We start from the raw sequence: 112002 nt of genomic DNA, 5'->3' as shown, positions 1-112002 counted from the left end.
CCGGTCGAGTCCCTGCCCGACGCGCTGCGGTGGCTGGCGTACGTGACACCGCTGTGGCACGCCGTCGACCTCTGTCGCGCGGCCACGCTCGGCATCGCCCCACAGTGGTCGGTCGCCGGGCATGTGCTCTACCTGGCCGCCTGGGCCGTCGCCGGTTGGCTGTTGGCGTTGCGCACGTTCCGTCGCAAGCTCGTCGTCTAGGGAGGCCGCCGTGGTCACGCTGATCCTGCCCCGGCTGGTCGACGTCTCCGCCGCGTCCCGGCGGTCGGCGTCGGTGGTCGAGCGCAACCTCTCGGCACTGAAGTCGGTCTACTGGCTGCTGCTGCTGTCCGGCTTCGTGGAGCCGCTGCTCTATCTGCTCTCCATCGGGGTGGGCGTGGGGGCGCTCGTCGGCGACCTGCCGCTGCCCGACGGACGACTGGTCTCGTACGCCGAGTTCGTGGCCCCGGCGATGCTCGCCTCTTCGGCGATGACCGGGGCGCTCGCGGAGACCACCTTCAACTTCTTCGGCAAGATGAAATACATGAAGCTGTACGACGGGATGATCGCCACCCCGGTACGGCCGTTCGAGATCGCCGTGGGCGAGTTGGGCTGGGCGATGCTGCGGGGCAGTGCCTACTCGGCCGCGTTCCTCGGGGTGATGGTCGCTCTGGATCTGACCAGTGTCGGCCGCGCGTTGGCCGCCCTACCGGCCGCGGTGCTGGTCGGGTTCGCGTTCGGGGCGCTCGGCATGGCGATCTCCACCTTCATGCGCAGCTGGCAGGATTTCGACCTGGTGGGCTCCGCGCAGTTCACGCTGTTCCTGTTCTCCGGCACCTTCGTGCCGGCGCAGGCCTACCCGACTCTGCTGCACTGGCTGGTCGAGGTCACCCCGCTGTACCGGTCGGTGCACCTGATCCGCGGGGTCGCGCTGGGTGGCGGTGGCTGGGTCTGGGTGCTCGACGTGCTCTACCTGCTGGCGATGCTGGCGGTCGGCCTGTTCGTTGCCTCCCGCCGGATGGGCAGGTTGCTCTACAAGTAGGGGTTATCCGCGCGCCTTCACGGGGCATGTCCGGTGGTGAAACACCACCGACGAAGAGGAGGGGCGATGGCCTCGGACGAGTCTTCCGCCCAGCGAAAGCGGGAGCGTGATCCCGCCAGCGCGCCGGTCGGGCCCGACGCTGGGCCGGACAGCCCCACCGATCTGCCCGGCAGCGGTTGGAAGGCGGCGCTGCGCCGGACGGTCCGCGAATTCCAGGACGACAGCCTGACCGACTGGGCGGCGGCGCTGACCTACTACGGGGTGCTGTCCATCTTCCCCGGCCTGCTGGTGCTGATCTCGATCCTCGGCCTGCTCGGCAAGAGTGCCACCGAGGGCGTCAAGGACACCGTCAACCAGGCAGTGCCGAACGACAGCATCCAAAAGATCATCGAGGGCGCGATCGACACCGCCCAGCAGAACGGTGGTCTGGCCAGCGTCGCGGCGATCATCGGTCTGTTGGCCGCGTTCTGGTCCGCGTCCGGTTACATCGGCGCGTTCATGCGCGCCTCGAACACCATCTACGACGTGCCGGAGGGGCGGCCGATCTGGAAGACGCTCCCGATCCGGCTCGGCGTGACCGCTGTGGTCGGGGTGTTGCTGCTGGTCTGCGCGGTGATCGTGGTCTTCACCGGTCGTCTCGCCGAGTCGGTGGGTGACGTGATCGGGTTGGGCTCGACGGCCGTCGCGGTGTGGGACATCGCCAAGTGGCCGGTGCTGCTGATCCTGGTCAGCCTGATGTTCGCGATCCTCTACTGGGCCTCGCCGAACGCGCGGCACGGCGGCTTCCGCTGGGTCAGCCCGGGCGGGGTGCTGGCCGTGGTGATCTGGTTGGTGATCTCCGGCCTGTTCGCCTTCTACGTGAGCAACTTCGGCTCGTACAACAAGACGTACGGGGCGCTGGCCGGGGTGATCATCTTCTTGGTCTGGCTCTGGCTGAGCAACATCGCGATCCTGCTGGGTGCCGAGTTCGACGCCGAGTTGGAGCGGGGCCGCGCCATCGAGGCGGGTCACGATGTCGACGACGAGCCGTACGTCGAGCTGCGCGACGACCGCAAGCTTCGCAAGAAGCGGGACTCCGCCGACCGCAGCTGACCGTCTCGCACGAATCGCCCCGCCACCGCACGTCCGGGTGGCGGGGCGATTTCGTGTCGGTCGATGGAACTGCAGGCGAGCGGATGCGGGCGGCCCGTGATCCTTTTCTTGATCGACTAGTAGCTTTTGTTCTTTCGGACAAAAGTTGGTCTCGGAACGGTTGAAGCTCTGGACAGGCGGCGCGGAACGCTCCTACTGTGTCGGACACAACACATCGACATGACGTCGATGTGAACGAGGCTGATGAAGAGGTGGCCCCCGTTGCGGACCGTCGATCCCCTGCACGTGCGACTGTTGCGGTTGCTCCGCGACGAGGGGGCCGTGTCCCGGGCCGAGCTGGGCGACCGGCTCCAGATGCCGCGCCCGCGCATGCTGGCCGAGCTGGAACGTCTGGTCGCGCTGGGCTACGTCGCCGAGGCGGGGCTGGCCGCCTCCCGAGGTGGGCGTCGCTCGACGCTGGTCGAGCTGAACCCGAAGCTCCGCTTCGCCGCCGTCGACCTCGGCGCCAGCTCGATAGACATCGAGGTGGTCAACGGCCGCCTCGAACCGGTGGCCCACTACGGCGAGGCCGCCGACATCCGCAACGGTCCGAAGGTGACCCTGCAACGGGTCAACGAGTTGCTGCACAAGGCCCGGGTCGACGGCGCGTACGAGCGGTTGGACGCGGTCGGCATCGGCGTACCCGGCCCGGTCAGCTTCCGCGACGGCGTTCCGGTATCGCCGCCGATCATGCCGGGCTGGGACCGGTTCCCGGTGCGCGAGCTGCTCAGCCGCGAGCACGGCTGCCCGGCGGTGGTCGACAACGACGTCAACATCATGGCGATCGGTGAGCGGCACGGTGGGGTCGCCCACTCGGTGGACGACTTCCTCTTCGTGAAGATCGGCACCGGCATCGGGTGCGGCATCTACCTCACCGGCGAGGTCTACCGGGGCACCGACGGTTGCGCCGGCGACATCGGCCACATCCAGGTCGACTCCCACGGTCCGATGTGTTCCTGCGGCAACGTCGGTTGCCTGGAGGCGCTGTTCAGCGGTGCCGCGCTCGCCAAGGAGGCCACCGCCGCCGCCCGCAGTGGCGTCTCGCCAGCGCTCGCCGAGCGGATGGCGCTGCGCGGTGTGGTGACGGCCCTCGACGTCGCCGAAGGCGCCGTCGAGGGGGACGTGGCCTGCATCCAGCTGATCCGTGACGGCGGACGGCGGGTCGGCGGTGTGCTCGCCGGCCTGGTCAGCTTCACCAACCCGTCGATGATCGTGATCGGCGGCGGGTTGGCCCAGCTTGGGCACATCCTGCTCGCCGAGATCCGCAGCGTGGTCTACCGCCGGTCGCTGCCCTTGGCCACCGGCAACCTGCCCGTCGTGCTGTCCGAGCTCGGTGGCCGCGCCGGTGTCACCGGGGCGGCGGTGCTCGCGAGTGACGTCGCCTTCGCGGAAGCCTCATGAAGTTGACCGAGATCCTGTCGTGAGCGAGGAGGAGACTGTGGCTCTGCCCGAGGATGACGCCGCCACCGCGTCGGCTGAGGCCGTCGCCGAGGCACCGCTGGTCGAGGCTCCCGCTGACACCGTCGCGGGCGAGGTGGTCCTGCGCCTCACCGATCTGGTCAAGACCTTCCCCGGCGTACGCGCGCTGGACGGTGTGCAGCTGGAGGTGCGTGCCGGCGAGGTGCACTGTCTGCTCGGTCAGAACGGCGCCGGCAAGTCCACCCTGATCAAGGTGCTCTCCGGGGTGCACCAGCCGGATTCCGGGCAGGTGGAGTGGCGCGGCGAGCCGGCCACGTTCGCCAACCCGCAGGCCGCGATGAAGGCCGGCATCGCCACCATCTACCAGGAGCTCGACCTCGTCGAGGACCTGTCGGTGGCGGAGAACGCCTTCCTCGGCCACGAGTACCGCAGCTTCGGGTTCGTCCGGCGCGGCCGGATGGCCCGGCACACCCGGCAGATCCTCAGTCGGCTCGGCCACGGCGAGATTCCGCCCGGGCGGATGGTCCGGTCACTGCCGGCGGCGGGCAAGCAGATCGTCAGCATGGCCCGGGCGCTGTCGCACGAGGCCCGACTGATCATCATGGACGAGCCGAGCGCCGTGCTGGCCCATGACGAGGTCGGCAACCTGTTCCGGATCATCCGGGAGCTGACCGCGCAGGGCATCGCCGTCATCTACATCTCCCACCGCCTGGAGGAGATCCGCGAGATCGGTGACCGGGTCACCGTACTCAAGGACGGCCGGACCACCGCGGCGAACCTGCCGGCGCGCGACACCCCGACCCGCGACCTGGTCAGCCGGATGACCGGCCGGACCATCGAGTACGTCTTCCCGGACCGGCCGAGCGACGACGCCGCGGGTGCGGACCTGCTCCAGGTGGAGGGGTTGACCCGGCCCGGCGAGTTCGCCGACGTCTCGCTGAACGTGCGTGCCGGGGAGATCGTCGGCATCGCCGGGCTGGTCGGCTCCGGCCGTTCCGAGCTGCTGGAGACCATCTACGGTGCCCGTCTCGCGGAGGCCGGCTCGGTCCGGATGAACGGCAAGGTGCTGCGTCCCGGCGTGGGCGCGGCGGTACGGGCCGGCATGGGGATGGCCCCGGAGGAACGCAAGAGCCAGGCGTTGCTGCTCGGTGAGCCGATCTACCGCAACGTCACGCTGGCCACCTTCGGCCGGTACGCGCGGCTCGGCTTCACCAACGCCGCCAAGGAACGCGCCGAGGCGGACCGGATCGCCGAGACCCTGGAGCTGCGGCCCCGGGACGTCGACCGGCCGGTACGCACGCTGTCCGGCGGCAATCAGCAGAAGGTCGTGGTCGGGCGGTGGTTGCTCGGCGGCACCAGGTTGTTGCTGCTCGACGAGCCCACCCGGGGCGTGGACGTGGGCGCCCGGGCTGAGCTCTACCAGGTCATCCGGGCGTTGGCCGCCCAGGGCGTCGGTGTGCTGCTGGTCTCCAGCGAGGTGCCCGAGGTGCTGGGTCTGTCCGACCGGGTGCTGGTGATGCGGGAGGGGCGGGTCGTCCGCGAGGCCGCGGCCGGCGAACTCGACGAGAACACTGTGCTTGACCTCGTGATGGCGGGGTCCTTGATGGAAGGCGCACCGGCATGAGCGACGCGACTCCCACTCCCACCGCCACACCGGAGCGCCCGCAGCTTCCGGCGCAGTCTCCGCCGGTGGATCCGGCGGAGACGGCGGTGGCCACCGATAAAGCAGCATCCGCAGGCAAGCTCTCCTGGTGGCGGGGCGACGGCGGCGACGGCGCCAAGCGCAACCTCGGCCTGATCGGGGTGCTCGCCGCACTCATCGTGGTCGGCGCGATCACCAAGCCCGACCTGTACGGCGACCCGAACTGGGTCTGGAACAACGTCCTGGCCATCCTTCAGCTCGCCTCGGTCGTCGGCGTGGTGACGGTCGGCATGACGTTCGTGATCATCGGCGGTGGCATCGACCTGTCGGTCGGGGCGATCGTCGCGCTGGCCGGCGTCTGGTGCACCACGGTGGCCACCCAGAGCTACGGCGCCGGTGGGATGATCTTCACGGCTCTCGCGGTCGGCATCTGTGTCGGCCTGGTCAACGGCGTGCTCATCTCGTACGGGCGGTTGGTGCCGTTCATCGCGACGCTCGCGATGCTGGTGGCCGCGCGGGGCCTCGCGGCGTCGATCTCCAACAAGCAGACGCAGGTGTCGAGCAGCACCTTCATCAACGACATCGCGGCGCGCAAGGTGATCGGTATCCCGATCCTCGTCTACATCCTCGGCGCGGTGGTGGTGGCCGGGTGGGTCGTGCTCAACCGGACGACCTTCGGCCGGCGGACCATCGCCGTCGGCGGTAACCCGGAGGCGGCACGGCTGGCCGGCATCAACGTCCGCCGCCACACCATGCTGCTCTACGCGCTCTCCGGTCTGTGCTGCGGCATCGCCGCCATCATGCTCACCTCGCAGGCCACCTCGGCGCAGGCGGCGATGGCCAACCTGTACGAGTTGGACGCGATCGCCGCGGCGATCATCGGTGGGACGCTGCTCAGCGGTGGTCGGGGCACGATCGTCGGCTCCCTGCTCGGCGTCATCATCTTCGCCACGATCACCAACCTCTTCGCCATCAACGGCCTCTCCATCGAGGCGCAGAACATGGTCAAGGGCGGCATCATCGTCGCCGCCGTCCTCGTCCAGCAGTTCCAGTTCAAGTCCGTCACTCGGCTCCTCGCGCGGAACAGGGTCACCACCGCAACCTGACGCACCGCACCGTTGTCCCGGGCGACGTCGAGAAATTCGACAGTGGCCGGGCCTCGCACACCCTCACCAACTCAAATCCCGCTCCCAGGAGGTCATTCATGACCCAGCACAGTCGCGACCTGTCGCGCCGCCGGTTGCTTTTCGGTGGAGCCGCAGTAGGCGCTGCGACCCTGCTCACGGCCTGCACCAGCAACGAGACGCCGGCCGCCAGCACCCAGACCAAGGCCGCCGGAGACAGCGCCGGCAACAACGCGCCGGGCAAGAAGGTCGTCATCGGCTTCTCCGCGCCGGCCGCCGACCACGGCTGGATGGGTGCGATCCACGCCAACGCCAAGGCTCAGGCCGCGGCCTACTCGGACGTGGAGTTCAAGGAGGTCGACGGTGGGTCGAACTCCGAGGCCCAGCGCTCCACGCTCGGCACCCTGATCGCCCAGAAGCCGGACATCATCGTCGTGCTGCCGCACGACGGCAAGGAGGTCAACGCCGTTGCCCTCCAGGCGATGCAGGCGGGCATCCCGATCGTGAACCTCGACCGTGCGTTCCCCGACGCGCTGGCCTCGCGGCTGGTCATCAAGGGCGACAACTACGGCATGGGCGTCTCGGCCGGGCACTTCATCGGCAAGCAGCTCAAGGACAAGGGCATCGCCAACCCGGTGATCGGTGAGATCGCCGGCCTGGAGATCCCGCTGACGGTCGAGCGCAGCGCCGGCTTCGCGGCGGCCCTGGCGACCTACGGGTTCAAGGTGAACAACCGTCGCTCCGCCGAGTTCACCTCGGACAGCGGCCAGCGTGAGGCGGCCCAGCTGCTCCAGGCGCTGCCGAAGATCGACGCGATCTGGAACCACGACGACGACCAGGGCATCGGTGTGCTCGCCGCCATCAAGCAGGCCAACCGGTCGGAGTTCTTCATGGTCGGCGGCGCCGGCTCGAAGCTCGCGATCGACGCGATCAAGGCCGACAACACCGTGCTCAAGGCCACGGTCACGTACAACCCGTCGATGGCCTCGTCAGCAGTCTCCCTCGCACGGCTCATCGCGCAGGGCCGGGGCCTGGGCGACCTCACGGAACTGCAGGTTCCCAAGGAAGTAACCCTGGCCTCCGAGACGATCACCAAGGAGAACGCGAGCAGCTACGACAAGCTCGGGTTCTGACATACCGGGGGGAGACCCACCTTGTCCACGACAGACAAAGAACTGCGGGTCGGCATGGTCGGCTACGCGTTCATGGGCGCCGCGCACTCACAGGCGTGGCGTACCGTGAACCGCGTCTTCGACCTGCCGGCGCGGGCCCGGATGGCGCTGATCTGCGGTCGAGACACAACGAAGGTGGCGGATGCCGCCGACCGGCTCGGCTGGGACGCGTACACCACGGACTGGCGTGACCTGATCAACCGGGACGACATCGACGTGATCGACGTCTGCACCCCGGGCGACAGTCACGCCGAGATCGCGCTCGCCGCGTTGGCCGCCGGTAAGCACGTCCTGTGCGAGAAGCCGTTGGCCAACACGGTGGCGGAGGCACGGGCGATGACCGCTGCGGCGGAACTCGCCCGGGCCTCCGGGGTGCGGTCGATGTGCGGGTTCAACTACCGCCGGGTCCCCGCGGTCACGATGATGCGCCAGTTGGTCGCCGACGGACGACTCGGGGTGATTCGACACGTCCGTGCGACGTACCTGCAGGACTGGATCGTGGACCCGCAGTTCCCGCTGGTCTGGCGGTTGCAGAAAGACAGGGCGGGCTCCGGCGCGCTCGGTGACATCGGTGCGCACATCATCGATCTGACCCAGTTCGTCACCGGCCAGCGGATCAGCGGGGTCAGCGCGGTCACGGAGACGTTCGTCAAGGAACGGCCGTTGCCGGCCGAGTCGAGTGGTCTCGCGGCCACTGTGGACGGCCACACGGCGCCCACCGGGCCGGTCACCGTCGACGACGCCGCGGTCTTCGTGGCACGGCTCGACGGCGGCGCCCTGGCCACGTACGAGGCGAGCCGGTTCGCCACCGGTCGCAAGAACGCGTTGCGTGTCGAGATCAACGGCTCGCTGGGCAGCGTGATCTTCGACCTGGAGCGGCTCAACGAGTTGGAGTTCTACGACGCCACCAGGCCGGGCGTGGAGCAGGGTTTCAGCCGCATCCTGGTGACCGAGGGCGAGCACCCGTACATGTCGGCGTGGTGGCCTCCGGGCCACATCATCGGCTACGAGCACTCGTTCACGCACGAGATGCGCGACTTCATCGAGGCGATCGCCACCGGCGTCGACCCGACTCCATCCTTCGCCGACGCGTTGCAGGTCCAGCTCGTGCTGGACGCGGTGACCCGCTCGGCGGAGCTCGGTTCCTCCTGGACCGAGGTGGAGCCGGCGCTGATCGCGGCGGCCGTCTGACCATCGATCATCCGCGATGGTGGTATTCGCACCACCATCGCCCTACCAGCTTCCCGAAGCCGACCGGCGAGGGACCGGCCGCGGATTGCGCCCCGCAGCCGGGACGAGGTCGGCGTCGGAGAGCGTGCGGCCGGGCACTGCGGCCCGGTGGCGCACGAGCAGGACGGTCGTCCGGTGCGACCGGACCGGGATTCCCCGGCCGCACCGGAGGACCGCCACCAATCCGGAGATCCGGAGGACCTGATGGCACCGCCCGCCGCTGCCCCCACCCGTGACCTGGTGGGCACGGCGGCCTGAGACGCCCGGTCGGGACGCACCAGCGCCTCGGCCGGTCGGATGCGGGGGAGACAGGGTCGAGACGCCGACCCGACCCTGTCTACCAAGCCCCGTCTGCCCGCGCCCGGACCGGAACCCGGTCTGGCGTCGTCGCCGCCGACGCCGACGTCGGAACCCGGTACCAAACCGGTGCGGGACGGGTGGACGGGGCCCCGCAAAACCGGGGCGTATCTTTCCGAAACATATTCTGATATTCCTATATTTAGCGGTACCGCGGTTCCTCGTGAACGGGGAAGGAGCACCATGCGAACAGGTGTCTGGCTGGTAGGAGCGCGCGGTTCCGTCGCGACCACCAGCATCGTCGGGGGGCTCGCGCTGCGGGCCGGCCTGGCCGGGCCCACCGGCTGCGTCACCGAGCTGCCCGAGCTGCGCGGCCCCGCCCTGCCGAGCTTCGCCGACCTCGTCTTCGGCGGGCACGACCTGGCCACCACCCCGCTGTCCAAGCGCGCCGAGGCCCTCGCCGACGCCGGTGTCATCCCCTGGCGGCTGGTCGCCGCGCTCCCCGACGAGCTGAACGCGGTCGAGCAGGAGCTGCGCCCGGCACCGGTCGGTGCCACGCAGGCCCACCGGGCCGACGCCGTGGTCCGCGACCTCACCAGCTTCCGTGAGCGGCACCACCTGGACCGGGTGGTGGTGGTCAACGTCTCCGCCACCGAGCCGGCACCGGAGCCGCACCCCGGGCACGCCGACCCGGCCGCGTTGCGCGCCGCTCTCGCTGGGCCGGACGAGGTGCTGCCGGTCAGCTCCCTCTACGCGTACGCGGCGGTGCTGGCCGGCTGCCCGTACGTCGACTTCACACCGTCCACCGGGCTGCGCCTGCCGGCGCTGGCCGCGCTGGCCGAGGAGGCCCGACTGCCGTACGCCGGGCATGACGGCAAGACCGGGGAGACCCTCGTCAAGTCGGTGCTCGCGCCGATGTTCGCGATGCGCAACCTGGCCGTGCGCTCCTGGTCCGGGGTCAACCTGCTGGGCGGTGGCGACGGCGCCACCCTCGCCGACCCGGCAGCCAACGCGGCGAAGGTGCAGAGCAAGCAGCGGGTGCTCGGCGAGACGCTGGGCTACGTCCCGCAGGGCGGCACCCGCATCGAGTACGTCGAGGACCTGGGCGACTTCAAGACCGCCTGGGATTTGATCACCTTCGCCGGCTTCCTCGGTACCGGCATGCGGATGGAGTTCACCTGGCACGGCTGCGACTCCGCGCTGGCCGCCCCACTGGTGCTCGACCTGGCCCGGCTCACCGCCGCCGCGCACGCCGCCGGGCACGCGGGGCCGTTGGCCGAGCTGGGCTTCTTCTTCAAGGACCCGCTCGGCTCGCCCACCCACTCGCTGGGCGAGCAGTGGGCCCGGCTGAGCGACTTCACCCGGCAGCTGCACGCGGGCGGGGACGGTGTCCATGACAACGTTGGCTGACCTCGCCGAGCTGGTCCGGGCACCGGCCGCGCTCTCGGTGCCCGGTGACGTGATCGCCGGTGCGGCGGCGGCCGGCGCGCTGAGCCCGCGTACGCCCGCCCTGGCCGGCGCGTCGGTGCTGCTCTACTGGGCCGGCATGGCCGCCAACGACTGGGCCGACCGGGGCCTGGACGCGGTGGAACGCCCCGAGCGGCCGATCCCCAGCGGGCGGGTCACCCCGGCCGCCGCGGTGGGCCTCGCGGCGGGCCTCACGGCCGCCGGCGTGGGCCTGGCCGCCGCCGTGGGCGGTCGCCGCGCCGTCGCGCTCGCCGTGCCGCTGGCCGCCACCATCTGGGGGTACGACCTGCTGGCCAAGAACACCGCCGCCGGTCCGGCCGTGATGGCCGCCTGCCGGGGGCTGGATGTGCTGCTCGGCGCGTCCGGTGGGCGGGTGACCCGGGCGTTGCCGGCGGCGGCGACGGTCGCCGCGCACACCTGGACGGTCACTGCGCTGTCCCGCCGGGAGGTCACCGGCGCCGATGCCAAACTGCCGATGCGCACCCTCGCGGGCACCGCGTTGGTCGCCGCCAGTGCCGCCGTCGCCGTGCCGGGCGCGCGACGCGCAGCCCGCCGAACGGCGAACCAGGCCGGGGCCACCGACCGGGCGGAGACCGTCGACGAGGCCGGTGGGGGCGCGGGTCGCAGCCGGTCCGCCACGATCGCGGCGGTGCTGCCCGCCGTGCTGGCCGGCTGGTACGCCGCCCGCTACGGCGCGGCCCAGGCCGAGGTCGTCCGGGACCCGTCGGCCGGGCGGGTACGCGCCGCCGTCGGCGCCGGGATCACCGGTCTGCCGGCCCTCCAGGGGGCCCTCACCGCGCGGGGTGGAGCGGGTCTGCTCGGGGTAGCCGTCGCGGCGGCCGCGCCGCTGGGTCGACGGCTGGCCCGGAAGGTCTCCCCGACATGAGCGTCCCCGAGCCCCGGCCCGGTGCGCCGGCCGTCGACGCGACGAGGCTGCGCCTCGGGTACGGCACCAACGGCTTCGCCAACCACCGGCTCGACGACGCGCTCGCCGTCATCGCCGACCTCGGCTACGACGGCGTGGCGCTCACCCTGGACCACGACCACCTGGACCCGTTCGCCCCCGGGCTCACCCGCCGGGTCGCCGCGGTCGGCAAACGGTTGGAGACGCTCGGACTGGCCGTGGTGATCGAGACCGGGGCCCGCTACCTGCTCGACCCGTGGCAGAAACACGCCCCGACGTTGCTGCACGACGACCCGACCCGGCGGATCGAGTTCCTGCGCCGGGCCGTGCGAATCGGCGCCGACCTGGGCGCCGAGGCCGTCTCGTTCTGGGCCGGTGTCCGACCCGAGGCGGTGTCACCGCAGTGCGCCTGGGACCGGTTGGTGGCCGGCTGCGCCACAGTGGTCGACGCGGCCGACACCGCCGGCGTCACCCTCGGCTTCGAACCGGAGCCCGGCATGCTGGTGCAGGACATCGCCGACTGGCGTCGGCTGCACGCCGCTCTCGACAACCCGGCCCGCTTCGGCATCACCCTCGACATCGGTCACTGCCGGTGCCTGGAGCCCTGGCCGGTGCCGCAGTGCGTCGCCGAGGTGGCCGACCACCTGGTCAACGTGCAGATCGACGACATGCGCCGAGGCGTGCACGAGCACCTGGAGTTCGGCGTCGGCGAGATCGACTTCCCGCCGGTGCTGGCCGCGCTGCGCGACGCCGGCTACCGCGGCCTGGTCGCCGTCGAGCTGCCCCGGGACTCGCACGCCGCGCCCGCAGTGGCCGCCCGGTCGATCGAGTTCCTGCGCGCCGCCGCCGCGACGGCCACCGATTACCACCCTGCCAGCGTCCTTTGCTCTGCACCCGCCGAGGCGACACCCACTGGAGAGGCCCCGGCGCATATGTAGGTGCAGAGCAAAGGACGCGCTGGGGCACCTGCGGAGCCGCACAGCAGCAAGAGGGAGGAGACGGGGATGACACCGGATTCACTACGGGCCGCGCTGCGAGGCGTACCCGATCCCGATTGGTTGGACACGGCGCTGCGCCGGGTCACCACCGAGCCCACCGCGATCACCCGGCTCTTCCCCGCCGCAGGTCGGCGCTGCGGTCGGGGCCCGTTGCCCGACCTGCCCGGCTGGACCGCCGACGACGCGGCCCGGGTGCTGCTGCTCACGGCACTGCCCGGCGACCACGCGGCGTACGCCGACAGCCTCTACCAGCACGGCGACGCGGCCGAGCGGCGAGCCGTGCTGCGGGCACTGCCGCTACTGCCGATCGGCGCCGCCGGCATGCCGCTGCTGCACGACGCGATCCGGACCAACGACACCCGGCTGGTCGCCGCCGCCCTCGGCCCGTACGCCCGGCACCTCGACCCAGCCGCCTGGCGGCAGGCGGTGCTCAAGTGCGTGTTCAGCGGCGTCCCCCTCGCCGCCGTGGCCGACCTGGACACCCGGGCCGACGGGGAGCTGGCCGCGATGCTGGCCGCGCTCGCCGCCGAACGGCACGCCGCCGGCCGGGACCTGCCCGCCGACGCCACCGACCTGCTCGACCGGCTCACCGCCGCACTGCCCCGGGAGGCGTGAATGCGCATCTTCGACCCCCACATCCACATGACCTCACGCACCACCGACGACTACGAACGGATGGCCGCAGCCGGAGTACGCGCGGTGGTGGAGCCCTCGTTCTGGCTGGGTCAGCCGCGCACCAGCGCCGCCTCGTTCACCGACTACTTCGACTCCCTGATCGGGTGGGAGCCGTTCCGGGCCGGTCAGTTCGGGGTGCGGCACTTCGCCACGGTGGCCCTTAACCCCAAGGAGGCCAACGACCCGCGCTGCCGCCCGGTCCTCGACCTGCTGCCCCGCTACCTGGACAAGGACGCGGTGGTGGCGGTCGGCGAGATCGGGTACGACTCGATGACGCCGGAGGAAGACGAGGCGTTCGCCGCGCAGCTCGCCCTGGCGGTGGCGTACGACCTGCCGGCGCTGGTGCACACCCCGCACCGGGACAAGGCCCGCGGATGCGAACGGACCCTCGCCGTGGTCGCCGAATCCGGCATCGAGGCGGGTCGCGTGGTGGTCGACCACCTCAACGAGGTGACCGTCAAGCTGGTCCGGGACAGCGGCTGCTGGTTGGGCTTCTCCATCTACCCGGACACCAAGATGACGCCGTCGCGGATGGTGGAGCTGCTGCGGGAGTACGGCACGGAGCGGATGCTGGTCAACTCGGCTGCCGACTGGGGGCGCTCCGACCCGTTGCTGACCCGGGCCACCGGCGAGGCGATGCTGCTGGCCGGGTTCAGCGACGACGACGTCGACAAGGTGCTGTGGCGCAACCCGGTGGAGTTCTACGGGCAGTCCGGCCGGCTCGACCTCACCGACCTGGAGGTCAGCGCCGTGGACCCGCAGACCGGCAACTCGATCCTGCGCGGCGGCAGCTGATGCGGCTGCGGCATGCCGGCGGCGACACCGTCCACCTCGGCTACTGCACCAACGTGCACCCCGCCGAGGACCTCGCCGGCATCCTCGGTCAACTGGACACCTACGCCGTGCCGGTCCGCGAGGCGCTCGGCACTGACCTGCTCGGGCTCGGCCTGTGGTTGGCCGCCCCGGTCGCCGCCGAGCTGGCCGCCGACCCGACGTTACGCCGCCGGTTGCGCTCCGAGCTGGACGCGCGCGGGCTGGAGGTGGTCACCCTCAACGGCTTCCCGTACGCGGCCTTCCAGGCCCCGGTGGTCAAGCAGGACGTGTACCACCCGGACTGGACCACCGAGCAGCGCCTGACGTACACGCTGAATCTGGCCCGGGTGCTCGCCGACCTGCTGCCCGACGACGCCGCTCGGGGCTCGATCTCCACCCTGCCGCTGGCCTGGCGGCAACCCTGGGACACCGACCGGGCCGACGCGGCCCGACGCCGGCTCGACCAGCTGGCCGCCGGCCTCGCCGCCGTGCAGCGCGACACCGGCCGCGAGGTGCGGGTGGCCTTCGAGCCGGAGCCCGGCTGTGTCGTGGAGAGCACCGGCCAGGCCGCCGAGCTTTTGTCCGGGATGGACACCGAGCGACTGGGCGTCTGTCTCGACCTGGCCCACCTGGCCTGCGCCTGGGAGGAGCCGGCCGAGGCACTGCAACGACTGCGGGCGGCCGGGCTGCCGGTGGTGAAGGTGCAGGTCTCCGCCGCCGTCGAGGCCACCGACCCGGAGGGTGGGGCCGAGGCGTTGCGCCGCTGGGTGGAGCCACGTTTCCTGCACCAGACCCGGGGCGCCGGTTGCGTCGGTCTGGCCGACCCGGCCGACCCGGCGTACGCGGCTGACGACCTGGACGAGGCACTGGACAGGGCGCTACCCGGGCCGTGGCGGGTGCACTACCACGTGCCACTGCACGCCCCACCCGAGGAACCGCTCGGCTCGACCCTGCCGGTTCTTCGCGCGGCCCTGAGAGCGCTCTTCGACGGCCCGACCGCCGGCTGCGACCACCTCGACGTCGAGACGTACACCTGGGGGGTGCTGCCGGCCGCACGACGGCCCGGCACCGACGCGGAGCTGGCCGCGGGCATCGCCGCGGAGCTGGCCTTCGCCCGGGACGAACTGGTCGGCCTCGGCCTGACCGCAGAGCGATCCGTGAGCATGGGGGTGACGCGATGAGCCGGCGACTGGTGGTCCTCGACGTGGTGGGGTTGACGCCCCGACTACTGGCGCACATGCCTCGACTGCGGGGGGTCGCCGACGGCGGCTTCCGGGCCGAGCTGGGCACCGTGCTGCCCGCCGTGACCTGCTCGGTGCAGTCCACCTTCCTCACCGGGGAGCCGCCCAGCGGGCACGGGATCGTCGGCAACGGGTGGTATTTCCGGGAGCTGGGCGAGGTGCTGCTGTGGCGGCAGCACAACGCGCTGGTCGGCGGGGAGAAGCTCTGGCAGGCGGCCCGCAAGGCCGAGCCGGGCTACACGGTCGCCAACGTCTGCTGGTGGTACGCCATGGGCGCGGACGTCGACTGGACGGTCACCCCACGCCCCGTCTACTACGCCGACGGGCGCAAGGAGCCGGACTGCTACACCGACCCGCCGGAGCTGCACGACGCGCTCACCGGGCGGCTGGGCACCTTCCCGCTGTTCACCTACTGGGGGCCGACGGCTGGGTTGCCGTCGTCGCGGTGGATCTGCCAGGCGGCCGAGCAGATCCTCGCCGACGTGTCACCCGACCTGACGCTGGTCTACGTCCCGCACCTGGACTACGACCTGCAACGCTTCGGTCCCTCGTCGGCCCAGGCCGCCGCGGCGGCAGCCGAGCTGGACGAGGTGCTCGGGCCACTGTTGGACGCCGCCCGGGCGCGGGACGCCACAGTGGTGGTGCTCTCCGAGTACGGCATCACCGACGTGTCCCGGCCGGTGGACGTCAACCGGCTGCTCCGCAGCGAGGGGCTGCTGCGGGTGCACACCCAGGCTGGCATGGAATACCTCGACCCGTGGACGTCGAAGGCCTTCGCGGTCGCCGATCACCAGGTCGCGCACGTCTACGTCAAGGACCCGGCCGACGTGCCGGCGGTGGCGAAGCTCTGCGCCAACCTGCCCGGGGTGGCCGAGGTGCTCGACGCCGAGGGCAAGGCCGCGCACGGTCTGGACCATCCGCGCGCGGGTGAGCTGGTGCTGGTGGCCGAGCCGGGCGCCTGGTTCACCTACTACTACTGGCTGGACGACGCCCGGGCGCCGGACTTCGCCCGCCTCGTGGAGATTCATCGGAAGCCGGGTTACGACCCGGCGGAGTTGTTCTTCGACCCGGCCAACCCCGGTGCCGCGAAGGCCCGCGCCGGGGTGGCCCTGGCCCGCAAGAAGCTCGGCATGCGGTACCTGATGAGCGCTGTCGGCCTGGACGCCGGCGCGCAGGCGGTGCGGGGCTCGCACGGGCGGCTGCCGGACGACCCGGCGGACGCGCCGGTGCTGCTCTGCTCCGACCCGACGGCAGCCCGGGACCGGATCGCGGCCACCGAGGTCAAGGCGCTGCTGCTGGAGTTGGCCGGGTTGGGCGCCGGCGGTACGGGCGGGTCGGGGGAGGGGGCATGACGGTCACCGTCGCGCCCACCGACGCGAGCGGGTTGCGGGCGCGCTTCGACGCGGAGCTGGCCGGGTTCCTCGAACGGCAGGGCCCGGACTGGCCCGACGGCGCGCCGCGCGGCGTGTTCACCGCCCTGCAACGGTTCGTGCTGGCCGGTGGCAAACGGTTGCGCCCGCTCTTCTGCTACTGGGGCTGGCGCGGGGCGGGCGCGGCCGACGGCACCCCGATCGTGGTGGCGGCCGCCGCCCTGGAGCTGTTCCACGCGTTCGCGCTGATCCACGACGACATCCTGGACGGCAGCGACCGCCGCCGGGGTGAGCCGTCGGTGCACCGGCTCTTCGCCGACCTGCACGCCCGCTCGTCCTGGCGCGGTGACCCCGAGGCGTACGGCCGCAACACCGCGCTGCTCTGCGGAGACCTCTGCGCGGCCTGGTCGGATCAGATGTTCCACGAGTGCGGGCTGAGCACCGAACAGGTGCACCGCGGGTACGGCGTGTTCGCGCTGATGCGTACCGAGGTGATCGCGGGGGAGTACCTGGACCTGGTCTCGGGCGTGGGTGACGGCTCGGTGGCCAGCGCGCTCACCGTGATACGGATGAAGGCTGCCCGGTACACGGTCACCCGGCCACTCCAGATCGGCGCGGCCCTGGCCGGCGCGGGCCCGGAGTTGATCGCCGCGCTGGGCGAGTTCGGTGACCCGCTGGGCGACGCGTTCCAGCTCCGCGACGATGTGCTGGGTGTCTTCGGGGACCCGGCGGTCACCGGCAAGTCGGTCCTGGACGACCTGCGCGAGGGCAAGCCCACGGTGATGATGGCGTTGGCCCGCAGTGCCGCCGACCGGTCGCAGACCGCCCGGCTGCGGGAGCTGTTCGGCAATCCGGCGTTGGACGCCGACGGCGCGGCGGAGCTGCGCGCGATCATCGAGGCGACCGGTGCCCGGGATCGGATCGAGCAGATGATCCGGGTGCGGACGGAGGCGGCGCTCGTCGCCCTGCAGGCCGCGATGGTGGCCGACGAGGCTCGCGCGGCGCTGGTCGCGCTGGCCGGGCAGGCGATCGACCGCCGGGCCTGACCGGCAACTTTCGATCAGATCGACGAAAGTTGATGCTGAATCGCCGGAAGGTATGGACACATCGACACGTCCAACTTAGTGTCGTGACCAACACGACAATGTTTCGTCGAGGTGAACCGGCGGCGCGGTAACCCATCGACCCCCACCATCACCGCTACGGCATCCGGCGCGACGGCGCGCGCCCGCCTGGCAGTCACTCGTCAGGAAGGGGCAGCACACATGTCCACGAAGGACGCTCCAAGACAACGATCCCGACGATGGTTCTCCGCCGGATCGGCGCTGCTGTTGGCGGCCACCACCGGCGCCGTCTCCCTCGCCGTCGGCACGGCCCCCGCGCAGGCGCACACGATCGTCGCCACCGACTTCCAGCAGGTTGAGCTCGCCCGGGGGGTGAGCGACATGGGTGAGCCGATGTCGCTGGCGGTGCTGCCGGACCGCTCCGTGCTGCACACCGCCCGCAACGGCACCCTGCGCCGCACCGACGCCAACGGCACCACCTCCGTAATCGGCACCCTGTCGGTCTACACGCACGACGAGGAGGGGTTGCAGGGCGTCGGGATCGACCCGGGCTTCGCCAGCAACCGCTACATCTACCTCTACTACGCCCCGCCGCTCTCCACCCCCGGCGGCGACGCGCCGGCCACCGGCACCGACTTCTCGGCCTGGGACGGCGTCAACCGGCTCTCCCGGTTCACCCTCAACTCCGACTTCACGCTCAACCAGGCCAGCAAGGTCGACGTGCTCGACGTTCCGGCCAGCCGGGGCGTGTGCTGCCACGTGGGCGGGGACATCGACTTCGACGCCGCTGGCAACCTCTACCTGTCCACCGGCGACGACACCAACCCGTTCGAATCGTCCGGCTACTCACCGTTGGACGAGCGGACCAACCGCAACCCCGCGTACGACGCGCAGCGCAGCGCCGGCAACACCAACGACCTGCGCGGCAAGATCCTGCGGATCAAGGTGAACGCCAACGGCACGTACTCCATCCCGTCGGGCAACCTGTTCGCCCCCGGCACGGCCAGGACCCGGCCGGAGATCTACGCGATGGGGTTCCGCAACCCGTTCCGAATCAGCGTGGACAAGGCCACCGGGGTGGTCTACGTCGGTGACTACGGGCCGGACGCCGGCACCACCAGCTCCACCCGCGGGCCGTCCGGTCAGGTGGAGTTCAACCGGGTCGCCGCGCCGGGCAACTACGGCTGGCCGTACTGCACCGGCACCAACACCTCCACCGAGACGTACAACGAGTGGGACTTCGCCGCCAACACCGGCGGGGCGAAGTACAACTGCACCGGCGGGCCGACCAACAACTCGTTCCGCAACACCGGCCTGACCACCCTGCCGCCGGCCCAGCCGGCCTGGATCCGGTACGCCGGTGATGCCGGCACCCCGACCGAGTTCGGCGGTGGCTCCGAGTCGCCGATGGGCGGCCCGGTCTACCGGTACAACGCCTCGTCGACCTCCACCACCAAGTTCCCGCAGTCCTTCGACGGGCAGTTCTTCGCCACCGAGTTCGGCCGAGGCTGGATCAAGCCGATCCACGTCAACGCCGACGGCTCCCGGGGCACCATCGACACCTTTCCCTGGGTCGGCAAGCAGGTGATGGACTCGGCGTTCGGCCCGGACGGCGCGTACTACGTGCTCGACTACGGCACCGGCTACTTCAACGGTGACGCCAACTCGGCGCTCTACCGCTTCGACTACGTCGGCGGCGGCAACCGGGCGCCCACCGCGAAGGCCAGCGCCAACCGCACCTCTGGCGCGGCCCCGCTCGCTGTGACGTTCTCCTCGGCCGGCTCGGCCGACCCCGAGGGTGGCGCGTTGACCTACGCGTGGGCGTTCGGTGACGGGACCACGTCGACCGCCGCCAACCCGACGAAGACCTACAGCGCCAACGGCACCTACACCGCCACGCTGACGGTGCGCGACCCACAGGGTGCCACCGGCAGCAGCAGCGTGCAGATCAGCGTCGGCAACACCGCGCCCACGGTCACGATCAACAACCCGGGCAACGGTCAGCTGTTCGGCTTCGGGGACACCGTGGCGTACAGCATCACGGTGTCCGACCCGGAGGACGGCACCATCGACTGCACGAAGGTCAAGATGACCTACGTGCTCGGGCACGACCAGCACGGGCACCAGATCACCTCGAAGACCGGTTGCTCGGGCTCGATCACCATCCCGGTCGACGGTGAGCACGACGACGCGGCGAACATCTTCGCGATCTTCGACGCCGAATACACCGACGCCGGTGGGCTGACCACGCACACCCAGCACACGCTGCCGCCGCGGCACCGCCAGGCCGAGTTCTACGGCACCTCGTCGGGGATCAACGTGTTCAGCAAGACCCCGGCCGAGGGTGGCAAGACCGTCGGCGACATCAACAACGGCGACTGGATCGCGTTCCAGCCGTACCGGCTGGGCAACGTGACCTCGTTCAACGCCCGGGTCTCCTCGGCGGGCGCCGGTGGCACCCTCCAGGTCCGGGCGGGTTCCGCCACCGGCACGGTGCTCGGCTCGGCCACGGTCCCGGTGACCGGCAGCTGGGAAACCTTCGCCACGGTGACCGGGACGATCACCAGTCCGCCGACCGGCACGACCACGCTCTACCTGACCTTCGCCGGGTCGGGCACCGGAGCGCTCTACGACCTGGATGCCTTCACCTTCGTCACCGGTACGCCCCCGACCGGCGGGGGTGGCCCGATCAAGGGTCTCGGCGGCAAGTGTCTGGACGTGCGCAGCGCCGCCACGGCCGACGGCACCCAGATCCAGATCTACACCTGCAACGGCAGCGCCGCGCAGACCTGGGCGGTCACGCCGAACTCGACGATCAGGTCGTTGGGCAAGTGCCTGGACGTCTCCGGCGGTGGCACCGCCGACGGCACCAAGATCCAGCTCTGGACCTGCAACGGGACCGCTGCGCAGAACTGGGCGGCCCAGGCCGACGGCACGCTGCGTAACCCGTCGTCCGGCAAGTGCCTCGACGTCTCCGGCAACAACTCCGCCGACAGCACCGTGGTCCACCTGTGGACCTGTGTCAGCGGTGCCGCCAACCAAAAGTGGATCCTGCCCTGAGCTGACAGGAGCGCCCCTCGGCAGCACCTAGTGTGATGCCGAGGGGCCCCTCCTAACCGCAATTAGGAGAGCGATATGCGCAGACGCCTGCGACCCGTCCTCGGTGCGGCCATGGCCGCACTCGCCGTCATCGCCTGCACCACCCCAGCCAGCCCGGCCAGCGCCGCCGACGCCCCGTACGACGTGCTGGTGTTCTCCAAGACCGCCGGGTTCCGCCACGACGCCATCCCGGTCGGCATCCAGACCATCCGCGACCTGGGTGGGGCGAACAACTTCACCGTCACCGCCACCGAGGACGCCGCCGCGTTCACCACCAGCAACCTCGCCCAGTACGAGGCTGTGGTCTTCCTCAACACCACCGGCGACGTGCTCAACGCCAGCCAGCAGACCGCCTTCGAGTCCTACATCGCCTCCGGCCGCGGGTACGTGGGTGTGCACGCGGCCGCCGACACCGAGTACGACTGGCCCTTCTACGGCAACCTCGTGGGCGCGTGGTTCGCCTCGCACCCGGCGATCCAGCAGGCCAACATGAAGGTGGAGGACCGGGGCCACGCGGCGACCGCGCACCTGCCGCAGACCTGGACCCGCACCGACGAGTGGTACAACTACCGGACCAACGCCCGGTCGACCGCGCACGTGCTGGCCACGCTGGACGAGTCGTCGTACTCCGGCGGTGGCATGGGCTCCGACCACCCGCTGAGCTGGTGCAAGAGCTACAACGGTGGCCGGTCGTTCTACACCGGTGCCGGGCACACCCAGGCGTCGTACGCGGAGCCGGCGTTCCGGGCGCACCTGCTCGGCGGCATCCGGTACGCCTCCGGCCGGAGCAAGGCCGACTGCCGGCCCGAGACCGGCTACACCCCGATCTTCAACGGCTCGACGGCCGGCTGGTCCCAGGCCGGTCCGGGCAACTTCACCAACTCCGACGCCACCCTGACCTCGGTCGGCGGCATGGGGCTGTTCTGGTACAACGCCAAGCAGTTCACCAACTACTCGCTCAAGCTGGACTGGAAGCTGGCCGGGGACGACAACTCCGGCATCTTCATCGGCTTCCCGCCGTCCAGTGACCCGTGGTCCGCGGTGGACAACGGCTACGAGATCCAGATCGACGCCACCGACGCCGCCGACCGCACGACCGGGTCGGTCTACACCTTCAAGTCGGCTGACACGGCGGCCCGCGACGCGGCACTCAACGCGCCGGGGGAGTGGAACACCTACGAGCTGCTGGTCGAGGGCGAGCGGTTGCAGATCTTCCTCAACGGAGTGAAGATCAACGACTTCACCAACACCAACCCGGTCCGCTCGTTGGCCGGTCACATCGGCATCCAGAACCACGGCACCGGTGACGACGCCTCGTTCCGCAACATCCGGGTCAAGGAGCTGGGCACCACGCCACCGCCCACCGGCACGATCCAGGCCGAGGCGTTCAGCTCGGCCAACGGCGTCTCCGCGTTCACCAAGGCGGGCGCCAACGGTGGGCAGACCATCGGCTACATCGACCCGGGTGACTGGGCCGCGTACAACGGGGTCAACCTGGCCGGGGTCACCTCGTTCACGGCCCGGGTCGTCTCCGGCGGCGCGGGTGGCGCCATCCAGGTGCGCACCGGCTCGGCCACCGGCCCGGTCCTCGGCACTGTCGCGGTGCCGAACACCGGCAGTTGGACGACCTTCGCCAACGTCTCCACGGCGTTGTCCAACGTCCCGTCCAGCACCCAGAACCTCTACCTCACCTTCACCGGTAGTGGCACGGGGCTCTTCGACGTGGACGACTTCACCCTGGTCAAGGGCAGCGGCGGCGGCACCGGGGTCGGCCCGATCAAGGGTCTGGCCGGCAAGTGCCTGGACGTGCGCAGCGGCGGCACCGCCGATGGCACCCAGATCCAGATCTACACCTGCAACAGCAGTGCGGCACAGACCTGGACCGTGACGCCGAACTCGACGATCAAGGCCCTCGGCAAGTGCCTGGACGTCTCCGGCAGCGGCACCGCCGACGGCACCAAGATCCAGCTCTGGACCTGCAACGGCAGCGGCGCGCAGAACTGGGCGGCGGCGTCCGACGGCACCCTGCGCAACCCGTCGTCGGGCAAGTGCCTGGACGTCTCCGGCAACAACTCGGCGGACAGCACCGTCGTACACCTCTGGACCTGCCTCAACGCGGCCAACCAGAAGTGGACCCTGCCCTGACCGACTGAGCCTGGAGGGGCCGACGCTCACGGCGTCGGCCCCTCCCGCTCCAGCGCCGACCGTGCCGGGCCGGGCGTGCCCCGACCGGCCGGGTTTGTCGGCTCTGGCGGAGCGGCGAGATGGTGTCATCCACGAGCGCTATACCTGTGAGTCATAACTATGACTCACAGGTATAGCGCTCGCACCGATGTGTGCGACCCGCAGATCTCGCCCGTTCCACGCGGCCCGGCGACGCGGTGCTTTCCGAGAGCGCCGGCCGGGTGGGGGCCGTTCCGGCGACGCCGCGGACCGGCTCACAGCCGGCTGCCGTACCTTGACCTGCATGGGGCGGTTCGCGCAGTGGCGCGGGAGGGTGCTGGCGCAGGGGCACCGGCTGGGTGATGCGCTGCGCCGGCCCGACGAGCCCGAGGACACGACCGGGCCGACTCCGAGCCTGAATCGGCTCGACGCGCTGGTGGAGGGCTTCGCCGCCGGTCAGCCGGTGCGGTGGAGCCTGGCCGGGCAACCCCGGCCGCTGCCCGGGCCGGTCGACGTCGTGGCGTACCGGATCATCGAGGAGTCGCTCACCAACGCGTGCCGGCACGCCCCGGGCGCGCCGGTCGCGGTCCGCCTGCGCTACGACTCCACGGGCATCACCATCGAGGTACGCGACGAGGGCACCGGTGCCGCGCCGTCAGGCGGGCGCGGCCAGGGCGCCGGGCGGGGTCTGCTCGGGGTACGCAGGCGCGCGGAGCGGCTCGGCGGCACGTTCTCCGCCGGCCCGCGCGCCGGTGGCGGTTTCGCCGTGCGGGCCGCGCTGCCCGCACCCGAGGAAATGATCGGATGATCGGCTGACCGCAGGGCTTCCCCGATGGGGTGCTGCGGAAATAAGGTGGGGGCGGCGACCGTGCTGGTGGCCGGTGGCCCGGTGGGAGGCGCAACCCGCTGGGCCCAGGTGTGTTCCGCACCCACCGGTGACCGTCCGGTGCCGCGTACGTCCGGTCACCCTCGCCCCGGTCCGCACCTGGAATCCCCCATGACAACAGGGGAGAAGAACAATGGCGCGACCCATCACGCTCTTCACCGGCCAGTGGGCCGACCTTCCGTTCGAGGAGGTTTGCCGGCTCGCCTCCGAGTGGGGCTACGACGGTCTGGAGATCGCCTGCTGGGGCGACCACTTCGAGGTCGACAAGGCGCTCGCCGACGACTCCTACGTCGAGCGCAAGCGGGAGACTCTCGCGAAGCACAACCTTGAAGTCTTCACGATCTCCAACCACCTGGTCGGTCAGGCGGTCTGTGACCACCCGATCGACGAGCGGCACCAGGACATCCTGCCCGGTCGGATCTGGGGCGACGGAGAGCCCGAGGGGGTCCGCCAGCGGGCCGCCGAGGAGATCATGGACACCGCGCGGGCGGCGGCGAAGCTCGGGGTGAAGACCGTCGTCGGCTTCACCGGCTCGTCGATCTGGCACACCCTGGCGATGTTCCCGCCGGTGCCGCCGTCGATGATCGAGCGCGGCTACCAGGACTTCGCCGACCGGTGGAACCCGATCCTCGACGTGTTCGACGAGGTGGGGGTGCGGTTCGCCCACGAGGTGCACCCCAGCGAGATCGCGTACGACTACTGGACGACGAAGCGGACGCTGGAGGCCATCGGCAACCGGCCCGCGTTCGGGCTGAACTGGGACCCGTCGCACTTCGTGTGGCAGGAGCTGGACCCGGTGAACTTCATCTTCGACTTCGCCGACCGCATCTACCACGTGGACTGCAAGGACGCCAAGGTCCGCACCGGGGACGGCCGGCGTGGCCGGCTCGCCTCGCACCTGCCCTGGGCCGACCTGCGCCGCGGGTGGGACTTCGTCTCCACCGGCCACGGCGACGTGCCGTGGGAAGACTGCTTCCGCGCGCTGAACGCGATCGGCTACACCGGCCCGATCTCGATCGAGTGGGAGGACGCCGGCATGGACCGCCTCGTCGGTGCCCCGGAGGCGTTGCAGTTCGTCCGCCGGCTGGCCTTCGACGCCCCGAGCGCTGCCTTCGACGCGGCGTTCAGCAGCAAGGACTGACCGTACCTCGGACAGACCACGGGCCGGTCGCCCTGCGGCGACCGGCCCGTCGACGTGCGGTTGGTCAGAGCGTGCTGGCGTTCGTGCCCGAGCCGGACGGCTTGGTGCGGGGGTTGTTGGTGGACGACGGCGACCCGGAGGTCGTGCCGACCGTGCTGGTGCCAGCCTTGGCGCCCATGGTGGCGGGCGTGCCGGCGAACGCGTCGTCGGCGGCGGTCAGCTCCTGCTTGCCGGTGCTGCCGTTACCGTTTCCGCTGCCCAGCTTCTCGCCCAGTTTGGTCTGGCCGAGCTTGTCCTTGCCCTCGCTGTAGAACTTGTTGGCCTGGGCCTGCGCGACCCCGGCCGCCTCCTGGACGGTCGGGTGGTCGAGCACCTTGCGGCCCCGAACAACGAGCTCCTCGTACTTTTCCCGGCCGGCACGGGCGCCCAGGACGAATCCCGCAGCCAGCCCGCCAAGAAACATGATCTTTCCGCGCATGGCGGCTCCTTCCGTACCTGACGCGCCTGTCGCCCCGTCGAGTTGCCCCGTCGGAAGGCGACCAATTCGCGCCTGCGTCCTCTGTCCGCAGCTAACTACCCATCCTGCTCTCCGCTCAAGCATGCTTGTGCCCGGATGGCGATTTACCCCTATTGTCACTGCGGCGGCGGGGAGGGAACCCACTGGACCACCACCGGGGAATGTCCTGTACTCTTGTCCCGTCGCACGGCGTCGGAGAGATCCGAAGTCGCGCGGAGCACGATCCCCTGTAGCTCAATTGGCAGAGCAGCCGGCTGTTAACCGGCAGGTTATTGGTTCGAGTCCAATCGGGGGAGCTTCTCCACCCAACGCCCGTCAGCCACCGGCCGACGGGCGTTTTCGTGTGTGTGACCCGGTTTCACCCACCCTCGACCGGCTTGCCCGGCAGGATGGTCGATGTCGACTGAGGCTCCCGCTGCGTCGATTGATGCGTCGATCCTTGGGGTGAGTGCGGATGTCCGGACGGGGCGGCAGGGCCACGCTGATCGCGGTGGCGGTCGTGCTGGCCTGGCTGGTGATCGGCGGCGTGGCCGGCCCGTACGCCGGGCGCCTCACCGAGGTCGCCACCAACGACAACGCCGCATTCCTGCCCACCGACGCCGAGGCGACCCGCGCTCAGGACCTCGCCGGTGAGTTCGTCGACCGGCAGACCATCCCGGCTCTGGTCGTCTACGAGCGGCCCTCCGGGATCACCGACGCCGACCGACAGCGGGTGAGCGCCGACGCGGCCCGGTTCGCCCAGGTGCCCGGCGTGGTCGCCCCGCTGCCCCCGCCCATCCCCAGCGAGGACGGCCAGGCACTCCAGATCGTCGTACCGGTGGACGACGCCGAGGGCGAGGAGATCGGCACTGTCGTCGAACGGCTCCGCGACATCACCGGCGGGGACCGGGACGGCCTCACCGTGGACGTCTCCGGACCGGCCGGCCTGCTCGCCGACCTGATCGAGGTGTTCTCCGCCATCGACGGGCCACTGCTGCTGGTCACCCTGGTCGTGGTGCTGATCATCCTGCTGGTCGTCTACCGCAGCCCGGTGCTCTGGATCTTTCCGCTGCTGGCCGCCGGTATGTCGTACGCCCTCGCCTCGGTGTTCGTCTACCTGCTCGCCGACGCCGACGTGGTGAAGCTCAACGGGCAGGCCCAGGGCATCCTCACCGTTCTGGTCTTCGGCGCGGGCACCGACTACGCGCTGCTGCTGATCGCCCGCTACCGGGAGGAGCTGCACCGCCACGACCGCCCCTGGGCCGCCATGCGCACCGCGTGGAAGGGCGCCGCGCCGGCCATCATCGCGTCCGGCGGCACGGTCATCGTCAGCCTGCTCTGCCTGCTGCTGTCCAGCCTCAACTCCAACCGGGCGCTCGGCCCGGTCGCCGCCATCGGCATCGGCGCCACCCTGCTGGTGATGCTCACCTTCCTGCCCGCGCTGCTGGTGCTCGGCGGCCGTTGGGCGTTCTGGCCCCGACGGCCCCGCGAGGATCAGGCCGACCCACGCGCCGAGCACGGCATCTGGAGCCGCATCGCCGGCTTCGTGGCCCGGCACGCCCGACCGATCTGGCTGAGCACCGCGGTCGTGCTGGCCGTCCTCACGCTCGGGCTCACCCAGCTCGGCGCCACCACCCTCGGCCAGTCCGACCTGTTCACCCAGCGCACCGACTCGGTCGACGGAGAGGAGGTGATCGCGCGGCACTACCCGGCCGGCACGGGCAGCCCGGCCACCATCTTCACCACCGAACAGACCGCCCGACAGGTCGCCCAGGTGGCGCAGGGCGTGCCCGGCGTGGCCGACGTCCGCCCGCTCTCCACCGGCCCGCAGACCGGCCCACCCGAGGAGAACACCACCCCGAAGGTCGTCGACGGGCGGGTCCAGCTGGAGGCGACCCTGGCCGACCCACCCGACAGCGACGGCGCCGAGCGGACCCTCCGCGAGCTGCGGGTGGCCGTACACCAGGTGCCCGGCGCGGACGCCGTGGTCGGCGGCTTCACCGCGATCAACGTGGACACCTCGGACGCCGCGAAGCGCGACCAGAACGTCATCATCCCGGTGGTGCTGGTGGTCATCGCGGTCATCCTGGCCCTGCTGCTCCGCGCGCTGCTCGCCCCGGTGCTGCTGATCGCCACAGTGCTGCTCAGCTTCGCGGCGACCCTCGGCCTCTGCGCGATCCTCTTCCGCCACGTCTTCGACTTTCCCGGCGTGGACTCGTCGTTCCCGCTGTTCGCGTTCGTGTTCCTGGTCGCGCTCGGCATCGACTACAACATCTTCCTGATGAGTCGGGTCCGCGAGGAGTCGGTCAAGCGCGGCACCCGCGCCGGTGTGCTCGCCGGCCTCGCCGTCACCGGCGGGGTGATCACCTCCGCCGGCATCGTGCTCGCCGCGACCTTCTCCGCCCTCGCCGTGCTGCCCCTCGTGGTGCTTGTCGAGTTGGGTACGGCGGTCGCGATCGGGGTACTGATCGACACGATCATCGTCCGGTCGCTGCTGGTGCCCGCACTCGCGTACGACATTGGGCCGAAGATCTGGTGGCCGGGCCGGTTGTCCCGGGCGAACGGTGAGCGGGAGGCGCGCGATGCTGGCTGAGACCGACGTGGTCATCGTCGGCGGCGGCCTGGCCGGCCTCGCCGCCGCCCGTCGGCTGCACCGCGCCGGCGTGCCCTGGCGGCTGCTGGAGGCCAGCGGGCGACTCGGCGGCCGGGTCGCCACCGACGTGGTCGACGGACACCTCATCGACCGGGGCTTCCAGGTGCTCAACACCGCCTACCCCCGGCTCGGCACGCTGCTCGACACCGACCGGCTCGACCTCGGGTACTTCACCTCCGGCGTGCTGGTGCGCAAGGGCGACGACCTGCTGCGGCTGGTCAACCCCTTGCGGGAGCCGACCGGCGCCCCCGGCACCGCGCTCGCCGGCATCGGCTCCCTGCGCGACCGGCTGCGCTTCGCCGCGCTAGCCACCGGCTGCGCCACACTGCCCACGTCCCGGCTGCTCGCCGCACCGGAGACCAGCGCCGAGACCGCGCTACGCCGGGCGGGCCTCTCCGACGCGATCATCGAGGAGCTGCTGCGGCCGTTCCTGTCCGGTGTGTTCATCGACAGGGAACTGGCCACCTCCAGCCACGTCCTCGCGATGGTGCTGCGGTCGTTCGCCCGCGGCCGCATCGGCCTGCCCGCCGAGGGAATGGCCGCGCTGCCCCGGGCCATCGCCGACCCGCTCCCCGCCGACCTGCTCGACCTGGACATGCCCGTCGCCGAGGTCACCCCCGGTCGGGTCCGCACCCAGGCCGGCGACATCCGCTGCCGGGCCGTCGTGGTCGCCGTCGATCCACCCGCCGCGTCCGCGCTGCTGCCGACCCTGGCGACGGTACGGATGCACAGCTACACCACCTACTACCACAGCGCGCCCGAGCCGCCGCTCACCGAACCGGTCCTGCTCGTCGACGGCGACCGGCGCGAGATCGTGGCGAACACGGTGGTGCTCAGCAACGCCGCCCCGACGTACGCGCCCACCGGACGACACCTCGTCGCCACGTCGGTGGTCGGCCCGAGCGCCCCACCCGAGTCGACCATCCGGGCCGAGTTGACCCGGCTGTACGGCCGTTCCACCGCCGACTGGACCCACCTCACCACAGTGGCCGTCCCGAACGCGCTCCCGGCTGCGCCACCGCCGCAGGGGCAGCTACGCAAGCCCGTCTCGTTGGGGGAGGGGCTGTTCGTGGCCGGTGACCACCGCGACAGCCCATCCATCCAGGGCGCTCTCGCCAGCGGCTGGCGCGCCGCCGGCGAGGTGTTGGAGGAGCTGCGCGCCGGCTGACAGGCGTACCCGAGCACGCTGTTATATTCCTGTAGCCCATCGTGCTGGTACAGGCGTGGGCGCCGGCCGGCTCGGTGCTGGCTGCTGACCGCCGAGCGGGATAAGATCCGGCGCGGTGTTCGGGGCGGTAGCTCAGCCGGTTAGAGCAGGGGACTCATAATCCCTCGGTCGCGGGTTCGAGTCCCGCCCGCCCCACCACGTAGTTCCCCTGGTCAGGCATGCTGCCGACGCTCACCGGCCGGGGACGGAACATCAGCGTGGCCGGCGATCTGCGCGGCGATCGGCCCGAGTAGGAACCGGGCAGCGGCACCGACGAGAGCACCCACGATCGGTGGCCCGCGCCAAGGAGGTCAGATGGAGACATGGCGATTCGTGGCCGGTGTCGTGATGATTCTGGCCTTGGGTCTCATCGGTGTCGCCCTCGCGACGAACTTCCGAGGGGTGACCGAGTGGCACATGCGCCGGTCGATGGCCACCGCGAGCGTGCTACGGCGAGTCCCGCCGTGGCGCTGGCTTCCGGATGCTCAGTACGACGAGCGTCTGGCGCGTTTCGTTCTGCTGGAACGGGTAATGGGCGCAGTCTTCGCTGCGGCCAGCGTCCTGTTCCTGATCACCCTCGTTCACCATGTCCTGTCCGGCGAGCCGATGCCCTCAAGCCGATGAGGAGCTGGGCTGCTGGGCAAGCTATCGGTTCGACCAGGAACCGGGGGGAGCGGCACTGCCGACGAGGAGACCCGTTTCAGCGCTATCCGCCGCGCTTCTTCACCTCACGGGAGTGCGCGCACGGCTGCTCAGTCCTGACGTGCCAGACACTCCCCACCAGGGCGATGGGGTAGTCGATCTCTCTGGTCCGGCGATCGCCGGTCTCGACCGAGAATCGCATCGGCAACAGCTCACTCCCGTCTTTCGAGACTTCAGGCCGAGCGCCGACCAGACGCCGGAGCCGAGGCTGGTGCCTGGGCCGCCGACAGCGACCAGGTCCGCGACGCCGTCACCGTTGAGATCCTTGTCGACCGGGCCGGCGGTGACGGTGGGCGTGGGCTTCGGCGCGGCCTGGGCCGGTAGGCCCGGGGCGATCGCGGTCAGCGCGAGCGCCACGGGCGCGGACCAGGCCAGCATCCGGCGGGAAGTAAAGGAAGTGGACGCTGCGGGACCAACGCCGCCAAAAGGGTAGCGGCAGGCAGCCGATTGGTGCTTTGCCTCCGATCTCGGTCTCTATCGAACCATCAACGAGCGTGACCGAGACAGCCGAGCGGCCTGGAGCGAATACCTCCCGGACCCTGCCGGCGATCACTGAGCGAGCAATGTCTTGGAGCAGGGCGACATCTTCAGGGCCGGCTCCCAGATCCCAGCGGGCGCCATGGTCACCGATCCCCAGGATGATTTCGTCGGGGAAGTCCGTCCATCCAAAGGCACGAGCATCGGGGTTACGTGGTGTGACGCCCACCGTGATCCCGCCCTCGATGTTGTCGACCTCCACATTCGCCATCCCAGCCAGCTCCTCTGCCAACTGCCTCGCGATTTTCAGAGTTGGTGTGCGGGGCGGCTGATCGGTGTTGGGTTTGTCTTGGCCCTGCTCATCCGTTACGCAGTCAGTCTGCCAAGGCATCAGGATTGAGGCGGACGCTGCGGTCGTCCGTCGGCCAACTGATGTGCGACGCCCCTGTTCGCTGTCTGCGACAGATCCGTGCACCTGACTGTGGTGGACGTGCGTCGACCGGCAGGGGTTGCCCGCCGATACCCTGCGTTTGTGATCCGACCTCGACCTCATGACACAAGCCGCTCGCATCGAACTCGGTTGCACCGTGGCTGAGGTGGAGGAGGTCAGGAGGCGCGCCGGCCTGGATGAACTACACATCATCTGGAACCATGCCGCTGACTACGGCGCAGATGGCGAGGCTCCCGAGGGCACTCCACGAGGCATCGTGCAGCTCTCGTACCTGCTGCGTTTCTACAACTCGGCGATGGGCGGTGGCTTGGGCTTCGCTGTCGAGGTGAACGAGCCCTTCCGTCTGAAACGAGCCATGGACGCGATGCGGTACTTCGGGTTGGCGGCACACGCCGAGCTCGTAGCAGACCTCGTTGAGCACGACTTGGACGGTGACCACGCCGAGTCCAGGCAAGATGATCTGGATACCCTCCTCGGCCCCCAAGGCGAGGCTCTGGAGACTGCGTTCAGAGTCAAAGCTGCCGAAAGGCCCGCCGACTTCGGCCTGGAATGACGGGTCCCCACTCCCTGCTTGGTGAGCGGACGAACGACGACAACACCTTTGAAGACCTCGGAGGAAGCCGTGGGCAAGTTCCTGCACCGCTTTCGCAAGGTCGACCGCAGTGAGCCTGCTCCGGGCCTCAACCCGGAAGGCACTGCCCTCGGTCTCGCGGCGGCCCGCCGGCTGAGGGAACTCGGCCACATCAAGATTCAGCGCGGTCTGACGGAAGCGGAACTTGCTCGCGTGGAGCACACCTTCGGCTTTCAGTTCGCCGACGACCACCGCGCCTTCCTGGTCGCCGGGCTACCTACCGGGCCCTCTTGGCCAGACTGGCGAAGAGGAGACCAGTCGGCCCTCCGCGATCGCCTTGCGTGGCCCGCGGATGGCGTGTTGTTCGATGTCGAGCACAACGGCTACTGGCATGGGAGCTGGGGAGAGCGGCCCAGTAACCGCCGTGAGGCTGTAGCAGCTGCCAAGCCGTACCTCCAGAACGTGCCGCAGATGGTGCCCGTGTTCGGGCACCGTTTCCTGCCCTCCGGCCGCGGCTCGTATGGGCACCCGGTCCTGTCGATGTATCAGACCGACATCATCTACTACGGCGATGACCTGGAGGACTACATCCATTCGGAGTTCGGTGGACCGGCACCGGATCGAGGCCAGGAGCCGCAGGCTACCGTCGCCTTCTGGGGAGACTTCCTCTAACCGTTTTTGCACAGCCATCCGTACAGCCAAGAGGGCCGGTCACCACAGAGGCCGAGGCGCAGAACGTGCTGGAACCGGCTTCGGGAGCGGGCCAGGCGCGCCAAGGCCGGTCGTCAGGTCTGACGGCCGTACGGACACGTGCGCTGCGGGTTGCGTCAGCGCTAATGCCGGGTCAATCCGATGGTTGCTGCCAGGCGGGTCACGTCGGCAGCAGTGGGGCCGGCGCGGAGCACGGCGGTCAGCGCCGCACGGGCGGCGGGGCGGTTCCTCGTCTCGGTAGGGGCGATGTGGTCGGCGGCGACCAACGCCCGACCGGCGGCGCGGGCGTCACCGAGGTTCAGGCAGGCGTGGGTGATGTCGATCAGGTGCGCGGCCCGGTGCTCGGCGGGAAGTAGGTGCCAGGCGTTACCGCTGGTGACCCGTCGGTGAATAGCGACGGCCAGTTGGTGGTCGCCAAACGACATCGCGATCAGGGCACGAGCGAGGTCGGCCGGAGCGGGACCAAATGCAATGCCGTCGTCGTCGCATTGCTCGCCATCGGCGAGGCGAGAGGCGCGTTCGGTGAGTTCGCTCGCTGCGTTCGCGTCTCCGCTGAGGGCGGCGGCGAGCGCCGCTTCGATCAGCAGGGTCCCCGCCACGCCGGGCCCGCGGACGTAAGACGGCGCCAGGTCGAGTTGGTGTACGGCGTTGACAGCGGCCGTCATCGCCAGCCGGCCTCGCCGCAGGGCTCGCAGTGCCTGCGCGAGAGAGATCGCCGCAAGGCCGGCGCGCCAGGGGTCACCGGAGGCGGCGCTCATCGCCCGGTCGGCAGCCAGCCAGGCGAGGTCTGCCTCGCCGAGCTTGACCAGCACCTGGGCGGCGAGCCGGTACACCCGTACCAGGAGATCCGCGGTGTCTCCCGGCTGCGTGCGGCTATCGCAGAGCAGGTCGGGCAGCAGCCGCAGCACCTGGGAGTGGTGACCGTTGCGGTACGCCGTCCACGCGTACCCCGCTTGGGCGTCGAGCTGAGCCACCGACGGCGCCGGCCGGCCGTCGTTGCCGGGGCCGGGTATGTCGTAGCGGGCCAGCGCCGCGCGGAGTCGTTCCACGTCGTCGCCGGTGTCGGCGACCGGCTCGCGCGGGGCTCTGCCCGCGAGCAGGACGTCCGGGGCGACGCCGAGGGCTGCGGCGACCGTCTCGATCACCGAGAGTCGGTCGAGGGTACGCACTCCTCGCTCGACTTTGTCCACCCAGCTCTTCGACCTGCGAATCCTGTCGGCGAAGACCTGCTGACTCATGCCGCGACGTGCCCGCAGCTCCGCCATCCGCCGTCCGATCGGCGGCTCGTTGCTGTTGCGTCGGCCGGGTCCGGTCATCGCTCCCGCCCCGGCGACGGCTCGATGGCTTCGGTGGATTCGCCGCAGCGTGGGCACCATCTCGACTTGACCCGGAAGGCGAGGAGCCCGAACAGGAAGCCCGGAACCAGGCCACCGAACACGATCGACACGACTTCAGAGGCCATGCGCAGGCTCGCTTTCTGACGAAGCCGGAGACCGGAAGGTCGTCATGCCCGCAGCTCACGCTGTGGTGAGGCTCCGTGGCCGACAGTCATCAGAGTTGCGCATCATGTGATGCAAAGCAAGTAGACAAGCATGATCGACACTCCGAGCATGTGAACCAAGGCAAGTGGAAAGGCGAGACGAGGTGCAGAATCACGACATGCCTCGATTTACGCCAGCGACGCCGCGCTCTCGACGACTGGGCCGGGAGCTACGCAAGCTCCGCGAAGCCAAGGAACTGACCGGCGAGGCTGCGGCGGCGATCGTCGACTGCTCGCCGTCCCGGATCAGTCGGATCGAGTCGGGCGAGATCAGACCTCGGGTCGGCGACGTCATGGAGTTGCTGGTCGCGTACGGCGTCAAGATTGACGAGGAGCCAGGGACCTCGCTGCTCGATCAGGCGCGCGGTCTGCGTGAGGACGGCTGGTGGCAGCGCCTCGGTGGCAAGTACGCCACCTACAACGCGTACGAGATCGAGGCAGTGGAGCTCAAGAACTTCGAGCCGATGCTCGTGCCCGGTCTACTTCAGACCGAGAGCTATGCCCGCGAGGTCAACGTCATCGGCCGGGAGACCGACCCGGACACCGTCGACCAGCGGGTTTCCGCCCGGATGACCCGGCAGGAGGTGCTGCGCCGGAAACCCACTCCGCTGCGGATGCACGCCATCCTCTCCGAGGCATCCGTGCGCACCGAGGTGGGCGGCCCGGACGTGCTGCGTGAGCAACTCGATCACCTGGTCACCTTGAGTCGGCTGCCGAACGTGACGATCCAGGTGCTGCGCTTCGAGGCCGGCGCCCACCTGGCGGACAGCAGCGGTTTCGCCCTGCTCAGCTTTGAGCGGGACGAGCCACCACTGGGCTATATCGAGACCCTGGCAGGCGAGCTGTTCCTTGAGTCGAGCCCTGACCTGGCGCGGCTGTCAGCGGCGTACGACAATCTGAAGACGCTGGCGATGTCGCCCGCCGAGTCGATCAAGTTCGTCAAGGAGTTGAGCGCGCATGAAACGTGATGCCTGGCGCAAGTCGAGCCGCTCCGGCAGCAACGGCCAGTGCGTGGAGGTGCGCGACCGGCGCGGCCAGGTCGACGTCCGCGACTCCAAGGCGCCCAACACCGGAATGCTCAGCTTCGAGCCCGCCGCCTGGGACGCATTCGTCGGCAGCCTCAAGGCGGGCACCTGCCGTCCCTGAGTAGAGGGCAGCGCATTGATAGCTGACCGGAAGCCGGCTTCATGCCTCAGTCGGGCTTGATGCTCGCGAGTTGAACGAGCAGCGAAATCAGCCGGTAGGCGTCGCCGAAGTCAGCGGCCTGGAAGGCGACCGTCCGGCCGCCGCCGACGCGGGTCACGCCCGGCACCAGAACTGCGAGGTCGACCATGTAGGGGCCGTACAGGTCCACCTCGACGTCCAGCGGCCCGGCCATCTTCAGTGGGGGAATCGATCCGCGCCGGGTGACCGCATCGGCGGCGGCGCGGCGCAGCCGCTCCCGTGCCTCCTACGGGTGCAGGGCCACCGCGGCGGCCTGACCCAGGGACTGCTTCACGGCCACGGTGACCGCCGAGGGCACCAGCTCGCTGAACTCCGCACACGCGCTGTCGTCCCCGCTGAGCAGAACGACGGGCACGACCAGGTGTCCCGCCAGGGCGGCGTTGAGGCCGATCTCGCCCATCGACCGTCCACCAACCCGTACGTCGAGGATGCTGTCACTGATCGTGTGCGCCAGCACGGCGGGCCCTGCGCCGGCTCGAGCGTGATAGCCGATGAACAAGACAGCGTCGGTCTGCTCGTCCAGCCCGGCGAGCATGCCCAGCGGGCGGGGTTTGCCTCGCACGAGATGGGCACGCCGGTCGAGGTCCTCCGGCAGGAGGTTGCGAAACGTCCCGTGTGCGTCAGCGACCCACACCACGGCGTCGGATTCGGCGTCGAAGACACCCGCAATCGCCGCGTTCGCCTCGGCCGTCATCAAGGCCCGGCCGCGCTCGTAGTCGTAGCGATCCGGGTTCGTCTCGGCGGGATGCACGATCCCCGAGATGCCTTCCAGGTCCACCGAGATCAATGCCTTCATGAGGCTGGGACCCTACGCGCTCCTGGCACAACGGATCCAGTCGACTGGTTTCAGGACTGAGAGCTACCAGTGGCGCCCCTCGGGCCAGCAGTTGGTGAGGAGCGGTGCCTACGGGTGGTCCAGGGGAGGGAGGTCCACATAATCGCCGAACGGCTCGACGGAGCCATCCCAGCCGTTCCAACCCTGCTGGGTGACCTGCCCATCGGCGTAGGTGTATGACCAGCGGGCCCCGTCCTCACCCTCGATCCGGACGGTTCCCGAGCGAACGAACGGCGCGATCGCGACGTAGAAGGCCGTCGCCTGGTCCGACCATTTGGGGTCGCCCTCGTCGTCGTACCCGAACTCGATCCAGTCTCCGTCGCGGATGATCGAGGCTCTGGCGTCCACCGCCAGGTCGACCAACGTGCCGCTCGACGGAAACGCATCCGGCTGGTACCAACCACCTCGTCCAGCCATGGCAGTTTGGACAGCGGCGACCGCAGCGGCGTCCTCCGACTCCGGGAGGTTCAGACGACCTGACGGCATCACCGTGTATCCCACGCCGCGCACCCTACAACGGTCGATGTCCGCCCCGCCGCAGCCCCAGGCCGGGGTGGTGACACAGCCTGGTACGAGTCGGCCTCAGCCGATGTTGAGCAGCAAAACCTGGTCATCGCGGAGGTCGGAGGTGCAGTCGCATCCAGTAACCGCCGGGCTGGAATGATGAGCATGGTCAGGCCGTACACGCTGTTGATGGCCTCCGACTCGGCATTGAACTCCGACCGCTCCAGGTCGATGCCGCGCTCCTCCAGATAGGTCAGGACGTAGAGCATGCAGTAGCCGGACCAGTCGTACTCCTGCCGTGGCTTGGCCCCATGTTCGGCCAGGTAGGAGTGGAGCGAGAACGGTGATGTGCGGGCCAGGCGGGCGAACTCGGGCGTAGCGCGTTCACCGTTCCCTCAACCGCTGCCGCCACCACGCCTGCGCGTGCCAGGAACTCAGCTCGGCAGCTCGGGGGTCAGGCAACGTCTTGCGGAGAAACTCCTGGTCCAACGGATCGACGACACGCTGCAACTCGCGGCGGGCCCTTGCTGGTAGTCGGCGCAGCGCATCGCCCAGGACGTCCCGGTGCTCCACCACATCGCCGCAACCCGGGCATGAGCAGTAGTCCGGAGACAGATCCAGCCACCGCCCCGACCGCCTGATCGCACGGCGATAGCCGTCCAGCGCGGTTTTCAGCGACCAAGTGCCGGGATGCCTGCGTTCGAGCCTGACAATCGCCGCGTTGGTGCCGATCGACAGACCGTCGATGAGGCGGATCCTGTCGGCGTTCCGCCCGGCCGACCTCGACAGGGCGCGCAGCGCGCCGGGAGACCTACGCGCCATTGACCTTTCGGGGCTGAATCATGACGAGAACCTTGCCACATCATCGTCACAACCTGCCAACGCATTAGTGCAAACCACGTCGAGCGTTCGGCCCGGCCGCTCGTGTCCATTGCGCGACGAACAGACCGAGCTCGCCGAGCTGCGGATTTAGCCTGAGCCGGTGATGTCGACGGCTGGCACGGGCGTACGCGTCAGGCTGCTCGGGCCGGTGGAGGTGGTCGTCGCCGACGGCACGCAGGCGGTGAACGGCGTGCGCCGCAAGGCGGTACTGGCGACGTTGGCGCTGCACGTGGGCCGGGTGGTGAGCGTGGACCGGCTCATCGATGTGGTCTGGGGTGAGCAGTTGCCGGCCACCGCGGCGAACACGTTGCAACGCCATGTCTCCTACCTACGCGGAGTGCTCGGCGAGCCCGGATCGATCGTGGCGCGTCAGCCCGGTTACGTGCTCAACACCGGGCCGGAGTCCACGGATGTCCAGGCCGCCGAGCGCCTCCTCGAACTGGCCCGGCGCTCGTCGGACCGCAACGAGCAGGTGGCTCACCTGACGGCCGCGGTGGCGTTGTGGCGGGGGCCCCCGTTGGCCGACGTGGCCGGGTCCGCCTGGCTTGAGGAGCAGGCGGAACACCTGGCCCGCCTGCGGTTGGAGGCCGAACGCGCGCTCGCCGAGGCCCGGCTGTCCGTCGGCGAGCACGCTCGGCTCGTCCCCGGGTTGGAACGGCTCGTCCGGCAGCACCCCCTCGACGAGCACCTGCACGCGCAGTTGATGCTCGCCCTGTACCGCGACGGCCGACAGGGTGAGGCGGTCGCCACGTACCGGCGGCTGCGCGACACCCTGCGGGAAAACCTCGGCATCGACCCGAGCCCGCGGCTCCGGGATCTGGAGTGCGCCATCCTGCGCCAGGACACCGCGATCGCCGCACCCGCCCCGGTCGCGGCGGCACAGCCGCCGGTGGCGGCACAACTGCCCCCTCCCGTACCCACGTTCACCGGGCGCGACGCGGAGCTGGCCGCCCTTGACGCGCTCGTCGACCGGGGCGGCGCCGTGGTGGTGTCCGGGACCGCGGGCGTCGGCAAGACCGCGCTCGCCGTGCACTGGGCGCACCGGGCGGCCGAGCGCTTCCCCGACGGGCAGCTCTACGTCAACCTGCGCGGCTTCGACCCGGCGGCGACACCGACCGACCCGGCACGAGCGCTGCACGGGTTCCTGGCGGCGCTCGGCGTTCCGGTGGCCCGGATGCCGAGCGACAGGGACCTGATGGTGAGCCTGTACCGCACGACGGTGGCCGGCAAGCGTCTGCTGGTGGTGCTGGACAACGCGCGCGACGCGGAACAGGTCCGGCCGCTGCTGCCCGGCTCACCCGACTGTCTGGCGATCGTCACCAGCCGCGACCAGCTTCTCCCGCTGGTCGTCACCGAGAGCGCCCAACCGGTGCCCCTCGACCTGCTGAGCCCTGGCGAAGCCCGCGACATGCTGGCCCGCCGACTCGGGGCGAGCCAGATCGCCGCCGAACCCGGCGCGGCCGACGACATCTCCGACCGGTGCGCGCGGCTGCCCATCGCCCTGGCCATCGTCGCGGCCAGAGCCGCCACCAACCGGCACTTCTCGTTGGCGGCGGTCGCCGCTGAGCTGGGCGATCTGGGCGCCTTCCACGGCGGCGACGAGGCCACCGACGTCCGGGCGGTCTTCTCCTGGTCGTGCCGGACGCTCAGCCCACCGGCGGCCCGGCTGTTCCGGCTGCTGAGCCTGCACCCCGGCCCGGACGTCTCCGTCCCGGCCGTCGCCAGCCTGGCCGGGATCACCCCGCAGGCGAGCGGTCCGCTGCTGACCGAGCTGACCCGGGCGAACCTCCTGACCGAGCACACGTACGGGCGCTACGCGTTTCACGACCTGCTGCGCGCGTACGCTGCCAGCCTCGCCGACGAGGCCGAAGTACCGGCCGAGCGCAGTGCCGCCGTCCACCGACTGCTCGACCACTGCCTGCACACCGCGCACGCGGCCGACCTGGCACTGCACCCGCACTTCAGCGACATCAGCCTCCCGCCACCGCGAGCGGGCGTGACGCCGGAACGTCCCAGGAACAAGGTGGCCGCCACGGCGTGGTTCACCGCCGAGGTTCCCGTTCTGCTCGCGGCCGTGCCACTGGCGGCGCGGGCCGGGTTCGAGGGCCACGCCTGGCGGCTCGCCTGGGCCATGGCCGGATTCCTGCACCGGCAGGGGCACTGGCAGGACTGGCTCGGCACGCAACGCATCGCTCTGGCCGCCGCGTCCCGCATCGGCGATCAGACCGGTCAGGGCCACGCGCACCGCAGCCTCGGTCTCGCCTGTTCGAGGCTTCGACGGTACGACGAGGCCGACGACCACCTGCGCCGCGCGTTCGACCTGTTCACCGATGTCGGCGACGACGCCGGGCGGGCACACACCTGCCTGAACCTCGGTCAGTTGGCGGAGCGACAGGGGCAGCACCACCAGGCACTCGGCCATTCCCGACGGGCGCTGACCCTGTTCCGGCGGGCCGGAAACGAGGCCGGGCAGGGGTACACCCTCAACGCGGTGGGTTGGCAGGAAGGGCTGCTCGGCAACTACGACCGTGCCCTCGAGTCGTGCGGCGAGGCGTTGAGGAAGTTGCAGGAGGTGGACGACGTGCAGGGACAGGCCGACACGTGGGACAGCCTCGGCCACGCCCATCACCAGCTCGGCGACGACCGGCGGGCCATCGCCTGCTACGAGCACGCACTCGACCTTTTCACGCAGGTGAACGACCGGTACGGGGAAGCGAGCACGTACGTCAATCTCGGCGGCAGCCACCGGGCCCTCGCCGATTTCGGTGCCACCCGGGTGGCGTGGCGGCGGGCCCTGCGCATCCTCGACGAGCTGGGCGATGCCGACGCCGACGCGATCCGTGCCGACCTGGCACAGCTCGACGCCAGTCGACTCCACTGACGTACCCCCGCTTTCAGCGCCGTTTCCGGGCCGCTTCAGCGCGGCCCGCCACTCTTCGGACACCAGTTTCTTTCCGAGGAATGGAGCGTTCGATGAAGCGTTTGGCACACCGCCTCGCGGTGATCGGGGTGGTCAGCGCGACGGTGCTGGCCATGTCCTCCGCTGCGATGGCCCGGACCGACAAGCCGCCGACAAAGGGCACCGACTGTGTGGTCCAGCACGTCGACGAGCGTGGCGGAATCGTCCGGACCGAGACCGAGCCTGAGGGCCGGGAGCACGGCCAGTTCCGCTGCGAAGGCGGGCAGTGGACGTTCGCGTGGGACCCGTTCGGGGCGGACGACATGATCAGGGCCGGCGAGATCCAGATCGGTCCGGCCGGTGCCGTCTCGGTCCGGCGGTTCACCGGTCCCGCGCTCGGCAACGACCTGACGGTGGGCGAGATCGCCACGATCGCCCAAGCCGTCAGCGGCAGCCGACAGGTGCTGATCGACCGCGCGATCGTGGCGGTCGACGACGGCAAGGAGCGGACCCCGGAGCAGATCGAGGCGCTGCTGGCCGGCAAGGAGGACACCGGCGTACGGGTGCTGGACATCATCGAGAAGCCGAACGCCGCCATGTCGACGAAGGACGTCATCGACGAGGCAGGCGGCACCCCTGAGTCGACAGTCGTCTACTTCAGCCTATGGGGCGCGATCAAGTCGGTGTTCGCGTGGATCGTGGACACGATCGGCGAGATCGGCGAGTGGATCGACGACCACTGCGACCTGGGATCCCCGAACGACTTTGGTGACGTGGTCACGTGTCGCTGGTAGCCCGTTCGACCCCGCCGAAACCGATCACCGAGATGAGGACAGGATGACAACTCTGCGGGACATCACCAGGCGCGTCACCATCATCACCACGGCCCTGATCGTCGGGCTGACAGCTTCGTACGCTCCGTCGCAGGCCGCCGAGGGTGAGGCCCGGACGACGGTCACCGACCACCCCGGTGCGCCTCAGACGATGCTCCAATGGTTCGAGGACCTGACCGGCCAGCCGGTCGGCGACCTGGACAAGGTGCTGGCCGTCGACGCCGGCGGCCGGGATCTCACCGGCGATCAGCTTGCGGCGCTCGTCGCAGGTGAGAAGGTCGACGGTGTCAAGGTCGTGGGCACGATGCCGGGCGGCCGGGACATCCTCGGCACGACCATGGCCGACCTCGCCGACGGCGCGTACGACGGCAAGGGTGACACCGCAACAGGGACCACGTCGCTGATCTTCGCCTCGTCGGTGCCCGGCGGTCGGGACTGGTGCCTGACCATGTGCGTCGCCTCGGGCAAGTCCGTCTGGGAATGCCTGCTGTCGCGCCGGACGGGCGAACCGGTCATCACCCTCGACCTTGGCGGCGACACCACGATCGGCGGGACGAAGGCGGCCTTCGAGAAGGCCAACGGAGTCACACTGGATGGCCCGTCCGCCGTGGAGACACTGGTCGGTGACGGCGAACCCTCGGCGAAGGACGCCGAGATGCTCCTCGACGGCAAGGACGTCGACTCGCTGCGCCGGGTGGCCACGGTGAAGGGACCGGACCCGGGGTGGGCGCTGGCCGACATCGCCGAGAACTCCGGCGTCGCGTACGCGAAGACCAAGGCTCACATCTTCACCGTCAGAGTTCCCTTCCTCGGGACGCTCCTCGTGGTCTGCATCTCGCAGGATGGCGGAAAGACCTGGAAGTGCTCGGCCCGCCAGTGGGACGGGTTCTAGCGGCTGGGCGCCGAGAACCCCGCTCCGCCTCGACCTTTCCGGTGCAGGCGGAGCGGGATTCCGCGTCTTCCAGAGCACCAAGGGATGTTGCATGCATAATGAATGCATGGTTGCTCTTCAGATTCGGGACGTGCCGGAAGAAGTACGGGACGCTCTGGCGGCCCAGGCCAAGGCACGTGGCCAGTCACTCCAGACGTATCTGTTGGAACTGGTGGAGACGCAGGCTCGACGTCTCCGCAACACCGCCGCCCTTGATCGCTTCGCCGGCCGATCGGACGGTGCTCGCTCCCTGCCGGGCGAGAGTGCCGCGGAGTTGAGCGAGCAGCGGGAGCAGCGCGGGCCATGGGGAAGCGCCGCGTGATAGTCGTGGATGCGTCGGTCCTGTCCGACGCCCTGGTGGATGACGGGCCGATAGGGGACGCGGCGCGAGCGGAATTGACCGGAGATCCGCACTGGGCCGCGCCAGGCCATCTCCTGGTCGAAGTCATGTCGGTGATCAGAGGCAAAGTCCTCGGTGGGAAACTCGGCCTGGCCCGGGCCCAGGAGGCGATCGATATCCTGCCGTCACTGGTCATCGACGAGGTTGGCGTCCCGCTTCTGCTTGACCGGATGTGGCAGTTGCGCGGCAACGTCACGGCGTACGACGCGGCGTATGTCGCGGCAGCGGAGTTGATGGCCTGTCCACTCGTAACCGGTGATGGTCGGCTCGCGAAGGCCAGCGGCGTTCGCTGCGAGATCCGATTGCTTGCGGCGTCCTGACAGTCAGGCGAGGCACCCTCACACGTCGGCGAGCTGCGCCGGGTCGACGCGGGACAGGCGAGCCGCGTCCTGCCCCGGCGGGAGCCCGAACAGTCGCCGGTATTCGCGGCTGAACTGCGACGCGCTCTCGTAGCCGACCGCGAACCCGACGCCCGCCACGTCACCGGGTTCGGCCAGCAGTCGGGCCCGTGCCTCCTGGAGCCGGATCAGCTTCTGGAACTGAATGGGCGTCATGGTCGTGACGGCCCGGAAATGGCGGTGCAGCGAGGTCACGCTCATCCCGGCCGCGCGCGCCACATCCTCGACGCGGAACAGGTCGGCGTGATGCTCGCGGATCCAGCGGATCGCCCGTTCGATCTGCACGACGTTGCCGTCGCCCAGCCCGATCTGCCGGACCGTGCCACCCTGCTCGCTGGTCAGCAACCGCCAGACGAGTTCGCGTTCCACCCCTGCCCAGAGCACGCGCTGGTCGTCGGGGCGGTCGAGCAGTCGCAGCAGCCGCACCACCACGTCGAGCAGGTCGTCGCTCGCGGTGCTGACCGCTATGCCCGCCGCCGGCTCGCCTCGCGACGGTGGAGTCTCCAGCAGCAGCTCCGCGATCAGTGGCGGGCGCAGAGCGAGGCCCAGCACCAGGTACGGCGTGGCGGGGCTGGCCTCGCTGACGTGGGCGATCACCGGCAGCTCCGTGGACGCGACGACGAACTGCCCGGCACCGTACGAGAAGACCCGTTCGCCCAGTACCGCATACTTCGCGCCCTGTGCGATCAGCGCGAAGACCGGCGCGGACTGGGACGGCATCGGCTCGGTGGGGGAGTCGCTGCGGTGCAGGGCGAGGCCGCCCGGTGCGGGTCGGCCGGCGTGGCGCAGCACCAGGTCGCGGATCTCGGGCAGCGCGCTCATGGGGCTCATCCTGCCGACTTTGGCAGGATCGGGCAACGCGCTGCCAGTTCTGATCTACTCGGTGATAGGCCCGCAGGTGTGCACTGGACGCATGCCACTCGACAATTTCGTCACACTGGGCCGCTCTGGCCTGCGCATCAGTCCGTACACTCTCGGTGCCATGACCTTCGGAGAGGATCACGGTTGGGGAGCCTCGGTCGCCGAGTCGGAGGCGATGATCACCGAGTATCTGGAACGTGGCGGCAACTCCATCGACACCGCCAACATCTACCCCAACGGCCACTCCGAGAAGATCATCGGCGATTACCTGGCCGCTCGGCCGGGCCTGCGGGACCGGATCGTCCTCGGTTCCAAGTTCTTCGGCAACCTGTTCCTCGGCGATCCCAACGGTGGCGGCGCCGGGCGCAAGGCCGTGGTGGCCCAGGTGGAGGAGTCCCTGCGCCGACTGCGCACCGACTACCTGGACATCTACTGGCTGCACAACTGGGACCGGGGCGTACCGATCGAGGAGACGCTGCGCGCCCTCGACAACCTCGTCACGGCCGGCAAGATCCGGTACGTGGGCCTGTCGGACCTGCCCGCGTGGAAGGCGGCCGAGGCGCAGATCGTCGCCCACTTCCGTGGGTGGACGCAGGCGATCGGGTTGCAGCTCGAGTACTCGCTGCTCGAAAGGACCGTCGAGGGGGAGTTGATCCCGATGGCGGCCGAGCACGGCCTCGGAGTGCTGCCCTGGAGCCCGCTCAAGAGCGGCTGGCTCTCCGGGAAGTTCGTCCGTGGGAACGACGCCGTGGACACCAGGCGTGGTGCGCTGGTGGGCGGCCCCGCCGAGCGTGACTGGCAGGTCATCGACGTGCTGCACGAGGTGGCGGGTGAGGCCGGAGTGACCCCGGCCGCCACGGCGCTGGCCTGGGTCGGCGCCCGACCGGGCGTGACCTCGGTGCTGATCGGCGCGCGCCGCCTCGATCAGCTCAAGGCGAACCTGGACGCGGTGGACGTGCGGTTGTCGCCGCGGCAGACGGAACGACTCGACGAGGTGTCGACGCCCGCGTTGAACTTCCCCGCCGACAACAATCGGCTCCTCGCGCCGAGGCTCGCCTTCGCTGGCGCGACAGTGGACGGCCAGCCGAGCAGCCCGTCGCCGTGGCTCACCCCCGACGCGGTCAGGTACTGATCACCGACCGGCCGGGGTAGCGCAGGCTGTACCGAAGGAGGGCAGCAGGGGGGATCGTCCAGGTATCGGACTTCTTGAACCATTGATGGTGTCAAGCGTTCCCGATACCGAGGAGTCATCATGCCCGTGACACCAAACGATCCCTCCCGCCGCCGTCGTACCGTGCGGATGGCCGCCGCCGCGTTGGCCGCCGTCACCGTCGGCGCCGCCCTGACCGGCCCTTCGGCATTCGCCGACACCGCGCGGCGCGACGGCCCGCGCGACGTCGTGCAGCGACAACTGGACGGCCTGGTCAGCGAGAGCGGCTTCCCCGGCGTACTCGCCTCGGTGCGGGGGGCCGACGGGCGGGTCCGGGACTACACCACCGGTGTCGGTGACCTCCAGACCCGCCGCCCGGTTCCCCGCGACGGCCAGGTCCGCGTCGGCAGCAACACCAAGAGCTTCACCGCGGTGGTCGTCCTGCAACTGGTGGGCGAGGGCCGCATCGACCTGGACGCCACAGTCGAGCACTACCTGCCCGGGGTCGTGCGCGGCAACGGCAACGACGGCGGCAGGATCACCGTACGACAGCTGCTGCAACAGACCAGCGGCCTGCCCGACTACGACGACGTGCTGTTCACCAGGTCGCAGGACCTGATCGACAAGAGCCACTCGTACTACGAGCCGCGCCGGCTGGTGGACGCGGCGCTCACCGACGCACCGCACTTCGCGCCGGGGGAGAAGTGGGAGTACAGCAACACCAACTACGTCCTCGCCGGGCTCGTCGTCGAGCAGGTCACCGAACGTCCGATCGGCGAGGAGATCACCAACCGCATCATCAGGCCGCTCGGTCTGCGCGACACCTACTGGCCGGGCGTCGGGGAGCAGCGGCTCCGTGGCACCCACCCGCACGGCTACGTCGCGGTGGCGCCTGGCGCGCCGTGGGTGGACGTCACCGAGATGGACCCGTCCCTGGGCTGGTCCGCCGGCCAGCTGGTGTCGACGCCGGACGAGCTGCGGACCTTCTTCGACGCGCTGGTCGGCGGCAGGTTGCTCAAGCCCGCGCAGCAGACGGCCCTGATGACGACAGTGCCCGCGCCCGGGTTCGAGCCGGCCGGGGAGTACGCGTACGGGCTTGGCGTCGCCCGGTACGAGCTGCCCTGCGGCGGCTACGCCTGGGGTCACGGCGGTGACATCCAGGGCTTCGAGACCCGCAACCTCGCCACCAGGGACGGCCGGAGCGCCGTCGTCGCCGTGACCGGCCTGCCGACCAGCGAGCAGATGCTCGGCGCGGTGAACCGGAGCGTCGAGACGGCGCTGTGCGCCACCGACCGCTGACGCGCTGCCGTCATCGACCTGCTGACCCGATCCCCTCCAGGGCGAGGGCCAGCAGTTGCTCCGCCTTGGCCGCGCCCGCTGGCTGCGCCGCGAGTGAGATGCCGTTGGCGAGGATCATCAGGTCGGCCATTGTGACGTCGGGCCGCACGGAGCCCTCGTCGGCGGCTCGGCGCAGCAGCGGTTCACCGGCGGCGACGAGCGTCGCACCGCAGGCGTCGGTCTCCTCGGCGGGCTCGTTCAGGAGCGAATCCGCGAGGCCGCGGGTTGTCGTGGCGTACGCGGTGACCTCGTGCAGCCAGGTCGTCAGCGCGTCGAGGGCGTCCGGCGCCGTCAGCAGGTCTCCGGCGCGGGCCGCCAGGTTGCTCACGCAGGTGCGGAAAACGGCCTGGAGCAGGGACCACCGCGTCGGGAAGTGCCGGTGCAGGGTCGCCGAGCCCACTCCGGCGGACCGGGCGATCTCCTCCAGCGAGGCGTACGCGCCGTCGCGGGCGATCGCCTCGGAGGCCGCGGAGACGATGAGGTCGTAGTTGCGCCGTGCGTCCGCTCTCATGGCCCGCCTTGCCAAAGTGGGGTGGTCCCCCATATCGTAGCCGATGAAAAGTGGGGGACCACCCCACTTGTTTCTGGGGAGGCACCATGGCTGTTCTCGTCATCGGCGCGACGGGCAAGCAGGGCGGAGCCACGGCCCGCGCGCTGCTGGACCGGGGCGTCGCGGTCCGTGCCCTGGTCCGGGACCCGGGCAGCGACAGCGCCAAGGCTCTGCGGGAGCGGGGCGCCGAACTGGTCACCGGCGACCTGGACGACGCGGAGTCGCTGCTCGCCGCGGCGGACGGGATGGACGGCCTCTTCTCCATCCCGTATCCCGACGTGACGAACATGCAGGGCGATGCCGAGGTGACCCGCGGTCGCAACGTCGTCGAGGCGGCCCGCCGGGCCGGCGTGTCGCACGTGGTGCACAGCAGCGTTTCCGGTGCCGGCGACTTCCACCGCAACCAGCCCGGATGGGCCGAGGGCCGGTGGGACAGGCACTACTGGGAGAGCAAGGCGGCAATCGACGAGATGGTGCGCTCCGGTGGCTTCGCACACTGGACCGTCCTCAAGCCCTCGACCTTCATGGAGAACCTCGTCGGCTGGTCCTACCTCTTTGGCGACTGGTCCAGCGGCACGATCATCACCGGCTTCGCCGCGGACACGCGGCTTCCGTGGATCGCCGTCGACGACATCGGCGAGGCCGCGGCGACCGCGTTCACCAACCCGGGAAGGCTCGACGGCCTCGACGTCGAACTCGCCGGCGACCTGCTCACCATGACCGAGATCGCCGCCATCCTCAGTGAGGTCACCGGCCGGGCGGTCACCGCGCCCGTGCTCACCCCGCAGCAGGCCGTCGAGCGCGGCCTGCTGCCCGCCATGGTCAACGCGGTGGAGCAGATCAACGAGAACGGCAGCCCCGCCCGACCGGAGATGACCCGCGCCCTCGGCCTGCCCACCACCGATTTCCGTACGTGGGCGCGTCGGACGTTCTCCTGACGCCTCACGACATCGTCGCGACGGTCTCCGTCCGGGTCGCGGCGATGCGACGGCGGCGCACCGGGTACAGCACCGGGTGGGCGACACCCCAGGCCGCACCCTTGCAGACGACCTCCTTGTAGCGGGCCGCCAGCCTGCCGGTGAGAAGGGACGGCCTGGCCCGGTCGTCGGCGGTCACGTACTGGATGATGCCGTCGCGGCGGCCGAGGCTGATGCACTGGTTGAAGTAACGCAGCGGGGCCTTGGGGAACTTCTCCCGACCGGCCAGCCGCGCGGCGATGGCGTCGGCGGCCTGCCAGGCCATCGGGATGCCCGAGGCGCAGGACATCCGCAGTGGCTTGCCGCCGGGGCCTTCGGCGAGTCCGGCGTCGCCCACCGCGTACACCTCGGGGTGTGAGACCGAGCGCATCGAGGCGTCGACGATGATCTGGCCGGTCGCCGCGACCGTCAGGGTCGTGGCGGCGGCGATCGGGTGGACGGCGAAGCCGGTCGTCCACACCGTCACCTCGGCGGGGATCACCCGTGCGTCGGCGGTGACCGCAGCGGTCGCCTCGACCCGCGCGATGTCGGCGTGCTCGTGCACGGTGATGCCGAGCCGGTCGCAGACCCTCCGCAGGTGCTGCTGTGCCTTCTCGTTGAGCCAGTCGCCGAGGCCGCCACGGGCGGCGATCGCGACGTCGAGGTCCGGCCGGGCCTCGGCGATCTCGGTGACCGCCTCGATGCCGGTGAGGCCCCCGCCGACGACGAGCACGGTCCCGCCGGCCGCGAGCTGGTCGAGGCGGTCGCGCAACCGCAGCGCCGACGGCCTGCCGGCGATGTCGTACGCGTGCTCCGCGACGCCGGGAACGCCATGGTCGGCGGCGGTGCTGCCGAGGGCGTAGACGAGCGTGTCGTACGCGATCTCGTCGGTGCCGTGCTCGTCGGCGAGCACGACGGTCCTGCGGTCGGCGTCGACGGCGGTGACCCGCGCCAGTCGCAGCGTGACGCCGGTGCCGGCGTAGATCTCGCTCAGCGGGCGGCGCTCGGGGTCCTGCCCGGTGGCGAGTTGGTGCATGCGGACCCGCTCGACGAAATCGGGGTCGGCGTTGACGACGGTGATCTCGGTGTCGTCGGGGTGCAGTCGCTTGGCGAGACGCCCGGCGGCGACGGCTCCCGTGTAGCCGGCTCCGAGGACGACGATGCGGTGCTTCATGGTGTCACTCCTGTCTCGGCGGTGGTCGCTTCCTGAACCGGACAGCGACGTGATTCCTGACAGGCACCGGCTATGACCTGGGTCACCACACGTGCATGAGGGGTTCGCCGTGGTCGGCGGCGGACCACTGACGGGTGGCGCGGACGAGCTTGTCGGGGTTGACCTGGGTGTGGATGGCCGCGACCCCCTCGGGCGTCACCTCCAGGGACATGACACCGATGACCCGGTCGTCCATCACGACCACCGCCGCCGGACTGCCGTTGACGACGGCGACGTACAGGGCGGGGCTGCCGCCGACCAGGTCCCGCTTGACGTCGGCGGGCTTGAACAGGCCGCGCAGGAACTTCGCCACCGCCAGCGCGCCGGAGAACGGCGTGGTCCGGGCCGGGATCTTGCCGCCGCCGTCACCGGTGCTCGTCACGTCGTCGGTGAGCAACTCGACCAGCCGCTGGATCTCGCCGTGCTGGGCCGCCGTGAGGAACTCCGCGACGATCTTCCGCGCGGTGGCCTGGTCGACCTCCGCGCGGGCCCGCTCGGCGGCGACGTGCTGCTTGGCGCGCCGGTAGATCTGCTGGCAGTTTGACTCGCTGAGGCCGAGGATCTCGCCGATCTCACCGTGCGAGTAGCCGAAGGCCTCCCGCAGCACGTACACCACACGTTCGTTGGCGGACAGCCGCTCCAGGAGGGTGAGCACCGCCATCGAGACCGATTCGCGCTGCTCGGCGGTGTCGAGCGGGCCGAGCATCCGGTCCCCGGCGAGAACCGGCTCGGGCAGCCACGTGCCCACATAGGTTTCCCGCCTGGCCCGAGCCGAGGTGAGCTGGTTGAGGCACAGGTTGGTGAGCACCTTCGTCAGCCACGCCTGGGGTGTCTCGACCCGCTCCCGGTCGGCGGCCTGCCAGCGCAGGAACGTGTCCTGGACGGCGTCCTCGGCGTCGCTCGCCGAGCCCAGCAGACGATAGGCGATCGCCTCCAGGCGGGCCCTGGAGTGCTCGAACAGCTCGACCTCGTCCGGACTCAGCCGCATGGTCCGACAGTATCCACCCGTCGCGACGGGGCACTCGCTCCCGCCGGCAACTGCACCCGGCGCCGGCGCGGCAGGACTCGGGGCGGTCGTACCCCGGGCCCCGCGGACCGGCACTCACGCCAGGTGACCCTCCTGGCCCGGTGCCGCCTGCTCCGCCAGCCAGCGCCAGTCGTTCCAGGTGGCGAGCCGGTCCCGATACAACGTCTCGGCGAGAAGGTACGGGTACGGCCCGAGGAACAGGCGCAGCGGCGGCTCCACGGAGTCGACAAGTTGCAGGATGACTCCGGCGGTCAGCGCGGGATCATCCGGCGTGCGGGCGGACGCCCCGGCCCGGCGCGCCTGCCGTACGGGCTCATAGGCCCCGATCGGCTCCGTGTGCACGGCCGAGTCGCCGGACCAGTCGGTGCCGAACGGTCCCGGCTCCACGATCGTCACCTTCGGACCGAGCGGGGCGAGCTCAGCGGACAACGCCTCGCTGAGCCCTTCCAGCGCCCACTTCGACGCGTTGTAGAGCCCGAGGGTGGGGAAGGCCCCGACCCCTCCGATGCTGGAAACCTGGAGGATGTGACCGCTGCCCTGCGAGCGCAGCACCGGCAGGGCGGCCTGGGTCACCCAGAGAGCGCCGAAGAAGTTCGTCTCCAGCTGCGCGCGGGCCTGCTCCTCGGTCGCCTCCTCGACCATGCCGAACAGCCCGTAGCCGGCGTTGTTGACGACGACGTCCAGCTGGCCGAACGTTTCCGCTGCCCGGGACACCGCGTCGAACACGGCCGAGCGGTCGGTCACATCGAGGGTCAGTGGCAGAACCCGGTCCCCGTACGCCTCGGTCAGATCCTGAAGCGCCTTGTGGTCGCGTGCGGTCGCGGCGACCCGATCTCCGCGGGTGAGCGCGGCTTCGGCCCAGATGCGGCCGAAGCCGCGTGATGCGCCGGTGATGAACCATGTCTTCATGACTCGACCATGCGGCGGCGGACGCCAGGCTGCCAGCACCCTGACAGGGTTAGGCTGGCGGGAATGAAAGGCGAGAACGCGCTCGGCGACTTCCTCAGGGCACGTCGCGGGCGGGTCCGACCGGACGAGGCGGGGCTGACGTCGTTCGGGCGCCGCCGCGTGCCGGGCCTGCGCCGTGACGAACTGGCCCACCTGGCGGGCGTGAGCCAGCACTATCTGACCCGCCTGGAGCAGGGCAAGGACCGCAACCCCTCACCGCAGGTGCTGAACGCCCTGGCGAGCGCGTTGCGGCTGACTCCCGACGAGAGGGCACATCTCACCGCGCTCGCCGACGCTCCGCCGCACGGGGTCGAGCCCACGGTGGTCTCCGACGCGGTGCAGCAGCTCATCGACTCGTGGAGCCAGACACCCGCGTACGTCCGCGACCGCCGCTTCGACGTACTGGCGGCCAACAAGCTCGCCATGGCGCTCTCCCCGCTCTACACGCCCGGTCAGAACCTGGTCCGCGGCATGTTCCTCGACCCCGCGGCGCGTGCGCTGTTTCCCGACTGGAGGCAGATCGCCGCGCAGAGCGCCGCCGCGCTCCGCGCCGAAGCCGACCCGCGCGATCCCGCGACCGCCGAACTCATCTCCTCGCTACTGACTGACAGCCTTTTCCGCGACAGCTGGTCGCTGCACGACGTACGGCCGACACGCGACGAGGTCAAGCGCTTCAACCATCCCGTCGTCGGCCCGCTCACGCTGCGACGGGAGACACTCGCCATCGCCGGCGCCGAGGGGCAGGTGATCATCGCCTACCAGGCGGCACCGGGCGCCCCCGCCGCGCAGGCCCTCGCCAGACTGCTCTGAGGAACGGTGGTCGTACCCTTGCTGCCGTGACCGCCGACCCCCTGCGCCGCGCTCTCACCGCACCCGCGGACCCGCCGCTACGGTCCCTGCCCGACCAGGTCGTCGCCCTGTTGGAAACCCTGCATGCGCCGCCGCGTCTCGCCGCGCACCTGCGGGCCGTGCACGACGTCGCCGCGCAGCTGACCGACGCGATGGCGGAAAGGTTCCCGCAGCTTCCGTTCGATCGTGATGCGGTGCTCTTCGGGGCCGCCACCCACGACATCGGCAAGGTCCGGCACCCGGAGGAGTTGTCCGGGCCCGGATCCGCCCACGAGCCCGCCGGCTACGAGCTGCTGCTGGGGCATGGTGTCTCCGAGGCGCTCGCCCGGTTCGCGCGTGATCACGCGTCCTGGCAGCAGGACGGCATCGGCGTCGACGACCTGCTGGTCAGCGTGGCCGACAAGGTGTGGAAGGGAAAGCGGGTCACCGACCTGGAAGGGTTGCTCGTGGACCGGCTGGCCGAGGCCACCGGCCGCGAGCGGTGGTCGGTGTTCCTGGACCTCGACGACATCCTCGACCACATCGCCGCCGACGCGGACCGCCGGCTGGCCTTCCAGGCAACCCATCCGGTACGCGCCCGGTGACGCCCTGCCCGTCATCGGGTCGCGGGATCCCGGTCAGCCATCCGACGGGCGCTCCGTAGGGACTGTGGGCGGGGGTGCGTGACCACCACGGCCGTCAGACAGATCACGACGGCGGCGACGAGCGGCGGGCGGGCGCCCAGGTGGACGGCTGCGCCGCCGAGGGGGATCGCCACCACGAGTGGCCCGAACATCGCGGTGTTGGCCGTCGCGGAGACCCGGCCCAGCAGCGCCGACGGCGTGTGTGTCTGCACGGCGGTCACCGCCGCGACCAGGGTCCAGGGCAGGCCGACGCCGGCGACCAGCGCCCCCGCGATCGTGACCGGCCACCACGGTAGGCAACGCGCCAGGAGCCCGAGCGCGAACAGCACCGTCCCGGCGACGCCGACGGCAACGGGACCGCGTCGGGCGAGCAGCCGGCCGACGATCAGCCCACCGACGATGGAACCGGCACCCTGCGCGCTGGCCAGCACCCCCAGGAACGTCGTCGGTAGGCGCAGCTCCGTGGTCACGACCGCGTAGATCGCCGCGGTCGTGAAGCCGGACATGGCGATCGACACGGCGGCGAGCGTGACCGGCACCCGGGTCGCTCGCTGTCCGAACAGGACCGACAATCCGGTACGCAGGCCGTTTCGTCGCGGTGCGGGCTGGTCGGGCGGAGTCCTGTGCAGGCGTACCGCCGCGTACAGGGTGGCGACCAGGACCGGCATGGCCGCGCTGAGCACGACGACCGCGTGACCGTCGTGCCACGCGTAGAGGCCGGCTCCGACCAGGGGAGCGACGAGTTTCATGCCCTCCTGCGCGCTGGAGCGCCAGCCGTTGACGTCGCCGAGTTCCGTCGGTGACAGCGCGGACGGCAGCAGCGCCGTCTCACCCGCGTCGATCAGCACGTAGCTGACGCCGTAGGCGCACGAGACGGCGAAGATGAGCCAGGTCTGTCCCGGCCCGCGCACCGCGAGGAGCGCCAGCAGCGAGGCGGCCAACAGGAGGTTGACGGCGATGACCAGGGGTCGCCGGGGCGCCCGGTCGAGCAGACCGCCCAGCAACGGGCCAGCGAGGACCGGGGCGTACACGCAGAGCCCGGCGAGGGCGGCGAGGCCGGTGGAGCCGGTGAGGTCGAGGATCCAGATGCCGGCCACCAGGGTCATGGCGCTGCTGCCGAAGCCGGACAGCAGGGAGATCGCCACGAACAGTCCAGCGTTGCGCCGCATGAACCCTCCAGGTTGAGTCGAGATGACTCACATCCTGAATATTGAGTCTGGTGCGGGCAAGACTCTCGCGGCGCTGTCAATCAACCGTTGACAGGGTCGCGTCGATCTTCGCTGCGGCGGCGCGAACGGGTGCCGGCAGGCGCTCGCCCGCCTCGGTGAGATCGGCGGCGAGATGCTCGGCCAACGCGTACAGCGAACCCGGGGCGGCATCCAGGGCGACCTCCACCGTGCTCCGGACGAGCTCCGCCCGATCGAACCGGGCGTCCCAGCGGCGATCGGCGGCGATCCACCGCCCGAGGTCGGCCACGGCGTTTCGCAGCGCCACGATCCGGGGTGCGAACCGGAGGTCGAGGTGCTGGCGTCGGGACCACCGCGCGGCCACCAGTCGCTGCCGGCGCTGCTCCGCGGCCTGCCGGCTGCCGAGACCCAGTGCCGTCGCGATCTGTGCCCACGTCGCGCCGTCGTGGCGCGCCCGGTCGATGAGGTCCAGCTCCTGCTCGTCGAGGCGGGCGCGGGCGGCACGAACCTCGGCCAACCGGCCCAGCTCCGACGTCATGTGTCAACGCTACATTGACATGCGATTCGGCTCGCGGACCAGGAACACGTCCACCGGGTCCTCGGTCTCCAGTGTGAATCCGTGTCGCTCGTACAGCCGTCGGGCGGGGCTGCCCTGCAACACGTTCAGGCGGACGCGGGTGCCGTTGCGGTCGCACCGGTCCAGCAGCGCACGCAGCACGGCCGTCCCGATGCCGCTGCCATGCAGGTGTGGGGCCAGATAGAAGTGCTCCAGCCAGTGGGCGTCCGCCGCGGGCCGCAGCGCCACGCAGCCGGCGAAAGCTCCCCCCACCTCGACAACCCAGGTGTACGCGGGGGCGAACCCGTCCCGCAGGCGCTGGCGCACCCGCTGCTCGTCGTAGCGCCCCAGCCGCTCCAGATCCGCCCGCAGCACCACTGCCCGTAACTCGGCCACCGTCTCGACGTCCTCCGCCGAAGCTGGTCGAAGCTCCCAGTCCGCCATGATCACCAAGTTATCGGTCCGCCAGGGCGGTGATCGCTCTGCCCTTTTGGCAGCCCTGTCGGCGGCGGTGTAACAAACCGGACAAGACGGTAAAGCCCCTGGTAGAGCACCCTTGGGGCAGGTGGAGGTAGACGGGTGGCGGGCCACACCCAGAGCCTCCGGCCCGGTGGGGACAACATCGTCCGCACCGGTGCCGTCCCCACCCAGTCCGGCCCCAACGCCGCGGCGGTCACGGCACAGATGCCGTGCCGGCCACGCGTACCACAGGCCGTGACTGCCACCGACACCGCTGCGGGCGCCTGCAGCGGTGCCTCCGCCCATCGGGACGAGGACGTCAGCACCGTCGGCAGTCAGGCGACGCCTGCCGCCGGCCGTGCCTGCCATCCCTGCGCCCCGCCGGTCTTTCGCATTGTGGACCCCGCCGTCCGGTGGCGCCCAAACCGCGCGCCGGCCCGGCGACCGAGCCAGAAAGGGCCCGACATGGCCGCTCCCACCGCGACCGCAGCCTTGAACGCATCCGTCTTCGCGCCGGGTGACCAGATGCTGCTGACCGTCACCTACTCAGACGCCGACACCAAACCGCTGACCGTCACCATCGTGGTCACCGACGCGCAGGGCAACAGCAGCGCGCCGGTCAAGGTCACCGCCGTCATCGACCCACTCACCCTGACCGTCAGCGACAACTCCGGGCGTACCTGGACCCGGGTGTCCGACAACGGTTCTGTGGCCGTCTACCGGGCGGTGGCGTGATGCCCCGGGTCACCGTCCAGGTCCGCGACGCCGCCGGGAACACCGCGACGGCCACCGCCGACTACAACCTGAGCCAGCCGGTGCTGGGGGGCTACTACCTGTCCGGGGGCGCCGACCCGACCGCCGACATGGCCGGCGGCAACTTCCGGTCGCTGACCCAGTACCGCAGCTTCGCCGACGGCTACACGTTCCCCGGCTACAACCGGCCCTGGCTGACCAGCCTCGGTAAGGCCGGGGTGCAGATGAACATGGTCCTGGAGTTGAAGCACTACGGTGCCCCGAACCAGGGGCCGCAGAGCTTCGCGGTGGACGGCGTCAGCTACACGGTGCCGGCACCGTCGATGACCATCCAGCAGCGTCCCGGCACCACCTGGCCGAGGGCGTACGGGTACGGCCAGGTGATCAACGGACAGTGCGACGGGTTGTTCGCCCGCGCCCTGTCGCAGTACCGGACGCTCGGCTTCGGGGTGAACATCCAGCTCGCCTCGGAGTTCGACACCGACCACGAGTTCGGGACCACCGAGGACGGCAAGGCCTACACCTGGGCCGAGTCGGACGCTCGGGCGGTGCAGGCGGTGAACTACATCCTGACGTGGTTCAAGGCACGGACCCTGCCCGCCGGGACGACCTTCTCGGTCGGGCTGGGCGGCTTCGACCGGGCCTGCTTCCAGCGTATGCACCCGGAGTCGCTGATGACCCGCCTCGACTATCTCCAGTGGAACGCGTACGGCACCAATGCCAGTCACACCGCGTTGGCCCGGTTCCGCCGCACCAAGGACTGGGCGGTGGCGGATCTCGGCCCGGTGGCCCTGTCCCGTCCCGTGATCATCGCGGAGTGGGGGGTCCGGTCGGCCGAGATCCCGAACCAGGCGGCCTGGATCGCCACCGTGCCGGCGGCGATCGCCCAGCTCAACGCCGAGCGTGGGCCGCGGATCGCGCGGACCAACTACTTCAACTCCGGTTGGGGCACCCTGACGCCGAAGGCCGTCGGGTTGGCCGCGCTGCGAGAGGCGTACGCCAAGCGGCCGTACGTCTGAGCGGTCCCGGCGGCTCCGGGGCTCCGGGGCCGCCGGGACAGACGGTCAGCCCGCATCGAGCCGTTCGGCGTACGCGTCGCGCAGCTCGGGCCAACCGAAGTCCTTGGCCTCCGCGCCCCGGATCGGGCCGACCGGGTCGCCGTCGAGCAGCCGGTCGGCCACGTCCAGGCAGAGGTGCCAGCCGGCCGCGACCATCGGCAGCATGCCCCGGTCGGCGACGGTGTGCCGCAGGGTGAGCCGGGTGCCGCTGCCCAGCGGGCTCAGCTCCCAGCGCAGCAGGTCGTCGCCCCAGGTGTACTCCAGCAGGTGTGGCGGCTCGGCCCGGCGTACCGTCGTCGGGTCCTCCTGGGTGGTCTCGCCGTCGATGAGGGTGAGCACGGCGGCGCCGACGTTGCCGAGATCGCGGTCGGCGAGGAACGGCGCCCACTGCGCGAGCTGGGCCGGGTCGGTCAGTGCCGCCCAGACGGTGGCCGGCGGATGCCGCAGGTCGCGGACGAAGACCACTGTCGCGCCGGCGTCGGCGGGCTCGGCGCGCACCTCGGCGGGTGGGCTCGGGCGGAACGCGTCGCGGTCCATTCACTGCTCCTGACTGTCGAGGTGCCGTTCCAGGGCGTCCAGGTGCCGGGCCCAGAGCCGGCGGTACGGGTCCAGCCAGCCGTCGACGGCCCGCAGCGGGCCGGGGTCGAGGCGGTAGATCCGCTGTCGGGCGGCCGTCCGACAGGTGACGAAGCCGGCGTCGCGGAGCACCCGCAGGTGCTTGGAGACGGCCGGCTGGCTGACCCCGAGCCCGTCGACCAGCTCGCCGACGCTGCGTTCAGCGTCGCGGAGCTGATCGAGGATCCGGCGCCGGGTGGGCTCGGCGAGGACGGTGAAGGCATCGGTGGACACCAGCCCAATATGCCTCTTCCGTCATATGACTGTCAAAGCATATGACGGGAGTCTCCGTCCCGACGCGGCGTCGCCGGTCAGCTCCCTATGCTCGGATCATGGAACTGCGGATCTTCACCGAACCCCAGCAGGGCGCCAGCTACGACCAGTTGCTCGCCGTCGCCCGCTGCGCCGAGGACGCTGGCTACGGCGCGTTCTTCCGGTCCGACCACTACCTGATGATGGGTGACGTGAGCGGCGAGCCCGGCCCCACCGACGCGTGGACCACGCTGGCCGGGCTGGCCCGCGACACCAGCCGCATCCGGCTCGGCACGTTGATGACCGCCGCGACCTTCCGGCTGCCCGGCCCGCTGGCGATCACGGTGGCGCAGGTCGACCAGATGAGCGGCGGTCGGGTGGAGCTGGGCATCGGCACCGGCTGGTACGCCGAGGAGCACACCGCGTACGGCATCCCGTTCCCGCCGCTGGCCGAGCGGTTCGACCGCCTGGAGGAACAGCTCGCGGTGATCACCGGGCTGTGGTCCACGCCGACCGGCGAGCGGTTCGACCACGCCGGTCGGTACTACCCGGTCCAGGACTCGCCCGCGTTGCCCAAGCCCGTGCAGCAGCCGCGCCCACCGATCCTGCTCGGCGGGACGGGCCCGAAGCGCACTCCTCGGCTGGCCGCCCGCTACGCCGACGAGTTCAACCTGCCGTTCGCCTCGGTGCCCGACACGGCGGCGCAGTTCGACCGGGTCCGCGCCGCGTGCGCCGAGATCGGCCGGGACCCGGCCGGGATGGTCTGGTCCAACGCCCTGGTGCTGTGCTGCGGGCGGGACGACGCCGAGGTGGCCCGCCGGGCCGCCGCCATCGGCCGCGACCCCGACGAGCTGCGGGCCAACGGTCTGGCCGGGACCCCCGCCGAGGTTCTGGACACCATCGGCCGGTACGCGGAGATCGGCAGCGAGCGGATCTACCTCCAGGTGCTGGACCTCGACGACCTGGCGCACCTGGAGTTCGTCGCCAGCGAGGTGATGTCGAAGCTCTGAGTCGGCCGGGTGGCCGTGGGACGGGGCTCGGCCGGGTGGCCGTGGGATGGCGCCGCCGGTCAGGCCCGGTGGGCGCCCGTCCCGACCGCGTCCGGGTCGCCCAGCACGGTGTCCAGCCGCCCGTCCCCATCACTGTCCACATAGGTGATGTCGGGGATCCCGTCGCCGTCCACGTCGATCTGCACGACGTCGGCGACGCCGTCGCCGTCGAGGTCGGTGACCACCTCCACCGAGCCGTCCAGGTGCCGGGTCACGATCGACTGCGGGCCGGCACCGGGCGTGCGCGGCGGCGGCCCCGGTGCCGGCACCGGCGTCGGGGCCGGCGCGGGTGCCGGTGTGGGGCGAGGGCCGGGCGTCGGCGCCGGGTGGCTCGGCAACCCGCCGGCCGCTGGCGCGCTGGCCTGCTCGACACCGGTGCCGGTGGGGTCCAGCTCCTCCTCGGAGGGGAAGACGTCGCCCCGCGGGGCCGGATCACGGTAGCTGCTCATGGGCGTAGGGTTCCCCGACGATGACGAGAACAACCGTGCCCGATCGACCGGTGTCCTCGGTGCCGGGTTTGGCGGAAAATGCTGGGACCGACGCCACGGTCATGAACGGGGGTCCGAGCGTGGAACTGCGCCGGAATCGGGGAGCCCGTGCGCTCGCCCTGGTGTGCGTACTCGGCGGAGTGCTCTTGTTGGTCTACCCCAGCGACGGCGCCCTGCTACGGACGATCATCGCGGTGGGAGCCGTTGTGCTCGGTTGCCTGGCGCTGGTCAGCGCGCTGCGGCCGTTCCGGTTCCGGATCGACGCCGAAGGTCTCAGCATCCGGCGGCCCGGCCTGCGCCGGGAGATCCCGTGGGCCGAGGTCGACGCGCTGGTCCTCGACGATCCGCCCCGACGCGACGGCTACTCGGCACCACCGCGACTGCTGCTGGTGCCTGTGCCGGGTGTGGCGTTTGAGCCGGTGACCGCCCGCCACCCGCTCGACGGCCGCCCGGCCATCGAGTTGCTGGTCCTCGACCAGGTTCGTGAGCAGCCCGAGCAGGTGTCGGCTGCGCTCACCCGCTATGCCGGGAGCCGGTTCGTCGACCTGGCCGCGCTGCGCCGGGCCGCCTTCCCCAGCCCGGACCTCCCGGTCGGCCTGCGTGGCTACCGGATGGACCGGGTCGACCAGATGATCCGGCGCGGCCAGGACGCCCTGGTTTCCGGGGACGCGCAGATCCGGCAGGCGGCCCGGGGCGAGATCGAACGCGTGTGCGCGGCCGGCCTGCCGGTCGCTCAGCGTGGCTACAACACGTTCCAGACGGATACGGTTCTGGACGCCCTCGTCGCCGCGTTGGCCGACCACCAGTGCACCGATCGGGAGACCGCCACATGACCGCCCAGGGCCAGCACGCCACGTCGACCAGCGCGGCCGACATCCCGCGCCGCAACTGGGCCGGCAACGTGCGGTACGCCGCTCGGGCGTTCCACCGCCCCACGTCCGTCGACGAGCTGCGCCGGCTGGTCGCCGGCAGCACCCGGATCCGGGCGGTGGGCAGCGGGCACTCCTTCAACCGCTTCGGCGACACTGACGGCGACCTGGTCACCCTCGCCGGGTTGCCGCCGGTCGTCGACCTGGACCGCGAGCGCGGGCAGGTCACCGTCAGCGGCGCGATGCGCTACGGCGACCTCGCCCGGCACCTGCACACCCAGGGGTACGCGCTGGCCAACCTCGCGTCGTTGCCGCACATCTCGGTGGCCGGTTCGGTGGCCACTGCCACCCACGGCTCCGGCCAGGCCCACGGCAACCTCGCCAGCACGGTCGCCGGCTTGGAGCTGGTCACGGCCGACGGTGACGTGTTGCGGGTCGACCGCGACGCCGACACGTTCGCCGGGATGGTGGTCGGGCTCGGCGCGCTCGGCCTGGTCACCCGGGTCACCCTGGACGTGGTGCCGAGCTTCGAGCTGCGCCAGTACGTGCGGCTCGACCTCGACCGGGAGGCACTGGACGAGGCGCTCGGCTCGGCGTACAGCGTGAGTGTCTTCACCGACTTCCGTTCCCCTCGTCTGCGCGAAGTGTGGCGCAAGCAGGTCGCGGACCAGCCGCCACCCCCGGCGGACTGGCTGGGCACCACCGCCGCCGACGCGCCGCGGCACCCCGTGCTCGGGATGCCGCCGGAGAACTGCACCCCGCAGCTCGGCGCGCCAGGGCCGTGGCACGAGCGGCTGCCGCACTTCAAGCTCGGCTTCACCCCGAGCAGCGGTGACGAGTTGCAGTCCGAGTACCACCTGCCGCGTACGGCGGCGGCCGACGCGCTCGCCGCCTTGGACGACGTGGCGCACCTGATCGCCCCGGTGCTGCTGGTGTCCGAGCTGCGTACCGTGGCGGCGGACGAGCTGTGGCTCAGCCCGAACCACCGGCGGGACAGCTTCGTCGTGCACTTCACCTGGGTCGACGACACCGCGGCCGTGCTGCCGGTGGTGGCCCAGGTGGAGGAGCGCCTGGCACCGTTCGCGCCCCGCCCGCACTGGGGCAAGGTCTTCGTCACCGACCCGGTGGAGCTGGCCGCCCGCTATCCGCGGTACGCCGACTTCGCCGCCCTGCTGCGTCACCTGGACCCGACCGGCACGTTCCGCACCGAGCTGCTGGACCGCTACTTCCCCCGCTGACATGCCCCGGCCCACCCCACCCCGGCCCGCCTTGTCCCCGTTGATCATGAAGTTAGCGACGCAAATGTCGGCGTGTCGCGCCGCTAACTTCATGATCAACGGGAGGGTGCGGGGGCGCGGAGGGTGCTGCTCTGGACGGCTCGGCTGATGTCGCTGGGGGAGACTATGCCGGTCAGGCGACCGTCCTCCGTTACCACCAGGGCTCGGCCGTCGGCGCACGCGCTGAGGCGGGGGAGCAGGTCGTTGAGTTGCTCACCGGGCTGGGCCAGGACCAGATCCTCGGCCCGGCAGGCCACCTCGGCCAGCGTGGTCGACGCCCGCCGCTCGGGCGGTACGCCCCGCACCCGGTCGACGGTCACCAGGCCGGTCGGCCGGCCGTCCTCGGTCAGCGGAAGCGCCGAATGCCGATACGCGAACAGGTAGTGGTCGACGAAGTCGGCGACAGTCATCTCCGCCGAGGCGGTCTGCGGCTGCGAGGTCATGACGTCGCCGACCCGGATGCCGCGCAGTGCGCTGCCGGTGCGAGCCTGCCGCTCCTCCATCCCGGCGGCCCCGATCAGGAACCAGCCGATCAGGGCCAGCCACAGCCCACCGAAACCGACCCCGGACAGGAACTGCCACAACCCGAGGCCGATCAGCAGCACACCCAGCACCCAGCCGGCCCGGGCGGCCACCACGGAAGCCCGGGTCCGGTCACCGGTGGCCTTCCACACCGCGGCGCGCAGCAACCGGCCGCCGTCCAGAGGCGCGGCCGGCAGCACGTTGAAGACGGCCAGCAGCACGTTGATCCCCGCCAGCCAGGCCACCGACCCGAGCAGCAGCCCGCCCTGACCGGCCAGCGCCAGCAGCGCGGCGACGACACCGAAGAACGCCCCGAGCAGCAGGCTGACCAGCGGGCCGACGCCGGCGATTCGCAGCTCCGCGCCGGGGTCGCGCGGCTCGCCCCGCAACTCGGCCACGCCGCCGAACAGCCACAGCGTGATGCCGTCGACCTCCAGCCCGTTGCGCTTGGCCACCACCGCGTGCGACACCTCGTGGGCGAGCAGGCCGACGAAGAACACCACCGCGGCGGCCAGCCCGGCAATCGCGTACGCGACGGGCGAGCGGTCCGGGTACGAGCGGGGGAACTGGTTGGCGGCCAACCCCCACGCGATCAGCGCGAAGATGACCAGAACGCTCCAGTTGACGCCGACCGGCACTCCCGCGACCCGGCCAAGCCGGAAACTGGCCCTCATCCCGGGCTCATACCCCTACTCAGCCTGCCCATGCCGACCCTGGCGTCCGAAGGACCTGCTCATGATCGACTCGGGTTCACGGAAACCGGGGCTTCCACGAGGCTTCGACACCCCGAATTCCAGAAAGCCGAGTGGATCGTGCGCTCGCCTGTTCAGCGGCGGGGTGCCTCGCTGGCGATGGTCACCTCGCGGGGGAGTGCCGCCGCGCGCAGCGCCCAGTCCAGCGCGTAGTCGGCGATCTCCTCCCAGCCGTCCTGCCCCACCGTGAAGTGCGAGCGGCCGGGAAACTCCTCGTACGCGGTGAGCGCCCGGGACTTCTGGTAGAGCCCCGCGTTGGTGCGGACCACCGAGGCCGGCACCACGTGGTCGGCGCCGCCGGCCATCAGCAGCAGCGGCGCGCGGTCGTTGCGCCCGACGTCGACGCGGGCGGGTGAGCGCGGGTCGACGTTGGCGAAGGCGCCCTCGAAGAAGATCCGCCCGGCTCCGGGGACGGCGTAGCGCTGCCAGGCCCGGTCGGAGTCCTCCCGGCTCATCGTGTTGCCGAAGGTGTAGGCGAAGTCGTCCGGGGTGAACGGGACGGCCTTGGTGCGGTTGGCGGGGCTGCGCAGGATCGGGAAGCCGGAGCGCAGCTGACTCAACGGCACCTTGAGCACCCCCTTCACCGCCGCGGGATGCACCCCCACCACCGCCGCGCCGAGACCCCGGTCGGCGAGGACCTGGGCGAACAGGCCGCCGAACGAGTGCCCCATGATGATCGGCGGTCGAGGCAACGCCCGGATGAGCTTGTCGTAGTGCGCGACGACCGTGGCAATGCTCTGCTCGGCGATCGGGCCGGGATCGTCACGCAACTGCTCCACGGACCGGTCCATGCCGGGCCAGGCGGGGGCGATGACGTGCAGCCCGCGCTCGGTGTACCGCTCGACCCACCCCTCCCAGCTGCGCGGGGTCATCCAGAGCCCGTGGATCAGCACGACCGTGTCGACCTGGCCCTGCGCCGTGGCACCCATCGCGTCCTCCCCGGTGTGGCGACGTCCGGCCCGGCGGTTACCCGCTGCCGCGCCCGCAATGCCTGCCCCGACGGGTCCGCCGGGGCCGGGACGCGCTGGGGAGCGTTATGACTCACCGGTATAAATATGACTCTGCGGTATACCGGTCCGCGCGGCGTGCGCTTCGGGTCAGGTCACGCTCCGTATCGCCCGGGTCAGGACCGCCCCGGACGGCCCTGACAAATGTCACGGTCGGGACGTGACGGCGGCTCCAGGCACCGGAGTACGCGCCGCCGGAGCATTACCGGCATGACCAGTACGCATCCGGCCGTCGAGTTGGACGGCCTCACCAAGACCTTCGGCGCGGTCACCGCTGTCGACGGGTTGAGCCTGCGGGTGCAGCCCGGCGAGGTGGTGGCCTTCCTCGGCCCGAACGGCGCGGGCAAGACCACCACCATCGACATGCTGCTCGGGCTGGCCCGCCCGGACGCGGGCACCGTCCGCATCCTCGGCGGCACCCCGGACGACGCGGTGGCCCGGGGCCGGGTCGCCGCCGTGCTCCAGACCGGCGGGCTGCTCAAGGACCTCACCGTCGGCGAGACGGTCGAGATGTCCGCCCACTTCTACCGGCACACCCGCCCGGCCGCCGAGGTGCTGGAGCGGGCCGGCATCGCCGACATCGCCGGGCGGGTGGTCGGGCGCTGCTCCGGCGGCCAGCAGCAGCGACTGCGCTTCGCGCTGGCCCTGCTGCCCGACCCGGACCTGATGGTGCTCGACGAGCCGACCACCGGCATGGACGTTGAGGGCCGCCGGGACTTCTGGCACGCGCTGCGCCGCGACGCACGGGCCGGACGGACCGTCATCTTCGCCACTCACTACCTGGACGAGGCGGACGCGTACGCCGACCGGATCGTGCTGGTCCGGCAGGGGCGCATCGTGGCCGACGGCACCACCGCGGAGATCAAGAACCTGGCCGCCGGCCGTACCGTGCGGGCCACCCTGCCCGGCGCCGACCAGGCCGCCCTCGCCGCGCTGCCCGGAGTGGACGCCGTGGAGGTACGCGGCGACAGCGTGCTGGTGCGCACCAGCGACTCGGACGCCATCGCCCGGCACCTGCTCACCCGGACCGCAGCCCGGGACGTGGAGATCACCTCGCGCAACCTCGAAGACGCCTTCCTCGCCCTGACCACCGCGCAGACCGGAGCCTGAAGATGACAACCCTGCCGGCCACCCCCACCCGTACCGTCGAACCGGACCGTCGGTTGCCCGCCCTGGGCGGGTTCGCCCCCGGAGTGCTGCGCATCGAGCTGCGTCGGGTGCTGCGCAACCGCCGCACCCTCGCCTTCACGCTGATCATGCCCGGCGTCTTCTTCCTCATCTTCGGCCTGCCACAGGGCGGACAGAACCTGGACAACGGCCGCCCGGTGACGGCGTACGTCATGATCAGCCTGGCCGTGTACGCGGCCATGGTGGCGACCACCAGCGCCGGCGGCGCGGTCGCCACCGAACGCGCACTGGGCTGGAGCCGCCAGTTGCGGCTCACCCCGCTGCGCCCGAGCGCGTACGTGGCCACCAAGCTGGTCACCGCGATGACCCTCGGCCTGCTCGCGGTGGTCGTCGAGTTCCTGGTGGGCGCGGCGGCCGGCGTCCGCATCCCGGCGTACGTCTGGCTGCTGTCCGGGCTCGCCGCCTGGCTCGGTTCGCTGGTCTTCGCGGCGTTCGGTCTGTTCATCGGCTACCTGGTGCCGGCCGAGAACGTCATGCAGTTCATCGGCCCGATCCTGGCCGTGCTGGCCATGTTCGGCGGCCTGTTCGTCCCGGTCGAGGTGCTGCCGGAGGTGCTCCAGCAGGTCGCGAAGTTCACCCCGGTGTACGGGATGGGTGTGCTGGCCCGCGCCCCACTGACCGGCGACGGGGTGAGCGCGGCGGCGGTGGTCAACCTCGTCGGCTGGGCGCTGGTCTTCGGCGTCGGCGCGGCGCGGCTGTTCCGCCGGGACACCGCGCGGGTCTGAGCGCACCGACGGCTAGCGTGAACCCGATGGACCTCTCGACGGGACAGCCCCGGCCGGCGAGTCGCCACTGGCGGGTCACCGGCTGGTTGCTGGCCGCCGTCTGGCTGTTCTTCCTCAACGTGCCGCTCGCCACCGCGCTGCACCAGCCGGAGCTGTGGCGGCGGGTGCTCGGCGTGACGGCACTGATCGCCTTCGGTATCGGTTACGTGCTGCTGTTCCAGTGGGCCCGCCGGCTGCGCCAGTTGCTGGCGCCGATCCCGGCGGGCCGGGCACGGGCTGGGCTGGCACTGCTGCTCCTGGTGGGCCTGGCCAGCATCCCGGGCACCGGCGGGGACTGGTTGGCCACTCTGGTCTACGTGGCGGCCGCGGCGGTGTTCCTGCTGCCGCCCTGGGAGGCGTTGGCGGTGGTGGTGGTCTGCGCCGTGACACCCGCGCTGGCCTCCTGGCTGGTGCCCGGATGGCAGACCGAGAGCGGCATCGTCTTCGCGGTGCTGCTCGCCTCGTTCGCCATGTTCGGGGTGTCGCAGTTGGCCCAGCGCAACAGTCAGCTCCAGGCCGCCCAGCAGGAGATCGGTCGGCTCGCGGTCGCCGAGGAACGGGCCCGCGCCGCCCGCGACCTGCACGACATCCTCGGGCACTCGCTGACCGTGGTGGCGATCAAGGCCGAGCTGGCCGGGCGGCTGATCGACGTCGACCGGGACCGGGCTGCCGTCGAGATCGCCGAGGTGGAAGCGTTGGCCCGGGCGGCGCTGGCCGACGTACGGGAGACGGTTGGGGCGTACCGCGAGGTCACTCTCGCCGCCGAGCTGGCCGGCGCCCGCTCCGCGCTGGCCTCGGCGGGCATCGCGGCGGACCTGCCGGCCGAGGTGCCGGACCTGCCGGAGGAGTGGGACCGGTTGTTCGGCTGGGCGGTACGGGAAGGGGTGACCAACGTGGTCCGGCACAGTGGGGCGCGGTGCTGCACGGTCCGGGTCCACTCCGACCGGGTCGAGGTGAGCGACGACGGCCGTGGTCCGTCCACTCCCGACACCACCGGCCACGGGCTCGTCGGTCTGCGGGAGCGGGCGCGACGGCTGGACGCCGTGGTGACCGTCGGTCGCCGGCCGGAGGGCGGCGGTTTCCTGCTACGGGTGCACTCGCCGGGGGAGGCCCGGTGAGCGGCGGGCCCGCGCGGATCCGGCTGCTGCTCGCCGACGATCAGGCGTTGGTCCGGGGTGCGCTGGCCGCACTGCTCTCGCTGGAGGAGGACCTGACCGTGGTGGCCGAGGTCGGCCGGGGCGACGAGGTGGTGCCCGAGGCCCGGCGGACCGACCCCGACGTGGCCCTGCTGGACGTGGAGATGCCCGGCCTGGACGGGATCGCCGCCACGACCGCGTTGCGGGCAGCGCTGCCGACCTGCCGGGTGCTGGTGGTGACCACCTTCGGCCGGCCCGGCTACCTGCGCCGGGCGATGGAGGCCGGCGCGAGCGGCTTCGTGGTCAAGGACACCCCGGCCCGGCAACTCGCCGACGCGGTCCGCCGGGTGCACGCCGGCCTGCGGGTCGTCGACCCGACGTTGGCTGCGGAGACCCTGGCCACCGGTGTGAGTCCGCTGACCGAGCGGGAGACCGAGGTGCTGCGGACGGCTCGCGGCGGTGGCACGGTCGCCGACCTGGCCCGGGCACTGCACCTGTCCGAGGGGACGGTGCGCAACCACCTCTCGGCGGCGATCGGCAAGACCGGTGCCCGCAACCGCGCCGACGCGATCCGGGTCGCCGAGCAGAACGGCTGGCTGCTCGGCGAGTGACACCCGCGTCCGGGTGTGCCGCCGCTCAGGCGGTCGGCGGCGGGGCGGGCAACCGGTCGACCACCACCACGCTGCTGCCGGGGCGCACCTCGGCGAGCAGTTCCCGCTGGCCGGAGCGGGTCAGCCGGATGCAGCCGTTGGTGACGTTCTCGCCCAGGTCGTCGTCGTCCTGCCAGGTGTGCACCCCGATGTGCGCGCCGCGCAGCCCGGCCGGCACCGACTCCGGGTCGTCGGGCACCGAACCGAGGGCGTAGATGTCCACCCCGCCGTAGACCGACTCCGGCGGTGGGGTGCGACCCAGGATGAAGGTGCGCCCGAGGGGAGTTTCCTGCCCCGACTGGCCGAGGCTGACCTCCCAGGAGCGCACCGCCTTGCCGGCCCGGTACCAGGTGAGCCGGTGGACCTTGCGTTCCACCACGATCTGGTCGCGCAGCGGCACGGTGTCGAACCCGCCGGGGGGCAGCCAGGCGAGCCTCCGGTTGGCCGAGGGCAGCAGCACTGCCGTCCAGCCGGCGTGCCGCTCGGCGATCGGCATGGTCAGCTCGACGCCGCGGATCGTCGGTTCGAGGAAGGCTCGCGGACGACCGCCGGGCGCGTCGTACGCGGCGATCCGCGCGGTTGGGTGCGCGCCCTCGGTCAGCGGTGTGGTGTCCATGGTGGCCGGGTCGGCGGGGAACCCCTTGGGGGCGGGGTCGTAGTCGACCACCGGCAGCCCGGCCGGGGCGGGCGCGGCCGGGGGGATCGGCTCCTCGGCGTTCTGCTCGACACTGCTCGGCGTCGGGTCGGCCGCCGCGATGACCTTCTCGGGTGCCGTCGGGCTCGGGGTGAGGGCCTGGCCGATCAGCAGCGCGCTCACCAGCAGCACGGGTACGGCGATGGCGGCGGCCACCCAGACGCCACGGCGGCGGTACGGGGACTTTCCGGCAAACTCCACCAAATGACTATATCGGACGCAGGTTCGCCAGGAAGAGCCCCTTGTCAGACAAAATGCGATAACACGGGGCTCTTCCCGGCGGTGGGTCAGACCCGTGCGCCGATGTGGATCGCCACGGCGTCGTGTGCCGGCACGTTGGCCGCGAACCAGCCGTTACCGTCCACCGTGATCACCGGTCCGCTGCACGTGCCACCCGCATACGTGCCGTGGATGACGTCGCAGTAGCGACCGGCGGGCAATCCGGTGTAGTAGGAGCGGCCGTTCACCGCGGAGTCTTCGTCGTTGACGGTGATGAAGCCCTTGCCGCTGCGGCTGAACGCGATGTGGTTGTTGCCGTTGTCGTACCAGTTGGCCACGCCCGCGCCCTCGGTGGCGTTGCGGAAGCCCACCATGTTGGCGATCACCGGCCAGCGGTGCTCACACTCCCAGCCGGAGTAGCAGGTGGCGTTGAGCGTCTTGTTGGCGCTGTCCGAGGGTGGGCCGGCGTCGCGGTTGCTGAAGGTGTAGCTGGACATCACGGTCGGCGAGCCGTACGGCCAGGCCAGCATGAACGCGTTCGCCAGGGAGTAGATGCCGCGATCCTTGTAGGTGAGTACGCCGCCACTGTCGCGCTGGGTGTCGTGGTTGTCGACGAACACCGAGGCCGGCCCGGTGGGCAGATGCCCCCAGCCCTCGCCGAAGTTGCGCAGGTATGCCAACCGCTCCGAGCGGAACACCCGGGCCAGGTCCTTGCCGTAGCGGAACTCGTGCACGTCACCGTTGCCGGTGTACTCGGTCGGCTGGACCGGCTCGCCGGCGCCGTAGATGACCTCCTGCACGATGTACGCCGAGCGGGAGAGCTTGCCCCTGATCGCGGCGATGTCGGCGGCCGGCATGTGCTTGCTGGCGTCCAGTCGGAAACCGTCCACGCCGAGGGAGAGCAGATCGTTGAGGTACGAGGCGATCTTCGTGCGCACGTAGTCCGACTCGGTCTTGAGGTCTGAGAGGTTGACCAGCTCGCAGTTCTGCACCTCGTACCGGTCGTTGTAGTTGGCGATGTCGTCGCCGCCGTTGCGACCGCAGTGGTGGAAGTCCTGGGTCTGGTAGATGCCCGGGTAGTCGTAGTGCGAGTAGGACGAGCCGGCCCAGCCGGTGCCCCCGTTGTCCTGACCGGACATGTGGTTGATCACCGCGTCGACGAGCACCTTGACCCCGGCCGCGTGGCAGGTGTTCACCATCGACTGGAACTGGGCCCGGGTGCCCTTGCGGGACTCGATCCGGTAGCTGACCGGCTGGTACGCCAGCCACCACTGGTTGCCCCGCACGTGTTCCTGCGGAGGTGAGACCTGCACGTAGCCGTAGCCCTTCGGGCCGAGCGTGCTCTGGCACTCGCTGGCCACCGAGGGCCAGTTCCACTCGAAGAGCTGGACGATGACCTTCTTGGCGCCGGACGGGGCGGCGACGGCCGGTGATGCCGGCACGGTGGCGGGGAGAAGCAGGCTGGCGACCAGGCCGAGGGCGAGGATCGCCGAGCCGCGTCGACGTCGGTGCATCGGGACTCCTGACGAGCGCAGGGCGGGGTGGGGTGGTGGTGCGGCGGAAAAACGCGGGGTTGTCGGAATCTTGCAACCCAGACTGAAAATTTCCGAAAGATTACAAGCCTGTTGCAGCGACTGTCAATGCATGGACCGTTGTCACTGTCTTGACTTGCGCGTGTGAGCGTGCGCAACGCACGCCGGCGGCAGTCGGTTCGATCCCGCCCCAGAAATTTTTGGCAGCGGGTGATCCGCGCGCCCCCACCGTCCGTACTGGATGGGGGAGCAGGGGTCGGCCGGTGGTACGCCGCCGCGAGACGATCGAGGAGCAGATGGCCCGGGCACAGCAGGACAAGAAGGCGGCGACCGTCCGGACCAGCGCCAGCAGTCGGGGGGTGCGGACCCGGTCGCGGTCGGCGACAGCCATGCTGATCGCGTCGGTGCTCGCCGCGCTCTGGGCTGCGGTCATGCTGACCGGCGCCGGCCAGAAGGCGTACGCGTACGGCTTCTTCTTCACCGAGTTCTTCGCCGGGGTGATCTCCCTGGTGGCGTTGAGCCTCACCGTGATGCTCGGTCTGCTCGCCACCGACCGGTTGGTGCTGCGCATCTCGCACCGGGTGCTGATGCAGTCGGCGCACCGGGCCACCGGTGTGCTGGGCGTGGCCGGGCTCGGCTTCCACGTCCTCACCAAGATCGCCACGGGCCGGGCGGCGGCGACCGACGCGGTGGTGCCGTTCGTCGGCGGCCGAGGGCTCTACGTCGGGCTCGGCACGGTGGCCGCCCTGCTCATGGTCAGCGTGATCTGGACCGGGATCATCCGGGCGCGCTTCGCCGACGTCGGTCCGAAGTGGCTGTGGCGCACGCTGCACTCCACCGCGTACCTGGCCTGGCCGTTCGCTGTCTTTCACGGCCTCAACGCCGGTCGGCCCGCAGCGCCCTGGGTGATGTTCAGCTACCTCGGCTGCATCTTGCTGGTGGTGCTTGCCCTGCTGGTCCGGTTCTCGGTCACCATCGGTCGGCGCAGCCGCGAGCAGCACCAGGCCGCGGTGCGCAACGCGGTGATGGTAGGCAGGGCCGAGGAGGCGAAGACCGCCCGATCACTGCTGGCCGGGTTGGGTCGGGGCAGCAAGGCCGCCGACAAGCGTCCCGCCTGGGCGGAGACCACCACCGCCACCTGGGCCGCGCCGGCCGCGCGACGTGACCCCGAACGGTTCACCGTCCCCGTGGTGCCCGAGCCCGGTTCCCTCGTGGAGCCGAGCCGGCCCAGTCGACGTCGGCGTACCGAGGAGCCGGCGGCCCGTCGCGACACCGAACGCTCCCGCGGCCGGCGCGACGAGGTGGAGCCCACGACCCGCCGGTCGACCCGCCGCGGCGTCGAGGAGACCGACACCCGCCGGCGCGACGAGGAAGAGCTGGAGCCGGTGGCCCGGCGGCGTGGCTCGCGTACCCGGGACGAGGACGTTCCGACCGGCCGGCGACGCGCCGAGGACCCGGTCGTCGAACGGTCCAGCCGCCGGTCCCGCAGCGAGGACGACGGCAGCCGGTACTCGGCCCCGCCGACGGTCGAGCCCGAGGAGCCGTGGGACAGCCCGCGCCGGTGGCAGGCCGCCGAGCCGATCTCCGCCGGCCCGATCTCGAGCAGCCCGATCTCCGCGACGCCGCGCAGTGACAGCGGCTGGCACAGCGCTGACGAGGACCTGGCGGACGAGCCGGACTACTGGCGCCCGCCGGCCCGGTACGTGCCGGACGAGGTGCCGCCGCCGGTCGACGACACCCCGACCCTGGTCGACCTGGCCTCCCGACGCGCGCGCCGGACGGCCGGCGAGGGCCGGTCCGCCAAGCGCCGCAAGGCCAGCGCCGACGCGGTGGACGGGGCGTACTGGGCCGGGCTGCGGGGTGAGGCGAAGTGATGCGCACCGCCGTGCCACCGGTCGCCTGTGTGGGCGAGCCCCGGCTCACCGCCGGCTTCGCCGAGTACGGCCGGCTCGACCTGGCCGCGCACGAGGAGGTGCACGGGCCGATCGGCCCGATGGAGCCGGCGCAACTGCTCCGCCTCGCCGAGGGCATGCAGCTCAAGGGCAAGGGCGGTGCCGGTTTCCCGTTCGCCCGCAAACTGCGGGCCGTGCTGGAGTCCTGCGAACGGCAGGACCTCGCCGCCGTGGTGGTGGTCAACGCCACCGAGGGGGAGCCGGCCAGTTGGAAGGACAAGGTGCTGCTGACCCGCGCGCCGCACCTGATCCTGGACGGTGCGGCGCTGGCCGCGTACGCGCTGGACGCCGACGAGATCGTCATCGGGGTCGCCGACGACGGGGTCGGCCGGGACTCGCTGATGGAGGCCCTCGAAGAGCGCCGGATGCCGGTGCTGACGACCATCGTTACAGTGCCGCACCGGTTCATCTCCGGTGAGGGCGGCGCCCTGGTCAACGGGATCAACGGGTTGCCGCACATCCCGCCCGGCACCAAGAAGCGCTCCAGCGACTCCGGGGTCAGCGGCCTGCCCACCCTGCTCTCCAACGCCGAGACGTACGCCCAGCTCGCCGTCGGCGCCCGACTCGGCCCGTACGAGTACGCGGCCCTCGGCACCGACGACGAGCCGGGCACCGTGCTGCTCACCGTGACCGGAGCGGCAGGCCGGCCGGCAGTGGTGGAGTGCACCGCCGGCATGCCGCTGCGCGACGTCCTCGACCTGTGCGAGGTGCCGGAGATTCAGGGCATCCTGATGGGCGGCTACCACGGCAAGTGGATCACCCCGGAGGCGGCGGAGAAGGCCGAGGTCTCCCGCAAGGGCCTGGCTGCGGTCGGCGGCACCCTCGGCGCGGGCATCATCGTCCCGCTCGGCGTCGACACCTGCCCGCTCGGTGAGGCCGCCCAGGTGGTGCGCTACCTGGCCGGGGAGTCCGCCGGCCAGTGCGGGCCGTGCAAGATGGGCCTGCCGGACCTGGCCCGCGCCGTGGACCTGGCCGTGGCCGGCAGCCAACCGGCGGACGTGGTGCGGGCCGCCGCCGGCGAGGTGAAGGGCCGGGGCGCGTGCAGCCACCCGGACGGCACCGCCCGGTTCGCGCTCTCCGCGATCGAGGTCTTCGCCGAGGACCTGCGACTGCACAGCACCGGCGACGGCTGTGGCCGACGGGTCAAGGGCGTGATGGGGTTGCCGGGCGCACCCGATGCGAACCCGCAGAAGCTCACCCTGGACTGGTCGCGCTGCGACGGGCACGGCCTCTGCGCGCATGTCGTACCGGACTTCATCCGGCTCGACGCGAACGGATACCCCGCCTTCCCGCCCACCCCCGTGCCGACCTGGCTGCGGGAGGGCGCGCTCAAGGCGGTCAAGGTGTGCCCGGAGCTGGCTCTGCGCCTCGCCAAGGCCGAGTAGGGAAAGCCCCGACGTCTCAGTCACAGGAAGGGGTCCCTTCCTGACGAGAACGGAGAAGCGGATGCGGATGGGCATGGCGAGGACGGCGGCCGGGCAGCTACGCCGCGCCGCCACCGCCGGAGCGCTCGTCGTGGCCCTGTCCGGCGCTGCTGCCTGCACCGGCACCGCGCCGGGTGGGCCCGCCGTCGCCGGATCGGCCCCGGCCTCGACCGGTTCGGCGACCACGCCGACCGGTGCGCCGGTCGCCGCGCCACCCGCAGCCCCGGCGCAGGTCCCGGACATCCTGCGGTTCACCGGCACGACCCTCACCGGCGCCGCGTTCGACGCCGCTCAGCTCGCCGGCAGGCCGGTGGTGCTGTGGTTCTGGGCGCCGTGGTGCGCCACCTGCGCCAGCCAGGCCTGGACGGTCGCCGAGGTCGCACCCCGATACCGGGACACCGTGCCGATCATCGGCGTCGCCGGGCTGGGCGAGCAACGCGCCATGAAGGAGTTCGTCACCGAGTTCGACCTCGCCGGGACGCCGCAGATCGAGGACCGCAAGGGCGCGCTCTGGAAGCGGTTCAAGGTGACCGAACAGAGCATCTTCGTGATCATCGACCGGAACGGCACTGTGGTCCACCAGGGCTTCCTGGATGGTGAGGCGCTCACCGCCCGCGTCGCCGCCCTGGCCGGGGCGTGACCGCCGCACTGCTGCTCGCGCTGACCGCCGGCATGCTCGGCGCGGTCAACCCGTGCGGCTTCGCGTTGCTGCCCGCGTACCTCTCGCTGTTGGTCGCCGGTGCGTCGGACGCCCGCGGCGCGGTCGGCCGCGCGCTCACCGCGGCGGCCGGGCTGACAGTGGGGTACGTGCTGGTCTTCGGCGCGTTCGGGCTGGCGCTCGCGCCGCTCGCCGGTTGGCTGCGGCCCCGGCTGCCCTGGTTGACCGTGACGCTCGGCGTGCTGCTGGTGGTGGCGGGCTGCTGGCTGCTCGCCGGACGGCGACTGCCCTCCCCGGGCTGGTCGGCCCGAGCGCCCCGGCTGACCCGTTCCTGGCCGTCGATGGTCCTGTTCGGTGCGGCGTACGCGCTGGCGTCGCTCGGCTGCGCCATCGCGCCGTTCCTGGCCATCGTGGTGACCAGCCTCCAGGCCGGCTCGACCGGCCAGGGGGTGGCGCTGTTCGGGGCGTACGCCCTCGGGATGGGTCTGGTGGTCGCGGTCGCCGCGCTCGGCGTGGCGCTGGTGCGCGACGGCCTGGTGGCGCGGCTGCGCGTCGCCGGCGCGCTGGTGCCCCGGCTGAGTGGCCTGATGCTGCTGCTCGCCGGTGGTTACGTCGCCTGGTACGGCTGGTACGAGCTACGGCTGGCGGCCGGCCGCCGCGACGCCCTGCGGGACCCGGTGATCCAGGTGGCGTCGGAGGTGCAGCACGCCCTGGCCGACGCTCTCAACGCCGCCGGCCCACCGGTGCTGCTGGCCGTGCTGGCCACCCTGATCCTGACCGCACTCCTCATCAAGCGCCTCCACCGCCCGCCCGACCCCGTTGATCATGAAGTTATTGCGGCGACACGCCGAGGCGAGGGGCAATAACTTCATGATCAACCAGTGGGGTCGGGGTCGGGGTGCGGGAGCTCAGCACGGGGTTAGGCGGTCGGTTCCTAGGCGGTCCTGGAGGACCTTGGGGATCAGGACACTGCCGTCGGCCTGCTGGTTCTGCTCCAGGATGGCCGGGAAGAGCCGGCTCGTGGCCAGCGCCGAGCCGTTGAGGGTGTGCACGAAGCGGGTCTGCTTGCCGCCCGGCTCGCGGTAGCGGATGGCCGCCCGACGGGCCTGGTAGTCGCCGGCCCAGGAAACCGACGACACCTCCTTGTACTTGCCGGTGCTCGGCATCCACACCTCGATGTCGAGGGTCTTCTTCATCGAGGCGCTCGCGTCACCGGCGGAGAGCAGCGTGCGCTGGTAGTGCAGACCCAGCCCCTCGACCAGGCTCTCGGCGTGGGCGAGCATCTCCTCCAGAGCGGCGTCGGCCTGCTCCGGCAGCGTGAACTGGAAGATCTCCACCTTGTTGAACTGGTGCCCGCGCACCGTGCCGCGCTCGTCGGAGTGCGAGCCGGCCGACTCCCGTCGGTAGCACGGGGTGTACGCGAAGGCCTTCAGCGGCAGCTTCGGGGTCTCCAGGATCTCGTCCTGGTAGGCCCCGAGGATCGCCGTCTCCGACGTGGGCAGCAGGAACTGCCCGCGCGGGGCGGACGCCGAGTCCAGGTGGTAGACGTCGTCGTAGAACTTGGGGAACTGGCCGGCGGCGAAGCCGGCCGAATCCAGCAGCAGGTGTGGCGGGAGCAGGAACTCGTAGCCGGCCTTGATGTGCTGGTCGACGAAGTAGTTGAGCAGCGCCCACTCCAGCCGGGCACCGACGCCCGTGTAGATCCAGAAACCGGACCCACCGAGCTTGACCCCGCGCTCGTAGTCGACCAGGCCCAGCGCGCGGCTCAGCTCGACGTGGTCGCGGACCTTCTCGATCACCGGCGGCTCACCGAAGGTCTTCACGACCCGGTTGGCTTCCTTGCCGCCGGCCACGACGTCGTCGCTGGGCAGGTTGGGCAGCTCACTCATCGCGTCGCGCAGCCGACCCTGCACCTCGTCCAGCTGGGACTCCAGCTCGGCGAGCTGCTTACGCTCGGCCTCCGGCGCGGCGGCCTGCGGCTCCTCGCCGGCGCGCTTGGCCTGCGCGTACGCCCGGGCCTCCGCCTTGCGGCGTTGCCGCTCGGCGTCGATCTCCGTGATCAGGGCGCGTCGTTCCTGGTCGAGCCGCTGGATCTCGTCCAGGGCACGGGTGACCTCGGCGGGATCCAGACGCTTCGCCAGCGCGGTCGCCACCGCCTCGCGATCCTTCCGGATCAACTCCATGTCGAGCATGCTGCTCTGTACGCCTCCGTCCGGGGGTCACAGGTGAACCACCAGATGCTACCGTCGCGGCCCCCTCGGCCCGGGGCGGGGAGTGACAGCCGCGGTTTTCAGAGCCGGATCGGCATCAGCACTGAGTAGGTGTCCGCGTCGTCCGGACGGCGTACGGCCAGCGGGGAGATCGGCCCGTCCAGCTCCAGCACCAGTTGCGGGGCGCCGGCCGCGTTCAACGCGTCCAGCAGGTAGCGACCGTCCACCCCGACCCGCAGCGCGTCGCTGTCCACGTCGGCGGCGGGGAGCAGCCGAAGCCCGCCCTGGTCGTCGACGCCGAGCACGGTGACCTCCCGTGCCGTGCCGTCGTGGTCTCGGGCGACGGTGGGGGCCGCCGGGTCGGCCAGCGCGGCGCGCAGCGTGGCCACGTCGACAGTGATCCGACGCGCGGTGGGCCGTTCGCCGACGGCCTTGCGCAGCAAGCGGCGGTAGTCCGGGAAGTCGTACGGCAGGGCGGTGCCGGTCAACGCCCGGTCGGCCACCAGCACCCGAAGGTCCGCGCCCGCCACTGTCAACGACACCGGCCAGGCGTCGGCGGCGTCGAGCAGCGGCCGGAGCTCATCGACGAGGGCCACGGGGACGAACACCCGCACGGGCGGACCGTCGACGTCGGCCCGGGAGCGGGCCAGTGCGAGCCGGTACCGGTCGGTGGCGACGAGCCGGACACCGTCGGGCTCCACGTCGAGCAGAACGCCGGAGAGCATCGGCACCTCCGGGTCCGCGCCGACGGCGAAGCGCACAGCGTCGAGCGCGGTGGCCAGGTCGGCGGGGGAGAGCAGCAGCGTGGTGGTGCTCGGCTGGGCCGGGTCGACCAGCGCCCGGAGCCGGGTCACCTCCCGACGGGCGTCGGCGAGGCCGTCAACCAACCGACGCAGGTGCGTGTCGAGCAAACGGTGCACCGCCGCCGGCTCGGCGCGGACCGCGGCGGCGATCTCCGGCACCGGCATGCCGATCCGGCGCAGCCCGGCCACCAGCCGGGCCGGGGCGATCTGCTCGTCGGTGTACCAGCGGTAGCCGGTCACCGGGTCGACCAGGGCCGGTTCCAGCACTCCCGCCGAGTCGTAGAAACGCAGTGCGCTGACGGTCAGGCCACTGGCCCTCGCCAGCTCACCGATGCTGTGCAGGTCGCTCACGCTCGGCATCCTGCCCCCTCGACCCGGTCGAGGGTCAAGCCGAGTGCTCCGCCGTGTCCTGCTTGAGCACCCGGAAGGTGAGCCCGGCCCGGACGAGCCGGTCGAGCAGCGCGTCACCCATCGCGGCGACCGGGGTGAGCTGGCCGGTGGTCGGCGGCAGCTCGTCGAGCGCCAGGCACAGCGCCGACTCGCCGAGCATCTTCGCCGTCTCGTCGTAACCGGGGTCGCCGCCAGCCACCTCGGTGACCACCCGCTGCCCGCCACCGGTGCCCACGAACCGGACCCGGAACCAGGACGCCGCCCGTTGCTCGGCGGTAGGCCCCTGCCCGGACTCGAGCCGACCGAGCAACCACCGTCGGGTGGGTGGCAGCTTCACCAGGCCGATCACCACGCCGAGCCCCACCGCGCTGGCCAGCACTGTGGGCAGCCGCTTCACGGCGGCGAAGTGCCGGTAACGGAAGTCCGGGCCGTACTCCGGGCGGGCCGCCGCCGAGCGGCGCACCACCTGCGGGTCGATGGTCGGCAACGGCACTGTCCAGATGCCCAGCTCCGCCGAGCGGCCCAGCCGGCCGGGCACCGCCCGCACCCGGCGGTCGGTGGGGCGCGGCTCGACCGCCCGGCGGTCCCGGGCGGCCCGGCTGGCCTGCCCGGTACGGGAGAACGCGGTGAGCGCCGAATGGTAGGTGCCGGCGGAGAAGCGGCCACCGGCGCGCACGTAACCGTCCACGGTGATCGGCACGCCGGCGGGCAGTTGTTTGACGGTGAACCAGACGCCCAGGTCGTGCGGGATCGAGTCGAACCCGCAGGCGTGCACCAGCCGCGCGCCGGTGCGAGCCGCCTCGGCGTGGTGGCGCACATACATCAGGTCGACGAACTCCGGCTCACCCGTGATGTCCAGATAGTCGGTGCCAGCCGTGGCGCAGGCGGCCACCAACGGCTCCCCGTGGTGGACGTACGGGCCGACAGTGCTGGCCACCACCCGGGCGCTCTCCGCGACGGCGCGCAGCGAGGCCGCGTCGGTCACGTCGGCGGTGAGAAGCGGCAGGTCGGTCAACGTCGGGTCGATCGCGGCCAGCCGGTCCCGGACGGCGGCGAGGCGGCCCGGATCGCGCCCGGCCAGCGCCCAGCGCAGCCCGGGCGGCGCGTGCCGGGCCAGATATTCGGCGGTCAGGCCCCCGGTGAACCCGGTCGCCCCGAACAGCACCACGTCGTACGTTCGCTCCCCAGCCATCCCCAGAGTCTGCCATTCGCGGTGCCCGATGGCAGATCACGAAAGAGGCCGTCACGGCGTGAACACGGCCCGTACGCAGCCGTCGGCCCGGTCCCGGAACAGCGCGTACCCCTGCGGGCCCTGCTCCAGCGGCAGCCGGTGGGTGGCCAGCTGCTCGGTGCGCAGCTCGTCGCGGGCCATCCGGTCCAGCAGCATCGGCACGTCCCGCAGGTCCGGCCGCCGGGCCCCGCGCACCGTGAGCCGCCGGTCGGTCACCGTGCCCAGCGGAAACGCGTCGACAAAGCCAGCCGACTCGCCGAGCACCACCACCACACCGCTCTTGCGGCAGGCGTACACGGCCTCGCGTAGGGCGTCCGGGTGGTCGGCGGTGCGGCCACCGAAGCGACCGGCCGCCGACCAGCCGACCGCCACCACGCACACGTCCGGCCCGCGTCCGCCGCTGCGGTCACGCAGCTCCGCCGCGACGTCGGTGCGGCGATAGTCCAGCGGCTCCGCGCCACAGTGCCGCTCCGCCATCCGCAACCGCTCCTCGTAGCGGTCCACCACCAGCACCTGGGCGGCACCGCGCCGCACCGCCGCCCAGGCGGTCAACTGGCCCACCGCCCCGGCGCCCCAGATCGCCACCACGTCACCGGGGCGCACCGCACCCACCTGGGCCGCCGACCAGCCGGCCGGTGCCGCGTCGGCGGCGAACAACGCCCGGTCGTCGTCGACAGCGTCCGGCACCGGAAACGCGCCGACGTCGGCGTACGGCACCCGCACGTACTCGGCGTGACCGCCCGCGAAGCCGCCCGCCGCCCGAGGCCGGCCGAAACCGCCGGCGTCCCGTCCCTGGTCGGGGTCGGCGCTCGCCAGGTCGGCGCTGCTGTTGTCGCAGCAGGAGTGCAGGCCCTGACGGCAGTACCAGCAGCCGCCGCAGGCGACGCTCGCGCCGACGACCACGCGGTCGCCGGTGCGGTGCCGGCGGACGGCCGGCCCGACCTCGACCACCTCACCCAGGAACTCGGCCCCGAGCACGTCACCGGCCCGCAGCAGCGGATCCCACCCGGCCAGCAGCGGCAGGTCACCGCCGCAGGTGGTGCTGCGGCGAACCCGGACGATCACGTCACGCTCGTTGCGCAGCTCCGGGTCGGGCACCTCGCGTACCGCCACCTCGTCGGCGGCGACCCAGCACAGCGCCCTCACCCGTGCACCTCGCGGCGGTCCAGCGCCGACCGGTCCGCGCGCAGCACCTCGCCGGCCTCCACCCGTTGCTTGACCTGGCGCAGGGTGCGGCGCACCAGCAGGCCCGGGTCGTCACCGACCAGGTGCGCGGCCAGCCCGGGGGGCGGGGTGCCGCCGGGCAGCGGCCGGGCCGCCAGCTCCGTGCCCCGGTCACCGGGTGCCGGCCGCACCCGCACCTCGACCGCGCCGCCCAGGCGGCGCAGCGGTTCGGGCCAGCGACCATCGGGGAGCACCTGCTCCGGCGGCCGGTCGACCGTCACCACCTGCCACCGGGCCGGCGCGCCAGGGTCGCCGTCCGCGCCGGTCCGGCCGCGCCGCCGGGGTACGCGCAGCAACCGCGCCGCCCCGGTCAGCGCCGCGCTGCCGAGGGCGGGTCCCGCCCGCGCCAGCCGTCCCATTCGTCCCACCCGTCCTCGCGGTCCACGTCCCCCGATCGTCGGTCCCGGCCGGGTGAAGCGTGCTCGCCCGGAAGGGGTGAACCGGCCCCCGCCGGGTAACCGCTCGCCGACCGGGGGCGGAGCGCGTGGTGGGGGTGGGGCTGGGTGCCGGAACAGCAGAATCGCGTACGGGTCGACACGGCAGCGCAGGTCGAAACGGCACCGGGGCTTCCGGCGGAGGCACCGCTGCTGGCGTCCCGGCTGACTCCGGCCGTGCCGCCGGAGCCGGTGGTGGCCCGGCCCCGACTGCTGCGCCGGTTGGACGAGGGCAGTGCCGGGCCGGTCACCCTGGTCGCTGCACCCGCCGGCTGGGGCAAGACCACGCTGCTCGCCTCCTGGGTACGACTGGACGGTGCCGCGCCCGACGTCGAGCCGGGCGCGGTCGTGCCCGACTCCGGCGACCTGTCGGTGCCGCCCGAGGCCCGCCCGGTCCCGGCGTGGGTGTCAGTGGAGGTCGGCGACGACGGCGACCGGCTCTGGTCGTACCTCGCGGCGGCGCTCCGGTCGGCGACCGGGTCGGCGGAGGACGGCCCGCTGCCGGACCGGCCGCCGCGCCCCGAGCAGCTGGAGGTGCTGGCCGCCACGCTCGCCGCCGCGGACCGGCCGGTGCTGCTGGTCCTGGACGACCTGCACCGGGTCGCCGACCCGGCGGCGCTGACCGGCCTGGAGTTCCTGCTGCGACATGCCGAGCAGCGGCTGCGCCTGGTGATCGGCGCGCGGGCCGGGTTGCACCTGCCCCTGCACCGGCTACGCCTCGCCGGCGAGCTGACCGAGATCGGCCCGGACGAGCTGGCGTTCACCGACGACGAGGTGGCCGACCTGCTCACCGCGCACGCCGCCGCGCTGCCGGCGGCAGCCGTGCACCGGCTGCGGGACCGGACCGGGGGCTGGCCGGCCGCGCTGCGCATCGCCGCGCTGGCGGTGCGCGGGCAGCCCGACCCGGAGCGCTGGGTGGGGCAGTTCGGCGGTGACCAGCCGGAGATCGCCGGCTACCTGCACGAGGAGGTGCTCGCCACACTCGACCCGGCCGAGGAGGACCTGCTGCGCCACACCGCCATTGTCGACACCGTCTGCGCCGACCTGGCCGAGGCACTGACCGGTCGCGCCGACGCCGGGCCGGCGCTGGCCGCCCTGGCCGGGACCGGCGGCCTGCTGCACCGCGAGGACACCCGCCCACCCTGGTACCGCTGCGAGCCCCTGCTCGCCGACCTGCTCCGCGCCGACCTGGCCCGGTTGCCCGCCGACGAACTGCGTGACCTGCACGCACGGGCCGCCGACTGGTACGCGGGCGACGGGCGGCCGGCCGACGGTCTGCGGCACGCGTTGGCCGCCGGCCGGTGGGACCTGGCCGGCGACCTGTTCGTCGCGCACTGGCCGGAACTGACCCGGTACGACCGGGACCCCGTGCACGCCCCTGCCCCCGTGACCCCGCCAGCGGAGGTGATCCGCGCCGACCCGGAGGTGGCCTTGGCCTGCGCCGCCGAGCGCGCGTACGCCGGTGATCTGCCGGCCGCCAGCAGCCACCTGCGCACGGCAGCCGACCATGCCGCCGGCCTGCCCGTGCCACGCCGGGACCGGTTCCTACGCCTGGTCACCGCGCTGGAAGTGAGCGTGGCACGCCTCGGCGACGACCCGGCGGAGGTCCGGGCCGCCGCCGCCCGACTGCTGCGGACCCGCCCGGCGGACGCCACGCCGACCCGGGTGCCGGACTCCGCGCCGACCGGAGCGGCCAGCTCCGCCCCGACGGCCGGTGGGGGAGGCGCGGCCGACGACGCGGACCTGAGAGCGTTCACCGGCACCGCCCTCGGGCTGGTCGAGTTGGCCGACGGCGCACTCCCGGCCGCCCGGTTCGTCCGGGCCCGGGCGGCGGCGCGCGAGGCCGGCCGGCCGCGTACCGAGTTGGTCGGCGCCAGCCGCGCCGCACTGTTGCTCGCGGTGCGCGGCGAGCTGCGGGCGGCCGAGCAGGCGGCGCGGGACGCGCTGGGCATGCCACCCTGTCGGGGCTGGTCCTGTCGGCTCGACTGCGCCTACGCGTACCTGGCGTTGGCCCTGGTGGCGCAGCTCCGCGACCAGCCCGAGGAGGCCGCTGCGAACCTCGCTCTCGCCGGCCCGGCCCTCGGCGTCGTCGGTGGCTGGGTCGACGGCCCCGAGGCGGATGCGGGCGACGACTGGCCGGCCGCCGCTGCCGACGAACCGGTCGCGGCGACGGTGGCCGCGCTGTGCCGGGCGAAGCTGCACCGCGACTCCGGGGACCCGGCAGCCGGGCAACGACTGCTCGTCCGGGCCCGGGAGGCGCTGGCCGACCGGCCGTCCGCGACCGAGCTGGCCGGCCTGCTGCGAGCAGCCGAGGCCGAACTGCGCGCCGAGCGGGGTGACCTGGACGCCGCCCGCGACCTGTTGGTCGGCGCCGCCGACGGCGGGACCGACCCGGTTCTCGCGGTCACGGCGGCGAAGGTGGAGCTGCTGGCCGGTGACGCCGCTGCCGCCGGGCGTGCCCTGCCGGGCTGGCAGTCACCGGCGGCCACGGCCTGGCCCCTGCCGGTACGACTGGACGCGGGGCTGCTGGACGCCCTGCTGGCCGAGCGGGCCGGCGACGGGCGGCGGGCGGGCCGGATCCTGGAGCAGGTGCTGGACCTGGCCGGGCCGCAGGGCTGCCGGCGCGCCTTCACCCGCGCCGAACCACCCGTGCGGGACCTGCTGGCCGCCCACCTGGACGCCGGCACCGCGCACTTCGCGCTGGTCAGTGACCTGGTGCGGGGAGCCGGCCGAAGCACCGCCCGGCCCGCCGTCGAGCCCAGGGACACGCTCGACGAGCCGCTCACCGAGCGGGAGCTGACCATCCTGCGCTACCTGCAGAGCATCCTGTCCAACGTGGAGATCGCCAGCGAACTGTCGCTCTCGGTCAACACGGTGAAGACCCACGTCCGCAACATCTACCGCAAACTCGACGCGACCCGCCGACGCGAGGCGGTCCGGCGGGCGCGCGAGTTGCGGCTGATCTGAGCGGGTCGGTGGTTGTCAGCGGGTCGGCGGTCAGGCGTTGCCGGCGGCGTCCACGGCCGCCAGCAGGTCGGGCAGGTCGTAACCACCGTCGTGCCGAACGCCGTTGACGAACAGGGTGGGGGTGCCGTTCACCCCGCTGCGGATGCCGCCGACGAAGTCCCGGCGCACCCGGTCAGCGTGATTGCGGCCCTCCACCTCGGCGTTCAACTCGTCCGGCGGCAACCCGACCTGCTCGACACCGAGCGAGAGGTGCACCGGGTCGAGTTGGTCCTGGTGCTCGTAGAGCCAGTCATGCATCTCCCAGAACCGGCCCCGGACCCCGGCGGCCTCGGCCGTCTCGGCGGCGCGTTCCGCGTACGGGTGCATGTTGGCGATCGGGAAGTACCGGTAGACCAACCGCACGGTGTCGGCCCGCTGCCGCAGCAACTCGTGCAGGTTCGGGTACGCGGCACCGCAGAACTGACACTGGAAGTCGCCGTACTCGACGATGGTCACCGACGCGTCGGCCGGGCCCCGGATGTGGTCATCGGTCGTCACCGGGTCCCGAAGCCGGGCGGTGACCTGAAGTGGCGTGGTCATCCGGCCATCACCTTCCGATCGGCGGCGAGTTGGTCCAGCGCGTCGAAGATGCCGTCCGCGCCCGGGTTGACGTCGGGTGGGGAGAGGTAGCTCCAGGTCACCTTTCCCGCCGGGTCCAGCACCACGAGCGCGCGGGCCGCCTCGCCGTTCGACATGTACGCGCCGTAGCGGCGGGCCACCTCGCCCTTGGGCTCGAAGTCGGCCAGCAGCGGGAACTCGATGCCCCGGCTCTCGGCGAACGCCCGGTGCGACCAGATGCTGTCCACCGAGATGCCGAGCACCGCTGCCCGGTACTGGGCGAAGACAGGCGCCGCCGACTGGTAGAGGGACATCTGGTCACCGCAGACCGGGCTCCAGTCAGCGGGGTAGAAGGCGAGCACGACCGGCCGGCCACGGAACTGCTCAGGGCCGACGAGGCCCCCGTCCGGGGTGGCCGGCAGGGTGAAACCGGGCGCGGGACGGCCCGGCTGGATCAGCCCGTTCGGATCACTCATGCCCCCAGCCTGCTCCCGGGACGGGTGAGACGGACTCACCCACCCCGGGTGGTTCCACGTCCGCTCAGCGCCCGCCGAGCGGGCGCCCGCGTCCGTTCAGCGCAGCACCGGGGCGACCGCGATGTGGTTCTGCACCTCGCGGATGCCCGGCGCGGACCAGGCCACCTGCTCCACCTCGGCCCGCTCGGGCATCGAGTGCACAAGACCGGCGAGCACCGCCGTGTCGCCGTGCACCCGGACGCTGATCCGTTCGGCCTCGGTCGCGCCAGCCCGGGCGAGGGCGTCGACGATCCGCTCGGCCAGATCCCGGCCGTCGGGTGGGGCGGCCGGTCTGACGGTGATGCCGTTGCTCACCCCGCGTACGCCGGTCAGCCGGCTGACCGCCCGTTCGGAGGCCCGGCGCTGGTACTCCCACTCGACGTCGCCGTGCAGCGTCACCCAGCCTGCCGAGACGGTGACCTGGAGCTTCTCGATGGGCACGAAGGCGTCCCATTCCAGCGCGTGGCTGGCGGCGGCGGCCAGGTCGGGATCGGCGCGCTCGGACCCGCTGTCCAGTTGCACGGCCACGTCGTTGGCGACCGCCCGGACCCGGGCGACCCGGTGTGCGGATCGTTCGGCGGCCCACTTCTTGGCGTAGCTGTCCACCCGTCCGGTCAACGTGACGACGCCCTCGGCGACGGTCACGCCGATCTCGTGCGGCTGCACCCGCGGTTCCCAGGTCAGCTCGTCGAGTACGGCGGACTGGATGTCCTGGTCGGTTCGGCTGATCTCCGCGATGGCCATCTGCCCCTCCTCCCGTGCTCTGTCGGCGGACCGGGCGGCGGTCGCGGCCGGGAGGTCCGCCGTCGTCCGATCCTGCGGCTGCTCCGGGTGAACCATCCTCGCCCGGAAGGGGTGACGGCCCCGCGGTGGCTGTTCTGGACGGCCGGATTTCTGCCATGGGAGCGCTTCCAAAGCGAGCCGGCTTCGGTTACGGTAATGGCGTTCCTCGATTGCGGGAGCCGTTCGCGTCGGGTGGTGGAGCCAGGGCAGCTCTCCCGTCCCCGTCGCTGTGCCCGTCCCCCGGGCCACGGCGTTTCCGTCCGGTCGACCCCGTCCCCCGGGGCTCCGTCCGAGAGGAACAGCACCCACCCAGCAGCCTCCATGCGCCCCACCACCCGAGCACCGGTCCGCCGGGCAGCCTGAGGGGTCCGGCACCCGGCGGACCGGCCCCTGCTCTGCCCCTGCCCCGCCCTGCCCCGCCCTGCCCCGGCCCCTGCCCGTCGGCGTCGATCATGGACTTGTGGTGGGCGAAGTGCTGCTTCTCGCTACCTTTGTCCACCACCACAACTCCATGATCGACGCGGTAGGGGTTGGGGTTATGGCTTGGGCCCCGCTCGACCTTGGTCGAGTGGGGCCCGTGGTGGTGCGGGGAGAGCGGTTGATCAGACCGCGGGGGAGTTGGGGCGGTCGACGTCGACGAACTCCACGTCGTCGACGGCGCGGTCGTCGTGGCTGCCGGCGGCCCGCGCGGCGGACCCGACGGCCCAGCCGACCGCCGCGCCGACGAGCGCGGCACCGATCAGTAGCGTCCAGGGCAGTGCCGGCTGGCGGCCGGCGAGCGCGTCGAAGGCCAGCGAGGCACGCCGACGTGCCTCCTCGGCGGCGGAGCCCACCAGGTCACCCGCGCCATCGGCAAGGCCGCCGCTGTTGCGACGGGCCGACCGGGCGGTGTCCCGCACACTGTCTCCGGCGGAACTCACTGCCGAGAGCAGGTGTTCCCAGGCCTGGTCCGCGATCCGCTCCGGCTTGCTGCGGCGGTCCAGCAGGTTGGTTCCGAACATCGTGGTTACCTCCTCGGGTGCCGAAGCCGCCGGCCACTTCGGACTTCGGCGTCTGTTCAGCGCGTCACGGTTCGCCTACCCCGCAGTGCCCAGGGCCGCCCGAGCGCAAACCCGGCCGGCCCTGGCTCGCCGGAACTCAGCGCACCACTGTCACGGCGACGCCCCGGGCGAAGTCGTCGTCATCGTCGTCATCGTCGCCTCCACCGCCGAAACCGCAGGCCAGTACGAGGGCGAGCAAGACGCCGACGCCAGCCAGCCCCGCAAGTCGCTTGATCATCGAAGGTCCTCTCCGTCACGGTGGGTGTCCCGGCCCGATGCTAGGGCGGGTCGGCAACCACGCGCGCCGATCAGGGCGGGCGTTCGCGGCGACACGCCGGTGGCACGCGGGGCCGGCGTACGTGGTGGGCCGGTTGGCGGGTCTGTCGGGTCCGGGCGGCTACCCTTGTCCGCGGCGCGTCGGTCCCGACTGATCGCCGAGGGTCAGATAACGAAAAGTGTTGAGTAATCAGATACTGAAAAGTACGGATATGGGCGGCTTTGTGGGTCCGGATCCGCGAATTACTCATCCCGAGGGGTGGCGACCGAGGCCGTCGGAGGAATACTCTCGGTCGCGGCCCGCGTACTGATGAGGCGCCCGGGGGACGGGCGGGTGGAGGTGCTCGCGTGAGCCTGTCGATCGTGAAGTCGGTTCTGTCCGGTGGTGTCGTGGAGATCGCCCCGCGGGGCGAGATCGACGTGGACACCGCGTACGAGGTGCGCGAGGCGATCGCGGAGGTGCTGGCCAAGGGCCGCCCGATCCGCATCGAGCTGAACATGAGGCTGGTCACCTTCATCGACTCCGTCGGCATCAGCGCCATGGTCGCCGGCTTCCAGACGGCCGAGGTCAGCGACGTCAAGCTGGTGGTCACGCAGCCGAGCCGGTTCGTGCACCGACAGCTCTGGGTGACCGGTCTGCTCGGCCTGTTCGGCGCCCCGGAGCCCTACTTCGCCGGTGCCGCCACCCCCGAAGTGCTGCCCGGCGCCTGAGCACACCGGGCATTCCGGTCACGGCTGCTCGTCCAGCCCGGTCAGGTCGATGTCGGTTGCTTCGGTGACCGCCCGGATGGCCGTCACCGAGGCGTACCCGGCGGCCAGCAACGCCACGTCGGTGCCCGGCTGCGCGGCCTGCCCCGGCTCCTCCAGCGACGTGCGGACGAAGCCGTGGCCGGATTCGGCCACCGTCATCTGCACCTGACCGAAGCTGGCCAGCGTGCCTCGCCGCACCCCGCGCAGTCGTCCGTGCGGCAGGTCCGGGGCGTTCACGTTGAGCACGCTCTCCATCGGCGCGGACGTCAACCGGGGGAGCAGGTCCAGTGCGACCCGCGCAGCGGTGCTCCAGTGCCGTTCGGCGTCGCGTACCCGGGCGGCCGCGTCCACCGCCGCGCCACCGCTCGCCGCCGTCGCCTCGCCCGCGGAGAGCACGTCGAGGGAGACCGCCATCGCCCGGCACCCGTTGGTGGCGGCGGTGAACGCCGCCCCCACCGTCCCGGAGTGCAGTACGGCCCGGCCGGCGTTGGCGCCACGGTTGATGCCGGAGAGCACCACCGATGGCGGCGGGCCGAACGCGCCGTGCAGGGCGATCAGCGTGATGAAGCCGGGTGAGCCGCCGACTCCGTATGCCGGCACGCCCTCCAGGTCGGGCAGCGGGTGGTCGTTCACGACGACCCGTCCGTCCCGTTCCATGGCGCTCATCGCGGCGCTGGTGCCGCTCGCCTCCTCCAGCGGTGCGGCGACCACCACGTCCAGGCCCCGCTGCCGGGCAGCCCAGGCCAGTGCCTGGATGCCCGGAGCGGCGATCCCGTCGTCGTTCGTGATCAGCACCCGCAGGGTCATCGGTCGACCACCCGCTCGGCCAGCTCGTCCGGGGTGGTCCGCTCCTGCTGTCGGTTGTCCGCCGGCACCAGTCGGACCCGGTCCACCAGGCCGGTGATCGAGTCCAGTCGTCCGGTGCCCAGGCCGTGCCGGGTGACGTTCAGCGCGCCGGCCGCGGCCCCGGTCCGGATGGCGGTCCGGATGTCCCCGCCGCTGGCCACGACGGCTGCCACCCCGGCGGTCATCGAGTCGCCCGCGCCGCGCGGGTCGGCGGCCTCCAACCGGGGCATCTCGACCTCGAACAGCTCCCCGTCGACGAGCGCGAGCGCCGGCTGGTCGGCCCGGCTCACCACCACCGTCTCGGCGCCGGCCGCGTGCAGCTCGTACATGGCCCGGGTCAGTTCCACGATGTCGTCGCTGCGGGCGCGACCGTCGCGAATCAGCTCCTCGTGGCTCACCTTGAGGAAGAAGACGCCGCCCTCCAGCGCCGAGCCGAGGTGATCGCCGGAGAGGTCGACCACCACCCGACCGCCGTTGGCGCTGAGGTCGGCGGCGAAGCGTCGGTACAGGTCGGCAGGGACGAGCCACGGCTCGTTCGGCCCGCTGAGGATGCTCACCGCAGCCGAAAGGCCCTCGCCGAGGGCCAGGTTGTACAGCTCGTCGAGTTCGTGTCGGCTCAGTGGCTGACCGGGCACGTCGGCGATCTCCTGCCGGGAGCCGTCCCGGCGGTCGTGCACGTACCCGCCGCTGCCGGAATCACGGGCCACCGCCTTGAGCTCGACGCCCTCGCTGACCAGCAGCGGCTCCAGCACCTGGCCGATCTCGCCGCCGAGGGCGGCGCAGAGCACCACCTCGACACCGAGCGACATCACCATCCGGGCCTGCCAGACGCCCTGCCCGCCGGGGTGCAGGTGCAGCTCGGGGTGGTCGTTCGGCTGGTCAACGGTCACCGTCAGCTGTGGAGTGGGCGCGAAGACCATCACGTGCCCGCTCACCGGATCGTCGCCGTTCATGATGTCCGCCCTCCAGCACGGTCGGGTGATTCCTCACTAAACGACCTTAATGCGCCGAACGGTGACTCGGCCTGTCATCGGGCCGGGCCGGGTCGGCCGTCGGACGTTGCCAGCCAGACATCGGTACGGGACGATCGTGCGACCATCGACGGCGGGAGACGGTGTGCTCAGCAGCGACACCTTCAGCTACACCGTGCAGGCCCGGTGTTCGCCGGCCGAGGCGGCGGCGGTGCTCAGCGACCTGACCCGGCAGGGTGAGCTGCACCCGTTGATCGTCCGGGTCCGCCGACTGCCGCCGCGACCCGGTGCGCAGGCCAGCTACACGATCAACGACCGGCTGGCGGCCGGCCCAGTGCGCTTCCGGACCACCTACCACGCGGACGTGCTGATCAGCGAGGACGACGAGATCGTCATGGTCGCCCGCCAGTGGCCGGCCACCACCGTGCGTAACCACACCCGGCTGCGCCCCGAGCCGGACGGCCTGACCCGGATCGACGTCGAGATCACCCTGACCGCGCCGACCCCGCTGTTCCGGTACGCGTTCCGTCAGGCCCGGGCCGCCCACCTCGCCCTGGCCACCCGCCTCGGCCCGGCCCTCGACCGCACCGGCGACCCGCCGCCCCCAGCCTGACCCGAGCACGGCGCGGCAGCGGGGTCACCGGTTGCGGGCGTGGCCTGCCAGGGCGGGCTGGGCGGCGCGACGCCGTCCCCACGGCTTGTACGTGGACAGCACCGTCGCGATGATCATCAGGCTGGTCGACACCGCGGGTGCGATCACCAGGTCGGCGCGATCCCGTGCGGGCAGGGCGGCGCCCAACGCCCCGGCGTGCCGCAGATTCGGGGTGAGCAGGAACAGCACCAGCCCGACCATCACCGTGGTGAGCACGAGCTTGACCACCACCCACCGGTAGCGCAGCAGGCCCCAGGGGGTGAGCAGCGCGCTGGCGACACCGATGAGCCAGACCAGGACGCTCAGCGGCGCGAACAGGACGGTGCCGACCAGCGCGCCGACCGGGTAGAGCACCGCCGGGTCGGCGCCACGCTGCACGGCGATGCCGAGGGTGAGCAGCACCAGGTCGGCGCCGAGCCAGCCCAGCGAGGTGACCAGGTGCAGGGTGAGCAGCCCCTTGCGGGCGGTGGGTGGGATCCGAGGCATACCGCGATGCTGCCCGCCGACCGCCGCCGGGTCGTCCGACGAGCGACGACATCATGGGTACGCCCGGCGACGTAGCCCGGTCGGACAGCGCTGCCCGGACGAACGTGATGCCTGTGAGTCATCTTGATGACTCACAGGCATCACGCCCTTCGGGGAACGGCCGGATCAGTAGACCGACAGGTGCACGTGGTTGGTGTGGTCGGTGGACGGGGTGCCGCCCGCCCCGCTGTACGACTTCCACCCGCTGCTGGGCAGCCAGATCTGTCGGTACCAGATCACGTACAGCACGGCGAGCCGGTCGGCGTTGCGGATGAAGTACGCCGCCAGGTTGTTGCCGTAGGTCTTGTCGCCGCCGGTGGCGTTCCCGCCGAAGCCGCCCGTCTGGGCCGCGAAGTCGCAGGCCCGGCCCTTCGGGTGTTCGCCGGAGCCGCTGGGGCGGTGGCAGGAGACGTACCGGGTGAAGCCGGCGGCCTTTGCCTGGTTGAGGGCGTGCAGGGTGCGCGGGGTGATGCAGCCGTTGGCCGGCGTGGGGTCGTTGACGCTGCACGTCTCCGACGGCCAGGAGCCGTCGGAGTTGCGCGGCGCGGCCTTCGCGTTGGCGGCGGAGGTGCCCCGGTTGGAGCCGGTGTCGGCGGCGGCCTGCGGCTTGGGGGTGGTGGCCACGGTCAGGGCCCGTTCGGCCTGCTCCTTGCGCTTGGCCATCACCGCGACCTGCTTGCGCTGCTCGTTGATCTCACCGTTCAGGGCGACCTGGGTGCGGTTGGCCTGGTCCTTGCTGCTGAGCAGGTCGCGCAGCACCCGGTCCTCGTTGGCGGCCACCGCGTCCAGTGCGGCGGCCCGGTCCATGAAGCCTTCCGGGCTGTCGCTGTTGAGCAGCGCCGACACCGCGCTGAGCCGGCCGGTGCGGTACGCGACGCCGGCGATCTCGCCGACCTTGCCGCTGCGTTGGTTGAGCTCGACCTCGATGGTCTTCAGCTGGGTGGTGAGCTGCTGCTGCCGCTGCACCGAGGCGTCCAGGGCGCGCTTCGCGTCCAGGTAGCCCTTGCTGGCCGCCTCGAGTTGGGCTCGCAGCGCGGGGGTGCCGCCCTCCTCGTCGGAGTCGGGTGCGGCGGCCCGCAGGCCGGTCGGGGGAGCGGCCGAGGCGGTGCCGGCCGGGAGCGCGACGCCGAGGGCGAACATCGCGACGATCAGGGCCGCCAGTCGGGCGGCGGGTGGTCGTGCTGGTGCCACTGTGCATGTCCTTCCGTCAGCCGCCGACCGGGTTAGCTGACGGGTTCGGGACGGAAGATCCCTACCGCTGACGCGGATGCACCCCAGGTACGTGGTTCCCCGGTTCGCCCTCGCGGGCGATTAGGCGACGACCACCACCGGCGCCGGGAGGGCGCCGCCTGGTGGAGGTCGGGACCGAGCCTACCGGTGCCGGTGGGGCGGCTGCAGCGAATGTGACGGACGGTGCGTGCGTCGTCACGAGGAACTGCTGTCACCACTCGATCGAGCCACACGCTCCGGAGGCGGCACCCGGCTCGATCTGCAACGTCGCGTGCTCGATCCGGAAGTCGTCGTGCAGGGCCGTACGCGCGGCGGTGAGCACCGCGCCGACCTCCGCCCCGGGCGCCATGGTCAGGTGTGCGGAGGCCACGTCCATGCCGGAGGTGAGCGTCCAGACGTGCAGGTCGTGCACCTCGACCACACCGGGGACCGCGGCCAGCCGGTCGTGCACGGCGGTCACCTGGAGGTGCTCCGGGGCGGCCTGCACCAGGATGCGGACGGCGGCGCGCGCCAGCCGCCAGGTGCGCGGGAGGATGAACACGCCGATGGCGACGGCGACCAGCGGGTCGGCCCACCACCAGTCGGTGACGGTGATGAGCAGTGCGGCGCCGATCACGCCGACCGAGCCGAGCAGGTCGCCGAGCACCTCCAGGTAGGCGCCCTGGAGGTTGATGCTCTCCTTGGCTCCGGCGCGGAGCAGGGCGAAGGCGGCGATGTTGGCGAGCAGGCCGAGCACGGCCACCGCGAGCATCGGGCCGGCGATGACCTCGTGCGGGTCGCCGAAGCGGCGGATCGACTCGATCACCACGTAGATCGCGACGCCGGAGAGCAGGACGGCGTTGGCCAGCGCGGCGAGCACCTCGAGTCGGTAGAGCCCGAAGGTGCGCTGCGGGTCGCCGGTGGCCCGCCGGGTCGCGGTGATCGCGGCGAGCGCCATCCCGATGCCGAGCACGTCGGTGAACATGTGCCCGGCGTCGGAGAGCAGGGCGAGCGAGCCGGTGTGCAGGGCGGCCACCGCCTCGACCACCATCAGGGTGGCGAGCAGCCCGAATGCCGCCCAGAGGCGGCCCCGGTGCTGGTGTGCGGCATTGGCGACGGACCCGTGGTGGTGGTCATGACCTGCGCCCACGAGAACCACCCTCCGCCGCCAGCCGGGACCCGGTCAAATGTATGTTCACATCGCTATGTATGCAAGTGTAGGGGCGGCAACTCTCGCCGGCGGCTCGCCAGCACGGATCAGCCCGTCGGGTCGATGGTGGTGAGGCGCTGCGTGGCCCGGGAGAGTGCCACGTACAGGGTGCGCACCCCGGCACCCGGATCCGCCCGGATCTCGCTCGGGGCGACCAGCACGACCCCGTCGTACTCCATGCCCTTTGCCTCCAGGCTGGTGACCACCTGGAGCCTCGGCGCGCCGAGTGCGGCGACCCAGCCGGCGACCTCGTCGCGGCGGGGGACCGGCGTGATCACGCCGACGGTGCCCTCCACCTCGGCCAGCAGGCCTGCGGCCGCCTCCACCGTCGCGGTCTCCAACCCGGTCGGGGGCACCACCAGCTCGACCGGGTCGACCCCGGTGGAGCGGACGGCGGTCGGCAGCGGCAGGTCAGGGTAGAGCCGGCGGATCTCCGCAGCCGCCACCGCGAAGATCTCCGAGGAGTTGCGGTAGTTGGTGGTGAGCGTGAAATCGTGCCGCTTGCGCCGACCCAGCGCCTGGTCCCGGGCCCGGTCCAGCTCGTCGGGGTCGCCGGTCCACGCGGTCTGGGCGGGGTCGCCGACCACCGTCCAGGAGGCCAGACGGCCACGTCGACCGACCATCCGCCACTGCATCGGTGAGACGTCCTGCGCCTCGTCCACGACCACGTGCGCGTAGTCCCGGTAGTCCTCCGGGCGCTCGCGGGCCGCCGCTCGGGCGGCCCGTTGCCGCTCGCCGAGGGTGCTCAACTCGCGTACGCCGCCAGCCAGCTGGAACGGGTCGCGCCGGGCCTTGGCCGACTGCGCCGGCTTGCCGAGCAGGGAGTCCAACTCGTCCAGCAGCGCGATGTCGGCGATGGTCAGGCCGGTCGAGTCCAGGTGCCGGTACGCGGCGCTGAGCAGCTGGATCTCCGCCGTGGAGAGGATCCCCCCGGCGTACCGGCGCAGCCGGTCCGGCTGCGCCAGCCAGCCGAGGACGTGTCGAGGGTGCAGTCGGGGCCACCACGCCTTGAGGAACTCGCGGAACTCCGACCGCTCGGCGATTTCCGCCTCGAAGGTCCGCTGGTCCGGCAGTCGAATGCCCACCTCACGGGCCTGGGCCCAGAGCGCGGCGAACACCCCGTCGAAGCCGGCCCGGCGCACCTCGTTGCGGCGGGCGCCCCGTTGCAGCGCCCGGTCCCGGATCCGGTCCAGTGCCGTCCGGTCCAGCCGCAGCAGCGTGCCCCGGTAGAGCAGCCGCAGCTCACCCGGGCCGCCCGGCACCGCGTCGCGGGCAGCCCGCTCCAGCACCCGACGCATCCGCAGCGAGCCCTTCACCGCCGCCACCTCGGGCGGGTCGGTGCGGGTGGCGCTCATGCCCGGGAAGAGGGTGCCCAGCGAGTGCAGTGTCGCGGTGTCCTCGCCCAGCGACGGCAGCACCGAGCCGATGTACTCCACGAAGACCGACGACGGGCCGACCACCAGGATGCCGCCGCCCGCGTACCGGCTGCGGTCGGAGTAGAGCAGGAAGGCGGCCCGGTGCAGGGCGACAGCGGTCTTACCGGTGCCGGGGCCGCCCGCGACGATCGTGACCCCGGAGCCGGGGGAGCGGATCGCCTCGTCCTGTTCGCGCTGGATGGTCGCCACGATGTCCCGCATGCCCCGGCCGGTGGCCTTCGACAGGGTGGCCAGCAGCGCGCCGTCGCCGACGACCGTCATCCCCTCCGGGGCGGCGTTCGGGTCGAGCAGGTCGTCCTCGATGCGGGTGACCCGCTCGGCGCGGGACTGGATCGTGCGGCGGCGCACCACGTCCAGCGGCTGGGCCGGGGTGGCCTGGTAGAAGGCGGCGGCGGCCGGTGCCCGCCAGTCGACGACCAGCGTGCGGGCGTCCTCGTCGCGGATGCCGAGGCGCCCGACGTGCAGCACCTGACGGTCGCGCAGGTCCAGCCGGCCGAAGACCAGCCCCTCGTGCTCGGCGTCCAGGGTGTGTCGCCGCTGCGCCGCGTGGAAGACCATCGCGTCGCGCTCGACCAGCGCCCCGTGCGTGCCCACCCGGGCCATCCGGTAGCCGTCGCGCTCGGCGCGGACCGCCGACTGCCGCAGTTCGGCGAGTCGCGCGTACACCCGGTCGAGGTGGCGTTGCTCGACGGCGATCTCCTGCTCCAGGCCGGTCTGGTCGGTCAACGCACGCTCCTTCGAAGGTCGCCGGCAGGCGGCGGAAACCGCGCAAGCCAACCGCAGAAGGGTACGGCCCCCGGCCCGGCCCGCCGCGCCCGAGGTGCGGGAACGCGCTCAGACGCCCGTCCCGGCGGGCGTCACCCCGCGCTGCGGTTCGGCGAGCACCCGGCGCAGAACGCCGGTGAGGGCGGCGTTGACCTCGTCCGGGCGCTCCATCATGAGCATGTGCCCGGCACCCGGGCAGACGGTCAGCTCGGTGGCCGGCAGCGCCGCCGCGATCGACTCGGCGCAGGGCGGTGGGGTGAGCCGGTCCCGGTCGCCGACCAGGGCGGCGGCCGGCAGATGGGCCAACGCGGCGAGGGTGTCCAGTCGGTGCTGGGTGCCGATGGAGGCGCGGAACCCGCCGATCGACCGCAGCGAGGCACGAGCCACCGCGGAGGTCACCAGTCGGATGTCGGAGGGCTCGCAGCGGTCGCCGAAGAGCATCCACCGGATGCTCGGTTGCAGCGCGTTCAGCAGGGCCCGGGGCGCCCGCCACGAGCCGCACCGGGCGAGGACTCCGGCTCCGGTCGTCTCGGCCAGCCGGATCAACCGGGCGATCCGCGGCGAAAGCCCGTAGACGGTGTGCGTGTGCCCCTCGGCGGTGGTCGAGACGAAGACCAGCCCAGCCGTACGGGCGGCGAAGTGCGCGGGGTGGCGGTGGGCGTACTCCATGATCGTCATGCCGCCCATCGAGTGCCCGACCAGGACCACCGGCCCGGGCGGCGCCACCGCGTCGATCACCGCGGCCAGGTCATCACCCAGCTGGGCCAGGGTGGCCGTGGGCAGCGCCATGCAGCTGGAGCGGCCGTGCCCCCGCGCGTCGTAGGTGACCACCCGCACCGCCCCACCGAGCGGCGCCGCGGTGAGCGCGTCGACCTGTCGGTGCCAGGCGCGCCCGTCCAGCGTCCAACCGTGCAGCAGGATGGCGGTCACCGGGGCGTCCGTCGGCCCCGTCACCTCGACGTTGAGCCGCACGCCGTCCGGCAGACCCACCTCGAACCGCTCCGGCATCGCCGCCTCCCAGGGCCACCCAGTATCACCAGCACCGGGATACCCGGCGGTAACACCGGCTACCCGCCATCAGACCACGTCAATCGCGCCGGGGCTAACATTCCCGACCGCGCCCGTGGCCGTCGGCGGGGGACCAAGCTGAACGGCATGGGGTCGTCGGGGGCGTCCATGGGCGGGGCGGCGGGGCAGGGGCGGCAGGCCGGGGGTACGCCCCGCGCCGCGCTGGCCGACCTGCTCGCCGGCAACCGGCGGTTCGTCAGCGGCCAGCCGATCCACGGACACGACGTCACGGCTGCTGCCGCCGCCTCCGGGGACCAGCAGCCGTACGCGGTGGTGCTCGGCTGCATCGACTCCCGGGTGCCGCTGGAGGCGATCTTCGACCAGACCTTCGGCGCGATCTGCGTGATCCGTACCGGTGGGCATGTCCTCGACCGCGCGGTGTGCGGCTCGATCGAGTACGTGGTCGGCCAGCTCGGCGTACCGCTGGTGATGGTCCTCGGCCACGAGCGGTGCGGTGCGGTGGGCGCGGCGGTGGACGCGCTGCGCAGCGGGCAACGTCCCGGGGGGTCGTTGGCGCATCTGGTGGACGAGATCGCCCCGGCGGTGACCGAGGTGGGGATCGACGACCCGGCGGTGCATCCGCTGGCGATCCGCCGGCACGTCCGGCGAACGGTGGGCACGCTGCGCGCTGACGACCTGCTGGCCGGGCCGATCGCTGCCGGAAGGGTGGCCGTGGTCGGTGGCCTCTACGACCTGGCCACCGGCGAGGTCGCTCTGCTCGATCCGAGCTGATCCCGCCCCGACGCGAAAGCGCCCGCCGGGACTCCCGGCGGGCGCTTTACGTGTTGCGGTGGGGGAGAGCTCAGCCCTCGAAGACGCCGGCCGCGACCAGGCGCTTCTCGGTGGCCTCCCAGCCGTCACCCGGGTGGGTGGCAGCCAGGTTGTTGATCTCCGCACGGATCTTGGCGGCGTGGCCGGCGGCGGCCAGCACGCGGATCTCCTCGACGAAGGCGTCGGAGTCCGTGCGCAGGTGCGCGGTCTTGCCGTTGGTCAGGTTCCGCACGTAGGCGTGCTTGCCGCCGTTGAGCGGGATGAGGTACTTGAACTCGCCCAGCACGCTGAGGGCGCCACCCTGGCCAGCCTGGCCGGCCCGGACGGACGCGCGCGCGGTCTTAGAGGTGTTGCTCGCCACGGAGGTACTCCTTGCAAGACGTACGGGAGGACTGGACGTCCGGGGGCTGTGTGCGGGCCGCACTTGACTCGGCTCGCGAGGGTGTAACGCGGCATAAGCCGCCGGTGGAACTGTACATGACCACGACATCACGCTGGTCGTCGCGGTGTCCTGAGAGGCAACGGCGACCACCCGTCCGGCTATTCCACCCGGCGATTTTTCCGATTCCCTGGCGCACCATGCGCCACAGGAGTCATCATGTGTTGCAGGAACCACCTGGGTGGACGAGGTCGTAGGGGAAGACGCACCTCGCTCTCCGGGAGGTCACCGTGCCAACGCGTGGCGTCGTATACGTCCACTCGACCCCGCTCGCCGTGTGCTCACACGTCGAGTGGGCGATCGCGCGCGTCCTAGCCGCGCCGGTCAACCTGCAGTGGACGGCTCAGCCCGTCGACCCCGGCGCACGCCGGGCCGAGTGCGGGTGGACCGGCCGTCCGGGAACGGGCGCCGAGCTGGCTGCTGCCCTACGGCAGTGGCCCATGATCCGTTTCGAGGTCACCGAGGAGCCGAGCGCCGGCGTCGACGGTGAACGCTTCATGTACGTGCCGGCCCGTGGCCTGTTCCGGGCCACCGTCGGCGTGGCCGGCGACATCCAGCTCGGCGAGGACCGGCTACGGGCGCTGATGGTCGCCTCCCGGGCCCCGGAGGCGCTGGCGCACGCCCTCGACAAGGCGCTCGGCACCGCCTGGGACGACGACCTGGAGCCCTACCGGTACGCCGGCGACGGCGCCCCGGTGACCTTGCTCACCCGGGTCGGCTGACCCGACGTCGGTCCGCTGGCCGTACGCCCCCGGGGTGGTGCGGCCGGTAAGGTCAAGTTGCCCCGATAAGGGGGAAGCTGGTGGGATGGGCGGCGTGTCGAATCGCCCGTGGCGCGCCACCGTCGCAGTCGCCGCCCTGACCGCCCTGCTCGTCTCCGGCTGCTCAAGCGACCCCGAGCGCCCCACGCCGACACCCAGCCCGGCCGGCACATCCGCCGCCCCGAGCACACCCGCCGCGCCGCCGGCCGACGACCCCGCCGCCCGGGCCGCCGCGCTGGTCGCCACCCTGTCCGACGAGGACCTGGTCGGTCAGGTGCTGATGCCGTACGCCTACGGCGACTCCGCCACCAGGGTCTCGGCCGGGTCGGCCGCCGGCAACCAGGCGCTGGCCGGGGTCGACACCCCCGCCGACATGATCAGCAAGTACCGGCTCGGTGGCCTGATCCTGGTCGGCTTCAGCGCCGACGACCCGACCAAGGGCAACCAGGAGACCACGAACGTCGACAACCCGAAGCAGGTGCACGAGCTCACCACCGGGCTGCGTACCGCCGCCGGTCGGCTCGCCGCCGGCCCCGCGCCGCTCCTGATCGGCACCGACCAGGAGTACGGCGTCGTCACCCGCGTGACCGACGGCGTCACCGTGCTGCCCAGCGCCCTCGCGGCGGGCGCGGCCGGCGACCCGAAGCTGACCGAGGCCGCCTGGCGCGCCGCCGGCGCCGAGCTGGCGGCGATGGGGATCAACGTCGACTTCGCCCCGGTGGCCGACGTGCTGGCCACCCGCAGCACCGTGATCGGGTCCCGGTCGTACGGCTCGGACCCGAAGCAGGCCGCGGTGCAGGTGGGCGGTGCCGTCCGTGGTCTCCAGGCGGCCGGGGTCGCGGCCACCCTGAAGCACTTCCCGGGGCACGGCCACAGCGCCGACGACTCCCACCAGGACCTGCCGGTGCTCACCCAGTCCGCCGAGGCGTTGCAGAGCGGCGCGTGGCCGCCGTTCACCGCCGGGATGGACGCCGGAGCGATGGCGGTGATGTCCGGTCACCTGGACGCCCGCGCGATCGACCCGGGGACCCCGGCGACGTTCTCGCACAAGCTGCTCACCGACGTCCTGCGGGGTCAGCTCGGTTTCAAGGGCGTGGTGATCACCGACGGGATGAACATGCCGCCCGCGAAGCGCTGGGCTCCCGGTGAGGCGGCCGTCCGTGCGCTGAACGCCGGCAACGACCTCATCCTGATGACCCCGAACGTCGGCCAGGCGTACGACGGGCTGCTCGCCGCGCTGCGCGGCGGTTCACTGCCACGCGCCCGGCTCGTCGAGGCGGTCACCCGGGTGCTGACCATGAAGTTCCGGCTCGCGGAGACCCCGGCCGCGCAGATGTCCACGCTCAACGCCCCGGCGCACCGCGCGGCGGCCGACGCGCTGGCCACCGCCGCCGTCACCGTGCTGCGGGGCGCCTGCGGCGGCGCCGTACGCGAACCGGTCACCGTCACCTCCTCCGGTGGCCGCGACGGCACCCGGGCGGCGCTCACCGCCGCGTTGACCGCCGCCGGGGTGCAGGTCAAGCCCAGTGGCGGGACGATCGTGCACCTGGTGGGCTACGGCGACGGCGCCAACGACCTGCGCGCCGACGCTGCGGTCACGGTCGCGATGGACACCCCGTACGTGCTCAGCGGCGCGAAGTCGCCGACGCTGCTGGCCACGTACTCCTCCAGCCGGGCCTCCATGAACGGGCTGGCCGCCGTGCTGGGCGGCAAGGCCCGACCGGGCGGCAGGTCCCCGGTGACCGTGCCCGGCCTGCCCGCGACGACCTGCGCCAGTAGCTGACCGCCGCCCACGGGCCGAAAATCGGGTCGCTTCGGTTCGGTCGGCCTGACAACCTCCCAGGCATGGGAGCGGCAGAAGGATTCCGGCACGTGCAACGGGCGGACGGCACTGTGGTGATCACCCACCACGGACGGGTCGCTGGCACGCTGCGCGGCGCTCGGGCGGCGGAGTTCCTCGCCGAGGTCGACGACGACCCGCAGTTGGTGATGGCCCGCTGGACCGGCAACTACCGCCACGGCAACGAGCGCACCGCGAAACAGCACCCCCGCAACCGGGGCTGAACGACGGAAGGGCCCCTCCTCGACGAGGAGGGGCCCTTCTGCGGGATCTCAGGGCCGGGCGAAGACGAGCGCCACGTTGTGGCCGCCGAAGCCGAACGCGTTGTTCAACGCGGCCGGGATCTCCATGTGGCGGGCCTTGTGCGCGGCGACATCCAGGGTGAGACCTGGCTCCGGGTCGTCGAGGTTGATCGTCGGAGGGACGACACTGTCGCGGATCGCCAGGATGGTGGCGATCGACTCCAGCGCTCCGGCCGCACCGAGCAGGTGACCCGTCATCGACTTCGTCGCGGACAGCACCGGGTGGTCGCCGAGCGCCTTGTGCAGCCCGCTGATCTCCAGCATGTCCCCGACCGGGGTCGAGGTGGCGTGCGCGTTGACGTGCACGATGTCCCGCTTCGCGACGTCCGCGTCCGCGATCGCCTTGGCGATGGCCCGGATGGCACCCTCACCCTCGGCGTGCGGCTGCACGATGTCGTACGCGTCGGAGGTGATGCCGGCACCGGCGAGGCGCGCGTACACCCGGGCGCCCCGGGCTGCCGCGTGCTCGGCCCGCTCCAGCACCACGATCCCGGCGCCCTCGCCGAGGACGAAGCCGTCCCGGCCCCGGTCCCACGGGCGGGAGGCGCGCTCGGGGTCGTCGTTGCGGGTCGACATGGCCCGCATCGAGCTGAAGCCGGCGATCGGCAGCGGGTGGATGACCGCCTCGGTGCCGCCGGCCACCACCACGTCGGCACGACCGGAGCGGATGATGTCCAGCCCGAGGGCGATCGCCTCGGCGCCGGTGGCGCAGGCGCTGGCCACCGAGTGCACGCCGGCCTTGGCGCCCAGCTCCAGCCCGACCCAGGCGGCCGGACCGTTCGGCATCAGCATCGGGATGGTGTGCGGGGAGACCCGCCGTGGTCCGGACGCCTCCAGGATGTCGTCCTGGGCGAGCAGGGTGGTGGCGCCACCGATGCCGGAGCCGACGCTGACGGCCAGCCGCTCCCCGTCGAGGTCGGAGCCGGCGAGGCCGGCGTCCGCCCAGGCCTGCTGCGCCGCGATGATGGCGATCGCCTCGGAACGGTCCAGTCGGCGCAGCCGGACCCGGTCCAGCACCTCGGACGGCTCCACGGCCAGCTGGGCGGCGATCCGGACCGGCAGTTGCGCGGCCCACTCCTGGGTGAGGGCACTCACCCCGGAGCGGCCGGCGAGCATGGCGTCCCAGGTCGACGCGACGTCCCCGCCAAGCGGGGTCGTCGCGCCGAGCCCGGTGACGACGACGTCGGGACGACTCATGATCAGGACTGCGCCGCGATGTAGCTGACGGCGTCACCGACGGTCTTGAGGTTCTGCACCTCGTTGTCCGGGATCTTGACGCCGAACTTCTCCTCGGCGGCGACCACGACCTCCACCATGGAGAGCGAGTCGACGTCGAGGTCGTCGGTGAAGGACTTCCCCTCGGCCACGTCGTCCGGGTTCACCCCGGCAACCTCTTCGAGGATCTCGGCGAGGCCGGTGGTGATCTCGTCACGGGTCATTACGGTTGGTTCCTTTCATCGGGGTTTCCGGCGGACGGCGTCGCCGACCGCGCTCCTGGACGCGTACGCGCCGAGGGGGTCATCAGGGGCAGCGGATGACCTGACCGGCGTAGGTCAGGCCACCGCCGAAGCCGAACAGCAGCACCGGTGCGCCCGAGGGCACCTCCCGGCGCTCGACCAGCTTGGACAGGGCCAGCGGCACGCTCGCGGCGGAGGTGTTGCCGGACTCGACGATGTCCTTCGCGATGATCGCGTTGGGGATGTTGAGTCGCTTGGCGATGCCGTCGATGATCCGGGCGTTGGCCTGGTGTGGCACGAACGCGGCCAGCTCCGACGGGTCGACCCCGGCCCGCTCGCAGGCCTGCAACGCGAGTGGCGCGATCGCGGTGGTGGCCCAGCGGAAGACCGCCTGCCCCTCCTGCTGGACGTACGGGCGCCAGCCCTCGATGCGGACCGCGTCGCTCTTCTCCGGCACCGAACCCCAGACCACCGGCCCGATCCCGGCCGGCTCGTCGTCGGCGGTGGCGCTGACCACCGCGGCGCCGGCGCCGTCCGCGAAGATGATGCAGGTGGAGCGGTCGGTCCAGTCGGTGAAGTCGGAGAGCTTCTCGGCGCCGATGACGAGCGCGTTGCGCGACGCCCCGGCCCGGATGGCGTGGTCGACGGTGCCCAACGCGTACGCGAAGCCCGAGCACGCGGTGTTGACGTCGAATGCGCCCGGCGCGGTGATGCCCAGCTTGGCGGCGACCCGGCAGGCCACGTTGGGGCTGCGGTCGATGGAGGTGCAGGTGGCGACCACGACCAGGTCGATGTCGGCGGCGGTCAGGCCCGAGTTGGCCAGTGCCTTGCCGGCGGCGGCGGCGGCCATGTCGGCCACCGTCTCACTGTCGGCGATCCGCCGGCTGACGATGCCGACCCGGTCGCGGATCCACTCGTCGTTGGTGTCGACGAGCTGGGCGATGTCGTCGTTGGTCACCACCCGGGAGGGCTGGTAGTGCCCCATCGAGACGATGCGACTGCCAGTCATGAGCGACCTCCGGTGCGGGCGATCAGGTCCCGTGCGGCCGGCAGGTCGTCCGGGGTGTTCAGGGTGACGATCTCCGGGGCTCCGTCGCCCTTGAGGTCCCGTTTGACCAGCCCGGCGAGGGTGCCGGCCGGTGGTAGCTCGATCACGCCGGTGACACCCAGGTCAGCCAGCGTACGCATGCACAGATCCCAGCGCACCGGTGCGGTCACCTGGCGCACGAGGCGCTGCACCATGTCCGCGCCGTTGTCGACAGTGGTGCCGTCGAGGTTCGACAGCAGGAGGCGGACCGGGTCGGCGGGGGTGATCTCGGCGGCGACCGCGGCGAGCGCGGTCTCGGCCGGGGCCATGTACGGGGTGTGGAACGCTCCGGCCACCTTGAGCCGGATGATCCGGGCCCGGGCGGGCGGCTCGGCGGCGAGTTTGTCGAGCCCCTCCAGCGAGCCGGCGGCGACGATCTGCCCGGCGCCGTTGCGGTTGCCCGGGTACAGCCCGTGCGCCTCGATCGCGGCGAGCACCTCGTCGGGGTCGCCACCGAGCACCGCGGCCATGCCGGTCGGCTCCAGCGCGCACGCGGCCGCCATCTCCCGGCCGCGGACGCCAGCGAGGGTGATCGCCGTCTCGGCCGACAGCACGCCGGCCAGGGCGGCAGCGCCCAGCTCGCCGATGCTGTGCCCGGCGGTGAGCGTCACGTCGTCCAGCGGCAGGTGCTCACCCGCGAGCAGGGCCGCGGCGACCAGCAGGGGCTGGGTGCGGGCGGTGTCCTTGATCTCGTCGGCGTCGGCGGTGGTGCCCAGGTGCATCAGGTCGACCCCGGCCAACGCCGACCACTCGCGCAGACGCGCCTCGGTGCCGGTCAGGTCGAGCCAGGGGGTCAGGAAGCCGGGTTTCTGGGAACCCTGGCCGGGACTAAGTACGGCGAGCACGCCTATGACTCTCCCGGATACGCGCGGGTAACGCTGTGCCGCCTCCGACCAAACCGCACTAGCGCCTTTGGAGGTTTCCTACAAAGATCGGCGGGGATCATCCTCGTTTTGGGTGGTTTTCCGGTTGGCCGGGGTCATTGTCTGACTTGGGACAGGAGAGATGAGCGGTGCGACCGGATCCAACCGACCCACTGTCAGCGCGACCTGGAGAGCGAAAGCGTCCCGCGGTGACAACGGCGAGAAGCCGGTCACCTCGGCGATCCGGCGCAACCGGTAACGCACCGTGTTCGGATGGACGAACAGCGCCCGCGCGGCGCTCTCCAGTGTGCCGCCGGCGGCCAGGAACGCGTCCAGGGTCGCCAGCAGCTCCCCACCGGCGCGTACCAGCGTCGCGTACACGTCGTGCCGCAGCCGCCGACGGGCCTCGGCGTCGCCCGCCAGGGCCCGCTCCGGCAACAGGTCCGCAGCCGGCACCGGCCGGGGGGCGCTGGGCCATGCCGGTGCCGCCCGGAAACCGGACAACGCCGCCCGCGCCGACTCGGTCGCCTCGTCCAGGCTCGGTACGGCCGGACCAACCACCACCGGGCCATCCCCGAACGCGCTCAACAACTTGGCGGTCGCCGTCAACGGGTCCGGCGCGCCACCCAGCACGATCACCAGCCGGTCGCCGTGCACCCCGCCGATGACCTCCACGCCGATCCGGCGGGCCTGCCGGTAGACCACGTGCAGCACCGCGGAGACCTCGCCGCCGGGCGACCGACCGACCGCCACCGCCACCGGCGGCGCGTCCGCCCAGCCGAGCGCGGCGGCCCGGCTGGCCAGCACGTCCGGCGAGTCACCGCGCAGCAGCGCGTCGACCAGCAGAGCCTGCAACCGGGCGTCCCACGCGCCGCGCGACTCGGCGGCCCGCGCGTACACCCGGGCGGCGGCGAACGCGATCTCCCGGGAGAAGCGCAGCACCGCCTCGCGGAGCTGCTGCTCCTCACCCTCGGCGGCCAGGTGCGACACCTGCTCCTCGACCACGTCGATGGTCACCTTGATCAACGCCACGGTCTGCTGGAGGGTGATCGACCGGGCCAGCGCCTGCGGGGCGGCGGCGAAGACCTCGTCCGAGACCTCCTGGGTGCTGTCCGCCGTGCCGCCGCCGTCACGCAGCCACTGCACCAGCGACCGGGCGCCCGCCTGGGCCACCAGCATCACCCAGGAGCGCTGGTCGGCCGGCAGGGTCCGGAACCACGGCAGGGTGTCGTCCATCCGGGCCACGCTGGAGGTGGCCAACGCCCCCGCCGAACGTTCGATCCGGCGCAGCGTGGCCGACAGGTCTCCACCGCCCGGCGTACTCACCGCCCTAGCCTGACACGTGGTGAGCAGGCCATCCACGTCGGCACCGGTCGGCAGGCCGGCCCGGCCGACACCCTCGCACCGACGTGCCGGGCGCGGTGCGGTCGACCGGCTCAGGGTGGTGGGGGAGCGGTCAGCCCCAGCTCCTGCGCCAGGATCGCGGCCTGCACCCGGCTACGCAGATCCAGCTTCGCGAGGATCCGGCTCACATGCGTCTTGGTGGTGCTCTCCGCCAGCACCAGCCGATCGGCGATCTGCTGGTTGGACAGGCCCAGACCGAGGCAGGCCAACACGTCCCGCTCGCGCGGGGTGAGGGTGCCCAGCGCGGCCCGGGTAGCCGCGGACGCGCCCGGCGTGGTGGCCGCGAAGGCGGTGATCAACCGGCGGGTCACCGCGGGGGCGATGAAGCCGTCGCCGCGCGCCACCGTACGCACCGCGGTCACCAGGCCGTCGGCGTCGGTGTCCTTCAGCAGGAACCCGGCCGCGCCGGCACGCAACGCGCCGAAGACGTACTCGTCGAGGTCGAAGGTGGTGAGCACCAGCACGTCGGCGAGCCCGTCGGCGACGATGGCCCGGGTCGCGGAGATCCCGTCCCGGCGGGGCATGCGGACGTCCAGCACCGCCACGTCCGGGCGCGACTTTCGACACAACCGCACCGCCTCGTCGCCGTCAGCCGCCTCGCCGACCACCTCGATGCCCGGTGAGCCACCCAGGATCAGGGCCAGCCCCGCCCGTACCGCTGGCTGATCGTCGGCGAGCACCACCCGCACCGTTGCCGCGCCCGCGTCTCCCGACGGCCCGGTCACCCGCCCTCCCCGGTGGGCAGGGCGGCCCGGACCAGCCAGCGACCGTCCTGCGGCCCGGCGCTGAGTCGACCGGCGAGCAGTGTGGTCCGCTCCCGCATCCCGATCAGCCCGGCCCCGGCGCCGGGCAGACCGACCCCGTTCTGGCGCACCGGGTTCTCCACCGTCAGCACGACCTCCGCCGAGCCGTACGCGATCGTGAGGTCGGCCTCACCCGTGCCGTGCTTGAGCGCGTTGGTCAGCGACTCCTGCACGATCCGGTACGCGGCCAGGTCCACGGCCACCGGCAGCGGCCCCGGCGTGCCGTCGGTGCGGACCCGCACCGCCAAGCCGGCGGCCCGGATCCGCTCGACCAACCCGTCCGTCTCGGCCAGCCGCGCGCTGACCATCTCCGGCACTGTCGGTTCGTCGCCGACCGGTGCCGCCCCACCGGTGGTCCCCGGCTCACGCAGCACCTCGATCATCTGACGCATCTCCGCGAGCCCCTGCACGCTGCTCTCCCGGATCACCCGCAACGCCGACTCGACCTGGCCACGGTCCAGCCCGGGTACGGACAACACGGCGGTGGCGTGGATGGCCACCGCGCTGAGATGGTTGGCGACGACGTCGTGCAGCTCCCGGGCCATCCGGGCGCGCTCGGCGCTGACCGCCTGCCGGCGGTCCAACTCGACCAGTCGGGCGGTCTGCTCGGCCCGCGCCCGCTCGGCGGCGGCCTGGTCGCGGTACTGCCGGACGCTGACGCCGGTCAGGACCGGCAGCAACCCGGCGAGCACCACCGGCACCCCCACGGCGACCCCCCGCCACTGGCCGAGGACGAGGACGCCGACGACCCCACCCACCAGGCTCAGCACGACGGTCACCCGCAGCAACCACCGCCACAGGCGGGGTGGGCCGTACACGCAGGCGTCGTAGAGCACCTGGGTGTAGATCAGGATCGTCCCCAGGGAGCCGCCGAGCACGACGTCCACGACCAGTGCCACGGTGCCGGTGCCCAGGCTGGTGCGGGGGGCGACCCGGCGCAGGCCGACGGCCACGCACATCGCCAGCAGCGGGGGCAGGAACAGCGCCGTCGGCAGGTCCGCGTCCCGGTGGATCTGCGGTTGCCAACCCAGGGCGTACAGCGCCAGGCCGCCGACGAGCGACGCGCCGGCGAGCGCGACGTCGCGGGCCAGGGTGCCGGAGCCGAGCCACGGTGGCGGACGCATGCCCCGATCCCACCACAGCCTCCGACCCTCGGACACCGTCCGCAGGAGGAGCCCGACGGCGCCGACATGCGCCGAAAGGGGTACGCGGAACCCGAGCCGCCGCCGCGATAATGATCATCATGACCGATGTGGAAATTTCGGCCGCGCTGGCTCGCGAGATCGACACCACCTGCCGGCTGACCGGCACGTTCGTGCTCCGTTCCGGGCGGACCGCCGACGAATACTTCGACAAGTACCGCTTCGAGGCCGACCCTCGTCTGCTGGACCGGGTGGCCGCCCAGCTGGCGCTCCTGGTCCCGACGGACACCGAGGTGCTGGCCGGGTTGGAGATGGGCGGCATTCCGGTGGTCACGGCGCTCGGCCGGCACACCGGGCTGCCCTGCGCCTTCGTCCGCAAGAGCGCCAAGCCGTACGGGACGGCCCGGCTGGCCGAGGGGGCGGAGGTGGCCGGTCGGCGGGTGCTGGTGGTCGAGGACGTGGTCACCTCCGGCGGTCAGGTGGTCATCTCCACCGGTCAACTACGTGAACTGGGCGCCCGCGTGGAGCACGCACTCTGCGTCATCGACCGGGCCGAGGGCGGGGCGCAGGCGCTCGCGGGTAACGGCGTGGCGTTGCGAGCGCTCTTCACCCGCGCCGACCTGGAGGCTCACCGCACCCGCTGAGCGCCGCCCCGCCCGCGCCCACGGTGAACGGCGCGAAAAGAAGCTGTGAACTGCGTAACCGGGTCCCGCGCTCCCCGTCGTCCGGATGAACCGCCCGGTTCTGACCCCGGGTACGCGGCGCGCGGCCCGCCGGTCCCGGCCAGTACGGTGACAGGGCACGTCGGGGGGAGCACCCGAGGTTGGGACGAGTGTGAGGAGGCCGGGGATGGCGCACGGGGAGGCCGAGCACGGCTGCGCCCAGGGCGAGCCCTGCCGACCGGGGCACCACGATCCGCAGGGGGCTGGCAAGCACCGCCGGCCGGTCGGCGGTGCGCCGTCGCACCCGGTGGAGCCGCTCGCCGGCCGGGCCGACGACGACGCCGCCCTGCCGCGCCAGCGCTCCGGGGAGCCCAACACCCTCGCCGAACCCGACTCGGACGTTCCCGCTGGTTGCCTCAGCGAACTTCCCGGCTGGGCCGGGGCGCATCGGCACGGCCCGGTCCGACCTCGGCCGCGGGCCACCCGCCGGCAGCGCCCACCGCGCCGCTGGTGCTGACCACCGCGCGGGGGTAGCTCAGCGGGTGCGGCGACGGATCAGCAGGGCGATCCCGGCGAGGCCGACCGTGATCGTGAGCATCACCCCGACGTTGAGCAGCAGCAGGCGTTGAAGGTCGCCGAGCGCCTTGTCAAGGTCCTTCGCGGGGTCGAGCGTGTTTTCCGGGAGCACCCGCTCGCCGCCGCCCACGCCGCCGCTGACCGTGTCGAACTGCCGCTCCAGCGGCACGCCGGCGGTGCGCAGGGTCTCGGACATGCTGAGCCGGCCCAGGAACCAACCGGCGCTGATCTTGCGGCCGTCCGGCTGCTTCGCCGGCCGGTAGACGCGGGGGCCGCCGACCGCCTTGGGGTAGAGATCGTAGGTCTGCTTCGGCGTCTCACCGGCGAGCACCACGACCGTGTACTTCGGACCGAGGTCGGCCGGCTTCGGGCCCTTCGGCATGCCGGTGTGGGCGAGGAAGTTGACCTGGTCGATGACCGCGCCCACGTGGGTGGGTTGGGTGTCGGCGCGCAACCGCAGCGGCGCGGAGAGGCCCTCGCCGGCGATGTCCACTCCGGCGGGTGCCGGCTTCGGTGCCGCCGAGGCCGGGCCGGCAGTGCCGAGTGACAGCAACGCCGTGGCCAGCGCGCCCGCCAGCACGGTTGCCAACCACCTCATGTGACGGACCATCCCGCCTCCTCGCCCCGTTCGATGGATGGCATCGTTGTGACGTCTGGATCGGTCTGCCGATGCGGCACCGACCAGATGGTCGGGCTCACCCTTACAGACTCCGGAAAACGTCGATAAGTTGCAGCTTGTGGAACAGTAATTGGAACTATCTGCGATCTCTGCTCGACTAATGAGGAGCGGTTGGATCAGCGGGCGGATCGTACCCTTACGGAGGGGTTCATGGGGGGCAGGGTTACACGTCTGGCGCGGGTCGTGCCAGTGGTGCTCGGCGTGGCGTTCGGTGTGTCGTTCCTGGCGCCGGCAACGCCAGCCGCCGCGCACAACTCGCTGACCGGCAGCGACCCGCGCGACGGTGCCCGGGTGGCGTCGGCACCCGCCCAGATCGAGCTGCGGTTCCTGGCCAAGCCGGCACCGGCTACGACGAAGATCACAATAACCGGGCCGGACAATGTGGTCGCTGGCGGCCCGCCGGCCTTCGACGGCAGCCGGGTGCGGGTGCCGTTCAAGCCGGCGGCGGCCGGGCTCTACATCGTCGGTTACCAGCTCGCGTCCTCGGACGGGCACCCGGTGAAGGGCGAGGTGCGGTTCACCCTCACGACCGGCACCGCTGCCGACCCGTCCGCGCCCGCCGGCGGCGTCGCCCCGACCGCCGGTGGCACCGCCCCGACGGCCGCGGCGGCGGGTCCGACCGCGAGCGGGGCGTCGTCGGCGGCGCCGGCCGTCACCGCGACTGCGGCGGGCAGCCCGGTGCCGGCCGCGCAGGAGAGCAGCCAGATGCGCGGCTGGTTGTGGACGATCGCGGCGGCCCTGCTGGTGGGCGCGCTCGTCGTCGGGTTGCAGCGACGGCTCCGAGCCCGACGCCGCTGAGGGGCGGCCGGGCACCAGCCCGGGTGGCCGGCGACGGAGACGGAGCCGGAGCTCTCGGAGGTCAGACCAGGCGGAGCCGGGCGGCGCGCATCCGGGTCAGGGTGCGCTCACGACCGAGCACCTCCAGCGACTCGAACAGCGGCAGGCCCACGGTGCGGCCGGTGACCGCGACGCGTACCGGCGCCTGAGTCTTGCCGAGCTTGAGGCCACGCGCGGTGCCGACCACCTCCAGCGTCGACTTCAGCGACTCGGCATCCCAGGACTCCAGTGCCTCGAAGGCCGCGACGGCGTCATCGAGCAGCTCGGCGGACCCGTCCTTCATCGTCTTGGCCCACGCGGCCTCGTCGATCAGCGGCGAGGCCAGGAAGAGGAAATCGACGTTCGGCACGATCTCGCTGAGCACCGCGATCCGCGTCTGGGCCAGCGGCGCGACGGCGGCGAACGCGTCGGCGTCGAACTCCTCGGGCTGCCACGGCGGCGGCGCGATGGTCCCGGTGCCGGTCAGCCACGGCTGGCAGGCGTCGACGAACTCGGCCACCGGCAGGGCACGAATGTAATCGCCGTTGAACGCGCGGAGCTTCTTCTCGTCGAAGAACGCGGGGGAGGGGTTGACCTCCTCCAGCCGGAACTCCTCTTCGATGACCGACCACGGGACGATCTCCCGGTCGCCCGACGGCGCCCAGCCGAGCAGCATCAGGTAGTTGCGCATCGCGCCGGGGAGGTAGCCCTCCTCGCGGTACGCCTCCAGGGCGACCTTGTCCCGGCGCTTGGAGAGCTTCTGCCGCTTCTCGTTGACCACCACCGGCACGTGCGCCCAGATCGGCGGTTTGACCCCGAGGGCGTCCCAGAGCAGCTGCTGCTTGGGCGTGTTGGGCAGGTGTTCCTCGGCCCGGATCACGTGGGTGATCCCCATGGTCATGTCGTCCACGACGTTGGCCAGCAGGAAGACCGGCGAGCCGTCGCCCCGGGCGATGACGAAGTCCTCGATGAGCTTGTTCTCGAAGGTGGGCTCACCGCGGATCAGGTCGACGACCACTGTCGCGCCCTCGTCCGGCGTACGGAAGCGCAGCGCGTGCCCCGGGCCCGGGCCGAGGCCACGGTCGCGGTGGTAGCCGTCGTAGCCCTGGTACTGCGAGCCGGTGCGGGCCTGCACGTCCTCGCGGGTGCAGTCGCAGTAGTAGGCGCGACCCGACTCGTAGAGCCGGGCGGCGGCGGCCCGGTGCTCGCCGGCGTTCTCCGACTGGAAGTGCGGGCCCTCGTAGCTGCCCCGGGAGATGCCGATCCAGTCCAGCGCGGAGAGGATCCCCTCGGTCCACTCGGGCTTGTTGCGCGCCGCGTCGGTGTCTTCGATACGCAGCACGAACACCCCGCCCTGCTGCTTGGCGTAGATCCAGTTCTGCAGCGCCGAGCGGGCGCCGCCGACGTGGAACATGCCGGTCGGGGAGGGGGCGAAGCGCACACGTACTGTCACGTCCCCCAGCCTACGGCGACGGTCGAGCGTATTCCGCCAGGGGCCTCGACTCAGGAAACCGAGCGGATCTTGACGACCAGCGCGCTGCCGATCAGGGTGACCACGGCGGTGACGGCGTAGAGCGTGGGATAGCCACCCAGGTACACGACGAGCGGGGCGGAGAGCGCCGGACCGAGCACCTGCGGTGCCGAGTTCGCGATGTTGATGACGCCCAGGTCCTTGGCCCGGTCGGTGGCCCGGGGCAGCACCTGCGTGATCAACGCGGCGTCCACGGCGAGGTAAACGCCGTAGCCGGCGCCGAGCAGCAGCGCGGCGACAATCGCCATCGGCCAGACCGGCGCGACCGCGAGCAGCAGCGCCGCCACCGCCATGATCAGCCCGGACGCGATGACGTAGATCTTGCGGCGTCCGGAACGGTCCGACAGTCGACCGGCGACCACCGCGGTCAGCATCATGCCGAGCGTGTAGAGCAGGATCAGCACCAGTAGCCCACCCTCAGGATCGGGGTGGCGCACCCCGTCGGTGAGGAAGTACAGCAGGTAGAGGGTGCCCAGGGCGTTGCCGAGCTGGACCAGGAACCGGGTGATCCAGGCCCAGGCGAAGTCCGGGTGCCGACGCGGGCTGATCCACATCGAGGCCAGCAGCGCCCGGGTGCGCACCACGGGCCGGTGCGTACGGGGCAGCGGCTCGTCGGGGGTGAACAGCGCGAACGGCAGCGACAGCAGCAGGATGGCGACGGCGATGGCCAGGTAGCCGGCGGCGTTGCCGGTGACCAGGGCGGTCACCAGCACCGCGCCGAGCACGAGCCCGAGCGCCTGCGGGATGCCCACCCAGCCCGAGACGCCGCCGCGCTGGGTCACCGGGACCCGGTCCGGGACGGCGGCGCTGAGGCTGGCCAGCATCGCGTTGAAGCAGATCTGCGCGGCCACCCAGCCGAGGGCGACCCCGAGGATGGTCCGCTGCTGGGCCAGCAGCACCAGCGCCGCCGCGCCGAGCAGGGCCCCGCCGGCCGTCCAGACGTGCCGGCGACCGAACTCGCGGCCGGCCACCCGCAGGCAGGTGCGGTCGGAGAGCGCGCCGGCGAGGGGGTTGGCGAGCACCGCGGCCAGGGCGCCGAGGCCGGTGACCACGGCCAGCATGTTCTCCTTGTCACCGGGTGCGATCTGCTCGATCTGCTGGGGCAGCAGCACCTGGATGGGCGTGAAGAACGCCATCCAGACGCCGAGGTTGGCGGCGAAGATCAACCCGATCCAGCCGCGTCGCACCGGCACTGTCGGCTCGGCGAGCGCCGCCGGCAGCGACGCCGGCGTCGGGTCGAGGGTGGTCACCGCGCCGACCCTGGCCGGGAGGCCGCGATCACGTCCCGCAGCCAGGTGTACGACGACTTCGGCGTACGCCTCTGGGTGGCGTAGTCGACGTGCACCAGGCCGAAGCGTTTGGTGAACCCCTCGGCCCACTCCCAGTTGTCCAGCAGGGACCAGACGAAGTACCCGCGCACGTCGACTCCGTCGTCGATCGCGGCCCGGACGGCGCGTAGGTGCCTGTCGAGGTACGCGATCCGCTCCGGGTCGGCCACCTGACCGTCGGCGTCCGGCGCGTCGTCGTACGCGCAGCCGCTCTCGGTGATCTCGATGGGTGGCAGCGCGTCGCCGTAGGTGTCGTGCAGCCAGCCGAGCAGTTCGTGCAGCCCGTCGGGGGCCACCGGCCAGTCGAAGGCGGTACGCGGGTAGCCGTCCAGCGGCACCAGGTCGAACGGGAGCGGTGAACCCTCCTCGGCGGCCCGTACGCCGGTGGGGTTGTAGTAGTTGACCCCGAGCACGTCGATCGGCGCGGCGATCGTGTCGAGGTCGCCGGGGTGGATGACGCGCGGGTCGAGGCCGGGCAGCTCCGGGTAGCCG

General features: G+C 71.8%; 107 protein-coding genes, 2 tRNA genes, 2 pseudogenes and 1 riboswitch (2 of these 112 cut by a window edge). Of the genes and pseudogenes, 62 read left to right on the top strand and 49 right to left on the bottom strand.

The annotated features are described in order from the left end of the window. From HNR22_RS12260 to HNR22_RS12165, 20 genes are all read left to right on the top strand, one after another. Positions 1 to 201 carry the final stretch of an ABC transporter permease gene (locus tag HNR22_RS12260; protein ID WP_179783523.1) on the top strand. The gene continues 597 nt to the left of window position 1, outside the view, so the window shows 201 of its 798 coding nt (coding positions 598–798); the start codon falls outside the window, past its left edge; the stop codon is at positions 199 to 201. A gap of 10 nt (positions 202 to 211) precedes the next feature. After that, positions 212 to 1021, top strand: coding sequence for an ABC transporter permease (locus HNR22_RS12255; RefSeq protein WP_088949647.1), 810 nt, complete (start codon positions 212 to 214; stop codon positions 1019 to 1021). Positions 1022 to 1087: 66 nt separating this feature from the next. Next, the gene (locus HNR22_RS12250) at positions 1088 to 2113 is read left to right on the top strand and encodes a YihY/virulence factor BrkB family protein (protein WP_179780478.1); all 1026 of its coding nucleotides are present in this window, start codon (positions 1088 to 1090) and stop codon (positions 2111 to 2113) included. A 243-nt stretch (positions 2114 to 2356) separates the two neighbouring features. After that, on the top strand, positions 2357 to 3553 hold the full coding sequence (locus tag HNR22_RS12245; RefSeq protein WP_246380805.1) for an ROK family protein: 1197 nt from the start codon (positions 2357 to 2359) through the stop codon (positions 3551 to 3553). A gap of 133 nt (positions 3554 to 3686) precedes the next feature. Beyond that, entirely contained in the window at positions 3687 to 5195 is a 1509-nt protein-coding gene (locus HNR22_RS12240) for an ATP-binding cassette domain-containing protein (RefSeq protein WP_179783521.1), read from the top strand. After that, complete coding sequence (locus tag HNR22_RS12235; RefSeq protein ID WP_179780477.1) at positions 5192 to 6319, top strand: ABC transporter permease; 1128 nt, start codon at positions 5192 to 5194, stop codon at positions 6317 to 6319. The genes HNR22_RS12240 and HNR22_RS12235 overlap by 4 nt, the downstream gene beginning before the upstream one ends. Positions 6320 to 6417: 98 nt before the next feature. Further along, entirely contained in the window at positions 6418 to 7470 is a 1053-nt protein-coding gene (locus HNR22_RS12230) for a substrate-binding domain-containing protein (RefSeq protein ID WP_179780476.1), read from the top strand. 54 nt (positions 7471 to 7524) lie between these two features. After that, positions 7525 to 8700, top strand: coding sequence for a Gfo/Idh/MocA family protein (locus HNR22_RS12225; RefSeq protein WP_425488100.1), 1176 nt, complete (start codon positions 7525 to 7527; stop codon positions 8698 to 8700). Between the two features lie 579 nt (positions 8701 to 9279). Next, positions 9280 to 10446: an inositol-3-phosphate synthase gene (locus HNR22_RS12220; RefSeq protein WP_179780474.1), complete on the top strand. Its 1167-nt coding sequence runs from the start codon at positions 9280 to 9282 to the stop codon at positions 10444 to 10446. Next, positions 10430 to 11389: an SCO3242 family prenyltransferase gene (locus HNR22_RS12215; RefSeq protein WP_179780473.1), complete on the top strand. Its 960-nt coding sequence runs from the start codon at positions 10430 to 10432 to the stop codon at positions 11387 to 11389. Before HNR22_RS12220 ends, HNR22_RS12215 begins: the two co-directional genes overlap by 17 nt. Further along, complete coding sequence (locus tag HNR22_RS12210; protein ID WP_179780472.1) at positions 11386 to 12345, top strand: sugar phosphate isomerase/epimerase family protein; 960 nt, start codon at positions 11386 to 11388, stop codon at positions 12343 to 12345. The genes HNR22_RS12215 and HNR22_RS12210 overlap by 4 nt, the downstream gene beginning before the upstream one ends. 66 nt (positions 12346 to 12411) lie before the next feature. Further along, complete coding sequence (locus HNR22_RS12205) at positions 12412 to 13020, top strand: EboA domain-containing protein (RefSeq protein ID WP_179780471.1); 609 nt, start codon at positions 12412 to 12414, stop codon at positions 13018 to 13020. Continuing rightward, on the top strand, positions 13021 to 13875 hold the full coding sequence (locus HNR22_RS12200) for a TatD family hydrolase (RefSeq protein ID WP_179780470.1): 855 nt from the start codon (positions 13021 to 13023) through the stop codon (positions 13873 to 13875). Beyond that, a complete protein-coding gene (eboE, locus tag HNR22_RS12195) occupies positions 13875 to 15074 on the top strand; it encodes a metabolite traffic protein EboE (RefSeq protein ID WP_179780469.1) in 1200 nt (399 codons plus the stop codon). Before HNR22_RS12200 ends, eboE begins: the two co-directional genes overlap by 1 nt. Next, positions 15071 to 16486: an alkaline phosphatase family protein gene (locus HNR22_RS12190; protein ID WP_179780468.1), complete on the top strand. Its 1416-nt coding sequence runs from the start codon at positions 15071 to 15073 to the stop codon at positions 16484 to 16486. The genes eboE and HNR22_RS12190 overlap by 4 nt, the downstream gene beginning before the upstream one ends. Continuing rightward, positions 16483 to 17550, top strand: a complete 1068-nt coding sequence (locus HNR22_RS12185; protein ID WP_179780467.1) for a polyprenyl synthetase family protein — start codon at positions 16483 to 16485, stop codon at positions 17548 to 17550. The genes HNR22_RS12190 and HNR22_RS12185 overlap by 4 nt, the downstream gene beginning before the upstream one ends. Positions 17551 to 17769: 219 nt before the next feature. Next, the gene (locus tag HNR22_RS12180; RefSeq protein WP_179780466.1) at positions 17770 to 20628 is read left to right on the top strand and encodes a PQQ-dependent sugar dehydrogenase; all 2859 of its coding nucleotides are present in this window, start codon (positions 17770 to 17772) and stop codon (positions 20626 to 20628) included. Between the two features lie 75 nt (positions 20629 to 20703). Then, positions 20704 to 22812, top strand: a complete 2109-nt coding sequence (locus HNR22_RS12175; RefSeq protein WP_179780465.1) for a ThuA domain-containing protein — start codon at positions 20704 to 20706, stop codon at positions 22810 to 22812. Positions 22813 to 23134: 322 nt separating this feature from the next. Beyond that, positions 23135 to 23638 carry a sensor histidine kinase gene (locus HNR22_RS12170; RefSeq protein ID WP_179780464.1) on the top strand — a complete coding sequence of 168 codons (504 nt, stop codon included), beginning with the start codon at positions 23135 to 23137 and terminating at the stop codon, positions 23636 to 23638. A gap of 211 nt (positions 23639 to 23849) precedes the next feature. Further along, positions 23850 to 24857, top strand: a complete 1008-nt coding sequence (locus HNR22_RS12165; protein WP_179780463.1) for a sugar phosphate isomerase/epimerase family protein — start codon at positions 23850 to 23852, stop codon at positions 24855 to 24857. Positions 24858 to 24921: 64 nt separating this feature from the next. Here HNR22_RS12165 and HNR22_RS12160 read toward each other — a convergent pair whose 3' ends face one another. Beyond that, entirely contained in the window at positions 24922 to 25335 is a 414-nt protein-coding gene (locus tag HNR22_RS12160) for a hypothetical protein (RefSeq protein ID WP_179780462.1), read from the bottom strand. A 262-nt stretch (positions 25336 to 25597) separates the two neighbouring features. On the opposite strand from HNR22_RS12160, the gene HNR22_RS12155 reads away from it, so the two are divergent. The 7 genes from HNR22_RS12155 (at position 25598) to HNR22_RS12125 (ending at position 32086) form a co-directional block, all read left to right on the top strand. Further along, a tRNA-Asn gene (locus tag HNR22_RS12155) sits at positions 25598 to 25670 on the top strand. Positions 25671 to 25828: 158 nt separating this feature from the next. Continuing rightward, positions 25829 to 27946, top strand: coding sequence for an MMPL family transporter (locus HNR22_RS12150; protein WP_179780461.1), 2118 nt, complete (start codon positions 25829 to 25831; stop codon positions 27944 to 27946). Next, a complete protein-coding gene (locus HNR22_RS12145; protein ID WP_179780460.1) occupies positions 27936 to 29174 on the top strand; it encodes an NAD(P)/FAD-dependent oxidoreductase in 1239 nt (412 codons plus the stop codon). Before HNR22_RS12150 ends, HNR22_RS12145 begins: the two co-directional genes overlap by 11 nt. A 121-nt stretch (positions 29175 to 29295) precedes the next feature. Continuing rightward, positions 29296 to 29372 (top strand) — tRNA-Ile (locus tag HNR22_RS12140). A 156-nt stretch (positions 29373 to 29528) separates the two neighbouring features. Next, positions 29529 to 29837: a hypothetical protein gene (locus HNR22_RS12135; protein ID WP_179780459.1), complete on the top strand. Its 309-nt coding sequence runs from the start codon at positions 29529 to 29531 to the stop codon at positions 29835 to 29837. Positions 29838 to 30979: 1142 nt separating this feature from the next. After that, entirely contained in the window at positions 30980 to 31396 is a 417-nt protein-coding gene (locus HNR22_RS12130; RefSeq protein ID WP_179780458.1) for a hypothetical protein, read from the top strand. A gap of 69 nt (positions 31397 to 31465) precedes the next feature. Beyond that, entirely contained in the window at positions 31466 to 32086 is a 621-nt protein-coding gene (locus tag HNR22_RS12125) for a hypothetical protein (RefSeq protein ID WP_343059796.1), read from the top strand. 161 nt (positions 32087 to 32247) lie between these two features. Here the strand turns inward: HNR22_RS12125 and HNR22_RS12120 are convergent, their stop codons facing one another. After that, on the bottom strand, positions 32248 to 33441 hold the full coding sequence (locus tag HNR22_RS12120; protein WP_179780457.1) for a helix-turn-helix domain-containing protein: 1194 nt from the start codon (positions 33439 to 33441) through the stop codon (positions 32248 to 32250). Positions 33442 to 33784: 343 nt separating this feature from the next. Here HNR22_RS12120 and HNR22_RS12115 point away from each other — a divergent pair, with 343 nt between their 5' ends. Together HNR22_RS12115 and HNR22_RS12110 are read left to right on the top strand one after the other, a co-directional pair. Next, on the top strand, positions 33785 to 34633 hold the full coding sequence (locus HNR22_RS12115; RefSeq protein ID WP_179780456.1) for a helix-turn-helix domain-containing protein: 849 nt from the start codon (positions 33785 to 33787) through the stop codon (positions 34631 to 34633). Beyond that, positions 34623 to 34811, top strand: a complete 189-nt coding sequence (locus tag HNR22_RS12110) for a DUF397 domain-containing protein (RefSeq protein WP_179780455.1) — start codon at positions 34623 to 34625, stop codon at positions 34809 to 34811. Before HNR22_RS12115 ends, HNR22_RS12110 begins: the two co-directional genes overlap by 11 nt. Before the next feature lie 46 nt (positions 34812 to 34857). On the opposite strand, the pseudogene HNR22_RS12105 reads toward HNR22_RS12110, so the two are convergent. From HNR22_RS12105 to HNR22_RS12095, 3 genes and pseudogenes are all read right to left on the bottom strand, one after another. Continuing rightward, a pseudogene (locus HNR22_RS12105) lies at positions 34858 to 35685 on the bottom strand (M55 family metallopeptidase). Between the two features lie 108 nt (positions 35686 to 35793). Next, the gene (locus HNR22_RS12100; RefSeq protein WP_179780454.1) at positions 35794 to 36225 is read right to left on the bottom strand and encodes a hypothetical protein; all 432 of its coding nucleotides are present in this window, start codon (positions 36223 to 36225) and stop codon (positions 35794 to 35796) included. Between the two features lie 387 nt (positions 36226 to 36612). After that, positions 36613 to 37050: a hypothetical protein gene (locus tag HNR22_RS12095; RefSeq protein ID WP_179780453.1), complete on the bottom strand. Its 438-nt coding sequence runs from the start codon at positions 37048 to 37050 to the stop codon at positions 36613 to 36615. A 163-nt stretch (positions 37051 to 37213) separates the two neighbouring features. On the opposite strand from HNR22_RS12095, the gene HNR22_RS12090 reads away from it, so the two are divergent. The 5 genes from HNR22_RS12090 (at position 37214) to HNR22_RS12070 (ending at position 42493) form a co-directional block, all read left to right on the top strand. Beyond that, positions 37214 to 39991: an AfsR/SARP family transcriptional regulator gene (locus HNR22_RS12090; RefSeq protein ID WP_246382007.1), complete on the top strand. Its 2778-nt coding sequence runs from the start codon at positions 37214 to 37216 to the stop codon at positions 39989 to 39991. A 92-nt stretch (positions 39992 to 40083) separates the two neighbouring features. Beyond that, on the top strand, positions 40084 to 40803 hold the full coding sequence (locus HNR22_RS12085) for a hypothetical protein (RefSeq protein WP_179780451.1): 720 nt from the start codon (positions 40084 to 40086) through the stop codon (positions 40801 to 40803). A gap of 43 nt (positions 40804 to 40846) precedes the next feature. Continuing rightward, positions 40847 to 41734 (top strand): hypothetical protein, encoded by an 888-nt coding sequence (locus HNR22_RS12080; RefSeq protein WP_179780450.1) that lies wholly within the window; start codon positions 40847 to 40849, stop codon positions 41732 to 41734. Positions 41735 to 41840: 106 nt separating this feature from the next. Next, the gene (locus HNR22_RS12075; protein ID WP_099856412.1) at positions 41841 to 42095 is read left to right on the top strand and encodes a FitA-like ribbon-helix-helix domain-containing protein; all 255 of its coding nucleotides are present in this window, start codon (positions 41841 to 41843) and stop codon (positions 42093 to 42095) included. Further along, the gene (locus HNR22_RS12070) at positions 42077 to 42493 is read left to right on the top strand and encodes a type II toxin-antitoxin system VapC family toxin (protein WP_179780449.1); all 417 of its coding nucleotides are present in this window, start codon (positions 42077 to 42079) and stop codon (positions 42491 to 42493) included. Before HNR22_RS12075 ends, HNR22_RS12070 begins: the two co-directional genes overlap by 19 nt. A gap of 18 nt (positions 42494 to 42511) precedes the next feature. Here HNR22_RS12070 and HNR22_RS12065 read toward each other — a convergent pair whose 3' ends face one another. After that, entirely contained in the window at positions 42512 to 43393 is an 882-nt protein-coding gene (locus HNR22_RS12065; RefSeq protein ID WP_218906359.1) for an AraC family transcriptional regulator, read from the bottom strand. Between the two features lie 160 nt (positions 43394 to 43553). Here HNR22_RS12065 and HNR22_RS12060 point away from each other — a divergent pair, with 160 nt between their 5' ends. Together HNR22_RS12060 and HNR22_RS12055 are read left to right on the top strand one after the other, a co-directional pair. Continuing rightward, complete coding sequence (locus HNR22_RS12060) at positions 43554 to 44564, top strand: aldo/keto reductase (RefSeq protein ID WP_246380803.1); 1011 nt, start codon at positions 43554 to 43556, stop codon at positions 44562 to 44564. Between the two features lie 120 nt (positions 44565 to 44684). Further along, positions 44685 to 45881 (top strand): serine hydrolase domain-containing protein, encoded by a 1197-nt coding sequence (locus tag HNR22_RS12055; protein WP_179780446.1) that lies wholly within the window; start codon positions 44685 to 44687, stop codon positions 45879 to 45881. 10 nt (positions 45882 to 45891) lie between these two features. On the opposite strand, the gene HNR22_RS12050 is transcribed toward HNR22_RS12055, so the two are convergent. Beyond that, positions 45892 to 46431 (bottom strand): TetR/AcrR family transcriptional regulator, encoded by a 540-nt coding sequence (locus HNR22_RS12050; RefSeq protein ID WP_179780445.1) that lies wholly within the window; start codon positions 46429 to 46431, stop codon positions 45892 to 45894. An 86-nt stretch (positions 46432 to 46517) separates the two neighbouring features. Between HNR22_RS12050 and HNR22_RS12045 the strand changes: the two genes are divergently transcribed. Further along, positions 46518 to 47408 (top strand): NmrA/HSCARG family protein, encoded by an 891-nt coding sequence (locus tag HNR22_RS12045; protein WP_179780444.1) that lies wholly within the window; start codon positions 46518 to 46520, stop codon positions 47406 to 47408. Positions 47409 to 47412: 4 nt separating this feature from the next. Here HNR22_RS12045 and HNR22_RS12040 read toward each other — a convergent pair whose 3' ends face one another. The 3 genes from HNR22_RS12040 to HNR22_RS12030 form a co-directional block, all read right to left on the bottom strand. Further along, positions 47413 to 48600, bottom strand: coding sequence for an NAD(P)/FAD-dependent oxidoreductase (locus tag HNR22_RS12040; RefSeq protein ID WP_179780443.1), 1188 nt, complete (start codon positions 48598 to 48600; stop codon positions 47413 to 47415). Between the two features lie 82 nt (positions 48601 to 48682). Beyond that, positions 48683 to 49627, bottom strand: coding sequence for an RNA polymerase sigma-70 factor (locus HNR22_RS12035; RefSeq protein ID WP_179780442.1), 945 nt, complete (start codon positions 49625 to 49627; stop codon positions 48683 to 48685). A gap of 114 nt (positions 49628 to 49741) precedes the next feature. Continuing rightward, the gene (locus HNR22_RS12030) at positions 49742 to 50575 is read right to left on the bottom strand and encodes an SDR family NAD(P)-dependent oxidoreductase (RefSeq protein WP_179780441.1); all 834 of its coding nucleotides are present in this window, start codon (positions 50573 to 50575) and stop codon (positions 49742 to 49744) included. Positions 50576 to 50638: 63 nt separating this feature from the next. Between HNR22_RS12030 and HNR22_RS12025 the strand changes: the two genes are divergently transcribed. Both HNR22_RS12025 and HNR22_RS12020 read left to right on the top strand, forming a co-directional pair. Next, positions 50639 to 51424 (top strand): helix-turn-helix transcriptional regulator, encoded by a 786-nt coding sequence (locus HNR22_RS12025; RefSeq protein ID WP_179780440.1) that lies wholly within the window; start codon positions 50639 to 50641, stop codon positions 51422 to 51424. Between the two features lie 26 nt (positions 51425 to 51450). Beyond that, positions 51451 to 52047: an HD domain-containing protein gene (locus HNR22_RS12020; RefSeq protein ID WP_179780439.1), complete on the top strand. Its 597-nt coding sequence runs from the start codon at positions 51451 to 51453 to the stop codon at positions 52045 to 52047. Positions 52048 to 52058: 11 nt separating this feature from the next. Here HNR22_RS12020 and HNR22_RS12015 read toward each other — a convergent pair whose 3' ends face one another. The 3 genes from HNR22_RS12015 to HNR22_RS12005 all read right to left on the bottom strand — a co-directional run bounded on the left by HNR22_RS12015 (position 52059) and on the right by HNR22_RS12005 (position 54273). Further along, complete coding sequence (locus HNR22_RS12015; RefSeq protein ID WP_179780438.1) at positions 52059 to 53255, bottom strand: MFS transporter; 1197 nt, start codon at positions 53253 to 53255, stop codon at positions 52059 to 52061. Between the two features lie 76 nt (positions 53256 to 53331). Further along, positions 53332 to 53811, bottom strand: coding sequence for a hypothetical protein (locus HNR22_RS12010; RefSeq protein ID WP_179780437.1), 480 nt, complete (start codon positions 53809 to 53811; stop codon positions 53332 to 53334). A 9-nt stretch (positions 53812 to 53820) separates the two neighbouring features. Further along, on the bottom strand, positions 53821 to 54273 hold the full coding sequence (locus HNR22_RS12005) for a GNAT family N-acetyltransferase (protein ID WP_179780436.1): 453 nt from the start codon (positions 54271 to 54273) through the stop codon (positions 53821 to 53823). A 480-nt stretch (positions 54274 to 54753) separates the two neighbouring features. On the opposite strand from HNR22_RS12005, the gene HNR22_RS12000 reads away from it, so the two are divergent. Both HNR22_RS12000 and HNR22_RS11995 read left to right on the top strand, forming a co-directional pair. Then, the gene (locus HNR22_RS12000; protein ID WP_088949608.1) at positions 54754 to 55023 is read left to right on the top strand and encodes a hypothetical protein; all 270 of its coding nucleotides are present in this window, start codon (positions 54754 to 54756) and stop codon (positions 55021 to 55023) included. Continuing rightward, complete coding sequence (locus tag HNR22_RS11995; RefSeq protein WP_179780435.1) at positions 55023 to 56060, top strand: hypothetical protein; 1038 nt, start codon at positions 55023 to 55025, stop codon at positions 56058 to 56060. The genes HNR22_RS12000 and HNR22_RS11995 overlap by 1 nt, the downstream gene beginning before the upstream one ends. A 45-nt stretch (positions 56061 to 56105) precedes the next feature. Here HNR22_RS11995 and HNR22_RS11990 read toward each other — a convergent pair whose 3' ends face one another. Beyond that, a complete protein-coding gene (locus tag HNR22_RS11990; protein ID WP_179780434.1) occupies positions 56106 to 56636 on the bottom strand; it encodes an SRPBCC family protein in 531 nt (176 codons plus the stop codon). Then, positions 56637 to 56948, bottom strand: coding sequence for an ArsR/SmtB family transcription factor (locus HNR22_RS11985; protein ID WP_088949605.1), 312 nt, complete (start codon positions 56946 to 56948; stop codon positions 56637 to 56639). It abuts the gene before it with no gap. Between the two features lie 98 nt (positions 56949 to 57046). Here HNR22_RS11985 and HNR22_RS11980 point away from each other — a divergent pair, with 98 nt between their 5' ends. After that, positions 57047 to 57976, top strand: coding sequence for an LLM class F420-dependent oxidoreductase (locus HNR22_RS11980; RefSeq protein WP_179780433.1), 930 nt, complete (start codon positions 57047 to 57049; stop codon positions 57974 to 57976). 59 nt (positions 57977 to 58035) lie between these two features. On the opposite strand, the gene HNR22_RS11975 is transcribed toward HNR22_RS11980, so the two are convergent. Beyond that, entirely contained in the window at positions 58036 to 58464 is a 429-nt protein-coding gene (locus tag HNR22_RS11975; protein WP_179780432.1) for a hypothetical protein, read from the bottom strand. A gap of 101 nt (positions 58465 to 58565) precedes the next feature. Here HNR22_RS11975 and HNR22_RS11970 point away from each other — a divergent pair, with 101 nt between their 5' ends. Then, a complete protein-coding gene (locus tag HNR22_RS11970) occupies positions 58566 to 59336 on the top strand; it encodes a hypothetical protein (RefSeq protein ID WP_179780431.1) in 771 nt (256 codons plus the stop codon). Beyond that, a complete protein-coding gene (locus tag HNR22_RS11965) occupies positions 59333 to 60610 on the top strand; it encodes an FAD-binding protein (protein WP_179780430.1) in 1278 nt (425 codons plus the stop codon). Before HNR22_RS11970 ends, HNR22_RS11965 begins: the two co-directional genes overlap by 4 nt. 95 nt (positions 60611 to 60705) lie before the next feature. On the opposite strand, the gene HNR22_RS11960 is transcribed toward HNR22_RS11965, so the two are convergent. Together HNR22_RS11960 and HNR22_RS11955 are read right to left on the bottom strand one after the other, a co-directional pair. Then, the gene (locus HNR22_RS11960) at positions 60706 to 61845 is read right to left on the bottom strand and encodes a site-2 protease family protein (protein ID WP_179780429.1); all 1140 of its coding nucleotides are present in this window, start codon (positions 61843 to 61845) and stop codon (positions 60706 to 60708) included. A gap of 152 nt (positions 61846 to 61997) precedes the next feature. Then, positions 61998 to 62852, bottom strand: coding sequence for an alpha/beta hydrolase (locus HNR22_RS11955; protein WP_179780428.1), 855 nt, complete (start codon positions 62850 to 62852; stop codon positions 61998 to 62000). 288 nt (positions 62853 to 63140) lie between these two features. Here HNR22_RS11955 and HNR22_RS11950 point away from each other — a divergent pair, with 288 nt between their 5' ends. Genes HNR22_RS11950 through HNR22_RS11935 form a run of 4 tightly spaced genes read left to right on the top strand, consistent with a single transcriptional unit; the run spans position 63141 to position 66629 of the window. Continuing rightward, positions 63141 to 64040: an ABC transporter ATP-binding protein gene (locus HNR22_RS11950; protein WP_179780427.1), complete on the top strand. Its 900-nt coding sequence runs from the start codon at positions 63141 to 63143 to the stop codon at positions 64038 to 64040. 2 nt (positions 64041 to 64042) lie between these two features. Further along, the gene (locus tag HNR22_RS11945; protein WP_088949597.1) at positions 64043 to 64843 is read left to right on the top strand and encodes an ABC transporter permease; all 801 of its coding nucleotides are present in this window, start codon (positions 64043 to 64045) and stop codon (positions 64841 to 64843) included. Positions 64844 to 64869: 26 nt separating this feature from the next. Further along, positions 64870 to 66000, top strand: coding sequence for a sensor histidine kinase (locus HNR22_RS11940; RefSeq protein ID WP_179780426.1), 1131 nt, complete (start codon positions 64870 to 64872; stop codon positions 65998 to 66000). Continuing rightward, positions 65997 to 66629 carry a response regulator gene (locus tag HNR22_RS11935; protein WP_179780425.1) on the top strand — a complete coding sequence of 211 codons (633 nt, stop codon included), beginning with the start codon at positions 65997 to 65999 and terminating at the stop codon, positions 66627 to 66629. Before HNR22_RS11940 ends, HNR22_RS11935 begins: the two co-directional genes overlap by 4 nt. 25 nt (positions 66630 to 66654) lie before the next feature. On the opposite strand, the gene HNR22_RS11930 is transcribed toward HNR22_RS11935, so the two are convergent. Then, positions 66655 to 67563 (bottom strand): L,D-transpeptidase family protein, encoded by a 909-nt coding sequence (locus HNR22_RS11930; RefSeq protein ID WP_179780424.1) that lies wholly within the window; start codon positions 67561 to 67563, stop codon positions 66655 to 66657. An 86-nt stretch (positions 67564 to 67649) separates the two neighbouring features. After that, complete coding sequence (locus HNR22_RS11925; RefSeq protein ID WP_179780423.1) at positions 67650 to 69095, bottom strand: alpha-amylase; 1446 nt, start codon at positions 69093 to 69095, stop codon at positions 67650 to 67652. Positions 69096 to 69376: 281 nt separating this feature from the next. On the opposite strand from HNR22_RS11925, the gene HNR22_RS11920 reads away from it, so the two are divergent. The 4 genes from HNR22_RS11920 to HNR22_RS11905 all read left to right on the top strand — a co-directional run bounded on the left by HNR22_RS11920 (position 69377) and on the right by HNR22_RS11905 (position 74013). Then, on the top strand, positions 69377 to 70987 hold the full coding sequence (locus HNR22_RS11920) for a hypothetical protein (RefSeq protein ID WP_343059795.1): 1611 nt from the start codon (positions 69377 to 69379) through the stop codon (positions 70985 to 70987). Then, a complete protein-coding gene (locus tag HNR22_RS11915; protein ID WP_179780422.1) occupies positions 70987 to 72450 on the top strand; it encodes an NADH-quinone oxidoreductase subunit NuoF family protein in 1464 nt (487 codons plus the stop codon). The genes HNR22_RS11920 and HNR22_RS11915 overlap by 1 nt, the downstream gene beginning before the upstream one ends. Positions 72451 to 72523: 73 nt before the next feature. Next, positions 72524 to 73129, top strand: a complete 606-nt coding sequence (locus HNR22_RS11910; RefSeq protein ID WP_246380801.1) for a TlpA family protein disulfide reductase — start codon at positions 72524 to 72526, stop codon at positions 73127 to 73129. Then, on the top strand, positions 73126 to 74013 hold the full coding sequence (locus HNR22_RS11905; RefSeq protein ID WP_343059794.1) for a cytochrome c biogenesis CcdA family protein: 888 nt from the start codon (positions 73126 to 73128) through the stop codon (positions 74011 to 74013). Before HNR22_RS11910 ends, HNR22_RS11905 begins: the two co-directional genes overlap by 4 nt. A 42-nt stretch (positions 74014 to 74055) precedes the next feature. On the opposite strand, the gene serS is transcribed toward HNR22_RS11905, so the two are convergent. The 5 genes from serS to HNR22_RS11880 form a co-directional block, all read right to left on the bottom strand. Then, positions 74056 to 75339, bottom strand: a complete 1284-nt coding sequence (gene serS / locus HNR22_RS11900) for a serine--tRNA ligase (RefSeq protein WP_179780420.1) — start codon at positions 75337 to 75339, stop codon at positions 74056 to 74058. Between the two features lie 98 nt (positions 75340 to 75437). After that, complete coding sequence (locus HNR22_RS11895; RefSeq protein WP_179780419.1) at positions 75438 to 76520, bottom strand: DNA polymerase III subunit beta family protein; 1083 nt, start codon at positions 76518 to 76520, stop codon at positions 75438 to 75440. A 25-nt stretch (positions 76521 to 76545) separates the two neighbouring features. After that, on the bottom strand, positions 76546 to 77742 hold the full coding sequence (locus HNR22_RS11890; protein WP_179780418.1) for a saccharopine dehydrogenase family protein: 1197 nt from the start codon (positions 77740 to 77742) through the stop codon (positions 76546 to 76548). 51 nt (positions 77743 to 77793) lie between these two features. Beyond that, a complete protein-coding gene (locus HNR22_RS11885) occupies positions 77794 to 78927 on the bottom strand; it encodes an alcohol dehydrogenase catalytic domain-containing protein (RefSeq protein WP_179780417.1) in 1134 nt (377 codons plus the stop codon). Continuing rightward, complete coding sequence (locus HNR22_RS11880; RefSeq protein ID WP_088949586.1) at positions 78924 to 79364, bottom strand: hypothetical protein; 441 nt, start codon at positions 79362 to 79364, stop codon at positions 78924 to 78926. The genes HNR22_RS11885 and HNR22_RS11880 overlap by 4 nt, the downstream gene beginning before the upstream one ends. A gap of 144 nt (positions 79365 to 79508) precedes the next feature. On the opposite strand from HNR22_RS11880, the gene HNR22_RS11875 reads away from it, so the two are divergent. Next, positions 79509 to 82406, top strand: a complete 2898-nt coding sequence (locus HNR22_RS11875; RefSeq protein ID WP_179780416.1) for a winged helix-turn-helix domain-containing protein — start codon at positions 79509 to 79511, stop codon at positions 82404 to 82406. Positions 82407 to 82436: 30 nt separating this feature from the next. Here HNR22_RS11875 and HNR22_RS11870 read toward each other — a convergent pair whose 3' ends face one another. The 5 genes from HNR22_RS11870 to HNR22_RS11850 form a co-directional block, all read right to left on the bottom strand. Continuing rightward, positions 82437 to 82985 (bottom strand): DsbA family protein, encoded by a 549-nt coding sequence (locus HNR22_RS11870; protein WP_179780415.1) that lies wholly within the window; start codon positions 82983 to 82985, stop codon positions 82437 to 82439. Then, positions 82982 to 83479 carry a redoxin domain-containing protein gene (locus tag HNR22_RS11865; RefSeq protein ID WP_179780414.1) on the bottom strand — a complete coding sequence of 166 codons (498 nt, stop codon included), beginning with the start codon at positions 83477 to 83479 and terminating at the stop codon, positions 82982 to 82984. The genes HNR22_RS11870 and HNR22_RS11865 overlap by 4 nt, the downstream gene beginning before the upstream one ends. A 96-nt stretch (positions 83480 to 83575) precedes the next feature. Next, positions 83576 to 84262, bottom strand: a complete 687-nt coding sequence (locus HNR22_RS11860; RefSeq protein ID WP_179780413.1) for a BON domain-containing protein — start codon at positions 84260 to 84262, stop codon at positions 83576 to 83578. A 641-nt stretch (positions 84263 to 84903) separates the two neighbouring features. Then, positions 84904 to 85302 carry a hypothetical protein gene (locus HNR22_RS11855; protein ID WP_179780412.1) on the bottom strand — a complete coding sequence of 133 codons (399 nt, stop codon included), beginning with the start codon at positions 85300 to 85302 and terminating at the stop codon, positions 84904 to 84906. Positions 85303 to 85438: 136 nt separating this feature from the next. Beyond that, on the bottom strand, positions 85439 to 85579 hold the full coding sequence (locus tag HNR22_RS11850) for a hypothetical protein (protein WP_157744063.1): 141 nt from the start codon (positions 85577 to 85579) through the stop codon (positions 85439 to 85441). Positions 85580 to 85965: 386 nt separating this feature from the next. On the opposite strand from HNR22_RS11850, the gene HNR22_RS11845 reads away from it, so the two are divergent. After that, entirely contained in the window at positions 85966 to 86328 is a 363-nt protein-coding gene (locus tag HNR22_RS11845) for an anti-sigma factor antagonist (protein ID WP_179780411.1), read from the top strand. Between the two features lie 18 nt (positions 86329 to 86346). Here HNR22_RS11845 and surE read toward each other — a convergent pair whose 3' ends face one another. Both surE and HNR22_RS11835 read right to left on the bottom strand, forming a co-directional pair. Next, positions 86347 to 87174, bottom strand: coding sequence for a 5'/3'-nucleotidase SurE (surE, locus tag HNR22_RS11840; RefSeq protein ID WP_099856335.1), 828 nt, complete (start codon positions 87172 to 87174; stop codon positions 86347 to 86349). Beyond that, positions 87171 to 88166: a PfkB family carbohydrate kinase gene (locus HNR22_RS11835; protein WP_246380800.1), complete on the bottom strand. Its 996-nt coding sequence runs from the start codon at positions 88164 to 88166 to the stop codon at positions 87171 to 87173. Before HNR22_RS11835 ends, surE begins: the two co-directional genes overlap by 4 nt. A 136-nt stretch (positions 88167 to 88302) precedes the next feature. Here HNR22_RS11835 and HNR22_RS11830 point away from each other — a divergent pair, with 136 nt between their 5' ends. Continuing rightward, positions 88303 to 88797: an SRPBCC family protein gene (locus HNR22_RS11830; RefSeq protein WP_343059793.1), complete on the top strand. Its 495-nt coding sequence runs from the start codon at positions 88303 to 88305 to the stop codon at positions 88795 to 88797. A gap of 24 nt (positions 88798 to 88821) precedes the next feature. Here HNR22_RS11830 and HNR22_RS11825 read toward each other — a convergent pair whose 3' ends face one another. From HNR22_RS11825 to HNR22_RS11805, 5 genes are all read right to left on the bottom strand, one after another. Next, complete coding sequence (locus HNR22_RS11825) at positions 88822 to 89322, bottom strand: hypothetical protein (protein WP_179780410.1); 501 nt, start codon at positions 89320 to 89322, stop codon at positions 88822 to 88824. 165 nt (positions 89323 to 89487) lie between these two features. Next, a complete protein-coding gene (locus tag HNR22_RS11820; RefSeq protein ID WP_425488052.1) occupies positions 89488 to 90552 on the bottom strand; it encodes a coiled-coil domain-containing protein in 1065 nt (354 codons plus the stop codon). A gap of 5 nt (positions 90553 to 90557) precedes the next feature. Then, a riboswitch (cyclic di-AMP (ydaO/yuaA leader) is annotated at positions 90558 to 90689 on the bottom strand. Between the two features lie 113 nt (positions 90690 to 90802). Beyond that, positions 90803 to 91720 (bottom strand): cation diffusion facilitator family transporter, encoded by a 918-nt coding sequence (locus HNR22_RS11815; RefSeq protein WP_179780409.1) that lies wholly within the window; start codon positions 91718 to 91720, stop codon positions 90803 to 90805. Between the two features lie 107 nt (positions 91721 to 91827). After that, positions 91828 to 93942: a HelD family protein gene (locus tag HNR22_RS11810; RefSeq protein WP_179780408.1), complete on the bottom strand. Its 2115-nt coding sequence runs from the start codon at positions 93940 to 93942 to the stop codon at positions 91828 to 91830. Between the two features lie 108 nt (positions 93943 to 94050). Then, positions 94051 to 94989, bottom strand: a complete 939-nt coding sequence (locus tag HNR22_RS11805) for an alpha/beta fold hydrolase (protein ID WP_179780407.1) — start codon at positions 94987 to 94989, stop codon at positions 94051 to 94053. 147 nt (positions 94990 to 95136) lie between these two features. Between HNR22_RS11805 and HNR22_RS11800 the strand changes: the two genes are divergently transcribed. Further along, a complete protein-coding gene (locus HNR22_RS11800; protein ID WP_425488051.1) occupies positions 95137 to 95781 on the top strand; it encodes a carbonic anhydrase in 645 nt (214 codons plus the stop codon). A gap of 70 nt (positions 95782 to 95851) precedes the next feature. Here the strand turns inward: HNR22_RS11800 and HNR22_RS11795 are convergent, their stop codons facing one another. Beyond that, positions 95852 to 96181, bottom strand: a complete 330-nt coding sequence (locus HNR22_RS11795) for a hypothetical protein (RefSeq protein ID WP_030330285.1) — start codon at positions 96179 to 96181, stop codon at positions 95852 to 95854. Between the two features lie 308 nt (positions 96182 to 96489). Between HNR22_RS11795 and HNR22_RS11790 the strand changes: the two genes are divergently transcribed. From HNR22_RS11790 to HNR22_RS11780, 3 genes are all read left to right on the top strand, one after another. Next, the gene (locus tag HNR22_RS11790; RefSeq protein WP_179780406.1) at positions 96490 to 96981 is read left to right on the top strand and encodes a DUF3145 family protein; all 492 of its coding nucleotides are present in this window, start codon (positions 96490 to 96492) and stop codon (positions 96979 to 96981) included. An 85-nt stretch (positions 96982 to 97066) separates the two neighbouring features. Then, complete coding sequence (locus tag HNR22_RS11785; protein WP_179780405.1) at positions 97067 to 98803, top strand: glycoside hydrolase family 3 protein; 1737 nt, start codon at positions 97067 to 97069, stop codon at positions 98801 to 98803. 62 nt (positions 98804 to 98865) lie between these two features. Beyond that, complete coding sequence (locus HNR22_RS11780) at positions 98866 to 99084, top strand: hypothetical protein (protein ID WP_030488757.1); 219 nt, start codon at positions 98866 to 98868, stop codon at positions 99082 to 99084. A 48-nt stretch (positions 99085 to 99132) separates the two neighbouring features. Here HNR22_RS11780 and fabF read toward each other — a convergent pair whose 3' ends face one another. The 7 genes and pseudogenes from fabF to HNR22_RS11745 all read right to left on the bottom strand — a co-directional run bounded on the left by fabF (position 99133) and on the right by HNR22_RS11745 (position 105900). After that, positions 99133 to 100359: a beta-ketoacyl-ACP synthase II gene (fabF, locus tag HNR22_RS11775; RefSeq protein ID WP_179780404.1), complete on the bottom strand. Its 1227-nt coding sequence runs from the start codon at positions 100357 to 100359 to the stop codon at positions 99133 to 99135. 2 nt (positions 100360 to 100361) lie between these two features. Next, positions 100362 to 100601 carry an acyl carrier protein gene (locus tag HNR22_RS11770; RefSeq protein ID WP_030330276.1) on the bottom strand — a complete coding sequence of 80 codons (240 nt, stop codon included), beginning with the start codon at positions 100599 to 100601 and terminating at the stop codon, positions 100362 to 100364. A gap of 82 nt (positions 100602 to 100683) precedes the next feature. Further along, positions 100684 to 101628 carry a beta-ketoacyl-ACP synthase III gene (locus HNR22_RS11765; RefSeq protein ID WP_179780403.1) on the bottom strand — a complete coding sequence of 315 codons (945 nt, stop codon included), beginning with the start codon at positions 101626 to 101628 and terminating at the stop codon, positions 100684 to 100686. Positions 101629 to 101633: 5 nt separating this feature from the next. Further along, positions 101634 to 102551, bottom strand: a pseudogene (locus HNR22_RS11760) (ACP S-malonyltransferase); the annotation flags it as partial. Positions 102552 to 102629: 78 nt separating this feature from the next. After that, entirely contained in the window at positions 102630 to 103931 is a 1302-nt protein-coding gene (locus HNR22_RS11755; RefSeq protein ID WP_343059792.1) for a PucR family transcriptional regulator, read from the bottom strand. A 74-nt stretch (positions 103932 to 104005) separates the two neighbouring features. Beyond that, positions 104006 to 104698 (bottom strand): response regulator, encoded by a 693-nt coding sequence (locus tag HNR22_RS11750; RefSeq protein WP_179780400.1) that lies wholly within the window; start codon positions 104696 to 104698, stop codon positions 104006 to 104008. After that, on the bottom strand, positions 104695 to 105900 hold the full coding sequence (locus tag HNR22_RS11745) for a sensor histidine kinase (RefSeq protein ID WP_179780399.1): 1206 nt from the start codon (positions 105898 to 105900) through the stop codon (positions 104695 to 104697). The genes HNR22_RS11750 and HNR22_RS11745 overlap by 4 nt, the downstream gene beginning before the upstream one ends. Positions 105901 to 106019: 119 nt before the next feature. Here HNR22_RS11745 and HNR22_RS11740 point away from each other — a divergent pair, with 119 nt between their 5' ends. Further along, positions 106020 to 106562 carry an orotate phosphoribosyltransferase gene (locus HNR22_RS11740; RefSeq protein ID WP_179780398.1) on the top strand — a complete coding sequence of 181 codons (543 nt, stop codon included), beginning with the start codon at positions 106020 to 106022 and terminating at the stop codon, positions 106560 to 106562. Between the two features lie 205 nt (positions 106563 to 106767). Continuing rightward, entirely contained in the window at positions 106768 to 107097 is a 330-nt protein-coding gene (locus HNR22_RS11735; RefSeq protein ID WP_179780397.1) for a hypothetical protein, read from the top strand. 18 nt (positions 107098 to 107115) lie between these two features. Here the strand turns inward: HNR22_RS11735 and HNR22_RS11730 are convergent, their stop codons facing one another. Further along, positions 107116 to 107766 (bottom strand): hypothetical protein, encoded by a 651-nt coding sequence (locus tag HNR22_RS11730; RefSeq protein WP_179780396.1) that lies wholly within the window; start codon positions 107764 to 107766, stop codon positions 107116 to 107118. A 219-nt stretch (positions 107767 to 107985) separates the two neighbouring features. On the opposite strand from HNR22_RS11730, the gene HNR22_RS11725 reads away from it, so the two are divergent. After that, entirely contained in the window at positions 107986 to 108633 is a 648-nt protein-coding gene (locus HNR22_RS11725) for a copper resistance CopC family protein (RefSeq protein WP_179780395.1), read from the top strand. A gap of 61 nt (positions 108634 to 108694) precedes the next feature. Here HNR22_RS11725 and gltX read toward each other — a convergent pair whose 3' ends face one another. The 3 genes in view from gltX to HNR22_RS11710 are tightly spaced (at most 50 nt apart) and all read right to left on the bottom strand, a layout consistent with a single transcriptional unit that may run on beyond the window. Continuing rightward, positions 108695 to 110104, bottom strand: coding sequence for a glutamate--tRNA ligase (gene gltX, locus HNR22_RS11720; RefSeq protein ID WP_343059791.1), 1410 nt, complete (start codon positions 110102 to 110104; stop codon positions 108695 to 108697). A 50-nt stretch (positions 110105 to 110154) separates the two neighbouring features. Beyond that, the gene (locus tag HNR22_RS11715) at positions 110155 to 111432 is read right to left on the bottom strand and encodes an MFS transporter (protein WP_179780394.1); all 1278 of its coding nucleotides are present in this window, start codon (positions 111430 to 111432) and stop codon (positions 110155 to 110157) included. Next, a protein-coding gene (locus HNR22_RS11710) for a GH1 family beta-glucosidase (RefSeq protein ID WP_179780393.1) crosses the window boundary here: on the bottom strand, positions 111429 to 112002 show its end. The gene runs 776 nt beyond the window's last position; the window shows 574 of its 1350 coding nt (coding positions 777–1350); the start codon falls outside the window, past its right edge; its stop codon occupies positions 111429 to 111431. Before HNR22_RS11710 ends, HNR22_RS11715 begins: the two co-directional genes overlap by 4 nt.

Origin of the sequence: Micromonospora jinlongensis, from assembly GCF_013410645.1 — a bacterium.
Taxonomy (GTDB): domain Bacteria; phylum Actinomycetota; class Actinomycetes; order Mycobacteriales; family Micromonosporaceae; genus Micromonospora; species Micromonospora zamorensis.
Note: the sequence above shows the minus strand (reverse complement) of the source record. Positions and strands in the feature narration are given on the sequence as shown.

Excerpts from the sequence above, each read along its gene's own strand:
- HNR22_RS12250 (WP_179780478.1), top strand. The coding sequence starts at position 1,088 with ATGGCCTCGGACGAGTCTTCCGCCCAGCGAAAGCGGGAGCGTGATCCC.
- HNR22_RS12245 (WP_246380805.1), top strand. The coding sequence starts at position 2,357 with ATGAAGAGGTGGCCCCCGTTGCGGACCGTCGATCCCCTGCACGTGCGA.
- HNR22_RS12235 (WP_179780477.1), top strand. The coding sequence starts at position 5,192 with ATGAGCGACGCGACTCCCACTCCCACCGCCACACCGGAGCGCCCGCAG.
- HNR22_RS12230 (WP_179780476.1), top strand. The coding sequence starts at position 6,418 with ATGACCCAGCACAGTCGCGACCTGTCGCGCCGCCGGTTGCTTTTCGGT.
- HNR22_RS12225 (WP_425488100.1), top strand. The coding sequence starts at position 7,525 with ATGGTCGGCTACGCGTTCATGGGCGCCGCGCACTCACAGGCGTGGCGT.
- HNR22_RS12220 (WP_179780474.1), top strand. The coding sequence starts at position 9,280 with ATGCGAACAGGTGTCTGGCTGGTAGGAGCGCGCGGTTCCGTCGCGACC.
- HNR22_RS12215 (WP_179780473.1), top strand. The coding sequence starts at position 10,430 with ATGACAACGTTGGCTGACCTCGCCGAGCTGGTCCGGGCACCGGCCGCG.
- HNR22_RS12210 (WP_179780472.1), top strand. The coding sequence starts at position 11,386 with ATGAGCGTCCCCGAGCCCCGGCCCGGTGCGCCGGCCGTCGACGCGACG.
- HNR22_RS12205 (WP_179780471.1), top strand. The coding sequence starts at position 12,412 with ATGACACCGGATTCACTACGGGCCGCGCTGCGAGGCGTACCCGATCCC.
- HNR22_RS12200 (WP_179780470.1), top strand. The coding sequence starts at position 13,021 with ATGCGCATCTTCGACCCCCACATCCACATGACCTCACGCACCACCGAC.
- eboE (WP_179780469.1), top strand. The coding sequence starts at position 13,875 with ATGCGGCTGCGGCATGCCGGCGGCGACACCGTCCACCTCGGCTACTGC.
- HNR22_RS12190 (WP_179780468.1), top strand. The coding sequence starts at position 15,071 with ATGAGCCGGCGACTGGTGGTCCTCGACGTGGTGGGGTTGACGCCCCGA.
- HNR22_RS12185 (WP_179780467.1), top strand. The coding sequence starts at position 16,483 with ATGACGGTCACCGTCGCGCCCACCGACGCGAGCGGGTTGCGGGCGCGC.
- HNR22_RS12180 (WP_179780466.1), top strand. The coding sequence starts at position 17,770 with ATGTCCACGAAGGACGCTCCAAGACAACGATCCCGACGATGGTTCTCC.
- HNR22_RS12175 (WP_179780465.1), top strand. The coding sequence starts at position 20,704 with ATGCGCAGACGCCTGCGACCCGTCCTCGGTGCGGCCATGGCCGCACTC.
- HNR22_RS12170 (WP_179780464.1), top strand. The coding sequence starts at position 23,135 with ATGGGGCGGTTCGCGCAGTGGCGCGGGAGGGTGCTGGCGCAGGGGCAC.
- HNR22_RS12165 (WP_179780463.1), top strand. The coding sequence starts at position 23,850 with ATGGCGCGACCCATCACGCTCTTCACCGGCCAGTGGGCCGACCTTCCG.
- HNR22_RS12160 (WP_179780462.1), bottom strand. The coding sequence starts at position 25,335 with ATGCGCGGAAAGATCATGTTTCTTGGCGGGCTGGCTGCGGGATTCGTC.
- HNR22_RS12150 (WP_179780461.1), top strand. The coding sequence starts at position 25,829 with ATGTCCGGACGGGGCGGCAGGGCCACGCTGATCGCGGTGGCGGTCGTG.
- HNR22_RS12145 (WP_179780460.1), top strand. The coding sequence starts at position 27,936 with ATGCTGGCTGAGACCGACGTGGTCATCGTCGGCGGCGGCCTGGCCGGC.
- HNR22_RS12135 (WP_179780459.1), top strand. The coding sequence starts at position 29,529 with ATGGAGACATGGCGATTCGTGGCCGGTGTCGTGATGATTCTGGCCTTG.
- HNR22_RS12120 (WP_179780457.1), bottom strand. The coding sequence starts at position 33,441 with ATGACCGGACCCGGCCGACGCAACAGCAACGAGCCGCCGATCGGACGG.
- HNR22_RS12115 (WP_179780456.1), top strand. The coding sequence starts at position 33,785 with ATGCCTCGATTTACGCCAGCGACGCCGCGCTCTCGACGACTGGGCCGG.
- HNR22_RS12110 (WP_179780455.1), top strand. The coding sequence starts at position 34,623 with ATGAAACGTGATGCCTGGCGCAAGTCGAGCCGCTCCGGCAGCAACGGC.
- HNR22_RS12095 (WP_179780453.1), bottom strand. The coding sequence starts at position 37,050 with ATGGCGCGTAGGTCTCCCGGCGCGCTGCGCGCCCTGTCGAGGTCGGCC.
- HNR22_RS12090 (WP_246382007.1), top strand. The coding sequence starts at position 37,214 with ATGTCGACGGCTGGCACGGGCGTACGCGTCAGGCTGCTCGGGCCGGTG.
- HNR22_RS12085 (WP_179780451.1), top strand. The coding sequence starts at position 40,084 with ATGAAGCGTTTGGCACACCGCCTCGCGGTGATCGGGGTGGTCAGCGCG.
- HNR22_RS12080 (WP_179780450.1), top strand. The coding sequence starts at position 40,847 with ATGACAACTCTGCGGGACATCACCAGGCGCGTCACCATCATCACCACG.
- HNR22_RS12075 (WP_099856412.1), top strand. The coding sequence starts at position 41,841 with ATGGTTGCTCTTCAGATTCGGGACGTGCCGGAAGAAGTACGGGACGCT.
- HNR22_RS12070 (WP_179780449.1), top strand. The coding sequence starts at position 42,077 with ATGGGGAAGCGCCGCGTGATAGTCGTGGATGCGTCGGTCCTGTCCGAC.
- HNR22_RS12065 (WP_218906359.1), bottom strand. The coding sequence starts at position 43,393 with ATGAGCGCGCTGCCCGAGATCCGCGACCTGGTGCTGCGCCACGCCGGC.
- HNR22_RS12060 (WP_246380803.1), top strand. The coding sequence starts at position 43,554 with ATGACCTTCGGAGAGGATCACGGTTGGGGAGCCTCGGTCGCCGAGTCG.
- HNR22_RS12055 (WP_179780446.1), top strand. The coding sequence starts at position 44,685 with ATGCCCGTGACACCAAACGATCCCTCCCGCCGCCGTCGTACCGTGCGG.
- HNR22_RS12050 (WP_179780445.1), bottom strand. The coding sequence starts at position 46,431 with ATGAGAGCGGACGCACGGCGCAACTACGACCTCATCGTCTCCGCGGCC.
- HNR22_RS12045 (WP_179780444.1), top strand. The coding sequence starts at position 46,518 with ATGGCTGTTCTCGTCATCGGCGCGACGGGCAAGCAGGGCGGAGCCACG.
- HNR22_RS12040 (WP_179780443.1), bottom strand. The coding sequence starts at position 48,600 with ATGAAGCACCGCATCGTCGTCCTCGGAGCCGGCTACACGGGAGCCGTC.
- HNR22_RS12035 (WP_179780442.1), bottom strand. The coding sequence starts at position 49,627 with ATGCGGCTGAGTCCGGACGAGGTCGAGCTGTTCGAGCACTCCAGGGCC.
- HNR22_RS12030 (WP_179780441.1), bottom strand. The coding sequence starts at position 50,575 with ATGAAGACATGGTTCATCACCGGCGCATCACGCGGCTTCGGCCGCATC.
- HNR22_RS12025 (WP_179780440.1), top strand. The coding sequence starts at position 50,639 with ATGAAAGGCGAGAACGCGCTCGGCGACTTCCTCAGGGCACGTCGCGGG.
- HNR22_RS12015 (WP_179780438.1), bottom strand. The coding sequence starts at position 53,255 with ATGCGGCGCAACGCTGGACTGTTCGTGGCGATCTCCCTGCTGTCCGGC.
- HNR22_RS12010 (WP_179780437.1), bottom strand. The coding sequence starts at position 53,811 with ATGACGTCGGAGCTGGGCCGGTTGGCCGAGGTTCGTGCCGCCCGCGCC.
- HNR22_RS12005 (WP_179780436.1), bottom strand. The coding sequence starts at position 54,273 with ATGGCGGACTGGGAGCTTCGACCAGCTTCGGCGGAGGACGTCGAGACG.
- HNR22_RS12000 (WP_088949608.1), top strand. The coding sequence starts at position 54,754 with ATGGCCGCTCCCACCGCGACCGCAGCCTTGAACGCATCCGTCTTCGCG.
- HNR22_RS11995 (WP_179780435.1), top strand. The coding sequence starts at position 55,023 with ATGCCCCGGGTCACCGTCCAGGTCCGCGACGCCGCCGGGAACACCGCG.
- HNR22_RS11990 (WP_179780434.1), bottom strand. The coding sequence starts at position 56,636 with ATGGACCGCGACGCGTTCCGCCCGAGCCCACCCGCCGAGGTGCGCGCC.
- HNR22_RS11980 (WP_179780433.1), top strand. The coding sequence starts at position 57,047 with ATGGAACTGCGGATCTTCACCGAACCCCAGCAGGGCGCCAGCTACGAC.
- HNR22_RS11975 (WP_179780432.1), bottom strand. The coding sequence starts at position 58,464 with ATGAGCAGCTACCGTGATCCGGCCCCGCGGGGCGACGTCTTCCCCTCC.
- HNR22_RS11970 (WP_179780431.1), top strand. The coding sequence starts at position 58,566 with ATGAACGGGGGTCCGAGCGTGGAACTGCGCCGGAATCGGGGAGCCCGT.
- HNR22_RS11965 (WP_179780430.1), top strand. The coding sequence starts at position 59,333 with ATGACCGCCCAGGGCCAGCACGCCACGTCGACCAGCGCGGCCGACATC.
- HNR22_RS11960 (WP_179780429.1), bottom strand. The coding sequence starts at position 61,845 with ATGAGGGCCAGTTTCCGGCTTGGCCGGGTCGCGGGAGTGCCGGTCGGC.
- HNR22_RS11955 (WP_179780428.1), bottom strand. The coding sequence starts at position 62,852 with ATGGGTGCCACGGCGCAGGGCCAGGTCGACACGGTCGTGCTGATCCAC.
- HNR22_RS11950 (WP_179780427.1), top strand. The coding sequence starts at position 63,141 with ATGACCAGTACGCATCCGGCCGTCGAGTTGGACGGCCTCACCAAGACC.
- HNR22_RS11945 (WP_088949597.1), top strand. The coding sequence starts at position 64,043 with ATGACAACCCTGCCGGCCACCCCCACCCGTACCGTCGAACCGGACCGT.
- HNR22_RS11940 (WP_179780426.1), top strand. The coding sequence starts at position 64,870 with ATGGACCTCTCGACGGGACAGCCCCGGCCGGCGAGTCGCCACTGGCGG.
- HNR22_RS11925 (WP_179780423.1), bottom strand. The coding sequence starts at position 69,095 with ATGCACCGACGTCGACGCGGCTCGGCGATCCTCGCCCTCGGCCTGGTC.
- HNR22_RS11915 (WP_179780422.1), top strand. The coding sequence starts at position 70,987 with ATGCGCACCGCCGTGCCACCGGTCGCCTGTGTGGGCGAGCCCCGGCTC.
- HNR22_RS11910 (WP_246380801.1), top strand. The coding sequence starts at position 72,524 with ATGGCGAGGACGGCGGCCGGGCAGCTACGCCGCGCCGCCACCGCCGGA.
- serS (WP_179780420.1), bottom strand. The coding sequence starts at position 75,339 with ATGCTCGACATGGAGTTGATCCGGAAGGATCGCGAGGCGGTGGCGACC.
- HNR22_RS11895 (WP_179780419.1), bottom strand. The coding sequence starts at position 76,520 with ATGCCGAGCGTGAGCGACCTGCACAGCATCGGTGAGCTGGCGAGGGCC.
- HNR22_RS11890 (WP_179780418.1), bottom strand. The coding sequence starts at position 77,742 with ATGGCTGGGGAGCGAACGTACGACGTGGTGCTGTTCGGGGCGACCGGG.
- HNR22_RS11880 (WP_088949586.1), bottom strand. The coding sequence starts at position 79,364 with ATGGGACGGCTGGCGCGGGCGGGACCCGCCCTCGGCAGCGCGGCGCTG.
- HNR22_RS11870 (WP_179780415.1), bottom strand. The coding sequence starts at position 82,985 with ATGACCACGCCACTTCAGGTCACCGCCCGGCTTCGGGACCCGGTGACG.
- HNR22_RS11865 (WP_179780414.1), bottom strand. The coding sequence starts at position 83,479 with ATGAGTGATCCGAACGGGCTGATCCAGCCGGGCCGTCCCGCGCCCGGT.
- HNR22_RS11860 (WP_179780413.1), bottom strand. The coding sequence starts at position 84,262 with ATGGCCATCGCGGAGATCAGCCGAACCGACCAGGACATCCAGTCCGCC.
- HNR22_RS11855 (WP_179780412.1), bottom strand. The coding sequence starts at position 85,302 with ATGTTCGGAACCAACCTGCTGGACCGCCGCAGCAAGCCGGAGCGGATC.
- HNR22_RS11850 (WP_157744063.1), bottom strand. The coding sequence starts at position 85,579 with ATGATCAAGCGACTTGCGGGGCTGGCTGGCGTCGGCGTCTTGCTCGCC.
- surE (WP_099856335.1), bottom strand. The coding sequence starts at position 87,174 with ATGACCCTGCGGGTGCTGATCACGAACGACGACGGGATCGCCGCTCCG.
- HNR22_RS11835 (WP_246380800.1), bottom strand. The coding sequence starts at position 88,166 with ATGAACGGCGACGATCCGGTGAGCGGGCACGTGATGGTCTTCGCGCCC.
- HNR22_RS11825 (WP_179780410.1), bottom strand. The coding sequence starts at position 89,322 with ATGCCTCGGATCCCACCCACCGCCCGCAAGGGGCTGCTCACCCTGCAC.
- HNR22_RS11805 (WP_179780407.1), bottom strand. The coding sequence starts at position 94,989 with ATGCCGGAGCGGTTCGAGGTGGGTCTGCCGGACGGCGTGCGGCTCAAC.
- HNR22_RS11800 (WP_425488051.1), top strand. The coding sequence starts at position 95,137 with ATGGGGTCGTCGGGGGCGTCCATGGGCGGGGCGGCGGGGCAGGGGCGG.
- HNR22_RS11785 (WP_179780405.1), top strand. The coding sequence starts at position 97,067 with ATGGGCGGCGTGTCGAATCGCCCGTGGCGCGCCACCGTCGCAGTCGCC.
- HNR22_RS11780 (WP_030488757.1), top strand. The coding sequence starts at position 98,866 with ATGGGAGCGGCAGAAGGATTCCGGCACGTGCAACGGGCGGACGGCACT.
- fabF (WP_179780404.1), bottom strand. The coding sequence starts at position 100,359 with ATGAGTCGTCCCGACGTCGTCGTCACCGGGCTCGGCGCGACGACCCCG.
- HNR22_RS11770 (WP_030330276.1), bottom strand. The coding sequence starts at position 100,601 with ATGACCCGTGACGAGATCACCACCGGCCTCGCCGAGATCCTCGAAGAG.
- HNR22_RS11765 (WP_179780403.1), bottom strand. The coding sequence starts at position 101,628 with ATGACTGGCAGTCGCATCGTCTCGATGGGGCACTACCAGCCCTCCCGG.
- HNR22_RS11745 (WP_179780399.1), bottom strand. The coding sequence starts at position 105,900 with ATGCGTCCGCCACCGTGGCTCGGCTCCGGCACCCTGGCCCGCGACGTC.
- HNR22_RS11740 (WP_179780398.1), top strand. The coding sequence starts at position 106,020 with ATGACCGATGTGGAAATTTCGGCCGCGCTGGCTCGCGAGATCGACACC.
- HNR22_RS11735 (WP_179780397.1), top strand. The coding sequence starts at position 106,768 with ATGGCGCACGGGGAGGCCGAGCACGGCTGCGCCCAGGGCGAGCCCTGC.
- HNR22_RS11730 (WP_179780396.1), bottom strand. The coding sequence starts at position 107,766 with ATGGTCCGTCACATGAGGTGGTTGGCAACCGTGCTGGCGGGCGCGCTG.
- HNR22_RS11725 (WP_179780395.1), top strand. The coding sequence starts at position 107,986 with ATGGGGGGCAGGGTTACACGTCTGGCGCGGGTCGTGCCAGTGGTGCTC.